This window comes from Arthrobacter sp. NicSoilC5 (genome assembly GCF_019977395.1).
GTDB lineage: Bacteria > Actinomycetota > Actinomycetes > Actinomycetales > Micrococcaceae > Arthrobacter.
Genome location: NZ_AP024660.1, coordinates 2616307 through 2731649 on the forward strand (window position 1 = coordinate 2616307; position 115343 = coordinate 2731649).

Below are 115343 nucleotides of genomic sequence, written 5' to 3' on the forward strand. Positions count from 1 at the left end.
GCCGAGCTGGAGGGAACCCTCGCTCATGGTCCAGATGCCGGCGTCGAGCAGGATCCTGCCGCTGTCCGGCGCCAGGATGGAGGTGCTCCAGCCTCCCACGGCAGCGGCGAGGATCAGCGGCCAGCCGCGCTGCCACAGCAGGGACAGGGTGAGCCCGGCCAGGGGAAACAACAGAAGTTCGAACACCAGGGCCACGGACGCGGACACCCAGTCGATGGACAGCGCCAGGACGGCCGTGATGAGCAGGACGGCCGCGAACTTGCTCAAAGGGTTGGCGCGGGCAAGGAGGGCGTGGTTGCCGCTCAAGGTGAGTTGCTGCCTCATGGCGCCACCGCTTCCGCCACGGCCATCCGCAGTTCCGCCCCGCCCAGCGCCTCCGTGAATTCGGCATCATGGGTCACGGCTACCACCGCGGTGCCGGCATCAAGGAGCTCGGACAGGAACGATGCCAGCTCGGCCCAGGTATTGGCGTCCTGGCCGAACGTGGGCTCGTCCAGGATCAGCACCTGGGGGCTGGCGGCCAGGACGGTGGCCACGGACAAGCGCCGCTTCTCACCGCCGGAGAGCGTATAGGGGTTGGCGTCCACCAGCTGGGTAAGGCGCAGCCGCTCCAGCAGTTCCTCAACCCGGTCCTCGCCGTGCCCCAGGTGCCGGGGGCCGAAGAGCAGCTCGTCAAGCACCTTTCCGGTGACGAACTGGTGCTCCGGCTCCTGGAACACCGTGCCCACCCGCGAAATCAGCTGCTCGGCCTTCCACTTGTACGGGTCGATGCCGGCACCGCGGCTGAGGTCCAGCGTCGCGGACACTTTTCCGGACACCGGCTCAAGCAGCCCTGCGAGGGTCAGCGCGAACGTGGACTTGCCGGCACCGTTGGCGCCGGTGATGGCAAGGGCCTGCCCGGCACGGATCTGCGCGGACACGCCTTCCTGGACCGGGACCGGCGGGATCTTCCGGAAGCCTTTGCGGCGGGGGCGTTCGCGGGAGACGCCCAGCTGCTCCGCGGCCAGCAGGAGGCTGCCTGCACCGGGAGCCGGGACGGCGGCGCGGGCGCGTGTGGCCGGCACATACCCGGGCACCCAGACGCCCGCTGCGGCCAGCATGCTCCGCGCCTCCGTAAGGACGCGGTCCGGCGGCCCGTCCAGGAGCACTGCAGGATCCGCGGCGGAGCCGGGCTGCAGGACCACGATCCGGTCCACGAGGTCCTTCCAGACGGACACCCGGTGCTCCACCACCACCAGCGTCGCCCCGGTTTTGTCCAGGGAGCGGGCCACGGCGTCGCGGACCTCCAGCACGCCGTCCGGGTCCAGGTTGGCGGTGGGCTCGTCCAGCAGGATCAGTCCGGGACGCATCGCCAGGATGCCCGCCAGCGCCAGGCGCTGCTTTTGGCCGCCGGAGAGGGCCGACGTCGGGTGGTCCAGCGGGAGGTGGGCGAGCCCGACGTCGGCAAGTGCCTCGTGAACGCGCGGCCAGATGGCGTCGCGGGGCACCGCAAGGTTTTCGGCGCCGAAGGCGACGTCGTCCCCCACCCGCGACAGGACCACCTGGGTCTCCGGGTCCTGCTGCATGAGACCGGCGCGGCCGCGCCGTGCCCGGGGCGGGGCTCCGTCAACCAGCAGCGAACCGGACTCGTCGGCGTCGCCTGCCTCGCCGTCGTCGTTTATGTCTCCCAGGACGCCGGCAAGGGCGTGCAGCAGCGTGGACTTTCCGGCGCCGGAGGGCCCCAGCAGGAGCACCCGCTCCCCGGGGGCGATGTCCAGGTCAAGGCCGTGGACGGCGGGCTTGGCCCGTCCGGCGTGCCGCCATCCCCAGCCGCGGGCGGCGATGGCGGCAGGCTGGATCGTGCCGGAGGCGTCCTGGGAGGGTGCCATCAGGAGAAGACAGGCTCCGTGGCAGCCTTACGGGACGCGAAGGAGCTCAGCACGCCGGTGCGGGCCAGGCCGCGGGTGGCAAGCCAGGACAAAGCGCCCGCCAGGATGGCCCCGGAAAGGGTGGTCAGCACGATGTAGGCGAGCTTGTCCGCGCCGGAGTAGGCAATGTTCCAGCCCCACGGGGCAAACGAGTCATTCAGGCCGCAGAAGAACCCTGCCGCGGCGCCGGCCAGCAGCGATACAGGCAGGTTGAACTTGCGGTAGACGAAGATCGCGAAAATGATTTCCGCGCCCAGGCCCTGGATGAAACCCGAAAACAGGACCGAGGCGCCGTACTGGGAACCCATCAGCAGTTCGCCGGTGGCGGCTACGGTCTCGCAGAACAGGGCGGCTCCGGGCTTGCGGATGATGAGCATGCCCAGCACCCCGGGAATCATCCAGCCGCCGGCGAGCAGTCCGGTCAGGGGCGGGTAGGCGGCGTTCATGGGGGCGGACAGTGCGGCGGCCCCCTGGTCCCATGCCCAGAAGATGACACCGCCCGCGATGGCCACCAGGGCGGCGACGACGATGTCCACGACGCGCCAGGACTTACTGGTGGTCTTCTTGATTGCTGCAGTACTCATGTGATCCTCCTGGGAAACAGGAGGGGAAAGTGGACCCGGCTGCGGGCCTGTGGCCGTGCATCCGCGACACTTTGAGAACTCGACTCCCTTGCGCCGGTACTAACCGGATCAGGTTCGAGGGTCTGCGGCTGTCCGCACTCTCAGCGCCCACCTGCGGTGCCCGGCCTGTGCCAGGATGCCCGACGGCGGCGCTCCCCTGTCGTTTTTAGTGTTGCTTTGTGGTTGGGTAACGCTGTTAATTTCGCCCAGTTGGGCGTGGTCAAGTTTACACCTGGCAGGAGTAGATTGAGGGCCATGACCGCCAATCCACCGGATGTGACCGGGTTCGATCCTGATTCCAGCGACGCCCAGCCGGAGGGCTCACTGGAGGCGCAGATTGCCCGCATCGAGGCGGAGGTCCGGGAGCTCCAGTTCCCCGGCTTCTCGCTGGACGATGCGTTGAACCTTGGCCTGCTCCTCGTTGAACTGGGCAAGGAGCGGTCGTTGCCCATCGCCATCGACATCGCCAAGGGTGAGCAGGTGCTGTTCCATGTCGCACTTCCTGGCGCCACGCCTGACAACGGCCACTGGATCCGGGCCAAGCAGCGCACTGCCCTCCGGTACGAGGCACCCTCCCTCCTGGTGGGACTGCGTGGCCGGCTGGGCGGCGGCCGGATCGAGGACAACGCCTGGTTCGACCAGTCCCGCTATGCGGCACACGGGGGCGCGTTTCCGATCCACGTCACGGGCGTTGGGGTGGTGGCTTCCGTGGCGGTGTCCGGACTGCCGCAGCTGCAGGACCACGAACTGGTGGTTGAGGCACTGCGCGACATCCTGGGGTCGGCGCTGGACGAGTAGCGCCGGCCAACCAGCCCTGGCTGACCAGGCGCAGCGGGACAAGCACCCGTACATGCCAGGCGGCACCAGGCCGCTTAGCTTTCATTAGTAATCATGCTTACTATGTTGTCCCCGGGGTACGACCACCACAGGGAATGGGAGCACCTTCGGCGTCCCTTCCCGGAACCGGCGCGGCAACCAAGGAGCACCATGAGAATCCCGGACACCAGAGGCCCCATCAGCAGCGCCCTCTTTGCGGCCCTGTCCAAGGCCCCTGATGCAGCCACGCCCGAGCTGGACGGGCTGCATTGGCTGGTCGCGGGGCAGGTGGCCCGAACCGGTGACATCATCGCCGGCGAAGACATCCAGCTGTCCCTCTTTTGCCTCTACGAACTGCATTATTCGGGCCTGGACGGGGTCAGCGACGCCTGGGAGTGGGAACCTGCCCTGATCAGGGTCCGGCGCCTGATCGAGGAACCCTTCGAAGCCGCCCTTCGTGCCGCCGCACGCCAGGCCGCCGGTGATGCCGACCTGGCCGCCGGGATTGCCATGACCAGCGATGCCGTTGCCGACGTCCTTTTTGGCCTCGCCTCTATGGACACCGGTCCCAGCGTTTCCCGCTTTGTCGCACGGAAGGCAAGCCTGGAGCAGCTCAAAGAGTTCCTGATCCACAAGTCCGTGTACCAGTTGAAGGAAGCCGATCCACACACCTGGGCCATTCCGCGGCTCACCGGCCGGGCGAAGGCTGCCCTCGTGGAAATCCAGGCGGACGAATACGGCGGCGGCAGGCCGGAACGGATGCACAGCGCGCTGTTTGCCCGGACCATGCGCGGGCTGGGCCTGGACGACAGGTACGGCGCCTACGTCGACACCATCCCGGCCGTCTCCCTCGCATCCGTGAACCTCATGTCGCTGTGCGGCCTGAACCGGCGGCTCCGCGGGGCCATCACCGGACACCTGGCCATCTACGAAATGACCTCATCCCAGCCCAACCGTTTCTACGGCAACGGATTCCGCCGGCACGGTTTCGCCGCGGACGTCACCCACTACTTCGATGAGCATGTGGAGGCCGACGCCGTGCATGAGCAGATTGCCGGGCGGGACCTCGCCGGCGGCCTGGTTGAAGCCGAGCCGAAGCTCCTTGCGGACGTCCTGTTCGGCGCCACCGCCGTCATGGCGATCGACGGCCGCGTCTCCGCCCACCTCCTGTCCTCCTGGGAAGCCGGGGAAACATCGCTCCGGGCGGCCGTGCCGGCGGCAGCGTGACAAGCTCGCGGCAGGCCTACGACGATTCTGCGAAGCCGCAGCGGCTGGGCGCCGAGGAAACCGGAAACAACGATGAATGTGGTGCAGGCATGAACCCCGAACAGCATGGAACACGGCCGGACGTGGAGCAGGAACCCGCCCCCGGCTCAATCGTGGTGTGCCCCGATGGTCCCCTCATTGTCAGGGGCGACTTCGAGATCGTTACCCCTTCCGGCGACGCCGTGCCCAGGGAGCGGAGGACCGTCGCCCTGTGCCGGTGCGGGGCGTCCGCCATCAAGCCCTATTGCGACGGCACCCACAAGATGATCAAGTTCCGCACCGAACCCAAGGCCGGCCAGCCCCCGGCCTGACCACAGAGCCGCCCGCCGGCCACGCCCTGCCCGGACCAGCCCGGGTGTGAGGCTAGGCTGGAACCAGTCCGTTTTCCGCCCGCAAGGAGTACCAGCAATGAACCTTCTCATCAAACTGCTCGGGACCGCCGTGAGCCTCGGCGCAGGCCTGGCCGGCACCAAGCTGGTCAACACCATCTGGGAAAAGACCACGGGGCAGAAAGCACCCACCGGCAAGAACGAGGACGTCCCCACCAGCCTCCGGTCTGCTTTGACCTTCGCGCTGATCTCGGCGTCTGTCAGTGCCATCATCCAGGTCCTGGCCAACCGCGGCACCCAGCGTGCCATCACTCGCTTCGCCAAGACGCAAGACATCGTCTAGCTGCCCAAAGCTTCGCTTAGCGTTACCGGCCGTCGTCGGAACTGTCCTCCAGGGCGGTCTCGGCGGCGGCTTTTTGCACCACGGCTTCCAGCTCGTCGGCCGTGAGCAGCTCCCTGTGCAGGTGCTTGGTGCGGTATCCGGCCCGGCCCACCATGTGGGCGGACACGGGCACCGTGAGCAGCTGGAAGATCCATGCCACAGCCAGGACCGGCCACACCCACCAGGTCCGCATCTGCAGCCCAATGGCGGCCAGCAGCAGGAACAGGCCCAGGACCTGCGGCTTGGTGGCGGCATGCATACGGCTCAGCAGGTCCGGGAAGCGCAGCAGGCCAATCGCCGCGCCCAGGGACATGAGCGCGCCCACCACCATGAACACGGCCGAGACAGCGTCGATCCAGGCATCCGGCCCGGAAAAGTCAGGATTCATTGGGCTTCACCCTCCGGTCCGCCACGAACCGGGCCACCGTCACGGACCCGATGAACCCGATGATGGAGATGGCCACCACCAGCATCAGGTTGTTCAAGTGCCGGTTCACTGCCATATCCACGCACAGCGCCCCGCCCAGGATGGCGAGCAGGACGTCGGCTGCCAGGACACGGTCCAGCAGCGACGGGCCGCGGGCGATCCGGAGGATGGCACCCGCCGCGGCCAGCGAGAAAATGACGGCCGTGACGGCCAGGACAACGTTCATCATGCGGTGGCCTCCATTCGCACTTCTTCAAGTTCCTCGCGGCTGCCCATGATGCGGATCAGGCCGGCTTCGATGGAACGGACTTCGTTCCGCAGGCCCTCCACGTCCTGTTTTGAGGTGATGTTGAGGGCGTGCAGGTAGAGGGTGGACGTGGAACGGTCCACCTCCACCACCAGCGAGCCCGGGATCAGGGAGATCACATGGCCGGTGGCGGTGACGATCAGGTCCTGGTGGCTCCTCAGCTTCACCGCGACGACGGCGTTGGTCACCTTGGGTCCGCGGGCCGTTGCCAGGTACAGCACCTGGGCGCTGGCCACCACCACCTTGCCCACGAAGGCCAGCGCGAAGGGCACGGCGTAGAGGATATTGAAGCGGCCGCTGAGCTCCACCGGCGGAAGGTAGAAGAGCCGGGCCACGCCCACGGCCAGGAGGGCACCGAACAACAGGTTTCCGGGGCTGAAATCCTGCCACAGGGCGCCCCAGACGATCACCAGCCAGACCAGCAGGGGCAGCTCCTGGCGCAGCGAAATGCGTTTGCGGCTCATCGCCCTCCTCCCCCGGCGGTTGTGCCCGGGACGGAAGTACCGTCGCCCAGCACCGCCTCGATGTACGGCGTCCGGTCAAGCATGTCCCGGGCGGCCCGGTCCGAGAGAGCGAACAGCGGTCCGGCAAAGACGGTCAGGGCAACGCCGAGCACCACCAGGCCCGCTGTCGAACCCACCATGGTGCGCGGCAGGAGCGTCACGGTGTTGTTGACCTTGGCGCCTGGACCGGAGAGCCTCGCCACGGGAGGGGCCAGGAGCACCGGGTCCGGATGTTCGGCGTCGGTGGGGCGGCGCCAGAACGCGCGGTTCCAAACCCTGGCGATGGCCAGCAGCGTCAGGAGGCTGGTCACCACACCGCCGATCACCAGCGCATAGGCCAGTGGTGTGCCCAGCTGGACGCCGGCCTGCAGCAGCCCCACCTTGCCAAGGAACCCGGAGAACGGCGGGATGCCGGCCAGGTTCATGCCGGGAATGAAGAACAGCAGGGCCAGCATGGGCGAGAGCTTTGCGAGGCCGCCCAGCCGGTCCACCGACGAGCTGCCGCCGCGGCGCTCGATCAGGCCGGTCACCATGAAGAGGCTGGTCTGGATGGTGATGTGGTGCGCCACGTAGAAGACCGCCGCCGCCAATCCCACCGCGGAGGACATGGCCAGCCCGAACACCATGTAGCCGATGTGGCTGACCAGGGTGAACGAGAGGAGCCTCTTGATGTCGCTTTGGGCCAGCGCACCCAGGATGCCCACCACCATCGTCAGCAGCGCCACCACCATCAGGGGCGTGTTCAACGTGTCGCCGGGGAACAGCAGCGTCTCGGTCCGGACCATCGCGTAGACGCCCACCTTGGTCAGCAGGCCGGCGAACACGGCGGTGACCGGCGCGGGTGCCGTGGGGTAGGAGTCGGGGAGCCAGAAGGACAGGGGAAAAACGGCGGCCTTGATGCCGAAGGCCACCAGGAGCATCACATGCAGCAGGGTTTTGGTGCCCTGGTCCAGTTCGCCCAGCTTGATGGCCAGGTCAGCCATGTTCACCGTTCCCGTGGCTCCGTACACCATGGCGATGGCAATCAGGAACAGCACCGAGGACACCACGGACACCACCACGTAGGTGACGCCGGCGCGGATGCGCGGCCCGGTGCCGCCCAGGGTCATCAGCACGTAGCTTGCCGTCAGCAGGATCTCGAAGCCGACGTAGAGGTTGAACAGGTCCCCGGACAGGAACGCGTTGGACACCCCTGCCACCAGGATCAGGTACGTGGGGTGGAAGATCGAGACCGGTGCGTCGTGGTCGCCGTCGGCCATGCCCTGCCCTGTGGCGTAGACCAGCACAGCCAGGCTCACGGCGGAGGACACCACCAGCATCAGGGAGGAGAACTGGTCCACCACCATGACGATGCCAAACGGAGGGATCCAGCCTCCGATGGTCACCGCGGCGGTGCCGTCATTCCACGCGGAGGCCAGCAGGAGGCATTCGAGCGCCAGGGTCAGCGACAGCAGGGCGATGCTCACCGCGCGCTGGGCCCTGGAGTGCCGGATCAGCAGGAAGGTCAGGGCGGCGCCCAGGATGGGAAGTACGACGGCGAGCGGGGCAAAGCTTGCGATGTTCACTTTCCGCCTCCTTCCGGGCTGGGATCAACGTTGAGTGAGCCGGGCTTTTCCTCCGCGGCAGCGTGTTCTGCGGGCATCTCCCGGCCGCCGGCCACCAGCGTGGCCACCGGCTGGTCCGTTTCCTGGCCGGCATCCGCTCCGGACGGTCCGTGGTCTGACACATTCCGGCCGTCGGAACCGAGCATGGTGAGCGGGAATTCGGAGGTTTCCGCGGGGACTTCGGCGTCGTCCTCCGCGTCGAAGCTGGGGGTCTCCGCCACCCTGAGGTCCTCAACGTCATCCTGGATGTCGTCCTGGCGGGCCAGCACCCACGTGCGGTAGATGATGCCCAGCATGAATGCCGTGACGGCGAAGGAAATCACGATCGACGTCAGGATCAGGGCCTGCGGCAGTGGATCGTTGTAGTCCTGGGCAGGTGTGTCCTTGGAGAACAGCGGCGCCAGGCCTGCATATCCCCCGGTGGCGAGAATCAGGAGGTTGGTGGCGTTGGCCAGCAGCATCAGCCCCAGCAACACCCGCGTCAGGCTGCGTTCCAGGATCAGGTAGATGCCGCAGGCGTACAGCGCTCCCATGACAATCAGCAGGGTCAGGTTGACGCTCATGCGTGGCCCTTTGCGGTGGTTTCGGCAGGAACCCCGTCCGGTTCCTGGTCCAGGCGGCCGGATCCTTGCTCTTCCCCGGCCCGGTCCGGCTCCCGGCCCTGGCCGTGGTCCGGTTCCTGGTGCGGCTCCTGCTCCTGGTCCGGTTCCTGGTCCTCGCTCCCGGGCCCGGACTGGTCCTCCAGGTGTTCATCGATCTCGGCTCCGAGGCTGCGCAGCACGTCAAGCACCAGGCCCACCACCACGATGTAGACGCCGATATCGAAGATGGTGGAGGTGACGAACTTGATGTCCCCGAAGACGGGCAGCCACACCTGGATGATGGCGGACTGGAAGACCTGGCCGCCCAGCAGCAGGGGCATCACCCCGGAGGCGGCCGCCAGGGCCAGGCCAATGCCCAGCAGCGCGCCGGCACTCAGGGGCGCCGCCTCCCGCAGCTCGAACCGGCCACCCGCCAGGTACCGGATGGTCAGGGCCAGTCCCGCGGTGAGGCCGCCGGCGAATCCTCCGCCGGGCAGGTTGTGGCCGGCCAGCAACAGGTACAGCGAGAAGATGATCATGGAGTGGAAGATCAGCCGGGTGACCACCTCGAAGATGATGGAGCGGCGTTCCGGAGCCAGGGTCCGCCCTGCCACAATCCAAACGTCCCGGGTGGAGGCTGCGAACTTCCGGCTGATGGCCAGCGCCGCAGCGTCGCGGGAGCCGGGGTCGACACCGGGGTGGCGTCCCACGGTGCCTGCTGCGACGGTGGCGGACGCCTGCAGCCTGTCGCCCCGGCCGCGGACGAAGATCAGGCTTGCCACTCCGGTGGCGGCCAGCGCCAGGACGCTGATCTCGCCGAAGGTGTCCCAGGCGCGGATGTCCACCAGGGTCACGTTGACCACGTTCAGGCCCCCGCCGCCTTCATAGGCGAGCTGCGGAAACTGCAGGGACACGGGGATGGCGGTCCGGGCGCCCATGGCGAAAATCGCGGCGAACACCATGGTCACGCCGAAGCCCAGCCCGATGATCACCCGCAGGACCCGGTATTTCCCGCCGGTGCGGTCCCGCAGTTCGGGCGGCAGCCTGCGCATGGCCAGGACAAAGGCCACCAGGATGATGGTTTCCACCAGCATCTGGGTCAGGGCCAGATCCGGGGCACCCTGCAGGGCAAACACCAGCGCGATGCCGTACCCGGTGACGGACACCATGAGCACGGCAAGGAAACGTTTGTTGGCCTTGACGGCAGCCAGGGCGCCGATGACGATGCCCACCCCGGCCACCAGCTGCAGCGGCGAGTTGGGGTCCACAAGGTAGATGTCCTGCGGCAGGGCGTTGCCGCCAAGCAGGATCGCGGCCAGCGGCAGGACGAACGCCACGCTCAGGATGACCGCGAGGTAGAAGTACAGTGAACCGCGCTGGGTCCGGCCGGTGATCCAGACGGCCGCGTCGTCCAGCGCGCCGATGGTCAGTTGGTAGGCGCGGTCGGCGTCCACCCAGGCCGGGACCAGGGACTGGGCCCGGGCCACTGCGCCGCGGCCAAAGTACATGGCCAGGCCGAGTGCGAAGGTGACGGCCGTCAGCCCCAGTGCGGGTGTGACGCCGTGCCACAGCGCAAGGTGGCCCGCCTGCGCTGCCGCGGTGCCGGCGTCGGGCGCTGTGGAAGCGAACAGCGCGGCGTACGGCTGGATCCAGGCGTCCACCGGCACCGGCCAAAGTCCGTAGGCGATCGTCAGGAGGCTGAGGACCGCGGGAGCGGCCAGGAAAGAGGGCCTGATGGCCTTGAACGGGGTGGGGTCCACGCCGGGCTTGACGGCGAACGCGCCCCACATGAAGCGGGCGCTGTAGGCGAAAGTGAGGATCGAGCCCACCACTATTCCCACCAGCACCACCATGCCCCACGGCCCGGCGTGCGGGTCCGCGGCGTGGTGCACGAATGCTTCCAGCACCGATTCCTTGGCCACAAAGCCGGCCAGCAGCGGAACGCCCGCCATGGACGCAGCCCCGATGCCGGCCACGATGCCAAGGGCCCGGGAGGAGCGGAAGACGCCGGACAGTTTACGGACGTCGCGGGTCCCGGACTGGTGGTCGATGATGCCCACCACCAGGAACAGCGTGGCCTTGAACAGGCCGTGCGCCAGCAGCATGGCCAGGCCCGCCAGGGCGGCGTCCGGCGTTCCCAGGCCCACCACCATGGTGAGGAAGCCCAGCTGGCTGACGGTGCCGTAGGCCAGGATCAGCTTAATGTCGGTCTGCCGCAGCGCCCGGTAGCCGCCCACCAGCATGGTGGCCAGGCCCAGCCCCAGGACCACGGGCTGCCAGAACGCCGTCTCCGAGAATCCCGGGGCAAGCCGCGCCACCAGGTAGATGCCAGCCTTCACCATCGCCGCGGCGTGCAGGTATGCGCTCACGGGGGTGGGGGCCGCCATGGCGCCCGGAAGCCAGAAGTGGAACGGGACCAGCGCGGATTTGGTGATGGCACCCACCAGGATGAGGACGACGGCGGCGCTCACCATGGTGCCGGCCGTCCCGCCGGCCAGCGCCGGGGCCTGCTCCAGGATGGCGGAGATGCTGTAGGTTCCGGCGGCATTGCCCAGCATGATCAGGCCCACCAGCATGGCAAGGCCGCCGGCGGTGGTGACCATCAGCGCCTGGAGTGCGGAGCGGCGGGCCGCAAGCCGGGTCCGGGCAAAGCCGATCAGCAGGTAGGACAGGATGGTGGTCAGTTCCCAGAAGATGAACAGCAGCAGGAGGTCGTCCGCGGTGACCAGGCCGAACATGGCACCGGCGAACGCCAGCAGCTGGGCACCAAAGGCGCCCAGGTCCTGGTCCTTCCGCTTGAAGTAGCGCGCGCAGTAAACCAGGACCAGGGACCCGACGCCGAGCACCAGCAGGGACATCACCCAGGCCAGCGCGTCCATGCGGAACGACAGCGAAAGGTGGAGGCTGGGGATCCATTCGAGGACCCCAGTGACGGCACCGGGTCCGGAGTAGATGGGGTTGTGCTGGAACATCAGCCAGCCAAAGGAAACCGCCGGGACGGCAGCCAACGCGTAGAAGGCGTTGCGGCCCCAGACCCTGAAGAGGAAGGGCGCGAGGACAGCCACCGAAAAGTGCACGGCAAGGACTGTGATCACTGTATTCTCCGCAACGTCAGGGATTCGATTGTCAAAAGTTGGAGCAGGCGGCAAAAAGTAAGGTTCGGGAGGGTTCAGTTTACCAAGGCCGGTCCGGTACCCTAGGCGGTTTTACCTCCACCCAAAGCCGGAATCCCCGGCGACAAGGGCCCGCGCTCCCGTGGGTGTTCGCCACGGGCGGATACGATGCATCCTATGAACAGCGCCAGCGCTCCAGGGGCGATGCAGCCCGCCTCGGATCTTGTTGCCGGAACCGGGTCCTCCACCAAAGGGCAGGTCCTGGCCTGGGCCTCCTGGGACTGGGGCTCGGCGGCCTTCAACGCCGTCATGACCACCTTCGTCTTCACCGTCTACCTGACGTCCAACGCCTTCGGTGGCGAGGACAGTGCCTCCGCAGTGCTGGGCGGCGCCTTGGCGGTTGCCGGGTTCGCCATCGCGCTGCTGGCACCGGTCACCGGCCAGCGCTCGGACGCAGGGGGCCGGCGCAAGCTGTGGCTGGGAGTCAACTCGGCCGTCGTCGCCATCCTCACCGCCCTGTGCTTCTTCGTGTTCCCGCACCCGGAATTCCTGCTCCTCGGCGTATCCCTGATCGCGCTGGGCAATGTCTTCTTCGAATTCGCCGGCGTCAACTACAACGCCATGCTCGCGCAGGTGTCCACCCCACGGAACATCGGAAAGGTCAGCGGTTTCGGCTGGGGCGCCGGCTACCTGGGCGGCATCGTGGCACTCCTGATCGTCCTGCAGCTGTTCGTCCAGCCTGCTTTCGCATGGTTCGGCGCCTCCACGCAGGACAGCCTCAACATCAGGCTGGTGGCGGTTTTCTCCGCCCTGTGGTTCTTCGTCTTCGCGCTCCCCGTCCTGTTTGCCGTCCCTGAACTGCCCCGCTCAGGGCAGACGGCGCGCCTGGGGTTCCTGGCCAGCTATGGGCTGCTGTTCCGGCGGATCAAGGCCATCTACGCCACCAGCCCGCATACCATCTACTTCCTCCTGGCCAGCGCCGTGTTCCGGGACGGCCTCGCCGCCGTCTTCACGTTCGGCGGCATCATCGCTGCCGGCACCTTCGGCTTTGCCCTCTCCCAAGTCATCTTCTTCGCCATCTTCGGGAACGTCGTGGCAGCCATCGGCGCGGTGATCGGCGGGTTCCTGGACGACAAGGTGGGACCCAAGACGGTCATCACCGGTTCCCTGGTGGGCCTCCTGGTTGCCGGGAGCGCAATCCTGGTCCTGGGAAACGGCAACTATTCCGTCTTCGGCATGGAGTGGGCGGGCAGCACGACGTTCTGGGTCTTCGGGCTCTTCCTCTGCCTGTTCGTCGGTCCCGCCCAATCCTCCTCCCGCGCCTACCTGGCACGGCTGGCACCGCATGGCGAATCCGGTGAGCTGTTCGGCCTCTACGCCACCACCGGACGGGCCGTCAGCTTCCTGGCGCCCGCTCTCTTCACGCTCTGCATCACCGTGGCCACCCCGCTGGTGCCCGCCGGGCAGGCGCAGCGGTGGGGCATCCTGGGCATCATGGTGGTCCTGCTCGCCGGACTGCTGGTCCTGCTGCCGGTAAAGGCGCCGGAACGGGCACCCATCGCCGTGGTCCCCGCCAGCTGAAACCATCGTCCGGCCCTGTTCCGGACCCCGGCGGGATGTTGCCAGGCAGACTAGGCTGGAGTCATGAACGTGGATGAAACGAACCTCCCCGGGCTGGGCCGCCGGAAGGATTTCATGACCGCCTCCGGACGCCGCATCGGCGTGGTGGAACTCCGGGAAGGCCAGACGGAACTCATCGTTTCCACCTGGGACGACCCCGATACCTGCCAGGCTTCGATTCCGCTCACCAGCGATGAAGCAGCCACCCTGGGCAACCTCCTGGGCGGCATGCACCTGGCCATGAAGCTCGCGGAGGAGCACAAGGACGTCCCGGGCATCGTCACCCGGCAGTTCTCCATTGCAGCGGACTCCCCGTTCCAGAACCAGCCCATGGGCAAGGCGTCCATCCGCACCCGGTGCGGCGTGTCGATCGTGGCCATCATGCGCGAGGGTGAGGTGCTGCCTTCGCCCGGACCCGACGTCGTCCTCCACCCCGGCGACCTGCTGGTGGCAGTGGGCACCCAGGAAGGCCTCGACTCAGCGGCCGACATCCTGCGCCACGGCTAGTTCCCATGGACCCGTTGGCCCAGACCCTCGTTGAACTGGGGGCCGTTGTGTTCTGCCTCGGCCTCCTGGCCAGGCTGGCCGGACGCATCGGCATGTCCCCCATCCCCTTCTACCTGCTGGGCGGGCTGGCGTTTGGTGCCGGCGGCATCATCAAGCTTGAAGGCATGCACGAGTTCGCACATCTCTCCGGGGAGATCGGCGTCATCCTCCTGCTGCTTATGCTCGGGCTGGAATATACGGCCGCAGAGCTCTTCACCGGCCTGCGCCGCTCCTGGCAGGCCGGCGTCCTCGACCTCGTCCTGAACTTCCTGCCCGGTGCCGCGCTTGCCCTGCTCCTGGGGTGGGGTGGTGTGGGGGCCATGGTCATGGGCGGCGTCACCTACATTTCCTCGTCAGGCATCGCCGCCAAGGTCATCACGGACCTCGGCCGGCTGGGCAACCGGGAAACCCCCGTGGTGCTGTCCATCCTGGTCTTCGAGGACCTGGCCATGGCCGTGTACCTGCCCATCCTCACGGCCACGCTGGCGGGCGTGAGTTTCCTCGGCGGCCTCACCACGGTGGGGATCGCCCTGGCCGTGGTCAGCGTGGTCCTCATGGTGGCCCTGCGGCACGGGCACCATGTCTCCAAGGCAGTGCACAGCGAGAACTCCGAGGTCTTCCTGCTGAATGTCCTCGGAGCAGCCCTGCTGGTGGCGGGCGCAGCGTCCGCCATGCAGGTTTCCGCCGCGGTGGGTGCCTTCATGCTGGGGATCGCCATCTCGGGTTCCACCGCCCACAACGCCACCCGCATCCTCGAACCGCTCCGGGACCTGTTCGCCGCCATCTTCTTCGTGGCGTTCGGGCTCAACACGGACCCTTCATCCATCCCGCCGGTCCTGGGGTGGGCCCTGGTCCTGGCCGTCGCCACCGCGGCAACCAAGATGCTGACCGGGATCTGGGCGGCCAAGCAGGCCGGGATTGCCCGGCCCGGGCGCTTCCGCGCCGGCGCTGCCTTGGTGGCCCGCGGCGAATTTTCCATCGTGATTGCGGGGCTGGCTGTCGCTTCGGGAGCGGTCCCGCATCAGCTCGCTGCCCTCGCCACCGCCTACGTGCTGCTGATGGCGGTGATGGGGCCGCTGGCCGCGCGCTACGTGGAACCGCTGGCCAAGCCGTTCATCCGGAGGCCGGTGGTCGCACCGCAGCTCTAGCGTTCCTGCGGCCCGGCTGGTGGCCGACGGCCGGCGGCCGGCTACAGGTGGTGCTAGATACTGGTGCGGTGGAAATTCAGGTGGCTGCGGCTGGCGGTGGGACCGCGCTGGCCCTGGTACCGGTTGCCGTACTCCCCCTGGCCGTACGGGAACTCCGCGGCCGAGCTCAGCCGGAAGAAGCAGAGCTGGCCGATCTTCATGCCCGGCCACAGCTTGATGGGCAGGGTGGCCATGTTGGACAGTTCGAGAGTGACGTGGCCGGAAAAACCGGGGTCGATGAAGCCTGCGGTGGAGTGCGTCAGCAGGCCAAGGCGGCCCAGGGATGACTTGCCTTCCAGCCGGGCCGCAATGTCATCGGGCAGCGTCACGGTCTCGTAGGTCGACCCCAGGACGAACTCGCCCGGGTGCAGGATAAAGGCCTCGTCCTGCTCCACTTCCACCAGCCGGGTCAGCTCGGGCTGCTCCTGCGCGGGATCGATGTGCGCGTACTTGTGGTTGTCGAACAACCTGAAGAATTTGTCGATCCGGACATCCACGGACGACGGCTGGACCATCGCCGGATCGAACGGTTCCAGCACGATCCGCTGGGAATCAATTTCGGCACGAATGTCGCGGTCAGAGATCAGCACCGTCCCAAATTACCGTATCGGTTATCCACACCAGCACTTTCCCGTTGTTGCTGTGGCCTCGTGGGGCTAATGTTGCGAATGAAAGCCGCCGGAATGGTCTCCCGGATGGCATAACAGAGCTGGGGATGTTGTGAATAAATTAGTGGCACCGTCTTTTCTTGGCGTGCTCTGTGCGTTGGCGCTGGTCTCGTCGTCCGCGTCCGCACCTCCCGTGCCCGTGCCCCTTCACCAGGCGGGAGCAGCGAGCATCTCACTTGCAGCGCCCCTGGTGCGCGGCGCCGGCATGACCAGTAAGGACGACGGCTCCGCCGGCAGCCTCACCCCTGCCGTCGACCCGGATATCCGGGCTGCCTCGCCCGTGCCGGAGGCCACCCCTGCACCCGCCCCCACGTCCACGCCCGCGGCAGCTCCTTCCACAGTGGCGGTCCAGCCCGCAACGGAAACGGCACCACCACCGGCCCCGGCTTCACCATCCACCGAAGCCGCACCCCAGACCGTTTCCATCCCGCCGCTCTGGGCACCGGACCAGGAACTGGCATCGCCGTCCACCCCACCCGCGGCTGCCGACCCTGCCGCCACACGTACGTCAACGCAAGCCCTGGTCCCGGACAGCAACTCCTCCGCCATCCTTACCCTCTTCACCAAGATCAACGAGTACCGCGTGGCCAACGGCCTGAACAAGGTGAAGTACCACCCCACCGTGGCCGGGTTGTCGCAGGAGTGGTCGGACAACATTGCCACCCGTGAGGTCATCGAGCACCGGGCCAGTTTCTGGACCGACCCCCGCGCGATGAGCCCCAACAACGGCGCCGGTGAGATCATCGCCATCCGCACCGACCGGGACGCAGCCCAGCTCGTGGAATGGTGGAAGGGATCACCCGGCCACAACGCCATGCTCCTGGACCCGCGCTTCAACGTGATGGGCGCAGGGGTCTCCTACACCAACTCCACCTACCAGATCTGGGGTGTGGTGAACTTCTTCGGCTACACCACACTGCCGGCGGGCACCCTCGATTCACCCGGCGGTGCTTCATCGGGAGGATCGCTCCCGGCACCGCCGCCAAGTCTTTGCGACGCACCCGTCAAGCACATGCCGCCCACCCTCAACCTCGCCGCTGCGGCAATCACCGGTCCGGCCGACCTCGTGTCTGTCGACTCCGCGGGACAGCTGCTGGACCGCGCCTCCACCGGGCCCCGCACCTACGCCGCGGCCAGGGTAATCGGCGCAGGCTTTAGCGGAGCCAAGGAAGTCTTCGTCACCGACTGGGACCGCGATGGCACTTTCGACGTCCTGACCCAGTGGGCCAGTGGCAACCTGACCCTGCACCGGGGCATCGCGAGTGGTGGGTTCCAGGCGCCCATCACCCTTGGCGTCGGCGGTTGGGACACCTTGACCCTGGCGGTGGGAGGCTGGTGCGTCCACAACCGGATGCCGCAGATCCTGGCCTTGGACGGTGCCGGAAACCTGTACCTTTACGGCAACAAGGGCACCGGTGATATTGCTGAGCGCGTCACGGTTGCCACGGGTGTCTACGCATCCAGGCTGTCCATGGTGGACTACGACGGCGACGGCTTCCAGGACATCTTGGGGCTGGGGGCCGACGGCACCGTGCAGCTCTACCGCGGACTGGGCAGCACCGCGCTCCGCGCAGAAACGCGGGCCACCGTCGCCACCGGCTGGACGGACGTCTCGGGAATCCGGGCGCTGCTGAACGTCACCGGACTGAACTCCAGGGGTGTTGCGATCCGCCGGGCCAACGACACCGTGCAGTACTGGGACCTGGGCTCCGGAAGCCTCGCATCGCCGTCGACCATTGCCGGCCCATGGGCCGGGCAGCGGCTGGCGCAGTGATCCGGAACTGATTCAGAGGGCCGGCTGGAGCTCCAGCACGTTTTTCAGCCGGTCCAGCTGGGCCACGTCGGAACTGACCCGGCGCTGGAGCATCCCGTTAAAGAAGGTCCACCTGCTGAGGAATCCGAACCGTCCCTCGCGTTTGGCTTCCACGGCAAACCGGACCCTGGTGCCGGCGTCTTCGCTGCTGAGGTAATAGCCGCCCCAGCGGGTCGCAGGGCCGAACACCACGTGGAACTGGATTTCAGCTCCGGGCCGCACATTGGTGATCTCCAGCTCCGCGGGGATGCTCAGCCCGGAGCGTCCCGCGACCATCTTCCGGTACACGGCGCCCTTGGCTTCGGCCGGGCCCTGTACCAGCTTCACGCTGCGGACGTCGCTGCGCCAGGCGGGAAGATTGGTGGCATCAAGGAGGTACTGGTACACGGCCATGGCGTCGCGTTCTATGAGGACCTCGTGCTCTGCGATTGCCATGAAGAAATTCCTGTGGTTGACGTCGGCTGCCGCAATAGCTGCCTCCCCCAAAGCGGCCGCTACCCGGATCAGGTTAGCCACCGCCCGGCACCCTGACCTAGCCGGCACCGCCGACGTTATTGAAGAGTTACTGGATGACGTCCGCGGTTGCAGGACACGCAGCGGCCGCCGGCCCGGGTTGGCGGGGAGCCCGCAGATCTGCGCTAAGCTAAGTTCTGCCCCGCGCGAGCGGCGGCACTGCGGCTGTAGCTCAATGGTAGAGCGCTAGCTTCCCAAGCTTGATACGCGGGTTCGATTCCCGTCAGCCGCTCCAATTTCCCCGCCCGCTACAAGCGCTCCGAAGCATCCCCCAAGGTGTATGGTCTGCAGTAAGGAACCTTTTGCGGTTCCGCTACAGGAGCAATCATGGCTGATAAGTCACCGCGTCAAACGGCATCAAAGAAGTCCGGAAAGTCCATCAAGGAAAAGCGCGCAGACAAGAGGGCCGCATCCGCCCCTGCCGGCTCCCTGGACGTCACGCCCACCAAAGCGGCGAAGAAGAAGTAGACCAGCACCAACCTGCTGGGCCAAAGCACAAGACCCCGTCATCGACACAGATGGCGGGGTCTTGTTTTGCGCCCGGGAGGAGCCCAGCGGGCACGCTTCCTAGGCTCTTGCCTGCCTGCTGACGATTCTCAACGGCAGGTGGTCCTTCATGTCCATCCTGACCGTCAGGCCACCTTTCCGTGCCAGGATGGCGGCCACGGTCAGTGCCGCCAGTGCCGGGACACCCCCGGATACCAGCAGGGCCACATGCGGATCGGCGTGTTCGGCGATCCACCCCAGCATGGGCCCGCCCAGCGCCTGGCCGCCGATGAGCACCATGATGTACAGGCTCATCACCCGGCCGCGGATCCCCATGTTGGAGCTGACCTGCACCAGCTGGTTGGACCCGGTGAGGAACATGAGGCACCAGAAGCCGGACAGCACCATGACCACCCCAAACCAGACCATGGAGGGGGCGAGGACGGCCAGGCAGAGCATCAGGCCATACATTCCGGCGCAGAACACCACTGACCGCAGCCGCAGTTGCCGGCGGCGGGTGGACGCCACGGCGCCGGACAACGCGCCCAGTGCCACCAGCGCGTTCAGGAGCCCGTAGCCGCCGGCGCCTACCTTGAATACGTGGTCCGCGAAGGCGGCCAGGAGCACCGGCAGGCTCATGGCAAAAACAGAGATGAAGCCGGCCATCAGCCACGGCCAATAGATGGTGGGCTTGCTCAAGGCATAGCGGAGCCCCTCCCGGAGCATTCCCTTGGTCTTGGGGGTGGGAGCGTTGACGTACAGCTGGTCTTTCCGGAGGATCAGCAGCATCACCACCGTGGAGCAGCAGGCAACGGCGTTGGCCGCGAAAGCCCAGCCGGCACCGACCGCCGTCAGGAGCAGGCCGGCAATGGCGGGACCGATCAGGCCGCCCAACTGGAACGTCGTGGAGTTCACGCTGATGGCGTTCCGCAGGTACCGGGGACCAACCAGCTCATTAACGAACACCTGGCGTGCGGGCTGGTCAAGGACCGTCACCAGGCCCAGGACCAGGGCGATGGCGTAGACGTGCCACACCATGATGACGCCGGTGAGGGCAAGCGTGGCCAGCGTTGCAGCCAGGACCGCAGCCATGCTTTGGCACAGGATGAGGATCTTCCGCTTGGCGAATCTGTCGGCGATCATGCCGCCCCAGGGACCCAGCAGCAGGGACGGCAGGAACTGCAGCGCCACGGTCACGCCGACGGCCGTCACGGAGCCGGAGAGCTGGAGTACCAGCCAGTCCTGCGCAATCCGCTGCATCCAGATGGCAATGACCGCGATGAAGTGGCCGGCGGCGAAGATCCGGAAGTTGGGCACCTTCAGCGAGATGAAGGTGTGCTTCCAAGGGAGCCGCTCCGCCACGACGGGCAGCGGCTGGGTCTGGTTGTCCGGCGGCGCTGAACCCGCTGCGTCGATGACTGGTTGGGAGACGGAAGCCGACGAAGGCGGAGGCGGTGCCACAGGAATGTCCTCAAAATTGCGGGCGGTCTGGGATGTCCTTAACGCTAGGCTGGCCGAGCAGATTATGGAGGGGTATGGTCCCTATAACTCGTATTGCAAAACGCAATAAGCAACCCAGCCGGAAGGACACCGGAGCCCCTCATGTTCGAACCAGCACAGTTGCGCTCCTTCCTGGCGGTGGCGGACACCCTGAGCTTCACCAAGGCCGCTGAACGCCTGGGGCTGGCCCAGCCCACCATCAGCCAGCACATCCGCAAACTGGAGGCAGCCGCCAAGCGCACCCTGATCACCAGGGACACCCGCGACGTCAGGCTCACGGACAACGGCGATGCGATGGCCGGTTTCGCACGGAGCATCCTGTCCGCGCACGACGCCGCTGCCCGCTATTTCTCGGGGTCGGCCATGCGCGGACGGCTGCGGTTCGGCACCGCTGACGACCTCGCCATCACCGGGCTCCCCCGGATCCTGCGCGAGTTCCGGCAGATCTATCCGCAGATCAACCTCGAACTCACGGTGGGCCAAAGCGACCAGCTGTACCGAAAGCTCAACGCCGGCCAACTGGACCTGGTCTTCGTGAAATGGGTGGCCGGGGCCAAAGACGGCACCGTGGTCCAGCACGACTCGTTTTCCTGGGTGGGCCTGGAACAGACGGTGATGGAACCGGGAACCCCCGTGCCCCTGATCGCCTATCCGGCCCCCAGCCTCAGCCGAAAGTTGGCCATCGATGCGCTGGAGGCCAACGGCAGGACGTGGCGGATCACCTGCACCACCCGGCAGATCAGCGGTGTCCTGGCCGCGGTCAGGGCGGGCATCGGGGTTGCCGTCATGCCCACGTCGCTGGTGCCCGAAGACCTGAAGATCATCACCCGGCGCTTCGACCTTCCCGCCGTGGGGGACGTGGACTTCACCCTGATCCGCAATCCGCTGGCCAATGCTGAGGTGATCGACGCCCTCACCCAGTCGATTGTCGGCAGGACCATTAACCGCCAAACTTAACTCTCCTGCGGCCCAATTTCCAGCATTTCGGCGAGTTAGGGGGGCCGTGTCCATTGATAGGGGAAGTGGCTTCCCCTATGCTGGTTTTCCAAGGTCAAGCAGCAGGCCAGTTCACCGAAACAAGCGCGTATCCGCATGCCGGAAACCACCGCTTGGGACAGGCAGCCAATGACGACAGCCAGGAACATCCACCCAGGTTCTGCGCATGCACGCCCGTACTCCAACGCACGGCCGTCCACCCGCCAGAACACCCTCGGAACCGGACACGCCTCCGTTGACTCCGGATACGTGGGGAAACCCACCTGCGACAAATGCCGTACGGACGAGTTCGTCTATCTCGAGTCGTACATTCCGCCCACCTACCGGCGTGACGGAACGGTGGCCACCCTTGGCGAGGTGGCCTACACCTGCACCCGCTGCGAAGATTTCTCCGCCCACAGCGTCCCGGCCACCTGGACGCCGCCGGGCTGGTACCTGGGCTAGCGGACATACAAAAAGGTCCGGCGGTTGGGCTTGTGAGAACAAACCCAACCGCCGGACTATTTTGTGCCCGCAGGCGCTAGATCAGGGCATCCGACAGATGGTTCGGGGTGCCGAACCGGTGGGCGGTGATGCTGACGGCCTGCTCGTGCAGGAAGGGCAGCAGCTCCACGCGGCCGGCCTCCGTGACGGGGTGGGCGTAGATGGCCAGGTCGGGCCTGCCGCCGGTGGCTTCGGCCAGCGCCGAGGCGTCGCCCCCGATCAGGCGGATGCGGGCGCCGGACAGCTTGCCCGCGGCGGCGAGGTGTCCGGCGGAAACCAGCCAGCCGGCGTCGGACTCCACCGTCACGTCGATGTCCTGTGCGGTGAGCACGGAGCGCAGCTGGGCGGGAAGTTCGACGGCGGTGGACAGCGTGACGGCCGAACCCGCCAGCACACCGGCCGCCACAGTCCGGACCAGGTGCGCCAGCGGCGCACCTTCGGAAAGGCGGATGGTGACCGGCAGGCTGCGGTAGCGGAAGATGTTCCGCTCGGCGCCCAGCCCGGAGACGTCCTTGGCGGTGCCGAACTCTTCAGCCCATGCTTCGGCGTCGGATGCCAGGGCCCGCTGGACGGACTCGAGTTCCGCCGGCGCAAGGGCGGGGCCTGCTGCGTTGAGGATGCGGCGGACGGCCGCGTTGGCTACCGGAGCCGTGGCGGATGCCTCCGCGGGGAGCCAGTCGCCGAGGCCGGCCAGGTAGTTGGGTCCACCGGCCTTGGTGCCGGCGCCGACCGCCGACTTCTTCCAGCCGCCAAAGGGCTGGCGCTGGACGATGGCGCCGGTGATGCCGCGGTTGATGTAGAGGTTGCCGGCCTGGATGGTGTCCAGCCAGATGCCCAGTTCCTCGGAGTTGAGGGAGTGCAGGCCTGCCGTGAGTCCGTATTCAATCTGGTTCTGGATGGCGATGGCTTCTTCCAGGGTGTCAGCGGTCATCACGCCCAGGACCGGGCCGAAGAACTCGGTCAGGTGGAAGTAGGAGCCGCCCTTGACCCCGTAGCGCACGCCCGGGCTCCACAGCCGGCCGGTCTCGTCCAGCTTCGCGGGTTCAACGGCCCAGCTCTCGCCCTCCCCCAGCGTGGTGAGGGCGTTGAGGAGCTTGCCGTTGGCGGGTTCGATGATGGGACCCATCTGGCTGGTGGGATCCTGCGGGTAGCCCACCTTCAGGGAGGTGACGGCGTCAATCAGCTGGTTGTGGAACCGCTTGGACGTGGCCACGGAGCCCACCAGGATCACCAGCGAGGCAGCGGAGCACTTCTGGCCGGCGTGGCCGAACGCGGAGTAGGCCACGTCCTTGGCAGCGAGGTCCAGGTCGGCGCTGGGGGTGACGATGATGGCGTTCTTGCCGCTGGTTTCGGCCAGCAGCGGCAGGTCCTTGCGGAAGGACCGGAACAGCTCGGCGGTTTCGTAGCCGCCGGTGAGAATCACGCGGTCCACGGCAGGGTGGCTGATGAGCTGGGTGCCGAGTTCCCGCTCCCCCAGCTGGACCATGGTCAGGACACCCTTGGGCACGCCGGCCTCCCACAGGGCCTCCACCATGACGGCACCGCTGCGGGCGGCCTGCTTGGCGGGCTTGATGACGACGGCGGAGCCGGCGGCAAGTGCCGCAAGCGTGGACCCTGCCGGGATGGCGACCGGGAAGTTCCAGGGCGGGGTGACAACGGTGAGCTTGGCTGGGACGAATGTGGCGCCGTCGACCGTGTCCAGCTTGCGCGCCGATTCGGCGTAGTAGTGGGCGAAGTCCACGGCCTCGCTGACCTCGGGGTCGCCCTGGTCGATGGTCTTGCCGGTCTCGCTGGCCATGACCTCGAGCAGATCGGCGCGGCGGGCTTCCAGGATCTCACCGGCGCGGTGCAGGATGTCTGCGCGCTCGTTGCCGGAAAGTTCGCCCCAGGCCTTGCCCTTCTCCACGGCGTTGGCAATGGCCGAGTTGAGGGTGTCCTCGTCATTAATGAAGGCAGCCTTCACCGATGCGTCGCCCAGCGTGGAGGACGGGACGCGTTCAAGGATGCCCCGGCCCCAGGTGCGGTTGGCCGGCAGTGCGGGATCGGTGTCCGGGGTGTTCCGGAACCCGGTGTGCGGCATGGCCTCCGGGGGAAGGTTCCGGTCCTGCCGGCGGTTGGGCAGCGGGACGGTGTTGTCCAAGGCCTCCAGCGAGGAGAGGAAACGCTGCTTCTCGCGCTCGAACAGTCCTTCGTTTTCGCTGAGCTCGAAGACCGCCGACATGAAGTTTTCCTGGCTGGCGCCCTCTTCCAGGCGGCGGATCAGGTAGGCGATGGCGACGTCGAACTCGGACGGGTGCACCACCGGCGTGTAGAGCAGCAGCGAGCCGACGTCCTTCTTGACGGCCTCGGCCTGGCCCTGCGCCATGCCCAGCAGCATCTCGAATTCGATGCCGGACTCCACACCGCGCTGCTTGGCCAGGAGCCAGGCGAAGGCAATGTCGAACAGGTTGTGGCCGGCCACGCCGATCCGGATGTTCTTGATCCGTTCGGGGTGCAGCGCGTAGTTGATGACGCTCTTGTAGCTGGTGTCGGAGTCCTGCTTGGATCCCCAGGTGGCCAGCGGCCAGTCGTGCAGCGAGGCTTCCACCTGCTCCATGGGCAGGTTGGCGCCCTTGACCACGCGGACCTTGATGCCGGCGCCGCCGTTGGCGCGGCGCTCTGCGGCCCAGTCCTGCAGCCGGATCATGGCAGACAGCGCATCCGGAAGGTAGGCCTGGAGCACGATGCCGGCCTCGAGGTCCTGGAACTCAGGCTTGTCCAGGATCCGGGTGAAGACCGCGATGGTCATGTCCAGGTCCTTGTATTCCTCCATGTCCAGGTTGATGAACTTGTTCTTCTGCCCGCTGGCGGAATAGGAAGCGGCACGCTGGAAGAGCGGCGTGAGCTTTTCGACGACGTGTTCCACGGCTTCATCGAAGGCCCAGGCGGAGTGCGGGGCCACGGTGGAGGAGACCTTGATGGAAACGTAGTCGACGTCGGGGCGGGCCAGCAGCGTGTGCGTGCCTTCGAGGCGGCGGGATGCCTCGTGCTCGCCGAGGACTGCCTCGCCCAGGAGGTTGACGTTGAGCTTAATGCCGTCCTTCTTGATCTTGGCGATGGCCGGGCCCAGCTTGGCGTCGGTGGCATCAACGATCAGGTGGCCCACCATTTCGCGCAGGACCTTGCGGGCCACGGGGATGACCACCTGCGGCAGGACGGGGGCCACGGTGCCGCCCAGTGCCACGGCGCTGCGCATGTACCAGGGCAGGAAGGCAGGAACCTTGGGGGCCAGTTTCGCGAGGTTGCGGGCGGCGACGTTGAGGTCCTCGGGACGGACCACGCCGTCCACGAAGCCCACCGTAAAGTCCAGGCCGTTGGGGTCCTTGAGGACGCCGGCCAACTGCTCCGCGGAGGCGTCCACCGGAACCTTGGCGGCCTCGGTGAGCCAGCGCCGGACCAGGGCGACCGCTTCATCGGCGAGGGCCTTGGCCTGGGGGACGTCGACGTCGACGGTCTGCGGGGTGGCCGCCTTGGCGACTGCCGGTTCCATTGCAACGTGGGTCATTGTTTTTCCCGATCTTTCTGGTGTTCTGGGAGGTCTTTCCACCAGTATGAGCTTCAACTCACATAAGATAAAGCGATCTTTTCCAACCAGTACAGGTTAGGAAAACCAATGTTTTACCCACCGCCAACGCCCCATCACCTTCCGCCCCAAACCACCAACGCCCCATCACCTTCCGCCCCCAAACCGCCAACGCCCCATCACCTCCCGCCCCCAAACCGCCAACGCCCCATCACCTCCCGTCGAAAGCAACGAACCCTCCCCCACGGAATGTGGGGGAGGGTTCGGCTGGACGCCGCATTATCTGATGGGGCGCTGGGGGAAAGCGGTCAGAAGGTGATGGCGCGTCCGGGGAGAGGTCAGGTGAGCGGGCGGTGCAGCTCTGCGAGTTCCTCGTGGCGTGGGCTGTTGGGGTTCATCAGCGAGTGCTTGCGGCCGTAGCCGAAGTAGATGACCAGACCGATGATCAGCCACACCACGAACCGCAGCCAGGTTTCCCAGTGCAGCTGCAGCATCAGGAAGGCGGAGGCCAGGACACCGAAGGCCGGGATCACGGGCATCAGGGGCAGGCGGAACGTACGGGGAGCATCAGGGCGCTTGTAACGGAAGATGATCACGGACAGGCACACGACGACGAACGCGGCCAGGATGCCGATGTTGGTGAGGTCCGCGACTGCCTTGATGGGGAAGACGCCGGCCAGGAAGGCGGAGGCGATGCCGCCGATCCAGGTGACGCGCTGCGGGGTGCCGTGCCGGTCGGTCTTGGCGAACCAGCCCGGGAGCAGGCCGTCACGGCTCATGGAGAACCAGACGCGGGTGACGCCGAGCAGGAAGGTGAGCATCACGGTAAGGATGGAGAGGACCGCGAACACCGAAATGATGGTGGCGATGACGGGCAGGCCCACCGAAGTGAAGGCGGAGGCGAACCCGGCCTTGGGGTCGATGTCCTTGTAGTTCTGCATGCCGGTGAGGACCAGGGTGGCGGCAACATAGAGGAGCATGGCGATGATGAGCGAGAGGACGATGGCCTTGGGCATGTGCTTCTTGCCGTCCTTGGCTTCCTCGGCCGCGGTACTCATGGCGTCGTAGCCGAACACTGCGAAGAACACGGTGGCGGAGCCGGCCACAACGGGTCCGAAGCCGCTGGGCATGAACGGGTTGTAGTTGTTGGTGTCGATGTAGAAGACGCCCAGCCCGATGATGAACAGGATCAGGACCACCTTGATGGCCACAGCGACGAGTTCGAACCTGCCGAAGGCCTTGGTGCCGCGGGACAGGATCCAGGTCACCAGGAGGCAGACCAGGATGGCGGGGACATTGATGATGCCACCCTTGCCTTCGTCAAAGGTGGAGGTCATCCAGGCCGGCAGATGGATGCCGATGCCGGCCAGGAAGGCGTCCAGGTAGCCGGAGATGCCGATGGCCACCACTGCCACGATGGCGATGTATTCCAGCAGCAGGTCCCAGCCGATGAACCAGCCGATCACCTCGCCAAGGGCCACGTAGCCGTAGGTGTAGGCGGAGCCTGCCCGCGGGATCATGCCGGCGAACTCCGCGTAGGAGAGGGCGGCGGCCGCGGAGGCGAGGCCTGCAATCAGGAAGGAGATCAGCACCGCGGGCCCCACTCCCGGGTTGCCTTCACTGCCGGCGGCTACCAGTCCCGCGAGGGAGAAGATGCCGACGCCGATAATTCCGCCTACGCCAATGGCGGTGAGCTGCCACAGCCCGAGGGACTTGAACAGTCCGCTGTGCTTGCTCTCTTCTTCGATGTCATCGATGGGCTTTCGCCGCATGATCGATTGGCTCAAATCTTTGCTGCTCATCAGGAACTCCTGGTTGGGGTGCGACCCCGCCGCGGCACGCCAAGAAACCTGGCTGTGACGGGGGTAACTCGGTTTCAACAGTATGCGTGCGCAATTGCGTTAGATAAAGTGGCTACTTCTAACCTATATTCGTTAGTTTCAGTTAGGAATCCATCATGCTTGACGTGCGCAGGCTGCGGCTGCTCCGCGAATTAAGCATCCGTGGGACGCTGGCGGAGGTGGCCGAGGCGCTTCAGTACAGCCCGTCGTCGGTATCGCAGCAGCTGGCCCTCCTGGAGAAGGAAGTGGGCGTCGAGCTGCTCCGGAAAACGGGCCGGCGCGTACAGCTGACGCCCCAGGCGGAAGTGCTGGTGGCGCACACCGCGCAGCTGCTGGAAACCATGGAGCAGGCTGAGGCGGACCTGGCCGCATCCCTGACTACCGTGACCGGCACCGTAAGGATCGCGGTGTTCCAGTCCGCGGCGCTCGCCCTGATGCCGGACACCCTGACGCGCATGGCCGCAAAGTACCCCGAGGTCCGGATCGAGATGATCCAGCGGGAGCCGGAGACGGCACTGCACGAAACCTGGGCCCGGGACTTCGACCTGGTGATCGCCGAGCAGTATCCGGGACATGCGGCCCCGCGCTACCCCGAACTGGACAAGGTGAAGCTGACCACCGACGCCATCCGGCTGGCCGTTCCCCCCGCGTCCGGCGGCGGACCCGCGATCCGCACCCTGGAGGACACGGCAGACCTGGCCTGGGTCATGGAACCGCGCGGGGCCGCATCGCGGCACTGGGCAGAACAGGCATGCCGCAGCGCAGGCTTCGAGCCCGATGTCCGGTTCGAAACCGCCGACCTGCAGGCCCAGGCCCGCCTGATCGAGTCCGGCAACGCCGTGGCCCTGATGCCGGACCTGGTGTGGACCGGCCGCGGCACCACCGCCCAGCTGCTGGAGCTGCCGGGCAAGCCGCACCGCACCATCTTCACCTCGGTGCGCCGCTCCAGCACGCAGCGCCCGGCCATCCTGGCAGCGAGGGAGACCCTGGCTGCGGCTGCCGCGGCAGTGGCAACGGACGACGCCGGGTGACCGGCCGCCGTCGTCCGTGTCCTTCCGTGCGCAGCCAGGCCGTCCGTCGCTGCGCAGGTGCGTCCCCTGCGCAGTGAGCACCCGTGTCACCGCGCAGGTCCGTATGTTTCGTGCGTCACTGCGGGTAAAGGGCCGCAGGTCTAGACTGGAGCCGTTATGAATCGAACAATGTTCAAGTCCAAGATCCACCGGGCCACCGTCACACACGCCGACCTGCACTACGTCGGCTCGGTCACCGTTGACCTCGACCTGCTCGAGGCCGCCGACATCCTGCCGGGCGAGCTGGTGTCCATTGTGGACGTCACCAACGGCGCGCGGCTTGAAACCTATACGATCGCCGGCGAGCGCGGTTCCGGCGTTATCGGCATCAACGGTGCAGCGGCGCACCTCATGCACGAGAACGACATCGTCATCCTCATTACCTACGCGGAAATGACCACGGAAGAGGCCAGGGCCTACGAGCCCAAGGTGGTCCACGTGGACCGGGACAACCGGATCATCCAGCTGGGCAACGACCCCGCCGAGGGCCTCACCCCCGGCATGATGCGCCCCCCTTTCGCGCTTAACAACGCCACCCTGTAACCGGAGCGTGCGTCCCGGTCCCTGCCTCCGCCGTGCCCGAACGGCTGATCCTTGCTAGGGGTGCTGGCAGGGTTCTTCGTGGTCTGGTGCATCATCCTGGTGGGATGGTTCGTGGGCCGGCAGCGGATCCTCGGCGATAACGCCCGCCCCGTCCTGAGCGGCCTGACGTTCTTCGTCGCCAGCCCGGCACTCCTCTTTGAAACCCTCAGCAAGGCCCGGCTGCAGGAAGTCTTCGCCGAGCCGCTGCTGGTCACGGCGGTGGCGGCGATCACCACCGCCGCCATCTTCTTCGCCCTGGCCAGGTTCTGGCTCAAGCGGGCGCTCCCGGAATCGCTGATGTCCGCGATGTCCGCTTCCCTTGCGAACTCGGCGAACCTGGGTATTCCCATCGCGGTATATGTCTTGGGCGATGCCAGCTATGTGGCGCCGCTGCTGATTTTCCAGCTGGCCTTCTTCACCCCGATGTTCCTGATGATTTTGGACTCGAGCACCAGCACGCACCGCACCACGCCTCTGGGCTTCTTCCTGATGATCCTGCGCAACCCCATGATCGTGGGCTCCGGCCTGGGGCTGCTGGTGGCCGGCACCGGCTTCCAGGTCCCGGCGCTGGTCATGGAGCCGATCCACCTGATTGGCGGGGCCGCGATCCCGGCCATGCTGATCGCGTTCGGGATGAGCCTGAACGGCACCCGGCCCCTGCAGGCCTCGTCCGGCCGCCGGGTGGACACCCTGTTGGCAAGTGGCTTCAAGCTCGTTGTCCAGCCGGCCCTGGCTTATGTTTTTGCCCGCTTCGTGCTTGGGATGGACGGCCATGCGCTGTTTGCCGTGGTGGTGACGTCCTCCCTGCCCACGGCGCAGAATGTGTTTGTGGCTGCCAGCCGCTACCAGACCGGGCTGACCGTCGCCAAGGACACCGTGCTGATCACCACCGTGGTGGCAGTGCCCGCCATGATCGGCGTGGCACTGCTCCTGGCGTGAGCACTGGCCACGAGTCGTAACTGCAGCTTGGAGGGCTGATGAATACTGTGCTCGATACCGTCGTGATCGGCGGTGGCGCCATGGGCTCGGCCGCCGCGTGGGCACTGTCCCGCCGCGGCCGGCAGGTGACGCTGGTGGAGCAGTTCGGCCCCGGGCACAGGATCGGCGCGTCCCACGGCGCCACCCGGAACCTCAACCCGGGCTACCACCAGCCCGACTACGTGGCCATGCTGGCAGAGGGGCTGGCCCTGTGGGACGAGTTGGAGCAGGACAGCGGCGTGCAGCTGCTGGCGCGCACCGGCGTCGTAACCCACGGTCCTGGCGGCGACCTCCCGAAAGTTGCCGCAGCCCTCACCGAGGCCGGCATCAGCGCCGAGTTCCTGGACCCTGCCGAGGCCGGCGAACGCTGGCGCGGCATCCGGTTCGACCAGCAGGTCCTGCACATGCCCGACGGCGGCCAGCTCAACCCGGAGGCGGCGCTGCCCGCCTTCCAGCGGCTGGCCTCCGCCCGCGGCGCCGAGATCAGGCACCACACCACGGTGGTGGACTTCGAGGTGTTCGACGACGGCGTGCGGCTGGTGCTGGAATCGGCTGCGGGCACGGAGGTGGTCACCGCAGCCCAGGCCGTGGTGACGGCGGGCGGCTGGACGGAGAAGCTGCTGGCCAAGGTGGCGGGCACGGCTGGCGCAGCGTTGCGGATCCCGAAGCTCAGGGTGACCCAGGAGCAGCCGGCGCATTTCCGCGTGGCGGACCCCGGCGCGGTGTGGCCCGGCTTCAACCACTACCCGGGCCCGGACTACCAGGGCTGGTACTCCCCCGTGTACGGGATGCAGACCCCCGGCGAGGGCATCAAGGCCGGCTGGCACGGGGTGGGCCAAGTGGTGGACCCGGACCAGCGGGATTTCCTGCCGGAGCCGAAACAGCTCGCCGCCCTGCAGGACTACGCACGGCAGTGGCTGCCCGGCGTGGACCCGGATTCGTTCGAGGCCATCAGCTGCACGTACACCACCACCCCGGACGAGGACTTCGTCCTGGACCGGATAGGACCGGTGGTGATCGGCGCGGGCTTCTCCGGCCACGGCTTCAAGTTCACGCCGGTGATCGGGCGCATCCTTGCCGACCTTGCCACCGGAAACCGGCCCGCGCCGTCGATCTTCCGGGCGTCCCGCTAGCTACCTGACCTAGAGAAAGAGAACCAGTGATGACAATCCCAGAAGAAGTCGACACTCCAGAGATCCTGGTCGACCGGGATGTGCTCCAGCGGAACATCGACCGCATGGCCGCTGCCGTCCATGCGAAAGGCTTGAGCCTCCGACCCCACGTGAAAACCCACAAGGTGCCCGAAATCGCGCAACTGCAGCTGGCGGCCGGTGCAGTCGGCATCACTGTCGCGACCCTCGGGGAGGCTGAAGTCTTTGCAGGACACGGAGCGACCGACATCTTCATCGCTTACCCCATCTGGGTCGGTCCTCGTCAAGCCGAACGCCTGCGCCGGCTTGCTGCCACCACAAAGATCTCAGTAGGACTGGATTCACGGGAGGCAGCCCAAGTCATGGGAGCGTCCTTGGGTGACGCAGCCGGCGACTTTGACGTGCTGCTGGAAATCGACAGCGGCCATCACCGCAGCGGAATCGCCCCGGGTGCGGTCGTTGACGTGGCACACGCCGCGGCACGCGCCGGTCTGAGGGTCAGCGGCGTCTTCACCTTCCCGGGCCACAGCTACGCCCCCGGGATGCCCCTGAAAGCAGCCGAAGAAGAACAGTTGGCCCTCAGGCAGGCCTCGGACCTGCTCACACAGGCAGGATTTGAAATCCTGCATCGCAGCGGCGGTTCAACTCCCACCGCCACTCTCACCGGTGATTCCGCAGCCACCGAGGTCCGGCCTGGAGTTTATGTCCTCAATGACGCCCAGCAACTGGAACTGGAACGATGCGCCCCTGAAGACATCGCCCTGACCGTCGCCGCAACAGTGGTAAGCCGGCATGAGGGCGACGACGTCATACCGCGAAGGATCGTCCTAGACTCCGGCAGCAAAATCCTGGGCGGCGACCGACCTGCGTGGGCCACCGGCTTTGGACGGCTGCTCGACTATCCCGAAGCACGCATCACCGCGCTCTCGGAACATCACGCGACCGTGGTCTGGCCAGCAGATGCAGGGCTCCCGCCTCTCGGAGAGCGGTTACGGGTGATACCGAACCACGTATGCGTGGCGGTGAATCTCGTTGACGACGTCACTGTCGTCGCCAGCGGCAAAATCGTGGACCGTTGGCGCGTAGCCGCACGCGGAAAGAACAAATAGCGGGGAAGAAAACACATTCGCCCTCAGGACTTGCCTGTAGGAACATCTCCGCCGGCGGCAGCCTGGCTGGAGCTGCCTTCCGCCTGGGTGGGTACGGGCTCCGCATCGGAATTGCCGCTGTCTTCGGCCTTGACCGCAGGCATGGACAGCACCGCGGCCACCGTGAGCAGGCCGGCCACGAGCGCGGCCAGGAACACGGCACCGGACGCGCTGATGACCGTGGCGGGATCGGCGTCACCGCCGCTGCTGCCGCCGTAGATGGAGTTGGCCACGGCACCAAACACGGCCACGCCCAGGGCACTGCCGATGGACCGGGCGAACATGTTGGTGCTGGTCACCACGCCGCGCTCATGCCAGGGAACGCTGGACTGGGCGGAGATCAGCGTGGGGGTGGCCAGCAGGCCCAGGCCGAGGCCGACGACGAAGCAGCTGACCGCGATCAGCGCCACGTTGGGCGTGGAGGCCGTCAGCGACAGAATCAGTAGCCCCGTCACTGCGATGGCAATGCCGATCAGGGCGGTGGACTTGAATCCGATCCGCAGGTAGAACTTCCCGGCCTGTGACGCGCTGAGCGGCCAGCCGAGGGTGAGTGCTGCCAGCGCCAGGCCGGCGACCAGCGGCGAGGAGGACAACGCGCCCTCCAGGAAGGTGGGAACGTAGGAGGTCAGTCCGATCATCATCGCGCCAACGCCGAAGGACACCAGCGCGGTGGTGGCCAGCAGGCGGCGCGACACCACCCAGGCCGGAAGGATGGGCTCCGCTGCCCGCCGCTCCACCAGGAGGAACGCAACCAGCAGCACTGCTCCGACAACAAAGACGCCAATGCTGATGGAGGAGTTCCATGCCCACGCCTGGCCGCCCTGCAGGGCTCCGAGGATGAGCAGGCCCAGGGATCCGGCCAGGAGGACGGCGCCGGCGTAATCCACCTTATGGGTGGCCCGTTCCACGTTTTCGTGAAGAGTGCGGATCAGCATCCAGCCGGCCAGCAGGCAGAGCGGCACGTTGACAAGGAAGATGCCGCGCCAGATGCCCAGGGCGGAGAAGATCCCGCCCAGGCTGGGACCCACCACGGAGGAGACGGCCCAGACGCTGGCCAGGTAGCCCTGGACCTTGGCACGCTCCTGCAGGGTATAGATGTCCCCGGCAATGGTGACGGACACCGGCAGCACCGCGCCGGCGCCGAGTCCCTGCAGGGCCCGGAACGCGATCAGCGAGGGCATGCTCCATGCCACCCCGCAGAGGACCGAGCCCAGCAGGAACAGGCCGATGCCGGTGAGGATGATCGGCTTGCGCCCTGCCATGTCGGAGAGCTTGCCGTAGATGGGAACAGACACCGCCTGCGCCAGCAGGTACGCGGAGAAGAGCCAGGGGAAGGAAGCGAAGCCGCCCACGTCGCGGACGATCGACGGAACCGCGGTGGCCACGATGGTGGAATCGATGGCCACAAGTCCAGTGGAAAGCATTAAAGCGATGAGAATTGGGCCCCGCTCGGAACGGAACCCCACTCCCTGGGCGCGCGCGGTCATCATCAGTCTCGTTTCAGTCTTTTTCGGGTCCCTGTTACCTCCACTCTAGGTACCCACGACGGACACCGCCTACCGCCTGTCCTGGTGCCGGTCCAGGAGCCGCGCGCAGCGGATGAATCCCAAGTGTGAGTAGGCCTGCGGGTGGTTTCCCAAATGGGTCTCCGTGCCGGGGTCGTATTCCTCCGGGAGCAGCCCCGTGGGGCCGAAAAGGTTCACCAGCTGGTCGAACAGGTCCCAGGCCTCATCAATGCGGCCCACGGCCACGTAGGCCTCGATCAGCCACGTGGTGCAGATATGGAACCCACCCTCCAGGCCCGGCAGGCCGTCGTCGTACCGGTACCGGAAGACGGTGGGACCTACCCGCAGCTCGCGTTCAACGGCGGTGACGGTGTCCAGGAAGCGCCGGTCCGAGACATCCAGCAGGCCCGAGAGCCCGATGTGCAGGACGGCGGCATCCAGGTCCGGGCTGTCGTACGCCACGGTGTAGGACTTTGCGGTATCGTCCCAGCCCTCGCGCAGCACCTCCTCCCGAATGGTTTCCGCCGTCGGCGCCCAGGAAGGATCAGGTTCGCGGCCATGCCGTGCCGCGGTGCGCAGTGCCCGGTCAAGGGTCACCCAGCACATCACCTTCGAATAGACGTGATGGCGCGCCGCCCGCCGGGCCTCCCAAATGCCGTGGTCCGGTTCGTGCCAGCGGGCCAGGACTGCGGAGGCCATCTGGACCATCAACTCCCAGCTGTCATCGGCGAGGACGCCCTCCCGTTCGCTCAGGTTATGGATCAGTTCGGCAACGGGCCCAAAAACGTCAAGCTGGACCTGGTGGTCGGCTGCGTTCCCGATCCTCACGGGACGGGAACCCGCATATCCGGGAAGGCTGTCGACGACGGCTTCCGTAGAGAGCGGGGCGCCAGTCACCGAATACAGGGGGTGCAGCCATTCGGGACCGGGAGCGTGTTCGAGGATCCGGCCCAACCAGGCAAGGAAGCCAGCCGCCTCCGAGGTGGAGCCAAGGTCCACCAGTGCGTTGACCGTCATGGAGCCGTCGCGAAGCCAGCAGTACCGGTAGTCCCAGTTCCTGGTGCCGCCGATTCCCTCGGGCAGGGAGGTGGTGGGGGCGGCGAGGACGGCGCCGGTTGGTTCATGCACGAGGGCGCGGAGCACCAGGGCCGAGCGCCTCACCAGGGAAGGTTTCACGGAGGGCAGGACGAGTTGCTGGACCCACTGGCGGGCGTGCAGGGCCACTTCGGCCCGCCGGTCCCTCTCCCCTTCAGGATCCGCAGGCTGGGGTTCCGTGTCGCCGCAGCGGAGGTTGAGCACCACCGGGCCGTCCTGCAGGTTGACCGACGCCGTGGCCGTCGCGTGGCGTCCGTCGGACGTGATGCTGAACGCGACGCCCGGCGCGAACAGGATGATGGGTTCGGACGTGCCCACCACATGCAGTTCGCCGCCGCGGGCCTCCATGCTGAACGGGGCATTGGCGTAATCCGGCCGCGGAGCGAAAGTGATCCTGGCAGCGCCGTGGCCTGTCAGCACCCGGACCAGGCTGGTAATTCCGTCCGGCGCGGGTTCCAGGTAGTCGGTGACCGTGACGTCAGCCCAGCGGGTTTCAACAATCATGGTGCTGTCCACGTACCGCTGGCCCAGCACCTGGGAGACCTTGACCGGCTCCACGGAGAAGTGGCCGGCGGCATCCCCGCCCAGGATATGTGCGAACAGTGAACCCGAGTCCGGGAGTGGGTGGCTCATCCAGCAGATCTTCGCGTCCGGGGTCAGCAGGGCGGTGGACGAGCCGTTGCCAATCATGGTGTGCCGTTCGAGCCCCACAGCATCCTCACCGAACAGCCAGGCGCGCCGCAGTTCGAAGAGGAGGGCAAGTACCCTGGCGAAGGCTTCCGGGTCGCGGAGTCGATGCGCGGCCGAGGTCTCCCCTGGCCCTACCCGGAGTCCCAGGTCAGGTCCGCGCAGGGTGGCGATGGCCAGTTCGTCGCTGTAAGCGTCCCCTGCGAACAGGGCTGCGCTGGCGCCGAGCCGGGACCGGAGGATTTCCAGCGCCTCGGCTTTGGCCGGCTCCAGGACGGACAGGTCAAGCACGGAACCGTCCACGATGAAGAACAGCCCGTGGATCCTTGCGATCTCCCGCGCAGTTTCGGTCACCGCATCCACGACGTGCGCCGGCGCGTGCCGGGTATGCACGGAAACGGCGACTGGTTTGCGTTCGATCCAGATGCCTTCCTGGAAGCCCACGGACTCGTTGAGCTCGGCGTTCACCTTTTGCAGGACCGATTCGGTGGCCAGGGTCTGGCCGTGGGCAAAGCCCATGTCCGCTTCGGCCCCGTGGGACCCGATCAGGTGCACCTCGGCCGGCAGCCGCGAAACCGCCGCCAGGTCACGGAGCGAGCGTCCCGAAATGATGGCGGCGTGCGTATTGGGCAGGGCCGCCAAAGCACGCAGGGCTATGGCGGCATTGCCCAGCGGGAGGGTCTCGGTGGAGATGCCCTCGGCGTCGCACAGCGTACCCCCGTAGTTGCAGGCAACCAGCAGCCCCGGGACACGCGCCAACACTTTGAGCTCGGCCAGCAGCGCTGGGGTCAGCCCGCTGTCCGCGGCGTCCGACTGGATGAAGGCGCGCAGCATGTCCAGCGGAAGGGACCGGGTGAGCAGAGCGGAATCCGCCACGCTTTGGTTCAACGGCGTCGGCATCCAGATAACCCCTTTGAGGCTGGACCAGTCCGGGACTGCAGCCGCTGGATTGCCTGCGGGCTACCGGTTGGTGCCCCGCTCGTGAATCCCAGCGTTTCCCGAGGGGGCAGTTCCCATGTTCAGCCTCACCGGTTTCCCGCGAAAGTCCCCTGCATTGCGTATGTGTAAAAGTCCGCTGCCGGGGACGCGGTCCGGGCTTTCCGAAGGCTAGACCCGCACCAGCCCGGCGGCCTCCGCCAGCAGTTCGATGGACCGCAGCCGGTCCCGGGTGCCGGGGCTTTGGTGGGCCACGATGAGTTCGTCGGCATCGGCGTGCTTGCCGAAGCTGTCCAGGTAGTCCATGACGACGTCGGGTGTCCCCACGGCGGAGTACGTCATCATCTGTGCCATGTGCCGTCCCTGCGGCGAGTCCAGGATCATGTCCGCCTCATCGTCGGTGAATTCGCGGGTGCCGCCGCCGAAGAACAGTGAGACGCGGGCCCGCTTGGTGGCCTGGAACATGGCCTGCGCTTCGGACGCGGAGTCAGCGGCGATCACGTTGACGCCGGCAATCACGTGCGGCGCATCCAGCTGGGCGGACGGCTTGAACTCGCTCCGGTAAATGGCCACAGCCTCCTGCAAAGCAGCCGGGGCGAAGTGCGAGGCGAAGGCATACGGCAGGCCAAGCTGGGCGGCCAGGCGCGCGCCGAACAGGGACGAGCCCAGGATGTACAGCGGAACGTTGGTGCCCTTGCCGGGGGTGGCCTCCACGCCCTGGATGCGGGTCGGTCCGGTGAGGTAGCCCTGCAGTTCCAGGACGTCCTGCGGGAAGCTGTCCGCGGACATGGGGTCCCGGCGCAGGGCGCGCATGGTGTTCTGGTCGCTGCCCGGGGCACGGCCCAGGCCCAGGTCGATCCGGCCCGGGTGGAGGGTTTCCAGGGTGCCGAACTGTTCGGCGATGGTCAGCGGTGAGTGGTTGGGCAGCATGATGCCGCCGGCGCCCAACCGGATGCTTTCGGTGTGCGCAGCCACATGGGCGATCAGCACGCTGGTGGCGGAGGAGGCAATGGAGGACATGTTGTGGTGCTCGGCGTACCAGACGCGCCGGTAGCCCAGCTTCTCGGCGCTTTGCGCCATGGCCACGCTGCCCGCCAGGCTCTCCGCCGCCGTCTGGCCTTTGCCGATGGTTGCCAGGTCAAGGATGGAGAGGGGAAGAGTCACGTCAGGTGCGGCCTTTCAGGAACGTTTCGTAAGAGTCGCCGGCCGGATCGCGGCGGGCACTTGAGGCATAACCACGGCGGGGCCCGGGTTATTTCGTCTTTCCCGGAATACTCAGCACACTGATGATGTTGCCGCCCCTATGAGCCATGATTCAACGAACCAGCTTGAACTGTCCGCAACGATCGACCTCAAGGACCTGGGAACCGTGCACCGCCTCGGTTTCGGTGCCATGCGCATCGTGGGCGACGGTGTCTGGGGCGAGCCCGCAGACCGCCAGGCGGCCGTGGCCGTGGTGCGCCGCGCCGTCGAACTCGGCGTCGACTTCATCGATACCGCCGATTCCTACGGACCCAACATCAGCGAAGAAATCATCGCCGAGGCCCTGCACCCGTACAAGGAGGGGCTGAAGATCGCCACCAAGGTGGGCTTCACCCGCACCGGGCCCAACAAATGGATCCCCGTCGGCCGTCCCGAATACCTGCGCCAGCAGACCGAGCTGAGCCTGCGCAAGCTGAAGGTGGACACCCTGGACCTGCTGCAGCTGCACCGGATCGATCCCAAGGTGGACGCCGAGGAGCAGTTCGGCGTGCTGCGCGAACTCCAGGACGAAGGAAAGGTCCGCGCCCTGGGCCTGTCCCAGGTCAGCGTCGAGGAGCTGGAGGCGGCCGGAAAGCACTTCACGGTGTCCACGGTCCAGAACCGCTACAACCTGACCGACCGCAGCTCCGAGGACGTACTCCGCTACTCCGAAGATAACGGCATCGGCTTCATCCCCTGGGCTCCGATTTCCGCCGGCGAACTCGCCCAGCCGGGCGGCCCGCTGGATGAGGCGGCCAAGCGCCTGGGCGCCACCACATCCCAGGTGGCCCTGGCCTGGCTGCTGCGCCGCTCCCCCGTGATGATGCCGATCCCCGGCACGGGCTCGGTGCCGCACCTCGAAGAGAACATGGCCGCCGCCGGCATCACGCTCGACGACGCCACGTACGCTGAGCTGGAAGCAGCAGGCAAGTAATAAGCGGCTTCCAGCCACTCACGTCAGCTAAGACAGGAGAAACACCATGGCAAACATTTTGATGGTTGTATCGGCCGCAGATTCCCTCACCATGAAGGACGGCAGCGAACACCCCACCGGCTACTGGGCAGAGGAACTGGTGGTGTCACACCAGACCCTGACCGACGCCGGCAACACGGTCCACATCGCCACCCCCGGCGGCAGGAAGCCCACCGTGGACCAGGTAAGTCTGGCTCCCGAGTCGGCCGGCGGCGAGGAACGCGCCCAGGGCTTCCGGGACTACATCGCGAAGATCGACGGCGAGCTGGCGCACCCGCTGGTCCTCGCCGACGTCGACATTGCCGACTACGACGCCGTGGTGATGCCCGGCGGCCACGGTCCCATGGCAGACCTGTACAAGGACGCCGACCTGGGCCGGCTGCTGGTCGCAGCGAACAAGGACGGCAAGATCATCGCCCCGTTCTGCCACGGTCCGGCGGGGCTGCTGAGCGCCACGGACGACGACGGCGGGTTCACTTTCAAGGGCCGGCGCCTGACGGTCTTCACCAATGAGGAAGAACTGGGCGGCGGAACCGGGGAGAATACGCCGTGGCTGGTGGAGGACGCGCTCAGGGAGAAGGGTGCCGTCGTCGAAAACGGCGCGGCCTGGTCCTCCAACGTGGTGCACGACGGCAACCTCATTACCGGGCAGAACCCGCAGTCCAGCGAGGACGTGGCCAAGGAAGTCCTCGCGGCGCTGTCGTAATTAGCCGGCTCTGACCGCTACGAATCAGAGGAGGGGACCAGTTCGCACTGAACTGGTCCCCTTTTTCCTGTCCTGGCTTCATATGCCCTGAGGGGAATATGACTGCCGCGGTCCTCCGGTTAACTGCGGTTACTTCCTGTATCCCAGGGTGTCGCAGGCCTTTGATTCCGCCTCCGGGGCTGCCGGATAGTTGCTGCAACGCGCACACTCCGCTGCATCTTCCGCCCCCTTTCCCAGGAGGAACCATGGCCATCACCACCAAGCCGGCCGCCGTCGTGGCCCTTACCGTCTCAGCGCTGCTGGGACTGGCTGCCTGCTCCGATCCCGGCGCTTCGGCGGCGACAGCACCGTCGTCGTCCGCCACCAACTCCGCCGGCAAGACCTTCAACCTGTCCCCGGAACAGGACCGCTTCAACGTCGCGGCCGACCCCGCCGCGGCTGCACTGGTGCCGGAGGCCATCAAGGCCGACGGCAAGCTGACCGTGGTGACAACGGGCGGGGCGGCGCCGCTCAGCCTGTTCGCCACGGACAACAAGACCCTGATCGGCAGCGAAGTGGACATCGCGTACGCCGTGGGCGAGTCGCTCGGCCTGCAGGTGGAGGTCCTGCCCGTGGCGTGGGCCGACTGGCCGCTGGGCATCGAATCGTCCAAGTACGAGGCCGTGCTCTCAAACGTCACCGTCACCGAGGCGCGCAAGGAAAAGTTCGACTTCGCCACCTACCGCAACGACCTCCTGGGCTTCTACGCCAAGAGTGATTCGGGCATCGGGGAGATCAAGGAAGCCAAGGACGTGGCCGGCAAGAGGATCATCGTGGGCTCCGGCACCAACCAGGAAGCCATCTTGGTGCGGTGGGACGAGGAGAACCGGAAGAGCGGCCTGGCGCCGGTCCAGTTCCAGTATTACGACGACGACTCGGCCTCGAGCCTGGCCCTTCAGTCAGGCCGTGCGGACCTGACGTTCGGGCCCAACGCGGCCGCCGCGTACAAGGCGGCGCAGGACGGAAAGACGAAGCAGGTGGGCAGGCTGGAGGGCGGCTGGCCGCTGAAGGCCGAGATCGCGTTTACCACCAAGAAGGGCAATGGGCTGGCGGTGGCCGCGCAGGCTGCGCTGAACCACCTGATTGACGACGGCACCTACGCCAGGATCCTGGACCGCTGGGGCCTCTCCTCCGAGGCCATCCAGAAGTCCGAACTGAACCCGGCGGGCCTGCCGAAGAAATAGGCGTCCCGCCGACGAAGGAATCCCCGCCGGGCACGCCAGCGATCCGCTGGTGCCCGGCGGGGATTCTTCTTTGGCTTTACCAGGCCGGCAGCACGGGGACCGGGCCTGCCGCCTCAATATCTTCGGCGTCGCCGCGTGCCAGCCATTTCAGGAGGCCCTCCCGGTCCGACTCGACGCGCAGGCCGCCGTCACCGATGACCCATTCGTCGCGTTCCTCGGTAACGAGCGTCATCCCGGGCGCCCCCTTGGCACGCATGGCACGCACCACGGCCTCGATGGCGTTCAGCAGCGAATCGGGGTCGGCCTCCTCGATGGTCCAGGCGGTGTCCAGGTCATGGTGGTGCACCACCACCTCGGCAATCCGCAGCGCCACAATGGAGGTTGCCGGCAGCTCCCGGCCACCCACCGTTACTTCCGGCGCCGCAAGCTCCCCGGTCAACCGCTGGGCTTCATCGGCGAAAGCGGCGGCCGAGTCCCGCACTTCAGCCAGGAGTTCCTCCCGCGGCAGGGCCGCAAGGGCGGCAATGGCCTGCGAGCGCGCTTCAGGGGACGCGTACAGCTGGCGTTCCTCCCCGGACGTCGCCCAGTCGATCAGCCCAACCAGTGCGCGCCCGCTGGATGCGACGTGCGCGATGACGTGGGCGCGGGTCCACCCTTCACACAGCGAAGGAGCGGCCAGCTCTTCATCGGACAAGGAGGAGACCGTGGCAAGGAACATGTCCGTCTCCCGGCCCAGGCGGGACAGGTCTGAGTGCAGCCGTGCTGGATTGATCATTCCGCCAGCCTAACCGCGGCGCCATGACCCCGGCGATGGTTACGGGCCGCCTGGTTCATACCGGCCGCGTATGGACTAAGACCTGTCCTCCCACCGCCGCTGTGATACCCGTGCTGCCGGGCGCGTTTGGCCTGTTCCTGCCGGATCCATCGCAAAATCCGGCTCTTTGATATGCGGAAACGGCACAATGCACCCCCGGCGGGAAACCGGGCATTCCCCTCATATGCCGTGCGTCACATTGCCTGTCAGGCTGGGTTGCCAAGGCCCCGGTACGGATCGATCCGAATACCGCAACGCCTCCACACCCGCTCCCCTGAAAGGACATGCGCCATGACGCTGCCGCACCCCCCATCCACGATCTCCGGAAACCCGGGAAAGGAGACCCGGACAGCCAACTGGGTGGCTTTCGTCATCTGCGCCGCTCTCCTTTTTGACGGCTACGACCTGGTGGTCTACGGCACCGTCCTTCCGGGCCTGCTCGCAGACGCGGGCCAGATCGGTCATTTTGATGCGGCCACCGCCGGGCTCCTGGGATCCTGGGCCCTTATCGGCGTGCTGGTGGGGTCGCTGGCATGCGGGGCCGTCGGGGACTTCTTCGGCCGCCGCCGGCTGATGCTCGCGGGCATCGCGTGGTTCTCCCTGGGCATGTTCGCCACTGCCCTGGCCACGGATGTCACCGCCTTCGGCGCCCTCCGGTTTGCCACCGGGCTGGGCCTGGGCGTCGTTATCGCCAGCGCCGGCGCCACGATGGCCGAGTTCGCACCCGCGGGCCGGCGGCAGTTCTACAACGCGATCGTCTACTCCGGGGTCCCCGCGGGCGGCGTGCTGGCATCCATCCTTGGCATCGCCTTCCTGGACAGCATCGGCTGGCGCGGCCTCTTCATCATTGGATCCCTGCCCCTCCTGGTCATCCTGCCCATTGCCTGGCGGAAGCTTCCGGAATCCCCGCGGTGGCTGCTGGCCCGGGGCCGGGAAGAGGAAGCCCTGGCCGCTGCCTGGCGCACCGGGGTGCCGCTCGCCGAAGAGCAGGTGATCCGGGAGGCCGGCGCCGCACCACGGAAGTCCGGGTTTGCCGCCGTCTTCTCCCGCCAGTTCGCCGCGGCATCCATCCTGCTGGGCCTGATGTCCTTCTGCGGCCTCCTCCTGACCTACGGGCTCAACACCTGGCTGCCCAAGATCATGGAGGGCTACGGCTACGGCCGGACCTATGCCCTGTTCTTCCCGCTGGCCCTGAACCTCGGTGCCGTGGTGGGCGGACTGGTGGCCTCCCGGATGGCCGACCGGAAGGGACCGCAGCGGGTCATTGCTGCCACGTTTGCCCTCGCCACCATTTCCCTGGGATTGATGACGTTCAGCTTCCCGCTGCCGCTGCTCTTCACCTTCATCGCCACCGCGGGGGTGGGAACCCTGGGCACCCAGGTGCTGGTCTACGGTTTCCAGTCCAACTACTTCACCACCAACGCCCGGGCCGCCGGCGTCGCCTGGTGCGCCAGCGTGGGCCGGCTGGGCGGGGTCCTGGGGCCGATCATCGGCGGCTGGCTGGCAGCGGCGGGCATCGGCGGGGCAACAGCCTTCTACATCTACGGCGCGGTGGCCCTGCTCGGCGGCGCCGTCACCATCCTGGTGCCGCGCCAGCACCGGCTCGAGGAAGCACTGCCCACGGTTGAAGAGCCGCAAGATTACGTCGAAAAAGTATCTAAGTAAGGCTTTTTATGGTTATTCTATGAATCAATGAGGCTGCGCCGCGCCTCCCCCGGCCCGTTGGAAAGGTGGCACCGGATGGAAATCCGCCAGCTGAACTACTTCATCGCGGTCGCGGAGGAGCGGCACTTCGGCAGGGCGGCCAAGCGCCTGCACATGGCGCAGCCGCCGCTGTCCCAGCAGATCCGCCAGCTGGAAGACCAGCTGGGCGTCCAGCTCCTCAACCGCACCACCCGCCGGGTGGACCTGACGGCGGCGGGCCAGCTCCTGCTGGACCGCGGCCGCCAGATCGTCAACGACGTCGAAACGCTCCGCGCGGATGTCTACCAGGTGGGCAAGGGCGCCACGGGCGTCCTCCGGGTGGGGTTCTCCGGCTCGGCAACCTACGGCGTCATGCCGCGGATCGCGCGGCTCACCAAACAGGTCCTTCCCGGCCTGTCGCTGGCGCTGAACGGGGAGATGCTGACGCCGTCAATGGAAGCGGGGCTGCGGAACGGGACCCTGGACGCGGCGCTGCTGCGTCCCCCCGTTACGTCCGAGGAGATCGACTACCGCGTGGTCACCCAAGAGCCACTCGTCGTCGCGCTTCCCTCCTTCAGCGCCCTGGCGGTGGACCGTCCCGTGGCCATGCACGAACTGCAGGACCAGGACTTCATCGCCTACGCACCGGAGTCCGTGCTAAACCGCATTACCTCGGACCTCTGCCGCCAGGCGGGTTTCCAGCCGCGGATCACGCAAGTGGTGGGTGAGACCTCCACCATGCTGGCGTTCGTGGCTGCGGGCGGTGGCATCGCCGTCATGCCGTCCAGCGTGCGTGCTTTCCAGCTTGAAGGCGTCGCGTACAGGGAAATCGACAATGCTCCCCCGGTGGAACTCGCCGTCGCCTGGCTACGCGGCCACCGCTCCGCGCTGTTGCAAAACTTCCTGGACATCGTGGCCACGGCAACCGCTGACGCCGCCACCCCCGCTCCCGCTGATGAAAGGCACCTCCCATCATGAAGATCGCAGCCATCGAGGCGATCCCCTACTCGATCCCGTACCGCCACCCGCTCCACTTCGCCTCCGGCTCCGTGCACGAGGCCGACCATGTCCTGGTCCGTGTCCACACCGATGACGGCGTAGTGGGGACCGCAGACACTCCGCCCCGCCCGTATACCTACGGTGAGACGCAGAAGTCCATCGTCGCGGTGGTGCAGGATGTCTTCGCCCCGCAACTGGTAGGCATCGACGTCTTTGACCGGGAAAAGATCCAGGCCGTCCTGGCCCGCACCATCCACAACCAGACCGCCAAGGGTGCGGTGGACATTGCCGTGTGGGACGTGATCGGCAAGACCCTGGGGCAGCCTGTCACCAAGCTGCTGGGCGGCTACACCGATTCGCTGCGCGTCTCCCACATGCTCGGCTTCAAACCCGCCCAGGAACTCCTGGCCTTGGCCCTGGAGTTCCGGGAAACCTACGGCATCACCACCTTCAAGCTGAAGACCGGCCGCCGTCCGCTGAACCTGGACATCGAGGCCGCCAGGGTGCTGCGGGACGGCCTGGGCGAAGACGCCGAGCTGTACATGGACGCCAACCGCGGCTGGACAGCCAACGAGGCCGCCGAGGTGCTGCGCCGCACCGCCGACCTCGGCCTGCAGTTCCTGGAGGAGCCGGACGACGCCCGCGAAGTCCTGGGCCGCCGCCGCCTGGTCACCAACTCACCCATCCCCATTGCCGCCGACGAATCCGCCGCCAACCTCGGCGAGGCTGCCCGCGAAATCCTCACCGGCGGGGCCAACCTCCTGTCCGTCAAGACCGCCCGGTCCGGCTTCACCGAAGCCGCCAAGATCGTTGGCATGGCCGAGGGCATGGGCATCGACGTCTACATCGGCAACCAGATCGACACCCAGGTGGGCACGGTTGCCTCGGTGGTGTTCGGCGCAGCCTTCGCCCACACGGCCAAGCGCGCGGCGGAGCTGTCCAACTACCTCGACATGACCGATGACCTGCTGGCCCGGCCGCTGGCGATCACCGGCGGCCGGATCCGCGTTCCTGAAGGTGCCGGCGCGGGCACTGACGTGGATGACGACAAGCTCGCCCACTACCGCACCGACTGACACCCTTCCCTTCCACTGAGAGGTCATCCATGAAGTACCTGGTCCATATGGACGTCAACCTGCCCGCCGGCATGCCTGCCGAAGAAGCTGCCGCAATCAAGGCCACGGAGAAGGCCTACTCCCAGGAACTGCAGCGCTCCGGCAAATGGCCTGAGATCTGGCGTGTGGTGGGCGAATACGCCAACTACTCCATCTTCGACGTCGAATCCAACGACGAACTGCACGGCATCCTGCAGCGCCTTCCCCTGTTCCCGTACATGGACATCACGGTGGTTCCGCTGGCCAAGCACCCGTCGGACGTCAAGTAACCACCGGTTGGTGCTGCGGCGTTCCGGGTCAGTTCCTGGCCCGGAACGCGGCCGCGAGTTCGCTGCGTGACCGGATTCCCATCTTCCGGTACAGCCGCGTGAGGTGGTACTGCACCGTCTTTTCGGCCAGGAACAGGGCCCGGGCCGCCTCCTTGTTGGTTGCCCCGGCAGCCACCAGCTCGGCCACGGCCTGTTCCTGGGCCGTGAGCTGTTGATGGTGGCTGCCCACCGAAGAAAGCACCGGGTCCGCCGGGTCCGGCAGGTTCCCCACGTCCAGGCCGGTGGCCTTCAGCTCACGGTCGCACCGCTCCACGTACGTTGCCGCACCGAGGGTGTCATACAGGTCCCGGGCAGCCCGCAGCACCGATGAGGCCAGGCGCCGCTTTCCGGCCCGGCGCATGCTTTGCCCGAACGCGAAACTGATCCGTGCCCGCAGGTAGGGGCGGTTGAGCCCGCGGAGGTGTCCCAGCGCCGCCTCGAAGTACTCCCTTGCCGTGTCCGGGTCCCCCTGCGCGGCCAGCAGCCGGCCCCTGGCCCACGCCACGCGGGCCAGGTCGGAGGGGACTTCCCGCTCGCGGTGCACTCCTTCGAATGCGGTGAGGAACGTATCGGCGGCGTCGAGCTTGTCGGTCATGACCAGCGCATTGACGTAGGTGTCCTGCCACGGCCAGAAGGACACCCGTTGACCGGTCCAGGGGTCCAGTTCGGCCAGTGGCTGCAGGGCGGCCAGGGCACTTTCGTAGTCGGCCCGTGCCTCGTGGAAGCGGGCGCGCGCCAGGCTGGCCGGGACCTGCATGGCCCGGTAGGTTCCCGGCTGCACCGCGGCCTGTGACACGTAGTAGCGTGCCCGGTCCCAGTCGCCCCGCATGGACCACAGCTCGGCGGCCGTCCAGTACAGCAGCGGCCGGATCAGCGGCATCCGCGAGGTCTCCAGCCGGACGCTTGCCCGGGAGATGGTGGCGGCGGCCGCGTCCCAGTTGCCCAGCACAAGGTGGGTGCGGGCCAGCCAGGCCTCGGCCCACAGGGAAATCCGCAGCGATCCCCCGCGGTACTCGGTGGGGGCGGCCGACTCAAAATTCACCAGCGCGGACTCGGCGTTGTCCAGGCGCAGGGCCAGCCAGCCGGCGCCCATCTGCACCCGCTGCTTCTGGGCATTCTCGGCCGCCTGGGCCGAAGCCCGCTGGTAGGAGGCCTCGGCGTCCGCTATCCGGCCCTGGGCATACAGGCCCAGGCCATAGATGGCCTCCGACTCGATGTGCGCCGGAGTTCCGGGTTCGGTCAGAGCCATGGCGCGTTCGGCCCAGCCGGTGATCATCGGCCCGTCCCAGGAGGCCACCCCGTGGAGGACGAACCGCTGGGCCACCTGCGCGGCTGCAGCGGGTTCATGCTGAGGATTGCTGGTGCGCCAGGCCATCTCCAGTTGGCTTTGGGCGCTGTCATTCTGGCCGGACACCGTGGACAGGTACCCCAGAACCGAGGAGCGCAGGGGCGACGGCGGCAGGGCATCCACTGCCCCGGCCCAGGCCTGCGCCTGGGCCACGTTGCCGGAGCCCACCAGGGCGTCGACGGCTTTCAGGAGCCGGAGGTTCCGGGCGCGGATATCGGGGGACAGCCGCGAGGCGGAGAACAGCGCGGTGGAGGCATCCTGCCACGCCCCAACCGTGGCCTGCCGCCGCGCGAACTCTTCCAGTTCGGCGGCCAGGGTTTCGTCCGCGGCCGGGGTGGCCGCAACGCGGTGGCCCAGCTGTTCGCCCTCGGACTGGACGACCTCGGCGGCCTTCCAGTGCAGGGCAATGCGCCGGCTCGGGACGATCTGTTCGTAAACGGCCTCCGCGGTGCCGGGTTCGAGGAAGGCGACGGCGGAGCGGGACTGGTCCACCGACAGTCCCAGCAGCCCCGCGCGGTGCCCCTCATCGAGGGCCGGCATGACGGATTCCAGGCCGCCCACCCTGGCCACCTCAGCCAGTCCCGCGCCGGGGCCGAGCACCGCAGCGGATTCCGCGGCGGCCACCAAGGCGGGGGACGCGGCGGCCAGGACACTGCGGACCCTGGCACGCACCCGGGAAGTAGGCGGCAGGGAAGGGAACCACGACTGCCAGGTCTCCGGGGGCAGTTCACGGAGCAGCTCCACGATGGACTGGGCTATCCCGCCGGTGTGCGTCACCAGGCCGTGGGCCGCCGTCGCACTGAGGTCCAGCCCGAACAGGCTCCGGGCCACGTCTTGGACCTGCTGCGGCGAGAGGGGCTCCAGCGGAATGCGGACCACCTGGTGGCCGGTGAGGAAGTCGAGCACGCCGGCGGGGACGCGGGGCGCGTCTACAGGGTTGAGGGTCAGCAGGAACAGGACCCGCTTGTCGTGCAGCCTGCGCATGACGAAGGTGAGGATGCGCAGGCTCTCCTCGTCGAGCTTGTGGACGTCGTCGACGGCGACCACCACGCTGCCGTGCGTCTGCAGGCCTTCGAGATGGGTGCTGAGGGTGGAGGCGTAGTTGACCACCTGGTCGGGGGTCAGGGAAGCGACGGGCCCCGGCGCGGGGGCCGGGCCGCCGTCGTAATCCTTTGCCGTCCGGAGCGGCAGGGTCCGCATCAGCTGGGAGTAGCCGGCCAGGGCGAACTGGGCTTCCCAGTCGTCCCCCATGGCGGACAGCACGCGGACGCCGCGGGCTGCCGTGCGGCAGTGGTCAAGGAAGAGTTCCAGGAGCGCGGTTTTGCCGGACCCGGACGGACCGGAGAGAACCACGGTTCCCACTTTGCCCTTGCGGACGGTGCGGAGGATTTCCAGCAGCTGCTCGAACGCCGCGGCCCGGCCCGCCAGCGGGAAGTCCTCCGCCATCTCGCCCTGGGTGGAGCCCGCTGTCATGGCCGCAATCCTACCGGAGCGGCCCGGGCGCCCCTGGTGCCGCGCGTCCAGCACCGGCCCCTACCCCAGGTCGCCGCCGGCCACCGGGAGGATGCTGCCGGTCAGGTAGGACGCCTCGTCCGAGGCAAGGAACACGATGGGCGCCGCCTGCTCGTCCAGGGTGCCGTAGCGCTTCATGAACGAGGACTCCACCGTCTGGTCAACGATGGTCTGGTACCAGTCCTTCTCGGTGGCGGATTCGGCGTCCGGCCCGCGCTTGACCTTCCGCGGCGGGGCTTCCGTGCCGCCCGGGGCGGTGGCCACCACGCGGATGCCGTGCCCGGCCACCTCCATGGCCAGCGACTGGGTCAGGGCGTTCACGCCACCTTTCGCCGCGGCATAGGGCACCCGGTGCATTCCGCGGGTGGCTACCGAGGAGACGTTCACGATCGTGCCGGAGCCCTGCTCGATCATGGCCGGCAGGACTGCCCGGCAGGTCCAGAGCGTGGGAAAGAGCGAGCGGCGGATTTCCTTCTCGATCTTGTCCTCGTCGTACTCCTCGTAGGGGCGGGCCCAGATGGTCCCGCCCACGTTGTTGACCAGGACGTCCACCCACCCGTGGGCCGCGAGCGCGGCCTTGATGGCCTGGGTGGCGCCGGCGAAGGTCTCCAGGTCTGCGGTGACGGCCGTGGCCGAGCCCCCGGAACCCGACGCCCTGGCGGCCTCGCCGATGCCGCGGGCAACGTCGTGGACCAGGTCCGCGCGGTCCACCAGGATCACGGCGCCGCCTTCGGCGCCGATGCGTTCGGCCACCTTCTGGCCGATCCCCTGGGCTGCACCGGTGACGACGGCGACCTTGCCGCCGAACCGGCCAGGGGTCACGTATTGCCCGGCGTACGGCGCAGCCATCAGCGGGCGGCCTTGGCGTCGATGGCCCCGGCCATGGTGTCCTTCGCGTCCTGGGCATGGGCGGTGATGACGGCGCGCAGGTGGTCCTTGTCGCCGCGTTCGAAGGCGTTCACGATCTCAAGGTGGTCCTGGGTGACGCGTTCGAAGATCGGCGTGCCGGCCTCGAAGGCCGCGGCCATCTGGGCGTGGACGTCCAGGCGCCGGTAGGACTCCAGGAGCATCGGGTTGTCGCAGACCATGAAGAGGTACTCGTGGAATTCCTCGTTGGTGCGCGCGAACTCTTCGGGGTCGGTGATGTTCCCGCCCTGCACCGAGCCGGTGGTGGCTTCGGCCAGGCGGCGGAACTGGCGCAGCTGCTGTTCGCTGAGCCTTCCCAGCAGCAGTTCGCTGACCGCAAGCTCCAGGCCCATGCGGGCGTCCAGCTGGGCGAAGCTGTCCTCCTTGCGGAAATCCAGCCGGCCGGTCTCCAGTGAGGAGACGGCCTCGCCGCGGCTCATGGTGTCGCCTTCGGCCTGGATCTTCCCGGCCGGTGCGGGGGCGCCGGTTTCGGCGTCGCCCCCGGTGGTCTCCTTCGGTGCGAAACGTTCGAAGTAGAAGTTGGCGGGCTTGATGCCTTCGGTGTCCAGCCACTTGGAGACGGCGTTGACCATGGGCGGCGGGCCGCAGAGGTAGATGTCCACGTCGCCGTCGTTGAGGTGCTTCGGTTCGATGATCTGGGTGACGTAGCCGGTGTGCGGGGCGGAGGTGCCGGGCTCGGAGGCGATGTAGTCCCAGGTGAAGCCGGGCAGTTTCGCCTCGTAGGCGCGGAGCCAGTCCAGGCCCACGATGTCCGCCTCGCGGGTGAGCCCGTAGATGAGGTGGACCGGGCTGGACGGCGGGTTCTCGGCGAGCTTTTCCAGGATGGACAGCAGCGGGGCCAGGCCGGTGCCGCCGGCCAGGAGCAGCAGGGGCCGCTTCGGTTCGCGCAGGAAGAAGGATCCGTAGGGGCCGGTGAATTCGATGGCGTCGCCTACGGCGGCGCGGTCGCGCAGGTATTCGGACATGGCGCCCTGCGGGGTCACGCGGACCATGAAGGACGCGTCCTGGACCTCGGGGCCGCTGCTGAAGGAGTAGGAGCGCTCGGCGTCGGTGCCGGGAACCTTGAGGTTGACGTACTGCCCGGGGAGGAAGGCGAGCGCGTCGCGGTTGTCCACCTCGAGGGTGAAGGAGACCGTGGTGTCCGTGTGCCGGTTGAGCTCCTTGATGGTGGAGTTGAAGGTGGCGGCCGCCGTCTTGGCCGACTCGGACGTGGCCGGGATCTGGATGGCCAGGTCGGACTCCGGGACGGCCTGGCACGTCAGCAGGTAGCCCTTTTCGAGCTCCTCTTCGGTCATGGCGTCGTCGATGAAGTCGCCCGGGTCGAAGGAGCCGGAATCGCAGAACGCCTTGCAGGTGCCGCACGCGCCGTCGCGGCAGTCCGACGGAATGTTGATCCGCGCCTTGTAGGCCGCGTCCATGACGGTCTCATAGTCGCCGACCTTGATGACTTTGGTGACGCCGTCTTCGAAGCTGAGGGCTACTTTGTGGCCCATGGGGTCCTCCTGACTGGGCGGGCGCGTCGTCGCGTCCGGGGAAAAGTTGGGGCGTGCCCGGCGGGCACGGAATGGGACCTCCCGTGCGGCGCCCGTATGTAACGGGCGCCGGCTTGGGGCAGGTCAGATCATGTAGACGTCCACCACGTGGTGGATGTAGTCGTTCTTCAGGACCACTTTCTTCTTCAGGATCACCGGCTGCGGGCCGGAAAGGTCCACCGTGTAGTAGCTGGTGCCGAAGTACGTGTCCGTCGTGTTGTAGCGGAAGTACAGGGTGAACCAGTTGAAGCGCACCTCCACCTTGCCGCCGTCGTTCGCCAAAACCTCCACGTCCGTGATGTTGTGGCCGGTGCGCGGCTCCGGGAGGGAGGTGGCCGATGACCTGTCGGTCTTGATCCGGAATACCCGGTCCTCGATGCCGCCGCGGTTGTCGTAGTAGATCAGGGAGATCTCGTTCTGGGGGTCCTGCGTCAGCTGGTCGTCCACGTCCCAGGCCGGCATCCAGAATTCGGAGTCCGGGTGGTAGCACTCCAGCCATTCGTCGAACTGGCGGTCATCCAGCAGGCGGGCTTCCCGGTAGAGGAACGCCCGGACGGTTTCGAGGGTTGCGATTTCCTCCGCGGTCTTCAGGACCGGGGCGGTGTGGGTCAGGTTGGTCATGGGTTCTGCGCTCTCTGTGGTTCCGGCGGGCTCTCTCAGGCGGTGACGGGAACGGATTCCAGGGCGGAACGCTCCTCTTCCTCCGCCAGCGCCCGGTCCATGACTTCCTTCCAGTACCCGTGCTGGATGGGGTAGAGCCCCTCATCTTCGGTGCGCACGCCGGAGGCGATCACCCGGTTCATGCCCAGGGCCTGCGCCTGCTCATCCGGTCCGGCGATCTCGTGGGTGGAGCCGCGGGTCATGTCGTTCCACGGTGCGCTGGTGGCCCAGTAGGTCTTGTTGCAGGAGCGGAATTCCTCCAGGTCGTCCGGCGTGGCCATGCCCGTGGCGTTGAAGAAGTCCTCGTACTGGCGGATGCGCTTTGAACGGTTCTCCTGGGACTCGCCCTTGGGGGCGATGCAGTAGATGGTCACCTCGGTCTGGTCCGCGGAGATCGGCCGGAAGTGGCGGATCTGCGAGGAGAACTGGTCCATGATGTAGACGTTCGGGTACAGGCAGAGGTTGCGGGAGATGTTGATCATGAAGTTGGCCATCTCCTCGCCGTACTTGGCCACGAGCTCGTCGCGGCGGTCCCAGAGCGGACGGTCCTGCGGGTTGGTCCATTCCTGCCACAGCAGCAGGTGGCCGTGGTCGTAGGAGTAGAAGCCGCCCTTGACCTTGCCCCACTTGCCGGCGTCCATGGCCTTGGTCTTGTTGGCGGAGTCTCCGGCGCTGCGGCGGGCGGTGGTGGCCGCGTAGTTCCAGTGCACGGCCGTGACGTGGTAGCCGTCGGCGCCGTTCTCGGCCTGGACCTTCCAGTTGCCGTCATAGGTGTAGGTGGAGGAGCCGCGCAGCACTTCCAGGCCTTCGGGTGACTGGTCAACGATGGAGTCGATGACCTTGGTGGCGTCCCCGAGGTGTTCCTCGAGCGGGAGCACGTCGGCCTTCAGCGAGCCGAACAGGAAGCCGCGGTAGGACTCGAAGCGGGCCACCTTGGTGAGGTCGTGCGAGCCTTCCTTGTTGAAGGTCTCGGGGTAGCCGGCGTTCCGGGAGTCCTTGACCTTCAGCAGCTCGCCGGAGTTTTTGAAGGTCCAGCCGTGGAACGGGCAGGTGAAGGTGGTGCGGTTGTCCGTCTTGCGGCGGCACAGCATGGCGCCGCGGTGCGAACAGGCGTTGACCAGGCAGTTCAGCTGCCCGTCCTTGTCCCGGGTGATCATCACGGGGGTGCGGCCGATGTAGGTGGTGAAGTAGTCGCCCACGTTGGTGATCTGCGACTCGTGGGCGAGGTAGACCCAGTTGCCTTCGAAGATGTGCTTCATCTCGAGTTCGAAGATCTCCTGGTCGGTGAAGATCTCGCGCTTGGCCCGGATGACGCCGTTCTCTCGGTCGTCGATCACGGCGTCGGCAAGGACCTCGCGGGCATGGATCAGGTTCTCGGTCATGGCGTGCTCCTTCATTGGAGATTGCTGGACGGATGGGCGGAGGTCCACTCGGGAAGAGGCTTCGGCGGCGGACGTTGTCCAGCAATTCTTGCCGCTCGTGATTGGCCTCACATCAGGCAAATACCTAGGTTCCACCAAGGGTGTCTTTATGTACCGATAATGACTCAAAAGACGCCTAGTTGATATTTGTAGCGTCCTTATCTCCGGGCCTACGCTTGAGACCAAGATCACGCGGTGCCGAGCAGGGCAGGTGGAACTGCCCGCCCCGCAGGCCGCGTGGGGAGCAGGAGCCCTTCCTGTCCCATTCAATGAAGAAGGTGGACATCGTCATGACCCAAACCCCAACGGACAGCCGCACGGAAAACGAAGGCACCGCCGTCGAAGCAGGCTCCAAGGCAACCGAACGGTTCGCCGCGTCAGGCAAGCTCTCCCGGGTGGATGTATCCAAGGAACGGGTGAGCCTGCTGGCCGGCGCACTGATCAAGGCCGCCAACGACATCGTCGTCGAGCACCAGGTCACCTACGAGGAATACAACGCCCTCAAAGCCTGGCTGATCAAGGTGGGCACGGACGGTGAATGGCCGCTGTTCCTCGACGTCTGGCTGGAACACACCGTTGAGGACGTGAACTCCCAGGACCGTCCCGGCACCGTCGGCACCATCGAGGGTCCCTACTACGTTCCCGGCTCCCCGGAACTCCAGACGCCCGCCACCGTGGAAATGCGCGACGACGAAGAGGGCACCCCGCTGCGGTTCACCGGCCAGTTCACCGACACCGACGGCAACCCCATCCAGGGTGCGCAGGTGGAGATCTGGCACGCGGACGCCGCCGGCTTCTACTCCCAGTACGCCCCGGGCATGCCCGAGTGGCTCTTCCGGGCCACCGTCAAGGCCTCCGACGACGGCCGGTTCGAGATCAACACCATGCGTCCGGCGCCCTACCAGATCCCTACGGACGGCGCCTGCGGACAGCTGATCAACGCCGCGGGCTGGCACGCCTGGCGTCCCGCGCACATCCACATCAAGGTGTCCGCGCCGGGCTACGAGCCGGTCACGCAGCAGCTGTACTTCCCCGGCGACCCCCACAACGCGGACGACATCGCCTCGGCGGTGAAGCCTGAACTGATGCTGGACCCCCGCCCCCGTACCGACGGCAAGGGCGAGGAAGTAGTTTATGACTACGTCCTGGCAAAGCAGGGCCAGAAGAAGTAGCACGCAAACTGGGAGACACCCCCGCACGGAGGCGCTCCGGAGCTGATGCTTCGGAGCGCTTCCGGTTTTTCGCGCCAGCCAGGAGTTCCGATGAGCCATCCCCGCCCCGACCCGGCCGCCACATCCGTCGGGTCAGCCCCGCCGGCGCCGGCGCCGGAACCCCTGCTGGAACGCCCGGGGGTCCGGCCCGCGGGCCCCCGCCGGATTCTTCGCGACCTGGGACTGTCCTATGTCTCCAACGGGGCCATCGGGCTCATTTTCGCGGCGTCCGGACCCATCGCCGTCACCCTTGCCGTGGGGACGGCCGGCGGCCTGACCCAGGGCCAGCTGTCGTCCTGGGTTTTTGGCATCCTCTTTTCCGGCGGAGCGGCCACGCTGCTGATGTCGCTGATCTACCGGCAGCCCCTGGGCTTCGCCTGGTCCATCCCCGGCACGGTGCTCCTGGGACCGTCCCTTCAGCACCTGGCCTTCCCCGAAGTCGTCGGGGCCTTCTTCACCTCCGGCGTGCTGATCCTCGCCCTCGGCGCCACTGGAGTGGTGCGCAAAGCCATGGCACTGGTGCCCATGCCGCTGGTGATGGCCATGGTGGCCGCGGTGTTCCTGAAGTTCGGCACCGACATCGTTGCCTCCACCCAGGACAACCCGGCCGTGGCTGCTCCAATGGTGGCCGCGTTCCTGGTCCTCACCGCAGTTCCCAGGCTTGGCAGGTTCCTGCCACCGGTCCCGGGCACCCTGGTGGCAGGCTGCATCGCCGTGGCAGCCAGCGGGCAGTTCAGGCTGTCCCCCGGCGGGCAACTCCTGGCCACACCGGTTTTCACCGCCCCTGAATTCACGTGGGCTGCCCAGCTGGAACTGGTGGTTCCCCTGGCCCTCACCGTGCTGTTCGTCCAAAACGGCCAGGGCATCGCCGTCCTCCGCGCCGCCGGGCACCGTCCACCCGTGAACGCCTTCGCCATTGCCTCCGGCGCCTTTTCAGTGCTGAATGCCGGTTTCGGCGCTGTTTCAGCCTGCGTCACAGGCCCCACCAACGCCCTGCTGACCTCGTCCGGGAAGAGGGAGCGCCAATACACGGCTGCCGTGGCGTACGGTCTCCTGGCCCTGGTGTTCGCAGCGTTTGCCCCCACCCTGACCCGGCTGATGCTGGCCGCGCCCAAGGAGTTCGTCCTGGCACTGGGCGGCATCGCGATGCTGCGGGCCCTTCAGCAGGCCTTCGTCACGGCCTTTGCCACCAGCTTCACCCTGGGTTCGCTGGTGACGTTCGTGGTGACCATCTCCGGCATGAACCTCTTCAACATCCACGCAGCGTTCTGGGGCCTGGTGATCGGCTACGGGGTGTCCCGCCTGCTGGAGCGCGCCGACCACGCCCAGCCGTGAGCCGGACCGGGCATGTTACGGCGCCCGGCAGGGCTTCTTCTGCGTCAGCGCGGGTCCGGTTCCAGCGCCCAGGCCAGCCGGTGCAGGAAAGTCGCCGTCCTGCTCCTGAATGCCAGCCACGCGGCCCGCTTCCACCCGGGCTTCGCGCTGAGTTGCGGCGCGTGGGGCTGCGCACTTTCGCCCGCGTGGACGGCGCCGGCAAACAAGAGGGCAATAAGGCTTGCGCTTTCCATCATTCTCCAAGCTGTACTGGTCAATCCCGGTGTACAACCACCGTGCCCTGCGGAAGAAGGCTTCAAACATCATCAGCGCCCCCATCGGGCTGCGGGGAGGGCGTGGCGGTACCGCGTTATGCACGTGCAGTGTTAGGCAATAGTCTGGCCAGATGGGGACCAGTGCCGTGACTTCCGGCGAACAAGTGGACAGGCAGACCCGCATCCTCGAAGCGGCAATGGACCTGCTGTCCCGCCACGGGATTTCGGGCGTGAGCATGCGCGCCGTGGCGCGGGAAGCCGGCGTGGCGCTGGGGCTGGTCAACTATTACTACGACGACAAGACCACCCTGATCCGCGCTGCCCTGCGCCGGGTGGATGAGCATGACCTTTTACTGGTCGCCCCGGACCCGTCGGTTACCCCCGATGAACAGCTGCGCCGCGCGCTCCGGCGCGTTGCCGGCGCTGACCTGCTGACCACCCGCTACCTGTCCCTGCGCCTGCATTTGTGGGCCCTGGCCCAGGCGGACGAGGACTACGCACAGATCAACGCCGCCGCCTTCGACCGGTACATCGACGGGCTCGCGGCGCTGGTGTCCAGCGCCAGGCCCGGACTGTCCTGGGAGGCGTGCAGGGAGCGCGCCTCGGACATCGTGGTCATTCAGAACGGCGTGTGGCTGACGGCGCTGCTCGGGGTGGACAAGGCCTCCATCCAGCGGAGCATTGCGCGCACGGAGCAGATCGCGTTCGCACCGGTCACGGACGACAACGGCGACCGCCAGGTCCCCTCACAGCCCTGAAACACCCGCTCCAGGGGCAACAGTAGCCGGGCGATGAGCATTGAACAAGTGTTCAAGAAAAGTATTGAACACTCGTTCAACGTGCATTACTGTCCTTCCTATGACTTACGCCACACCGGCCCAGGAAGCCGCCCCCAGCACTGAAACCAAGCCCGCCTCCTCCCTGTTCATCAACGGCAGGTGGGAGCCGGCGGCGTCCGGCGCGGTGCGCGAAATCCGCAACCCCGCAGACGGGGAGCTGGTGGCCACCGTGTCCGAGGCAGGCCGGGAAGATACCGAACGTGCCATCGCGGCGGCCCGGGCCGCCTTCGATTCCGACGCCTGGTCCAGCGTCCCGGCACCGGAGCGTGGCGCCTTCCTCCTGAAGGTCGCCGCCGGGCTGCGGGAGCGCCGGGAAAAGTTTGCCCGCGCGGAATCGCTGGACACCGGCAAGCGGATGGTGGAAAGCCGCATCGACATGGACGACATCGCCGCCTGCTTCGAGTACTTCGGCAGGCTCGCCGGGCAGCAGGCGGGCCGGGTGGTGGACGCGGGAGACGCCGCCGTCGTCAGCAGGATCGTCTACGAACCCGTGGGCGTCTGCGGGCTCATCACGCCGTGGAACTACCCCCTGCTCCAGGCGGCGTGGAAGATCGCCCCCGCGCTGGCCGCCGGCTGCACCTTCGTCCTCAAGCCCTCCGAGCTGACCCCGTCCACCAGCATCCTGGCCATGCAGCTGCTGCAGGACCTCGGCCTTCCGGACGGCGTGGCCAACCTCGTCACCGGTGCCGGCGCCCAGGCGGGCGCACCGCTTTCGGAACATCCCGACGTCGACCTTGTCTCCTTCACCGGCGGCCTGGAAACCGGCAAGCGCATCGCCGCTTCCGCTGCCGCCACCGTCAAAAAGGTGGCCCTGGAACTCGGCGGGAAGAACCCCAACGTGGTGTTCGCCGACGCGGACTTCGACGCCGCCGTCGACAACGCCCTCAACGGCGCGTTCGTCCACTCCGGCCAGGTTTGCTCCGCAGGCGCCCGGCTGCTGGTGGAGGAATCCATCGCGGACCGCTTCGTGGACGAACTGGTCCGCCGCGCAGAGGGCATCCGGCTGGGTGGCCCCTTCGACGACGAGGCCGAGACCGGCCCGCTGATCTCCGCCGCCCACCGGGACAAGGTCCATGCCTACGTCCAGCGCGGCATTCAGGAGGGCGTGCGGCTCCGCACGGGCGGCGCGGCACCGTCCGGGGAGAAGTACGACGCCGGGTTCTACTACCAGCCCACCATTCTGGACCGCGTCTCCCGCGGCATGTCCGTGGTCACCGACGAGGCGTTCGGCCCGGTGGTCACGGTGGAAACCTTCCGCACCGAGGACGAGGCCGTGGCCACTGCGAACGACACCATCTACGGCCTGGCCGGCGCGGTGTGGACCCAGGACGCCGGCAAGGCGCAGCGCGTCGCGTCCCGGCTGCGGCACGGCACCATCTGGATCAACGACTACCACCCCTACCTCCCCCAGGCCGAGTGGGGCGGCTTCGGCCAGTCCGGCGTCGGCCGCGAGCTGGGCCCCACGGGCCTGGCCGAGTACCAGGAAGCCAAGCACATCTACCAGAACACCAGCCCCCAGGTCACCGGCTGGTTTGTTGACCACGGCAAGGAGAACTAGATGCACTACGACAACATCGAGGACGTTTCCGAACGCGGGTTCGACTACGTCGTCATCGGCGGCGGGTCCGCGGGGGCGGCAGTGGCCGCACGGCTGAGCGAGGACCCGGACGTCACCGTGGCCCTTGTCGAGGCAGGCCCGGACGACCGCAATATCCCCGAGATCCTGCAGCTGGACCGCTGGATGGAGCTGCTGGAATCCGGCTACGACTGGGACTACCCCATCGAGCCGCAGGAAAACGGCAACTCCTTCATGCGCCACGCCCGCGCCAAGGTCATGGGCGGCTGCTCCAGCCACAACTCCTGCATCGCCTTCTGGGCCCCGCGCGAGGACCTGGACGAGTGGGAGTCCAAGTACGGCGCCACGGGCTGGAACGCCGCCAACGCGTGGCCGCTGTACAAGCGGCTGGAAACCAACCAGGACGCCGGGCCTGACGCACCGCACCACGGGGACTCCGGCCCCGTGCACCTGATGAACGTGCCCCCGGCGGATCCTGCCGGCGTCGCCCTTCTGGACGCCTGTGAACAGGCGGGCATCCCCCGCACGAAGTTCAACACCGGCACCACCGTGGTCAACGGCGCCAATTTCTTCCAGATCAACCGCCGCGAAGACGGTACCCGCTCCTCCAGTTCCGTGTCCTACATCCACCCCATCGTGGACCGCCCCAACTTCACCCTGCTGACCGGCCTGCGGGCCCGCCAGCTGGTGATCGACGCGGACAAGCGCTGCACCGGCGTGGACGTGGTGGACGGGGCGTTCGGCCGGACCCACCGGCTCACCGCGCACCGGGAAGTCATTGTGTCCACCGGCGCGATCGACTCCCCCAAGCTGCTCATGCTCTCCGGCATCGGCCCGGCGGAACACCTGGCCCAGCACGGCATCGAGGTGCTGGTGGACTCCCCCGGCGTCGGTGAGAACCTGCAGGACCACCCGGAAGGCGTGGTGCAGTTCGAGGCCAAACAGCCCATGGCCCAGACTTCCACACAGTGGTGGGAAATCGGCATCTTCACCCCCACGGAGGAGGGTCTGGACCGCCCCGACCTGATGATGCACTACGGTTCCGTGCCGTTCGATATGAACACCCTGCGCCACGGCTACCCCACCACGGAGAACGGCTTCAGCCTCACCCCGAACGTCACGCATGCCCGGTCCCGCGGCACGGTGAAGCTGCGCAGCCGCGATTTCCGCGACAAGCCGATGGTGGACCCCCGCTACTTCACGGACCCGGACGGCCACGACATGCGCGTCATGGTGGCCGGCATCCGCAAGGCCCGCGAGATCGCCGCCCAGCCCGCAATGGCGGAATGGACCGGCCGCGAGCTGTCCCCCGGCGTCGAGGCGCAGACCGATGAGGAACTGCAGGACTACATCCGCAAGACCCACAACACCGTCTACCACCCCGTGGGCACCGTCCGCCTGGGCCCGGCCGACGACGAGATGTCGCCGCTGGATCCCGAGCTGCGGGTCAAGGGGGTCACCGGCCTCCGCGTGGCCGATGCGTCCGTCATGCCCGAGCACGTCACCGTCAACCCCAACATCACCGTCATGATGATCGGCGAGCGCTGTGCCGATCTCATCAAGGCGGACTATGCCGGCGCCGACGCCCTGGAAGAGAAGGAGCTCACCGCGTCCCTCGCCTGAGCGGCGGGTCATCAAGGGGGCCGCATTCCCAACAATGGCGGCCCCCGCAGAACGTTATCTCGCCGCACCCCAGGGCGGCCGGTCCCATCGTGCTTTTCTGATCTAGGAGTCCATATTGGAACCCAGCAAGAGTATTGATTCAAGTGGCATGGATGAATTTGGCTACACCCAGACCCTCGACCGGAGCATCGGCAAGTTCGCCAGCTTCGCGGCAGGTGTCAGCTACATCTCCATCCTCACCGGTGTTTTTCAACTGTTCTACTTCGGCTTTTCCATGGCCGGCCCGGCGTACGCCTGGTCCTGGCCCATTGTGTTCGTTGGCCAGCTGATGGTGGCCCTCTGTTTCGCCGAGCTGGCCGGCCGCTACCCCGTTGCGGGCTCGGTCTACAACTGGGCCAAGCGGCTGTCCTCCGGGACCTCGTCCTGGCTGGCCGGCTGGCTGCTGCTGCTGTCCTCCATCATGGCGCTGGGCTCGGTGGCACTGGCCCTGCAGATCACCCTCCCCCAGCTGTGGTCCGGCTTCCAGTTCGTTGGTGACGGTACCGGCCCTTACGACTTCGCCATGAACGGCGTGGTGCTGGCCACCATCATGATCACCATCTCCACGCTCATCAACGCGTTCGGCGTGAAGCTGATGACCCGGATCAACAGCATCGGCGTCTTCGTTGAGCTGATCGCCGCCGTGCTGCTGATCCTGGCACTGGCCTGGCACGTGGTGCGCGGCCCGGAGGTCTTCTTTGATACGGCCGGTTTCGGGGAAGGCAAGGACCTGGGCTTCTTCGGCGTCTTCCTGATCGGTGCCATGGCCTCCGGGTACGTCATGTACGGCTTCGACACCGCCAGCTCGCTGGGCGAGGAAACCAAGGACCCCAAGAAGACCGCTCCCAAGGCCATCCTGCGCGCCGTCACGGCGTCCTTCCTGCTGGGCGGGGGAATCCTGCTGTTCGGCATCCTGGCCGCACCGGACCTCAGTGACCCGCAGATCGGCTCCCCCGACGGCGGCCTGCAGCACATCGTCCTTTCCGTCCTGGGCGGCCCGTTCGGCAAGGCCTTCCTGGCCTGCATCGTGGTGGCTGTGGTGGTCTGCACCCTGGCCGTCCACGCCGCCGCCATCCGCATGATGTTCGCCATGGCCCGCGACAACAACCTGCCCTTCAGCCGGCAGCTCAGCAAGGTGGATCCGGTCCGCCGGACCCCGACAGTGGCGGCCATCGTCATCGGCGTCATCGCCGTCATCCCGCTGCTGGTCAACGTGATGCAGCCGGCTATCTTCACCATCCTGTCCAGCATCAGCATCGTGCTGATCTACCTGTCCTACCTCCTGGTCACGGTCCCCCTGCTCCGCAAGCGGTTACAGAAGAAGTGGCCGCTCGTCGCAGACGGATCAGAGCCAGGGTTCACCATGGGCAAGTGGGGCCTCCCCGTGAACATCCTCGCCGTCCTGTGGGGCGCCGCGATGACGGTGAACCTGGTCTGGCCCCGCCCGGAAATCTACAACTCGGTGCCGCCGTTCGAGTGGTACCTGCAGTGGGGCGGCGTCTTCTTCGTGGCCGCCGTGGTGATTGGCGGGGCCATGCTCTACCGCCTGAAGATCCGCCATCAGACCGGGGTGCTGGCCGAACACGCCGCGGCAGTCGCCGCCCACCCGTCGTCCAACGACCCCAGGTTCGATCCCGCGGAGGACGCGGTGCCGGCCAACGCGGCGATGGCAACCGAGGGCTAGCAACACCACAGCAGAAGGGGCCGACGGCGGCACTCACGTGAGTGCCGCCGTCGGCCCTTTTGCGTTGGCGGGGACGGCGGGCGGCGAGGGCCGCGTCACACAACGGAACGCCCATCCGCTCCGGAGCGCCAACGCCCTACCCTTGACTGGTGACATTGACTAAACTCCGCACCGCGTCCGCGGGCTCCCTCGCCGCCGCCGGCCTCCTGCTTACCCTCGCCGCCTGTTCCACGCCGGCCTCCACCCAGCCAAGCTCCCCGGCCCCTGCCTCATCTGCAGCGGCTTCGTCGAATGCCAGCGCCGCTTCAACCTCTGCCGGCCCCTGCGCCGGCGTGAAGGTCATCGTCGATTCGGGCGCCCTGAAGCAGTCCGCCGCCGACACCTCCGCCTGCGTGTCCGTGGATGGCCCCACCGTGGCCGCCAAGGTCCTCGAACAGGCCAAGATCAAGACCGAGGGCACCGCCAAGTACCCCACGAGCTTCGCGTGCCGCGTCAACGGAGTGCCCGCCGCGGACTTCGACATCAAGCACAAGGGTGGCACCGCCCGTGAAGCGTGTGATGACAAAAACACTGTCTCGTATTGGGCACTCTGGGTGAAGCCCGCCGCCGGCACGTGGGCTTACGCGCAGGAAGGCCTGGACAGCCTGAAGCTCAACCCCGGCGAGAGCCTTGAACTGCTCTACACGGTGGACAACGAACCGGCAGCACCCGCGTCATGACCTTCCGGCCCGCGCCGTTGCGCGCAGCGGCGGTTCTCGCTGCTGTGTTCATCGCGGCGCGGGTCGCCTACCGGGCCCTTTTCAACGGGGCGGCCACGGGTACCCCGGTCCTGCTGGACCTTCCGCCGCTGAGGCTCCCCGCCCCGTACGCCCACGTGGTGTTCCTGGGTCCGATCACGGCCCCGGGGCTCTGGGCGGCGGTGCTGTCAGCGCTGCCCATCGCCGCAACGATCCTCGGCTTCGGCCTGCTCAACGCCTGGGTGGATGTGTCCCGCGGTTTTGTCCGGCTGGCCCGGGGCGGTCCCCTGCAGGGCGTGGCCCGCATGCTGGTGGTGGCGTGGGCGGCCCTCCCGGCGCTGGCCGACGCCGTGGCCTCGGTGCGCCTCGCCTTCCGGCTCCGGGGCGAACGCTTCGGCCCCCGCGCCCTGGTGCCCGTCCTCGAACGCACCCTGGAGCATGCCGGCCGCATTGCCGCGGCCCTGGAGCTGCGCGGCTTCGGCAGCCGGGCATCCCGCCAAGTACATCACGACGACGGCGGCCCGCTTCTGGTGCGCGACGCACAGTTCCGCATCGCTGACACGCGCATGAGGGTTGACTCCTTTGCACCGCCGGCTGGGTCCGTCGCGGTGATCACCGGGCCCACAGGCTCCGGCAAGTCCACCATTCTGCGCGGCCTCGCGGGCCTCCTTTCGCACGTGGACGGTGGCGCGCTGTCCGGCACGGTGCAGATAGCCGGGACGGACCGCGCCAGCGCTCCCCCGCGTGATACCGCGGGGTTGGTGGGCGTCGTCCTGCAGAATCCGCGCGCAGCCTTTGCGACCACCCGCGTCCGGGACGACATTGCCCTGGCCCTCGAGCTCCGCGGTATGCCCTCCGCCGCCGCGAAGGCCCGGGTGCTGGAGGTGGCGGAACGGATTGGGGTGTCCGCGCTGCTGGACCGGGACGTCAGCACCCTGTCGGCAGGAGAGGCAACGCTTGTGGCCATTGCCGCCGCCGTCGTGGACCAGCCCCGGCTGCTACTGGTGGACGAACCTCTGGCCGACCTCGACGCCAACGCCCGCGGCCGCGTCATCGCCGTGCTTCGTGCCCTGGCCAACGACGGCGTGTGCGTCGTCGTGGCCGAGCACCGGGCCGCGGCCCTGGTGCCGGTTGCTGACTCTTGGTGGACCATCGAGGGCGGTGCGCTGGTGCCGGGTGCCCCTCCTTCCCCCGCCGCTCCCGGCGTTGCCTGGCCAGCGGCCGTTCCGGATCACGGCCGCGGCCCCGTGCTGACGGCAACCCACGTCGAGGTGCACCGGAAGGGCAAGCCGCTGGTCCGCGATGCCTCCCTGGTCCTGCACCCCGGCGAGATCGTGGCGCTGGTGGGGCCGAACGGGGCCGGGAAGTCGTCCCTGCTGGTGGCGCTGGCCCTGGGCGAGGGTACGGGGACAACGTCCGACGGCGGCCGGGTCGCCCTGGTGCCGGACGCGTCGGACGACCTCTTCACCAGGGACACGGTCACGGGCGAGCTGCGGTCAGCGGAGCGGCGGCTGGCGCGCCGGAAGAACGGCATGGCGGTTGCTGCTGGTACCGCGGCGGCCCGCCTTGCCCGGCTGCGGGGAGACGTCCATATGCCGATCGGCAACCAGCATCCGCGGGACCTCTCCGCCGGCGAGAGCAGGATCCTGGCCATCGCCCTGCAGACCATGGATGACCCCGATGTGCTGCTCATCGACGAACCCACGCGCGGACTCGATCCGGCCGCACGGACTGCAGTGGCGGCGGCCCTGCGTACCGCGGCAGAGGATGGCGCGGCGGTCCTGATCGCCACGCACGACCTCGACTTCGCCCACGGCCTGGGCGCCCGGATCCTGCCCATGCGGAACGGCGTGGCACCATCCCTGGAACCTGTCGCTGCTCCGGACCCGTACGTCCCGGCACCCCGTCCTACTCTTGCCGGAGCGCAGGCGGCGGCGTCCACCGCTGAACAGCCAGACGCACCGGACGCCAGGAAGCCCCACCGGGTCCGGATGCCGCGGAGCGCCGAGCTTGCTGTCCTCGCACTCGCCAATCTGGCCGCCCTCGCGGCGTTCTGCTGGCCCCTGCTTGCCGCGGCCCTCCCGCAGGATGCTGCGGCGGCAACCCCCTACGTTGCCCTGGCCATCGCACCCGTGGCAGCGGTCGCCGTCGTGCTTTCCCTGGACGGATCCGTCCGCTCGGCACACACCGTGGCACTGCTCGGGGTGCTGGCTGCCGTCGGTTCCGCCGTGCGGGTGGCGAGCACCGGCGTCGGCGGCGTGGAGGCGGTGTTTATCCTGCTGATCCTTGCGGGCCGCGCGTTCGGCGCCCGGTTCGGGCTCCTGCTCGGTGCGGCGACGATTGCCGTGTCCAGTGCCTTGTGGGGCGGCATCGGCCCGTGGACGCCGTTCCAGATCTTCGCCTGCGCGTGGGTGGGCGCCGGGGCTGGGCTGCTTCCCCGCCGGGTGCGGGGCAGGGCCGAACTGTGGATGCTGGCGGCCTACGGCGTGGTGTCGTCGTACGTGTTCGGGCTGCTGCTGAACCTGTGGTTCTGGCCCTTCGCCGTGGGCGGCGGCACCGGGATTTCGTACGTTCCGGGCGCGCCGCTGGGCACCAACCTCAGCAGCTTCCTGCTGTATTCGCTGTTGACGTCGACGGCGGGCTGGGACACCCTGCGTGCCGTCACCACGGTGATCGGCATCGCCGTGGTGGGCCGGGCGGTGCTTGTTTCGCTGCGGCGGGTGAAGCCGGTGTCCGGTGGGGTGGCTGGATCCGCCGGGAAGGCTCACCGGGAGGCCGTCCCTGCGTCCACCATCAAGGAACCAGACGAATCGCGCCTAAGCCGCTCCGGAACCAACCAGTGAGCAGGTCCCTTCAGGGGCTTATGGCACGGGATGGGACGCTCCCCACTATGGCGGTGTAGCGGAGACCTGCCGATGTGGCCAGGAGGACGATCCCCACCAGGATCGGCCAAAACTCGAAACTGAAGCCGGTTGCCGCTGCCACGCCGAGTGGGCCGTTGGTTATCGGGCCGTTAACGGTCTCTGCCGCCGCGTTGGGCCCGCCCCAGGAGGTATAGGCGAGAACCTGTTGTGATGCCACGGACCCTGCAACGGAGAAACAAATCTGCCAGGCTATCCCGCCGAGGATGAGGGCCGAACCTGCCATACGAAGGGCCCTGCCCAGCCCGGTTTGGAATGAGCCGGGCTGTTTAGCGCGGGCCGTCAGTTTGAGCACTGCCACCGCGATGGCAATGGCCACGAGGCCCTGGAGCAGATAGCCGGCGGCCAGCAAGAGCCGCACGTCGGCGCCGAGACCCAGCACCTCCACGTCGGCGTAGGTGAAGCCGCCTCCCGCTACCTGGGCCGACGGCCCGTCCAAAATGTCGACGCCCTCGGGAACCTGCGGCCAGAACTGGCGGACCGGGAGTTTGATGGGCACCGCTCCGCTCGACAGCAGGGCGGTGCCCACGAGATACAGGGTTCCGAGGGCACTGAGTCCGAGGTAGATCCGGGCCAGCACATGGGTTACGGCCAGGATCTTCGGCCGTGCGCTTTGATCGGACAGTTGCGTTTCCATGCGGCCCCCAAGCCTCGGATGGGAAATGTCGATTAAAGCACGACTGCGCCGGGGCCCGAATAACCGCCTAAAGAGCAGCGGGTTCGGAATGCCCCGTCTTGTGGAGGCAGTCCGGCGAGAAGACCCTGACTTGGCTGGCCGGGTTGTTCACCAAAGCCGCAGCGGGCCGGACGGGGCGGCGCTGCAGGTCTCCCCCGCAATTGGGACATGCACGGTTCGGGAAACGTTCCACGCACTCCGGGCACCAGGTGCATTCAAAGGTGCAAATGTAGGCCTCCGAAGAGGGCGAAATATCGCGGTCGCAGCACTCGCAATTGGGTCTGATCTCAAGCATGAGGAAAGCCTACCTGTGGGTAGCCTAGGCCTCTGACCAGCGGAAACAGGGAGCACTCACACCTTGAAGTATTTTGCCTCCGGGTGGTGGAACACGAACGCGTCGGTGGACTGCTCGGGGTGCAGCATCAGCTCGTCGCTCAGGATGACGCCCATGCGCTCGGGCTTCAGCAGCTCGGTGATCTTGCGGCGGTCCTCCATGTCCGGGCAGGCGGGGTAGCCCAGCGAGAAGCGGGCGCCGCGGTAGTCGAGCTTGAAGTACCCAGCCGTGTCCTTGGGTTCCTCGGACGCAAAGCCGAGCTCCTTGCGGACGCGGGCGTGCCAGAACTCGGCGAGCGCCTCAGTGAGCTGCATGACCAGGCCGTTGAGCTCGTAGTAGTCGCGGTACTGGTTGGCCGCGAACATCTTGGAGGTGAACTCTTCGATCTTGGAGCCGGCGGTGACCAGCTGCACGGGCAGCACGTCGATCTGGCCAGACTCGCGGGACTTCACGAAGTCAGCCAGGCACAGGTGCCGGTCGCGGCGCTGGCGCGGGAAATCGAACCGCAGGCGGTCGGTGCCGATCGGGCCGCCTGAACCACCGTCCGGGGCGAGCAGGCCTGCCTGGCCCAGGACGCCGTCGGGATCCTCTCCGTGGTGGAGGACCACCACCTGTTCGCCCTCGGAGACCACGGGGAAGTAGCCGTAGGCCACGGAGGCGTCCAGCATGCCTTCGCCCAGGATGCGGTCCAACCAGTAGCGCAGGCGCGGGCGGCCTTCGCGTTCCACGAGTTCCTCGTAGGAGGCGCCGTCCTCGCCGCGGCCAGGCTTGAGGCCCCACTGGCCCATGAAGGTGGCGCGCTCATCGAGGAACGCGGAGTAGTCGTGCAGGGAGACGCCACGGACAATGCGGGTACCCCAGAACGGCGGCACGGGCACGGGGTTGTCGCTGGCGACGTCGGACCGGCCGGGCATGGCCTCCGGCTCCGTGATGGTGAACTTCGCCCCGCCTTTGTGAATGCGCTTCTTCAACGGCGGCAGGCCGACGTCGTCCGGTGATTCGCCGCGGGCAACGCGCACCAGCGGCTCCATGAGGGAGAGTCCCTCGAAGGCATCCTTGGCGTAGCGGACCACGCCGTCGAACTGCTCGGCCAGATCCTGCTCCACGTAGGCGCGGGTAAGGGCGGCGCCGCCCAGGATGACCGGCCACTTCTTGGCCAGGCCGCGGGACTGCAGCTCGGCGAGGTTCTCCTTCATCACCACGGTGGACTTCACCAGCAGCCCGGACATGCCGATCACGTCGGCGTTGTGTTCCTCCGCCGCGGCGATGATCTCGGCGATGCCCTGCTTGATGCCGATGTTGATGACCTTGTAGCCGTTGTTGGTGAGGATGATGTCCACCAGGTTCTTGCCGATGTCGTGCACGTCGCCGCGGACGGTGGCGATCACCATGGTGCCCTTGCCGGAGGAGTCCGACTTCTCCATGTGCGGTTCCAGCAGGGCCACGGCGTTCTTCATGACCTCGGCGGACTGGAGCACGAACGGCAGCTGCATTTCGCCGGCGCCGAAGCGTTCGCCCACCACCTTCATGCCCTCGAGCAGGTGGTCGTTGATGATGCCGAGCGGGGTCATGCCTTCGCTGCGGGCCAGGTCCAGGTCCGCTTCGAGGCCCTTGCCTTCGCCGTCGATGATGCGCCGTTCCAGCCGAGCACCGGTGGGCAGCGCCGCGAGTTCGGCGGCGCGCTGGTCCTTGAGCGCTGCGGTGTCGACGCCGGCGAACATGTCCAGCATGCGGGCCAGGGGGTCGTAGGTGGTGTTGCCGTCGGCGTCGTATTCGCGCCGGTCCCAGACCAGGTCCAGGGCCACCTTGCGCTGCTCCTCCGGGAGGGAGGCGAGCGGAACGATCTTGGCGGCGTCGATGATGCCGCTGGTCAGGCCGGCCTGGACGGCTTCGTGCAGGAACACGGAGTTCAGGACGATGCGCGCCGCCGGGTTGAGGCCGAAGGAGACGTTGGAGACGCCGAGGGTGGTGTTGATGCCCGGGTACTTGGCGGTGATCTGGCGGATGGCCTCGATGGTTTCGATGCCGTCGCGGCGGGTTTCCTCCTGGCCGGTGGCGACGGGGAAGGTGAGGCAGTCGACGATGATGTCCTCGACGCGCATGCCCCACTCGCCCACCAGGGAGTCCACCAGGCGGGAGGCGATGGCCACCTTGCCCTCGGTGGTGCGGGCCTGGCCTTCTTCGTTGATGGTCAGGGCGATGACGGCGGTGCCGTGTTCCTTCACGAGCGGCATGATGCGGGCAAAGCGGCTGTTGGGGCCGTCCCCGTCCTCGTAGTTGACCGAGTTGACCACGGGGCGGCCGCCGATGAGTTCCAGGCCGGCGCGCAGCACGGGCGGTTCGGTGGAGTCGATGACCAGCGGGAGGGTGGAGGCGGAGGCGAACCGGGAGACGATCTCCTTGACGTCGGCCACGCCGTCACGGCCCACGTAGTCCACGCAGACGTCCAGCAGGTGGGCGCCGACGCGGATCTGTTCGCGGGCGATGTCCACGCAGTCGTCCCAGCGCTCTTCGAGCATGGCCTGGCGGAAGGCCTTGGAGCCGTTGGCGTTGGTGCGCTCACCGATGGCCAGGTAGGCGGATTCCTGGTCGAAGTTCACGTGCTGGTAGAGGGAGGCGACGCCGGCTTCACGTTCTTCGGGGATTCGTGCCGGTGCTGTCTTGTCCTCGGTGGCCACGGCTTTGGTGCGGAAGGGCGCAAGACGTTCGACGACGGCGGCCATGTGTTCCGGCGTCGTACCGCAGCAGCCGCCCACCAGGCCCAGGCCGAATTCGCGGACGAACTGTTCGTGCGCGGTGGCGAGTTCGGCGGGTGAGAGCGGGTAGTGCGCGCCGTTGGCGCCGAGGACGGGCAGGCCGGCGTTGGGCATGCAGGCGATGGCGACGGAGGACTGCTTGGAGAGGTGGCGGAGGTGCTCGCTCATCTCGTCCGGGCCGGTAGCGCAGTTCAGGCCGATGGCGTCGACGCCGAGCGGTTCCAGGGCGGTGAGCGCGGCGCCGATTTCGGAGCCCATGAGCATGGTTCCGGTGGTCTCCACCGTCACCTCGACGAAGATGGGGAGGCGGACGCCCTTGGAGACGATGGCCTGCTTGCAGCCGTTGACCGCGGCCTTGGTTTGCAGGAGGTCCTGGCTGGTTTCGATGAGGAACGCGTCCGCGCCGCCGTTGATGAGGCCCTCGGCCTGGAGCGCGAACGTCTGCTTGAGCCAGTCGTACCTGGTGTGGCCCAGGCTGGGGAGCTTAGTGCCGGGGCCCATGGAGCCGAGGACCCAGCGCATGCGGCCATCTGTTTCCTCGGCGGCTTCGGCGCATTCCCGGGCGATCCTGGCACCTTTTTGTGCGAGTTCCTCGATGCGGTCGTCGATGCCGTAGTCGGAGAGGTTAGACCAGTTGGCGCCGAACGTGTTGGTCTCCACGGCGTCGATGCCGGTGGCGAAGTAGGCGTCGTGGATGTCCGCGATGACGTCCGGGCGTGTGTCGTTGAGGATCTCGTTGCAGCCCTCGAGGTTCTGGAAGTCCGTGTCGAGCTGCAAGTCACGGCCCTGGAGCATGGTGCCCATGGCGCCGTCGGCAATGACCACCCGGTGGTTCACGGCGTCCAGGAGTTCCTGCGAACGGGCGGGACGGGGGACGGACTCGATGTCCAGTGCGAAACGAGGCATTTAAACAGGTTACGGGCGGGGGCGCCTGGGTTGCGCTGTGTGTCCGGATGCTACGGCGGGGTTGTGGTAGTAGTCCCCAAGACGAACTTAGTGCCGCATGAACAAAATCGAGGACGGTTAGCATCGGGGGCCTAGACCGGAATTTAGAAATTCTAGAACCAACGGTTAGAATCCGGTATGACATTGGGGCAAACCATCCACAGCGAAATTCGGGACAGTGAAATTACGGCTCTAAGCGAGCGGGTTTCCAAGCGTAAGTATCAAAGTTACTTACTCGGTATGCGGCTTGCAAAGCTCAGAGCTTACAAAGACGCCTCAATCAGGTTCGATTTTCCAGTAACGGCACTAGTCGGACCCAACGGCGGCGGTAAGACCACCGTACTTGGCGCCGCCGCGCTTATCTTCAAGGAGATTGCCCCTAGGCGATTCTTTGCAAAAAGCGGAAAATATGACGCCAGCATGAAGAGTTGGAAGGTCGAGTATGAACTTTGGGAGAGAGACCCTAAAAGAAACACCAGTTCGCTAACTACTCGTACCGCAAGTTATGTAAGCTCAAAATGGAGCCGTGATGCACTATCCCGGAAGGTCCTCCTATTTGGCGTTACTCGGACAATCCCCGCCAGCGAAAGGAAAGACCTTACATCTTTCATAGGAGGAAGCTTCAAAAGTCCTAATGAAACACAGCTTTCGGCGAGCACCATCGAAGCAGTGGAGAAGATTTTGGGCAAAGAAGCACGGAATTACCTCCTAGTAGCCCTCCGTAAGGGAGGGGTCAAGAATCTATACGCGGCAGTGAGCCAGAACGGTGACGCTTACTCTGAGTTTCACTTCGGCGCCGGCGAGGCCAGTGTCATTCGCATCGTTTCGGATATCGAGCAGAGCCCCGATGAATCCCTGATTCTGATCGAAGAGATCGAGAATGGCCTGCATCCCGTTGCAACGGAGCGTCTTGTCGAGTACCTGATCAAAGTCGCTAAGCGAAAATCCTGCCAAATTATTTTCACGACTCATTCCAATTATGCGTTGGCACCGCTTCCCGATCAAGCTGTTTGGGCCTGCGCTGAAGGAGAACTGACACAAGGCAAGCTTGACGTGAATTCACTGCGCGCACTGACCGGTAAGGTCGAAGCGTCTCTGGCCATCTTTGTTGAGGATGCATTCGGGGAACAGATGGCGCTGGCTGCCCTTCGCGAATATCGGCGGCGAAAGGGCATCTCACTACTCGGCCTGAGCATTCATGCCGTAGGCGGACACGGTAATGCTGCAAAGTATGCCAAAAGTCAGAACCTTAATCCTGCCATTACCTTCAAGGCGATGGCCATCCTTGACGGTGACATGAGAGGACAGATAAGTCATGATGAACTAATTGTGTGCTTTCCCGGCGAGTCGGCTCCTGAAAGCCATGTGGCAAATGCGGTCGAAAGTAAGCTCGATGTAGTGGCAGCTCGTCTTGCACTCAATCTTAATTTGCCGACGTCCGACCAAACACGTGTAGCGGAGTCAGTTAGGGAAAGACTTCGTACTAATCACGATCCACATGTTCTTTTTGAGCAAGTTGGTAACGACCTTGATTTCATCGGTGCAGCCGCAGTGCAGCGCGCCTTTCTTACTCAATGGGCGGAACAGTTCCCAGAAGAAGTGGATGCCATCTTCGATCCTGTCGCTGAATACTTGCCAAAAGAAGGCGCCTCCGTCCCTGGACTTTCAGAGGAGGGTTGTGAGAAGCCTGCCCTAGTCGACATGTGATGCGGCTTTGAAGGTCAACACCGAATCGGCATCGGGACTCAGGGTCGTCCGAGTACGGGTGACAAATTGGTGCGAGCGCGAAGGATGCGCATGCGCTCTGGAGCCCTTGGGAAGCGGCGTGTCTACTCTGCCCGTCCTCTGCTCACCGTGGTTGACAGGCGGCGCTCCTGGTCTTCAACCGCACTGCCGTACCGCACGCGGCAAAGAGTCCTTGTTGTAGTAGACGGCGGTGGCGCGGTCGACTTCCTTGGGGGTCCGCATAGGAACGGACCAATGACCATGTCGCTCCGTGACCATGACGGCCGCGCCCGCATTCGGTAACTGACTATTTGCGGACCGTAGACGGATATTGAATGAACTTTTATTTTGGGGGAACTAATTGATTAACCGCTGGCTTCATAGGGCGAAGGTCTACCTCAGCACCCTATATACGGCCGTTGTAAAAGTTATTGTAGTCACCATTCGATTTATCAAGACGCTACTACTGCAATATCCATGGATAAGACTACTGGCTGCAGTCATCGTGCTTCTTTTCATCGCAGCGCCGGTTGTCGAGTCAATTACCGCGAATAGAAACATGGAAGCTTGCACGGCAGATCACGCGAAGTGTGAAAACCAGGCAATCCAACTAGCGCTTAGAACTCCTGGCGATCGTGAACACGTCGCCCAAACAGCTCTCGCTGTCTATGGGCCTGTTATACAAGCCCTTGAAGAGTCCAGCAGCCCTATGGCCCCCGGACTCCTTCCTAACCTAACCTCATCATACGAGATTCTTATTGAGGGCCTAAATTCCGACCGACTAGATCCAGGCTGCGTTAGAGACGGTCTCGTTGAACTCTTGATACAGGACAAGCTGGATAATGCACGTACGCAGGTACTAACACGGTCCTTCAAAGCGGTCGGGCAGATAAGTGGTGTAGGTCCGACTCCCACAAGAGCTCTCAAAAGCTACTTCGAATTCGTCGGGCGTATTCCCCAAGCGGCTACGTTTCTGGTGGGGACCTATGACCACTATGTGAAATTTCCCCATATACAGGGCTCCGAGCTTTTTTGCGCGCGAAGGTAATACACGGCCGCCTACCGCTCAATTTTGGCCAAAACGCCTTCACCAATCTGTAGGCCGTTTAGGTCTCCTCGATCTGCCCTCGACCGACTTCCAAGCCAGTCCACCCCAAAGCCGGCCCCAGCTTCCCCGCGATGTCGGTCAGGATCTGCACGTAGTCCGCGTGATCGAAGCTGAAGGGCAGCGCGAATGCCACCTCGTCCACCTCCTGGAAGCCTGCGTGCGCGTAGAGCTGCTCGGCGATCTCCTCGCTGGTGCCAATGAGATCAGCCGCGAACATCATGCCCCTCGGCCCCTGCGGAGCAGCCGTGCGCGGTGTGCGTTCATCCACATACCGTTGGTACTTCTCGCGCTGGGCAGGAGTCGCCGAGTCGGTCGGAATCACTACCAGGCCCTGCGAGACCCGCGCCCCGGCATGTCCCGCGGTAGCAGCCGCTTCCCGAAACGCCCGGATCTGCGACTGCTGGACAAGGGCGAAGTCCGGCTCCTGGTCCTTGTCCGGGAAGATCACGCTGCTGGACAGCAGGTTGAACCCATTCGAACCGGCCCACACCGCTGACTTCGTACTGCCGGCCCCGTACCACAGGCGCTGCCGCAGGCCCGCGGAAAAAGGCTCTATCCGGTTGGAGAACTCCTCCACCACGCCTTGCTTGCCGGAGAACTCCCGCACCGGCTCGCCCGCAACCAACCTGGCAAACCGCTCCACCCGGGCGTAACTGAAGTCCTCCACCTCCGCGGTATCTGGATACAGCTCGTGCTTCACGGTGTCGTACTGCATCGGCTCCCCCACACTTACGCCGGGATTGATCCGTCCGCCAGCCAGCAGGTCCACCGTGGCCAGGTCCTCGGCCAGGCGCAGCGGATTCTCCCAGCCCAGCGGCGTCACCGCAGTTCCCAGCTCAATCCGCGAGGTCCGCTGGCTGGCGGCCGCCATCACCGCCACAGGAGAGGAGATGCCGAACTGCAGGTGCCGGTGGCGTAGCCACGCACTGTCGAACCCCAGCCGCTCCCCCAGTTCAATGATTTGCAGCGTGGACTCGTGCCCGGCCGCTGGATCAAGAGGATCGAACAGCCCAATGGTGAGAAAGCCAAGCTTGCGTAAAGGACGGTCGGGCTGCGGCATGGCTTCCTCCAGGATCCGGGGACGTGGCTGGTGTTCAGACTAGGCGCTCAGACGGAGCATGAACCAACATGTCCCACGGCCCGGCGCCGCATGTAAAGACAACCTTGACGGCGCCGTCCACCAAGACGTTAGGCTCACCACGAGCCAGCGACGGCGCAGGCAAGGGGAGGAAGATATGTCACTGCAGGAAATCGAGTTCACATCCGCCAACGGCCGCGACACCATCCAGGCCTGGGTCTACGAACCCATCGGGCAGCCCAAGGCGATCGTGCAGCTGATCCACGGGCTCGGCGAGCACTCCCGCCGCTACCTCCACCTCATCTCCACCCTGGTGGACGCGGGATTCATCGTGGTGGCGGGCGACCACTCCGGCCACGGGCGCACGGCCATGCAGCAGGGCACCTGGGGCGACGCCGGTGAGGACGCCGCCAGCGTGGTGGTCGCCGACGAGGTCACCCTCCAGGCCAAGGCCAGGGAGGCGCTTCCCCAGCTTCCCTATGTGGTGTTCGGCCACAGCTGGGGCTCCATGATCGCCCGCGGCATGGCCGTGGACCCGCGCACCCAGCTGGCCGGCCTGATCCTCTGCGGCATCGCCGCGCAGATGCGCGGCATCGAGAAAATGATTGACCGGCCCGAACTGGCACGGCTTGCCGCCGGCGAGCGCGGCGCAGAACCCGCACCCCAGGAACTGGTGGGCCAGCTGTTCGACGGCTTCCTGGGCCGCTTCGGCGAAGGCGCCGGCCCCACTGCCTGGGTCGCTCTGGACGCCGACGTCGTCAGCGACCACGGGAGGGACCCCTTCAACAACTTCGGCGCACCCCTGAGCGCCCGCTTCCTGCAGGGCTTCGTGGACCTCTACGACCAGGTCACCTCCGACGACTGGTACAAACAGCTCCCCGCGGAACTCCCCGTCCTGATCCTCGCCGGCGACCAGGACCCCGTGACCAACTACGGCGAGGGCGCCTACCACGTGGCCAACCGCCTGGCTGATTCGGGCCACGCGGACGTCCGCACCCGCGTCTTCCCCGGCGTCCGGCACGAGGTGCACAACGAACCCACCACCCGCGCCGAGACAGAACGCGAGACGGTCGAGTTCATCCAGCGCGTCACCCAGCGGCAGGATTCCCCCGCACCGTCAGCTGCACAATGAATCAGGCCGCCCGACTTACGGAGGAGCCCTTAGTACGGTTCCGGTCCAGGATCAGCGCGAGGGCGATCCCGAACATCCAGACGTCCTTCGCCAGCACGGTGCCTTGCTGGCTGGGCCGGATCCCGTCCTCCAGGGTCATCTCCGGAATTCTTCGGTACATGGTCAGAAGCGATCCGGAGAAGAGGCCAAGGCCCAGCCCCGCCAGCCGGCTCGGCACGAACGGTGCCAGGAGTGCCGCGCCCAAGGTCATCTCGGCGTAGCTGAGCAGCTTTCCAAACGTTTCCGGCTCCATCCGGGCCACCTGCGGGTACACCTTGGCTCCCATGCCCTGCATACGGGCTGCGCTGTCCTTGTCCAGGTTCCGCTTGCTGTAGCCGGCGTTCAATATGAAGGCTCCGGTGGCCAGGCGGAGGGGAATGTGGCTCAGTTTCATCATTGTTCCCTTCACAACGTGCGGGGGTGATGCGTGAGAGCATAGTTCGCCCGGCTATGCACCGCCAGAGCCGGGAGGGTGTTGATCGTTTCGCGCTAGATGGTCACGTTGAGTCCCGCCGTGTAGCCGACAGCCGCTGAACCGGTCATCGTCGCCAGCTGGTAGATGCCGCCGTCGTTCCCGAACACGTTGTCCGATTTGAGCGTGGTGCGGGTCATGTTCGTGACGCTGCGCTCGTACCCGGGGGTGGCGTACACGTCGTCGCAGGCCGCCTGCGGCAGCGCGATCTGGGAAACCGCCAGGACCTGTCCGGCGGAGGTGGCATTGTTCATGGACTCGAACACCTCGAAGTGGATGTGCGGCCAGCGCCCGGAGTAGGCGGCCGGGAAGATCGACGTGAACGTGACCTGCCCGTTGGCATCGGCTTCCTGCACGCCCCGCAGGTAGTTCTCGTTCTTCAGGCTCGAGTCGTACATCGAGTATTTTCCGTCCCGGTCGCAGTGCCAGGCGTACACTGCGGCACCGGCCATCGGGGCGCAGCCGTTGGCGTTGTCCAGGAGGGTCAGGGTGAAGGTCAGGGGTACGCCCTCGGCCTTTGCGGAGGCAGACCCGAAGCTCGACGTGATGTCCTTCCGCACCACCCCGGAGGCTTCCAGGACGTTCGGACCGTTGGAGCCATCCCCCGGATAGGGACCGGCGGTTTCCTGCGGGATTTCCACGCCGCACTCGGCGATGGCCCGGGTCAGCGTGGGGGTGGCGGTGCCGGCGTCCGTGGCCGTGGCCGACGCGGAGGACGTGGCGGCCGTCGCCGTGGTTGTTGCCGTCGCGGTGGAGCCCGTGGTTGCGGCGGGTGTGCAGGCGGCGAGCGCGGCCACCGCACCGCCCGCGCCGAGGAACAGTCCCAGGGACCTGCGGCTCACCAGGGTGTTCAGGTCGAACTCCAGCCCCCGGTCGTGGTCGGGGTGCGGCTGGTCAAGGTCGGGCTGGCGGGGTGTGCGTGAAGTGGTCATGATGCAAGGAAACCTCACGGGGCTATGCCCTGGGCCGGTTGCTGCTGTGCCGTAGCTGTGTGTCCGGACGGGCGCTTCCCCATAGGAAGCCAGCCCCCGCAGAACGTACGACGGCGGCACGCGCCCGCCGCCGTCGTCGTCCGTTCCAGCGAAGGCGGCCCGGCGCATAAGGCGCCGGAAAAGCGAGGAGGGGCAGGCCCATTGGAGCCTGCCCCTCCTCTTTGCACCGGCTGATGCCCTGCGCCCGACTTTCGGGTTTCCTGTTGCGATGGAGTATGCAGGAACATCTGCCGGCGGGCTTGTAAAGGAACGCCTCCGGCCGTCAGCGGCCTAGAGGGTCCTGGGATCTTCGGCGTACATCTTCAGCCTGATGTCCAAGGCGTCCGACATGTGGCGGGCGGCGATCTCCCCCGCCCGTTTGGAGTCCCCGTCCCCGATGGCGGCCAACAGGCCGGCGTATTCCGCCAGGACCACCGGCCACCGTCCCGGGTAGGTCAGCGTGGTGAGGGTGTACCGGCGCACCTGCTGGTCCAGGCGTTCCAGCAGTCCGATCAGCGACGGGCTGTGCGTGGCGTGCCACAGCTGGGCGTGGAAGGCGCGGTTGGTTTCGGCGAGCGCCCGGCCGTCACTGGGATCCAGCTGCTGCATCTGCGTCAGCAGCCCCGTGAGCAACTGGCGGTCCAGGGCGGTTGCCTTGACGGCGGCCTTGGCAGCCGCGGCCTGCTCCAGGATGATCCTCGACTCGTAGATGTCGATGATCTCTTCGGCCGAATGCGTTCGGACCACCACCGCCTTGCCGCGCCGTTCCACCAGCCCGTCCTGCTCCAGCCGCTGCAGCGCCTCCCGCACGGGCGTCCGGGAAGCCCCGTAGCGCTCCGTGAGTTTGGCCTCCGTGAGCGGCTCGTCAGGGGCAAAGACGCTCGCGAGAACGTCCTCGCGGAGCCGCTGATGGATGGGACTGGCCACTTTTTCCTCTTTTCCGTTGCTGGTGGGGCTGCTGGGTTGCTTAGGCGATGGAGCCGGCGCGGCGGCCGAAGACGGCGCCCGCCGCAAGCCCGGAGCCGCCGGGGTAGTTTCCGCTGAACAGTCCGCCCAGCGCTTCCCCGCAGGCATACAGCCCTTCGAGCGGCTCCGCGTCTTCGGTGAGCACGCGTCCCCAGGTGTCCGTCTTGAGGCCACCAAAGGTGAAGGTGATGCCGCAGGTCACCGGGAAAGCGTAGAACGGGCCGGTGGAGATGCTGCGGGCCCAGTTGCTCTTCGGCGGCCGGGTATCGGCACGGCGTCCATCCTTGACGTTGGGGTCAAACGGGGCGTCCTCCGTGATCGAAGCATTGAAGCCCTGCACCGTTTCCTCCAGGCCCTCGGGACTGATGCCGGCCTTCTGGGCCAGCTCGGCGAGGGTCGGCGCGGTGACCACCGAGACGCCCGGCATGTCGTACTCCTCGGCCCGCAGCATGGCGCGGGAGGAGGCGTCGAAGATCTGGAAGGCAACCGATCCCGGCTGGGCAAGGATGTCCCGGCCGTACTTCGCGTAGGTGTAGTTGCGGTAGTCGGCGCCCTCGTCCACGAACCGCTTGCCCTCGCTGTTCACCACAATGCCCAGCGGGTACCCGCCGCGGGTGAGCTGGTTGGTGAGCTCCAGGTTGCTTTCGTTCTCCGGGTGCCAGGCGTCCCAGGCCACGCTGTGGCAGGTGGACCAGTCGCCGCCCCTGGCCGCCCCGGCGTCGAGGGCGGCGAGGATCATCTCCCCCGTGTTGCCCGGCGTGCCGCGTACTTTCGCGTTCTGCCAGCCCTCCCCCAGGTGCTGGCGGCGCAGTTCTGGGGAGGCTTCAAAACCTCCCGAGGCGAGGATGACCGACTCGGCCCGGAGCTCACCTTCTCCGGTTGAGGTGCGGTACCGGACGCCGCGCACGCGGCCGTCCTCCTGGATGAGCCCGGTGGCTGCGCAGTCGTAGATGACCTCAACGCCCATGCGCTCCGCGGCGGCGCGGTGGTCGGCCATGAGCCCCTTGCCGCCGCCCACGTTGCCCACGTGCAGGCCGCCCCAGAACAGATAGCCGCCGTCCTCGGTCCGGTACGCCTGGCGCTCATACATCAGGCGGTATTTGAGTCCCATCCCCTGGAGCCACCGCAGGGTCGGGTTGCTTTCACTGACCAGGACCGCGGACAGTTCGGGGTCGTTGCGCCCTTCAGAGACCTTGGACAGATCGGCGAGGTATTCGGCGGCGGTGTAGGCGGGGACTTCGCTGGCGGCGTGCCGCTCATCAGGTTCCACGAATTCGATCAGCTCCTGGAGCCCGTCATGGGAGATGCGCGTGGCACCGGCGGTGTAGAAGCTGTTGCCGCCCGATGCGGCTTCCCGGGCCTTTTCGAGCAGGACCACTTTGCGTCCACGCTCGGCGGCTGCAAGTGCTGCCGCAAATCCGGCGTTGCCGCCGCCCACTACCAAAACGTCGCTCTCGATCATCATCAATCTCCTCAGCTCCATCGCTGTACACGATTGTATACATAAGTATGCCGTCGCATGCAATAGCGTCTTGGTGCAGGCTTTACGGGTTCGGCGGGAGAGGTCTATGCCGGATTATGACGCTATCCCAGGCGCGGGCTGCTGATTTCCTGGGCGTCGATGTACATCTGGATGCGGATGTTCTTTGCCTCGTCCATATGGGCGCTGGCGATGCGGCCGGCCTCCTCCGCGTTCCGGGCGCGGATGGCCACCAGCAGCTCCTCGTGCTCCTTCAGTACGCGGTCCCAGCGCTCTTTGGTGGAGAGCGTGGTGCCGGGGTAGCGGATGAAGTGGACCAGGATCCGGTCGAGCAGGTCAAGGAGGGCGGCGCTGTGGCTGGCGGCCCAGATGCGCTCGTGGAAGGTTCGGTTGGCGGCGGCCAGTTCAGCCGGAGTGGCAGCATCAAAATCAAGGGTGACCATGGCCTGGTGCGCGCGGTCGATCAGCATCAGGTCCATGTCGGTGTGCCGGAGGGCAGCAGTTTTTGCGGCCGCCTCCTCCAGGAAGGTCCGCACCTCATAGAGGTCCAGCATCTCCTCCGGGCGGTACTCCCGCACCTGCATGCGTGAACCGTAGCGCTCCACGAGCCCTTCGGTTTCAAGGCGCCGCAATGCTTCCCTGATGGGCGTCCGGGAGACGTTGTACTTCTTGGCCAGGGCGCTTTCGACGAGCTGGGCACGGGGAGGCAGCTCCTGCGAGATGATGGCGTTCCTGATCATCAGGTAGGGGCTTGTCTCTGGTTGCGACGCCACGGGCGGCCTCCGGTCTTCACGCAAACAAGCGGCAGGGCGCGCCGGCGCCATACCTTTAGCCGCAATTCTAACGCACTGCATACCGTTCCGGCGCGCTGTGAACACCGTGCCGATTTATCGCACACCCGCCGAAGCTGGCAGGCGCCCAGACCGCCGCTTCGGTATTCATATTCAAAGAACTGTTGCTTAAGTCATACCAACGGTATACCGTTTGTGACCAACGCCATACAGCAGGCCAAATGCCGGATTCCGGTTGGCCGAGCTTTGAACATTCACCCGGCGACTGCACACGGCAGGGCGCGGTATTTCAGGAGAACCAATGACGCTTCTATTCAGGGAAGAGCCGCAGGCCGGTACCCTCCCGGTCACCCCGGTACCGGCCACCCTCGTCCGTGGCGGCACCAGCAAGTGCTGGATATTCCGGGACGAGGACCTTCCGGCCGACGCCCTGGAGACGGACCGTCTCCTCATCCGCACCTTCGGCTCCCCGGACCTTCGCCAGATCGACGGAGTAGGCGGCGCCTCGTCCACCACCAGCAAGGCGATCACCGTGGCCGGCACCGACCGGGACGGAACGGTCCGCTACCGGTTCGCCCAGGTGGCCATCGACGAGCCGGCAGTGGAGTGGGCCAGCAACTGCGGCAACTGTGCAACAGCGCTGGGCCTGTACGCGCTCCATGCCGGACTGGTCGCTCCCACCGGGGAAGTCACCCGGGTCCCCATCCTGAACACCGTGACCGGGCTGCGCCTGGTCTGCGAGATCCCCACGCCGGGGGCGCAGGTGCCGGCCTACGGCGGGCGCCGCCTCGACGGCCAGCACTACCCCGGCGTCCCCATCGACGTCATCTTCCAAAAAGCCTCCTGGTCCAGCTACGGAGCACAGTTCCCCACGGGCAACGCCATGGACGAGCTTGAGGTCGACGGGAAGCGGTACCAGGCGACACTGATCGACGCCGGCGCCCCGGCCGCGCTCTTCGACGCACAGGACCTGGGGCTTGACGCAACCGGCAGCGAGGAAGCCTTGGAGGCGCTGGTCCGGCTTGCCCCGCAGCTGCGCGCAGCGGCTGCCCGCAGGATGGGCCTTCCGCAGGACCTCACATCCATTCCGAAGGTTGGCATCGTGGGGCCTCCGCCCACGGGCGCAACCGGCGTCTCGGCCCGGATGATCTCGATGACCGCACTGCACCCCGCCATCGGCCTCACCAGCGCGGTCGCCGTCGCTGCCGCCTCGGGGACACCAGGCAGTGTGGTGCAGCGCAGCGTGGTTCCGGCGGCGGAGGCCGGACTCTTTATCCACTTACTGAAAGGCAAGACGGCGCTGGCATTGGATGCAGCCGATCCCGCTGAAGTCTCCTTTCAACGCTCGGCCCGCGTCATCAGCGAAAGCACCATCCTGGTGCCCAGCGACTGAAGAAACCCCTACCGGAAAAACCCAGCCAAGGAATCAGCCATGAAAATCAGCATTCAAAACCTGCAGCTGAAGTACGGAAGCTTCACTGCCATCGAAAACCTCAACCTCGACATCGAAGACGGCGAGGCCCTGGTCCTCCTCGGCCAGTCCGGTTGCGGCAAGACCAGCACCATGCGCTGCATAGCCGGCCTGGAGGAACCCACCTCGGGGCGGATCATCATCGACGACGTTGTAGTCTTCGACTCCGAAAAGGGCATCAACCTGCCCCCGAACAAGCGCAACGTCGGCATGGTCTTCCAGTCCTACGCGGTATGGCCGCACATGACGGTGGCCCAGAACGTTGCCTACTCCCTCAAGCAGAAGAAGCTGTCCAAGAGCGAAATCGATGAGCGCGTCATGGAGGCCCTCACGCTGGTGGGCCTGGAGCCTTACGCCGACCGCGGCGCCAGCCTGCTCAGCGGCGGCCAGATGCAGCGCGTGGCCCTGGCGCGCAGCCTGGTCATGCGGCCCAGCGTGCTCATGCTCGACGAACCGCTCTCCAACCTTGACGCCCGCCTGCGTGACCGGCTCCGCGTTGAACTGCGTGAAATCCAGCTCCAGCTGGGGCTCACCTGTGTGTACGTCACCCACGACCAGCACGAAGCCTTCGCCCTTGCAGACCGCATCGCCCTGCTCCAGGGCGGCCGGATTGTGCAGATGGGCGCCCCGCAGCACATGTACGAGGCACCCGCCAGCGCTTCGATCGCCCACTTCCTCGGTGTTTCCAACATCATGGACTGCACCCCGGAGGGCACCGCCACCGGGTCCACCACCGCACGCATCACCAACAGCGAGCTCACCATCCAGTCGGCGCAGCAGGCCAGCGACGCCGGCGCATCCCCCAAGGTGTGCATCCGGGCCGAGGACCTGCAGATCACCGCCATGCCCACCGAACACCCCAACTCGTGGCCGGGAACGGTCCGCGTGGCGGGCTTCCAGGGGAATGACATCCGGTACGCGATCCAGCTGGAATCGGGGCCCGAGCTGGACGCACTGGGCGGCCTGCGCCGCGGCGAACAGCACAAAGTGGGGGACCGCGTGTGGGTCACCGTCAACCCCCGCGAAGTCCAGATCCTGCCGGCTGAGGTCCTCGCATGAGCCTCAAGACCACCGAGGCGGCCACCCGCGCCGAGGCGCGCCTGGCACCGAAGCCCGAACCCCGGGACTACCGGGCTGCCCGGACCCTCTCGGGCCTCCGGAAAAACACACCGGGCCTCATTGTCCTGGCCATCCTCGGCGTCCTCATCGTCCTTCCGCTTGCCCTGGTGCTGCTCGCCGCGTTCTCGGACAGTGTTCCCCGGCCGGGCAGCATCTCCCTGGGCGGCCTGACGCTGTCCAACCTGGCGCTGCTGGCCACCCCGGAAGCACTCGGCGCATTGGTCAATTCGCTCATGGTCGGCGCCGGCTCGGCGCTCATCGCCCTGCTGATCGGCGCGTTCCTGGCCTTCGTGTGCGCCCGTTCCGATGCGCCATGGCGGAAGTTCATCTTCTTCATCGGCATGGCGCCGATGTTCATCCCGGCCCTGGTGGGCGCCCTGGCGTGGTCGCTGCTGTGCTCGCCGAGCGCCGGCTACATCAACATCTTCCTCCGCGACCTGGGCATTGATGCCGCCATCAACATCTACAGCCTGCCGGGCCTGGTGTTCGTGCTGGGAATCTTCTACGCCCCGTACGCCTTCCTGCTGCTGCACAGCTCGCTGTCGATGATGAACGCCGACCTCGAAGAGGCTGCCACCGTCCATGGGGCTCCGCTGCGCACCATGCTGCGGACCGTCACCCTGCCCCTGGCCCTGCCGGCCATCCTGGGCTCCGCCGTCCTGGTCTTCGCGCTGACGATGGAGAACTTCCCGGTGGCCCAGGTCATCGGCAACCCCGGCGGCGTGGACACGCTGCCCACCTACATCTACCGCCTGATGAGCGCAACCCCGGCCAAGAGCAACCAGGCCGCCAGCGTCGCCGTCATCCTGACCGTTGCGCTGATGGCCGTGACCCTCATCCAGCAGCGCATCATCAACAAGCGCAAATTCACCACCATGACCGGCAAGGGCAACCGTCCCCGGCAGGTGCCGCTGCGCAAGATGCGCTGGCCCTTCACGATCATCGCCCTGGCCTACTTCGCAGTCTCCGTCGTGCTGCCCATGCTCGCCCTGCTCGCCGCGTCCATGCAGGCCACCCCGTTCGTGTCCTCGATGTCGCAGCTGCTCGAGGCCAATTCCCTCAGCTTCGCCAAGCTGATCGAGGTCCTTGGATCCAACGACTTCCAGCTCGCCCTCAAGAACAGTGTCCTGGTGGCCCTGATCGCAGCCTTTGCCGGCACCACGCTCAGCTTCATCGCCTCCTACATCCGGTACCGCACCAAGTCCAAGGTGGGGCGCCTGATCGAACTGGTCGCCATGACCCCCCTGGCCGTCCCCGCCATCGTCATGGGCATCGGACTGCTCTGGACCTGGCTGCTGCTCCCGCTGCCCATCTACGGCACCCTGGCGATCCTCGCCGTCGCCTGCGTTGCAGTGTTCATGCCCCAGGGGTACCGCGGCGTCTCCGCCTCGATGCTCCAGATGGACCAGGACCTCGAGGACAGCGCCGTGATGCTCGGCGCCGGACGGACCAGGTCCGTCCTGGACGTCACCCTGCCCCTGATGCGCGTGGGCATCATGTCCTCGTTCCTGCTGTTCCTCATGCTCTCCATGCGTGAGCTCAGCGCCTCCATCTTCCTCTTCACCTCGAACACCAGGATCCTGTCCATCCTCGTGTTCGACAACTTCGACAACGGCCAGAGCCAGGCAGCTGCAGCCGTCAGCGTCCTGTACTGCCTCGTCATCGGAATCCTCGCCGTCATCGCCCAAAAAGTCGGCGGCGAACGCAAGACCAAGAACTGACCTCACCCCACCTTTGAAAGGGACACCCACAATGAAGTTAGCGTCCAAGCTCCCCGCCCTCACCGCCGCCGGAGTGCTCCTGGCCCTCAGCCTGACCGGCTGCGGAAGCGCCGCGCAGAGCGCCGGCGTGGTCACGGCCAGTGCGGCTGTGAAGACCGACGACGGGCTGGTCATCAACGGCGAGTCCATCGCGGACAAGGCCACCTACGAGAAGGCCAAGACCCAGACCCTGTCCCTCTATTCCGGCTACACCGATTCCTCTGAAAGCGCCCTGGTGGACGCCTTCACCAAGGACACCGGCATCAAGGTCAACGTTGTCCGGCTCACCCCGAACAAGCTCTCCGAACGTGTACTGTCCGAGCAGGGTGCCGGCAAGCTCAGCGCCGACGTCATCCGCACGTCCGACTACCGGATCGCCAAGTCCATGGAGGACGCCAAGGTCTGGAAGGCCTATGACGTCCCCGGCGCCTCCACCCTCAAGGACGTCTCCGTGGACGGCGGCCAGTTCACCCGCATGTTCAACTCCGTCTACACCCTGGGCTACAACACCCAGCTGGTGAAGGAAGCCGATGCCCCCAAGTCCTGGGCGGATGCCGTCGGCGGCAAGTGGCAGGGCAAGCTGGGCATCGTCCAGGGCGGCTCGGGCGGCAGCACCGCTGCGCTGAACCGCTTCATGGAAACCAAGATGGGCGGCGACTACTTCGCCAAGTACGCTGCGCAGAAGCCCAAGATCTACGACTCCCTGGGTGCTGAAGCCACGGCCTTGGCCCGCGGCGAAGTGGCCGTCGGCACGGTCACCATCAGTGGCACCAACATCTCTGCCGTCCAGGACAAGGCTCCGGTCAAGTTCATCGTCCCCGAGGAAGGCCTGGTCTCCTACGACTACTACCTGGGCATGACGGGCACCGCCACCAACGTGGAAGCCGCGAAGGTCTTCATGAACTACAACCTTTCCAAGCAGGGCCAGCAGGTCTTCGCGCAGATCGGTGAATACCCGGTCCGCACGGACGTGGCACCGCCCACCATCATGGGCGTGACCCTCCCCGCCGTCGACTCCGGCAAGGTCTTCCGCATGCAGAACACCGACGCCGTGACCTACGGCAAGGATGATCTTGCCAAGTGGAACCAGGTGTTCGGCTACACCAAGTAACCCCGAAATCCCATGCCTGGGGACCCGGCCTCCGCCGGGTCCCAGGCTTTCTGGTTTCACCCACCACCAGGAGGCCCCGTGACCGCCGCCCCGGAACTTCCGCTGCCCCGGAACACCTCATCCCTGCTGGTCCTCCAGGACGGCAGGACCGTCGTCGAACATGGCGACACCACCCGCGCCAGCTACGTCGCCTCGGTCCGCAAAAGCCTGCTCTCGATCCTGTACGGAATCCAGGTGGACGCCGGCACGGTCAGCTTGGATGACACGTTGGGCGCGCTGGGGATCGATGACACCGGCGGCCTGCTGCCCCTCGAGAAGACGGCGCGGCTCCGCGACCTCCTGACCTCCCGGTCGGGGGTCTACCATCCACCCTCCAGCCCGGGCAGTGACGAGGATGCCTTCCCTCCCCGCGGCACCAAAGCGCCGGGTCAGTTCTTCGTCTACAACAACTGGGATTTCAACGCCGCCGGCGCGATTTTTGAAAAGGCCAGCGGCCTGACGGTCTTTGACGCGTTCGAGAAGTACCTGGCCGGTCCGCTGGGATTCGACGACTACGACCCCACACGCCAGCGCATGCTCGGGAACGCCCAGAAGTCCGTTTTCCCGGCCTACCACTTCTTCCTCTCCGCCCGGGACCTGGCAAAGATCGGGCTGCTGATGGCAGCCGGCGGGCAGTGGGAGGGCCGGCAGCTTGTCCCCCGGGAGTGGGCCAGGGACAGCGTGGCCACCCAGGTCAGGCGCGCAGACATGGCGCCGGCCACCGGGTTTGGCACCTGCGACTACGGCTACCTGTGGTGGCTGCCCGGGGAACCCGGCCCGCAGTGGGAGGGATCGTTCCTGGCTGCGGGCAACTACGGCCAGTTCCTGCTGGTCCTGCCGGCAATCCGCAGCGTCATTGTGCACCGGCGCTTCGTCAGCGACAGCTTCGCCATCGCCCGGAATACCCGTCCGGCGGGGTCGACGGCGTCCCCGGCTCCGGTGACCCACGCCGAATTCATGGACCTTGCCCGCGCGCTGGTTGCCGGCCCACTGGCCCGGTAGGCGTCAGGAAAGACAGTGCACGACGGCGGCACCCTCCTGTGTCAGGAAGCCGCGCCCTTGGCGATGGACCGGAACACCTTGGTTGCCTGCTGCGCCGCGGGGCTGAGCCGCCGGTTTTCCAGGTGGGCCAGGAGGATGCGGCGCTTCGGGGACCCGGCAAGCGGGACCGCCACGACGTCGGGACGCAGGGCTGTCAGGGCCAGCCTCGGCGCCAGGGCGATCCCGATACCGGCGGCCACCATGCCCTGTGTCTCCTGGTAATCGTTGGCGGCGAACGCGATCCGCGGCTCGAACCCGGCGTCACGGCATACCCGGCTCAGGACGTCGGCCACGGGGTGCTCGTCGCGCACCACCCATTCCTGGTCGCTCAAGGCGCCGATGCGGACCGAGCCGAGTTTCGCTATGGGGTGCTCCCGCGGTACCAGCAGCACGGTGGGATCGTTCGTCAGCCTGACCAGGGCAAGGTCGGGGTCCTCGATCTGCTGCCAGGGATAGTCCCACAGCAGCGTGAGCTCGATTTCCCGCCGCCGCAGCCGTTCCAGCAGGCCGTCCCGGCGGGCGCTGACCACCGTCACTGCCACCTCGGGGTGGCGGGCACGGAACGCCAGCACCACGTCCGGCATCAGGGAGGCCCCGCCGGTGGGGAAAGTTCCAAGCCGGAGCTGGCCCCGCCGAAGGCCCGCGAACTCCCCCATCTCGGCGCGGGCGGCCTCCACGGTCCTGTCGATGTCGTCCGCGTAGTGCAGCAGGGCGTGCCCCGCTTCGGTCAGGACCACGCCCCGGGGATGGCGCTCGATGAGGACCACGCCCATCTCCTGCTCGAGTTTCGCGATCTGCTGCGAGACCGCCGAGGTGGTGAAGGAAAGGGCGGCCGCGGCGGACGTCAGGGAGCCGGAACGGCCCACCTCGCGGAGCACGTGGAGCCGGTGGAGATCGAGGATTGCCATGTACTGAGTTTAGCAAAAGTAGATAGTCGTCCATTTATTTGCGATTGTGCTGAAGGCTCGGATCCCGGATCGTAGAAGTACAAGGTGCTGTGAAGTAGAGCACCTGCAAGTTACGAGGGAGAAATACAGTGGGACTCAAAGGACATTGGTACCGGGGCGGCACCAGCAAGTGCTGGCTCTTCGATGCCAGGGACGTGGCCCTCCACGCCCCCACCCGCGAGGAAATCCCCGCACTGCTGTCAGCCGCTTTCGGCGCAGCGGATGCGCGGCAGCTGGACGGCGTCGGCGGCGGAACGTCCACCACGTCCAAGGCTGCAGTCATCTGGGCAACCCCGGGTGCCGAGGCAGACCTCGACTACCTTTTCGCCCAGGTGGGAATCGGTGACCCCACCGTTGAGCTCGGTTCCAACTGCGGCAACTGCGCCACCGCCATTGCCCTGTTCGCTGTCCAGACGGGCATCGTTCCCGCCCGGGACGGCATGACCAAGGTCCGCATGCGCCACGTCACCTCCGGCGCGGTGCTCAGCGGAGCGGTTCCCACTCCCGGCGGCCACATTCCCAAGTCTGGCCTGGCCCGGGTTCCCGGCAGCAGCGCCGCCGGTGTTCCCGTCAGCCTCTCGTTCCACGGCCCCTGGGGCCAGAACACCGGCGCACTGCTGCCTACCGGCAACACGGTGGACCAGCTCCAGGTCAACGGCCGGACCCTGGCCGCAACGATGGTGGACGCCGGCGCCCCTGCCGTGCTCCTCGCAGCCGACCAGGCCGGCGTCGACCTTTCCTCAATGACTGACAACCTGACCGCCCAGCTGCCGGACCTCATCGCGGCACGGGCATCGGCCGGCCTCATCATGGGGCTCCGGAAGCCTGAGGATCCGCCGCAGAACGCCGTCCCGAAAGTCGGGGTTGTGGCGCCTGCCGGCGACTACATCGCCGCGGACGGAACAACCATTACTGCCGGCAGCCACGACGTGCGGGTGCGGATGCTGTCCATGCTCGCACCCCACCCGGCCATCGGCCTGACCTCAGCCGTGGCAGTGGCCCTGGCATCCTCGCTGCAGTCATCGGTCGTAGCCACCGCAGCGGGCCAATCGCCCTCCACCGGCACCGGAACCCCGCGCTTGCTGCGGATCGGGACGCCCGCCGGCGTGATCACCGCCGAAATCATCACCGATGACACCGGCGCCGTCAGCGAAGTGGCCCTCCACCGGGCAGCCCGCCACATCGCCACCGCAGACATCGACGTGGCCCCCGCCGCCGAGCTGTCCGCCTAAACCCCCCCACCTCTTTGCCCCATTATTAAGGGGCCGCACCAAGCAGGAAGTTGTTCAATGAAGATCAAATCCATCCTCGGACACCTGTATGTCCAGGTACTCATCGGAGTCGCCCTCGGCGTCGTTGTCGGCGCACTGTGGCCGGACCTCGGTTCGTCCCTGAAGCCCATCGGCGACGGCTTCGTGAAACTCGTGAAGTTCATGATCGCCCCCATCGTGTTCTGCACCATCGTGGGAGGCATCACCTCCCTGCGGGACACCAAGAAGGTGGGTCCCACCCTGATCCGTTCACTGGGCCTCTTCTACGCACTGACCGCACTCGCCCTGGCCCTGGGCCTGGCCGCGGTGACGCTGTTCCAGCCCGGTGCCGGCATGCACATCGATCCCACGCACCTGGACTCCTCGGTGGCACAGAAGTACACCACGCAGCTGCCCAGCAGCAACCCCGTGGACTTCATCCTGAGCATCATCCCCACCACCTTCGTTGGCGCCTTCGCCGACGGTGAGGTCCTGCCCGTGCTGGTCATTGCCCTGCTGTGCGGCTTCGCTTTCAGCAAGCTCGGCGCACCGGGCAAGCTGGCACTGGACGTGGTCAACAGCTTCAACAAGCTGCTCTTCATCATGTTCGGCTACATCATGAAGGTGGCCCCGCTGGGAGCCTTCGGTGCCATGGCCTTCACCGTGGGCAAGTACGGCGCCCACTCCATCGGCAACCTCGGCATGCTGATCCTTGCCTTCTACGCAGCCTGCATCGTCTTCGTGGTGGTGGGCCTGGGCATCCTGGCGAAGGTGACCGGCTTCAGCCTGTGGCAGATCCTGCGCTACTTCAAGGACGAATTCCTGATCGTCCTGGCCACGTCCTCCAGCGAACCGGTCCTGCCGCGCCTGCTGTCCAAGCTCGAGCGGATCGGCTGCGACCGCAGCGTCGTGGGCCTCGTGGTCCCCACCGGCTACTCCTTCAACCTGACCGGCACGGCCATCTACCTGACCCTGGCCTCCATGTTCATCGCCCAGGCCTGCGACATCCACCTCAGCTGGGGCCAGATCCTGCTGATGCTCGGCATGATGCTGCTGACCTCCAAGGGCGCAGCCGGCGTCACCGGCAGTGGTTTCGTGGCCCTGGTGGCCACGCTGACGGTCATGCCCACCCTGCCGGTGGCCGGTGTGGCCCTCATCGTTGGCATCGACCGCTTCATGAGCGAGGCCCGCGCCCTGACCAGCACGGTCTGCAACATCGTCTCCTGCGTGGCCATCGCCAAGTGGCAGGGTGAGCTGGACATGGGCAAGCTCCGTTCCGAGCTCCAGGCGGGCTTCGTGCCCACCGAGGCGGAAAAGATCCAGCTGGCCGAACCGGCCCTGGCCCACTAACCGGCCTGCAGGCCACCACCCCCAGTGTTTGCCCGGGATCCAGCAGGGGTCCCGGGCAAACCCTTGCAAGGGGTACTACTTCGCAATCCCCACGGAAAGGACCCGGAATGAGTGAGCGCCAAATGGAACAGGAAACAGCGGAAGACTGCGACGCCGGCACGTGCTTCTACTGCCAAAGCCCGGAAACCGACTAGCGGCCCGGCCGCCGGCCCGGAAGCGCACAACGGGCCCTAGACCCACTGCTCCCATACCGTCAGCTGCAGGCTGACGGTGCCGGACGCGCCAGCCACAACAGCGCCAGCCCCCGCGGAAGGGTCGACGGCGGCACCCGCCGTGCCGCCGTCGTCGTCCGTTCCAGCAAGCTCAGCCCAGCGCATCAGGCGCGGACCGCCGCAACAGCCTCGTCAGCGGAACGCACCGGCGTCTCCAGCCCCAGGTGCTCGCGGAGCGTGGCGCCCCGGTACTCCGTGGGGTATACACCGCGTTCCTGGAGCTCCGGCACCAGGTGGTTCACGATGTCATCCAGCCCGCTGGGGACCAGCCACGGCGAAATGTTGAGCCCGTCCACCGCACCCACCCGCGCGTACTCGGCCAGCTGGTCCGCCACCGCCGTGTAGGAGCCGGTGAAGGTGGAATCGATCCGCGCGGTCTTCGAGGTGACGAACTGCCGGATGGACAGCCCCTTGTCCTTGGCCTCGGCCCGCCACTGGTCCGCCAGCTGCCGGGCCTTGGCACCGTGGAAACCGCTGCCGCGGGTCTCGGACGTTTCCTCCACCACCGGATCGATCTCCGGCAGCGGGCCGTCCGGATCGTAGGCCGAGAGCTCGCGGCCCCAGAACTGCTCCAGGTAGGCGATGGCCTGCTGCGGGCCGATCTGCAGGCTCCGCACCCACTCCTTCTTCTCCGCCGCCTCGGCAGCGGTCGGCGCCAGGATGAACTCACTGGCCGGCATGATCTGGACGGCATTGGCCCCGCGCCCGGCGGCCAGGGACCGCTCCACCAGGTCCTTGCGGAACGCCACGGCGTCCTCGAACTTGGGGTGGGCGGAGAAGATCACGTCCGCCTGCCGGGCAGCGAAGTTCCGGCCTTCGGGCGAGTCTCCGGCCTGGAACAGCACCGGCCGGTACTGCGCACTGCGCGGCAGCCGCGGCGTCACATCCACCGTGTAGCGCCGGCCCTCATGGAGCACCCGGCGGGCGGGACCGTCCGGCGTTTCCCACGAATCCCAGATCCGCTTGGCCGTCTCCACGAACGCCTCGGCATGCTTGTACCGGTCCGCGTGGTCCAGGTAGCCTCCGCGGCGGAAGTTCGCCCCGGTCCAGGCGTTGTCCGTGGTCACGATGTTCCACGCCGCGCGGCCGCCGGAGACCAGGTCCAGCGATGCCAGCCGGTGGGCCAGGTCCGCAGGATCGTTGTACGTGGTGTTCTGCGTGGCAACCAGGCCAATGTTCTTTGTGACGGACGCCAGGGCGGCCAGCATGGTCTGCGCATCCGGGCGGCCCACCACGTCCAGCGCGTGCGGGCGTCCCAGGTGTTCCCGCAGGCGCAGCCCCTCACCCAGGAAGAACGCGGCGAAGAGCCCGCGCTCGGCGGTCTGGGCGATGCGGCGGAAGGACTCGAAGTCCGTCTGCGAGCCTGATTCCGGGGCCTTCCAGATGGTGCCGGAGTTGACGCCCTGGAAGAAGACGCCGAACTGGATCTGGCCGCTCGGAACGAATACCTCGGATTTAGCACGGGTGTGCTGTTTCATGATTTTCCCCTTACTTTCCGGCACCGGCAGGCGCAGCGGCGGCGGTTGCGTAGCGGCTGGCCGGGCGGTCCAGGCCCAGCAGGTCGCGGAAGGTGCCGTCCTGCACCACCGGGCGGAGTGCCCCACGGCGGCGCAGTTCCGGCAATACCCAGCGGCCCAGTTCCTCCAGGTCAACAAAGAGCGACGCCGGGTGCAGCCGCACGCCGTCGGCCTCCTTTAAAAGGTCGGCCAGGAAGTCGGTAAGACCGGGTGCGGAACCTGCGAAAGCCGCCCGGCCTCCGTCGAACGATGCACCCCGCGCAGCCGCGGCCTGCCCCCGGGCGTCCAGTACGACGTCGAGCTCGGCAACCACCGCAACGCCGGCTCCCACCCTGGCCCGCACATCACGGACCTCGGCCGCGAGCAGTTCCGGCGTCGGGGCGGACACCAGCACGGCGTCCAGGGCGTCCACCGGAATCCCGCCAATCAGGGAAGCCGGGGCCAGCACGGGCAGTTGCCCCTGGAGCGGCCGCGGGATGATGGATGGCCCCTTGACGGAGTAGCCGGCGCCGGGAAAGCCGGCAGGCGTTTGGAAGTCCGCATAATGCAGCTTGTCCACGTCGATGTACCGGCCGGTGGCAACATCGCGGATCACGGCGTCGTCCTCCCAGGAATCCCAGAGCCGGCGGGATACCTCGATGGACGCCGCGGCTTCCTGGCCCAGCGCGGCCCCAGTGACGGAAGAACGTCCGACGGCGGCGGCAGCCTCCGGCGACCCGGCCGCCGTCACGATCCACCCCGCCCGGCCGCCGGACACGTAGTCCAGGCTGGCCAGCTGGGTGGAGATGTGGAACGGCTCCGTGTACACCGTGTCCACCTCCGGGACCAGCGCAATGCTGCGCGTCACCGGCCCCGCGAAGGCCGCCCGCTGGAGCGCGTTGGCCCGGCCCGGAGCAGGTGCATCGGTGAACGTGGCGGCGTGGAAGCCCGCGGACTCGGCTGCCAGCACGGCCCGGGTGAGGTCCGCACCGTCCCAGCCGGCGCCGTCGAGCTCAATGGCCAGGAAGCCCGGGTTTTCAAAGGTACTCACTGCTGGTCCTGACGTTCGTAGGGAATCTTTTCGCCGGCCTCGATGGCCACGGGCAGCCGGTTTTCCGCCGGCGGGAGCGGGCAGGTGGCCAGGTCCGTGTAGGCGCACGGCAGGTTCACGGCCCTGTTGAAGTCCAGCAGGACGGACCCGTCCGCTGCCGGCACCACGGAGAGCGAGCGGTTGGCCGCGTACGTGGTCTTGCCGGAGGTCTGGTCCGTGAACAGCACCGACAGCGAGCCCGGGGCATGGCCGTTGAACGCGGTCAGCGCCAATTCCTGCCCGGCCAGTTTGAAGCGGATCTCGCCCGGGGCCTGGTACACGTGCTGGATGCCTTCGACGGCGGCGCCCACCGTGGTGGGCCGCGGCGCCTCGAACGGAACGAACGTCCCCCGCACCGCGTAGGCCGCATCGGGCGAGTAGGCGGGCGTGCCCTGGTAGTCCCGCAGCAGCGGGTGGGAAGGGTTCCGCGGCCGGACGATGTATTCGCCGCCGCGCTTGGCCAGCTCAATCACCGTGTCACCGGAGACCAGGTTGATGCCGCCGCGCTCCTCGATGGGGCCAAACTCCAGCGAGGTTCCGGCGGCGGTGTTCAACTCCCTGCCGTCCTGCTGCAGGCTGTCGCCCGGCTCCAAAACCACGCGGACGACGTCGGCTTCCACGCTCCAGGTGCCCGGGGCGCCGTCCAGCCGCGCGGGTTCGCTGCCCAGCCAGTGCAGGTGCGTCACCGCCAGGAACCCGTGGGGATGGGCCCGCTGCCGCTCGTGGTCCGCGTGCCATTCCTGCCAGTCGGCGTCGAAGGCCTCAAGGGCGGTGTCAGTGTGTTCTGCGTTCATGATGCCTTTCCTGCCTGTGAAGGAGCGGCCGTGGCCTGTGTTGCCGTGTAGTTTTCCGCTGTGATGGTTTTGGATTCCGGCAGGGCTTCCTCTGACAGGCCCCAGCGTTCCAGGACCTTCCCGTAGGAGCCGTCCTGGATGACTTCGTTCAGCGCCTCGGAGATCACCGGTGCCAGCCCATTGCCGCGCAGCGTGGTGGCGGCTACCAGGGTCTCGGACGGCCAGCCGGCGTTGACCTTGCCCACCACTTTCAGGTCGTCACGGGTGTTTTCCCGGTACACGGTGGACGGGTACGGGGCGATGTTCAGGTCCGTGCGGCCGGAGGACAGCGCCAGGATGGTGTCGGCGTCGGACGAGTAGTACTGCAGCGTGGCCGGCGCCTTGCCCTTGGCTTCCAGCTCCTTGTTCCAGGCCAGCAGGATCTTCTCCTGGTTGGTACCGGAGCCCACGGAAATCTTCAGTCCGGAAATGTCGTCCGCGCCCTTGATGTCGTAGGTGGAGGACTTCTTCGCTTCGAACCCCATGTACGCGGCCCGGTAGCTGGCGAAGTCGAACAGCTTCACCCGGTCCTTGTTCACGCCCACGTTGGAGAACACGGCCTCGAAGTCGCCGGACTGGGTCTTCAGCGGCCAGTTCTCCCAGGACGTAACCTGGACATCCAGCTCCAGGCCCAGCTTGTCCGCCACCAGCTGGGCGATGTCCAGCTCGGAGCCGATCGGCGTCTTGTCGTCCGTGGCGTGGAAGGACAGCGGGATGGACCCGGCGGTGGTGGCCACGGTCAGCTTGCCGTCCTTGCCGATCAGTTCCGGGACTTTGGCGGCGAGCGCGGGGTCCTTCTCCGCCCGGATCCGCTGCTGGTCCGGCGAGGTGTTGTACACGACGCCGTTGCGGGCCGCCGTCGTCTGCGCCCCTCCGCTGGGGTTGCCGGCGGCGGACGCGCCGGGGTCCGCGCAGCCGGCGAGCGCGGCTGAGCCAAGGAGCGCGGTGCCAAGAAGGACGACGGCGGGACGCGCTGCGGGTGCGCGGCGGCGGCCGCGGGTGGGGAAAGCCATGGGAGTTCCTTAGATGTTGAAGGCCGGTTCGAGCACCTTGGAGAAGAAGCTCCGGGTGCGCGGTTCCTGGGGGTTACTGAAGATGTCCTGCGGGGTGCCCTGTTCCACGATCTGGCCCTGGTCCATGAACACCACGGTGTCCGCCACGTCGCGGGCGAAGCCCATCTCGTGGGTGACGATGATCAGCGTGGTGCCGGACGTGGCGAGCTCGCGGATGACGTCCAGGACCTCGTTGACCAGCTCCGGGTCAAGGGCGGAGGTGGGCTCGTCGAACAGCAGGATCTTGGGGTCCAGGGCCAGCGCGCGGGCAATCGCCACGCGCTGCTGCTGGCCGCCGGAGAGCTGGCGCGGGTAGGCGTCAGCCCGGTCCTTGAGGCCAACCCGGTCCAGCAGCTCCAGGCCGCGGCGGCGGGCTTCCGCCTTGGAGCGGCCCTGCGCTACCACCGGCGCTTCCGCCACGTTCTCCAGCGCGGTGAGGTGCGGGAACAGGTTGAAGTTCTGGAACACCATGCCGATTTCGGTGCGCTGTTTCAGGATCTCCTTTTCGCGCAGTTCGTGCAGCCGGTCACCCCGGACCTCATAACCCACCAGCTGCCCGTCGATGGTGATGTGGCCGCCGTCCACCTTTTCCAGGTGGTTGATGGTCCGCAGCAGGGTGGACTTTCCGGATCCGGAGGGGCCCACGATCACGGCCACTCCCCCGGGTTCCACCGTGAGGCTGACGCCTTTGAGGACTTCGGTGGTTCCGAAGGATTTGCGGACGCCGGTGATCTCCACCAGGCCGCGGGTGGCGGCGGGGGCGGTAAGGGTGTCAGTCATCAGGAGTTCCTCCGGGTGGGGACTGCCGCGTGGGTGGCGAAGAATTTGCGGGCCTTCTGCAGGGGCGTCAGCGGCAGGTTCCGCACCGCGCCCTTGGAGTAGTGCCGTTCGATGTAGTACTGGAAGACGCTCAGCCCGGAGGTGATCACGATGTACCAGAGGGTGGCCACCAGCAGCAGCGGCAGGACCTGCTGCGTGCGGTTGTAGATGACCTGCACGGTGTAGAACAGCTCGGAGTAGGCCAGGACGTAGACGATCGAGGTGCCCTTGACCAAGCCGATGATCTCGTTGAACGCGGTGGGCAGGATGGCGCGCATGGCCTGCGGCAGGACGATCCGGGTGGAGCGGCGCCAGGCCGGGATGCCCAGGGCGGCCGCGGCTTCCAGCTGGCCCTGGTCCACGGAGAGGATGCCGCCGCGGATGATCTCCGCCGAGTAGGCCGCCTGGTTCAGGGTCAGCCCCAGCACTGCTGCCGCGAACTGGCTGATCAGTGTGGTGGTCTGGACCTCGAAGAAGCGGACATCGGTGAACGGGATGCCCAGGCTGATCTTCTCGTAGAGGTAGCCCAGGTTGTACCAGAGGAGCATCTGGACCAGCAGCGGCGTGGACCTGAAGATCCAGGAGAACGTCCAGGACACCGAGACCAACAGCGGCGACGCGGAGAGCCGCATCAGGGCCAGGATGAATCCGAGCACGAACCCCAGGACGCCGGAGATGGCGGTCAGCTTGAGCGTTTCCACCAGGCCGTTGACCACGGACTGGGCGGTGAACCACTGCGCCACCACACCCCACTCCCAGCGCGGGTTGGTGGCCAGGGACCAGGCCACCGCCAGGACGCCGAGCGCGACGACGGCGGTCCCCACCCAGCGCCATGGATGCTTTGCTGCCACTACCCGGAAGGACGAGTAGTCCGGGGCCTGCCGGGTGGCCGCCCCTTCTTCTGGCCGTCCGGTTTTCGGTGGCGTTTCCGCCGGCGGTGCCGGCTGCGGCTGTCGTGACTGCGCCACGGTCGTTGCTGCTGAACTCATGTGCCACCTCGCTTCTGGTCGTGGGATCCGGTTGGGCTGTTGCCCCGGGTGGGACCGGGCGGCCCCTTGCTGGCTGCAAATCTAGGACCGGCCGGAACGGGCCAGCAAGGCGGCAGGTTGCAATAGTTCACGGGGCTTCGTACGGCGTCATGAGTCGGTTTTTTGCGTCCCGTAACGTGCCGTGACGCGGAGTTAACGGCCGTGACCAGGCGCTCGACCGGCGTCGTCACGGCTGCCTAGCATGGGCACTCAATCCAGCCCCCCGCCGTCAGGAGCACCCATGCCAGCCACCATCCCGGCCATCGTCTTCATTGGCGGCGGACCGCGCACGGCCGGCGTACTGGAACGGATCGCGGCCAACCGGCCGGACGTCTTCGCGGGCCCGCTGCAGATCCATGTGGTGGAACCGCACGTCCCCGGCTCCGGCCGAATCTGGCGGTACGACCAGGACCCCGGCCTCCTGCTGAACTCCATGGCGGCGGACATCACCATGTTCACGGACGCGTCCGTGGACTGCGCCGGCCCGGCGGCACCGGGGCCGGGCCTGGCCGAATGGACCGCCGGCGTCCTGGATGCCACCATCATCGACGTGCCGGACTTCCCGCAGCAGCTGTGGGACCAGCTCCGCGCGCTGACCGGCACCACCTTCCCCACCCGCCAGCTGCAGAGCCAGTACCTGGAGTGGTTCTTCCGCCGGGCCGCCAAATCGCTGGGCCGCAGCGTGACGGTCCACCGGACCACCGCCCTCGGCATTGCCGTGGATGGCGGCCACGAGGTGGAGCTGGCCAATGGCCGGACGCTGCACGCGGACATCGTCGTCACCGCCTTGGGGCATACGAACTCCCGCCCTGACGCCGTCTCCGCCGGGTACTCGGACTTCGCCGCCCGGCACGGCGGCTACCACGCTGCACCCAGCTACACCACCGACGTCGACTACTCCCCCATCGCCCCCGGGCAGGACGTGATCGTCGCCGGGATGGGCCTGGCGTTCGTTGACCTGCTGGTCCTCCTCATGGAGGGGCGCGGCGGCAGGTTCCAGGAAACGGACGACGGCGGGCTGCGCTACCTTCCGTCAGGACGGGAACCACGGCTGTGGGCAGGGTCCCGCCGCGGGGTGCCGTACCACTCCAAGATTTCCGCCTCCCTGCGGGGCCAGGCTCCGGGGCCGCTGCGCTTCTTCACCGCGGATGTCGTCCAGGAGTTGCTGCAGCAGCACGGCGAGCTGGACTTCCGGCAGCACCTCTGGCCGCTCATCGCCAAGGAAGCCGGGTATTACTACTACCGCGAACTCCTCACCGGCAGCCCGGAGCGCGGGGCCATGGAATGGGAAGTGTTTGCCGCCCGTTATGCGGAGGTGGACTGGTACAGCGGCGAACGCGCGGACCTCGTGGCGGCTGCCGTGCCGGACCCGGGCCTGCACCTGGACCTGGAACGGCTGGACCGGCCTTTCGATGGTGTCCACTTTGCCGGCCACCAGGAACTGCAGGACGCGGTGGCCCGGTACATCGACGACGACCTGGCCCTGCGGGACAGCCCGGACCATCCGGAAACCCTGGCCCTGTTCCTTGCCCTGCTGCACGTGTACATGGAGGTGGGGCGCGTGGTTCCGGCGGAGCGCCTCAACGCGAAGTCCCAGCAGGTCATTCACGGCTGGTGGCATGGCTTCTTCAGCTTCGTGGACTCCGGTCCGCCGCCGCACCGCCTCCGCCAGATGCTGGCGCTGCACCGGGCCGGTCTGCTGCAGTTCCTCGGCCCGGGCCTGGAGATATCCACCGACGACGCCAGCGGCACCTTCCGCGCCACCTCCCCGCAGTCCGGTGTTTCGGTTTCCGCCACCGCGCTGATTGAGGCGCGGCTGCCGTCCACGTCGGTGGCCCGCTCCCTCAACCCAGTGCTTTCTTCGCTGTATGACGGCGGACTGGGCAGCGAGCAGCAACTGCTGACCTCGGACGGCATCCACTCCACCGGTAAGCTGCTGGTCTCGTCCGGACACCACCTGGTGGACGCGGAAGGCCGGGCCCAGGCCACCCTCTTCGGCGTTGGCCCCGGAACCTCCGGCTGGGGTGCCGGCGCCTTTGCCAGGCCCAACACCAACGCGGCACCCTTCCGGGAAAACGACGCCCTGGCCCGGAGCCTCCTCGGCGTTGCCCGGGACATCGCCGCCCAGGGCCCGGCGGCCCATGCAGCCACCGCGCAGGACAAAATAACTCCAGAACCAGCCGCCATCGGAAAGGGCTAGCACCATGACAGCAGAACCCGGGCTCAAGCCCCGCCCCCTCGATCCCGCCAGGCTTTCGGTCCTCAGCCTGCCCATGCACGATCCGCGGGTCCGGCCGCTCCTGGACGAGCTCGCCGTCGAATATGACACCCGCTATGGGGACCTGTTTGGGCGCACCGCTGCCGCGGACGAGCTGAACCGCTACCCCGCGGCGGAATTCGAGGAGCCGCATGGTGCGCTGCTGGTGGTGCAGGAGGACGGCGAGTCGATCGCCGGCGGCGCGTTCCGCCGCTCTGACGACGCCACCGCGGAACTGAAGCGGATCTGGACACACTCAGCCCACCGTCGTCGTGGTTTAGCCCGGCTGGTCCTGGCCGAGCTCGAAGCCCTCGCCGCTGCCCGCGGCTACACCCGGCTGTACCTGACCACCGGGCCGCGCCAGCCGGAAGCCAAGCACCTGTACCTCACCACGGGATACCAGGCACAGTTCGACCTGGACGCAGACCCGGAAACCATCGGGCCGCTGGCCTTCACCAAGGAGCTGCCCACCGTCCCACGGGACGCACGGGCGAGCTGACCGGCCGGATGCCACCCCATCACGGGCACCCGCCGCTAAGCTAGCGCCATGGCCACCAAAACCACAGCAGAGAAGCTTGCCACCATCCAGCAGGGCTACACGCTGGAAGGCGCCACCATCGAACTGGGAGCCGCCATCATCGACGGCGAACTCCACAAGGACGCGCCGGTGCGGCTGCCGCTGGCCATGATGAACCGGCACGGGCTGGTGGCCGGAGCCACCGGTACCGGCAAAACCGTCACGCTGCACATGATGGCCGAGCAGCTGTCCACGGCAGGCGTGCCCGTGTTCCTGGCCGACATCAAAGGTGACCTTTCCGGCCTGGCGACGGCCGCCGTCGGCAGCGACAAACTCAGGGCCCGCACGGACAGCATCGGCCAGGCGTGGCAGGGGAAGACGTTCCCCGTGGAATTCCTCGCGCTGGGCGGCGACGGCAACGGCGTGCCGGTCCGCGCCACGATCACCTCCTTCGGACCCATCCTGCTCTCCCGGATCATGGAACTGAATGACACCCAGGAGTCCAGCCTGCAGCTGGTGTTCTACTTCGCGGACAAGAACGGCCTGGAGCTGATCGACCTCAAGGACCTCCGCGCCGTCATCCAGTTCCTCACCTCGGACGAGGGCAAAGACAAGCTCGAGGAACTCGGCGGCCTGTCCAAGGCCACCGCCGGCGTGATCCTGCGCGAGATCGTGAACCTGGAAGCCCAGGGGCTGGAAAAGTTCTTCGGCGAACCGGAGTTCGACACCGCCGAACTCCTGCGGACCGCCCCCGACGGCCGCGGCGTGGTCACCTGCCTGGAACTGCCCACCCTGCAGACCAAGCCCATGCTGTTCTCCACCTTCCTGATGTGGCTGCTGGCGGACCTGTTCGAGGACCTCCCCGAGGCCGGCGACCTGGACAAGCCCAAGCTGGTGTTCTTCCTCGACGAAGCCCACCTGCTGTTCAACGGCGCCAGCAAAGCCTTCCTGGACGCCATCACCACCACGGTCCGGCTGATCCGGTCCAAGGGCGTGGGCATCTTCTTCGTCACCCAGACACCCAAGGACGTCCCCGCCGATGTCCTGGGCCAGCTCGCCAACCGGGTCCAGCACGCCCTGCGTGCCTTCACCCCCGAGGACGCCAAGGCCCTCAAGGCCACGGTGTCCACCTTCCCCCTCAGCGACTATGACCTCGAAGAGACGCTGACCTCGGCGGGCATCGGGGAGGCCGTCATCACCGTCATGAACGAAAAGGGCGCACCCACTCCGGTGGCGCTCACCCGGCTGCGCGCCCCGGAATCCGTCATGGGCCCCAGCGAGGACGCCCTGGTGCGCAGCACGGTGGCGGGTTCGGCGCTGCTGGGCAAGTACGGAACCGCGGTGGACAACCCGTCCGCCTACGAAAAACTCAACGGCAAGGCCGCGGCGCCCACAGGACCGGCGGCATCAGCACCTCCTGCCGGCGCGCCTGACACCGGGGCAGCTTCCGCCGGTACCTCGGGTGCGCCTGGCGCGTACGACGTTGACGCCGAGGCCCGCCGGATCGAGGAGGAGATCCTGGGCAGGCCCAGCAGCAGGCCCGCGCAGGCACCCGAACCCCAATACACCGAGCCCCAATACGACGAACCGCGGACCTCCGAGTCCAAGCCGCGTGCGAAGGCGCCCCGGACACGCCAGTCCCAGCCCCGCCAGCCGGAGCCGCAGCCGCAGCCGGGCGGCATGATGGGTGACCTTGGCGGAGTCCTCGGCGGCGCCCTGGGCGGCGGGCTGAAGAGCATGGCGCGGTCCATGGGGACGCAGTTGGGCCGCGAACTGCTCCGCGGAGTGTTCGGAACCTCGTCCCGGCGCCGCCGCCGCTGACCCTGCCCTTGGTGTCCCGGGCCTCAGCCAAGGCTCCTGTCGGCCCGCATCCTGGGCGCCGCCGTCGGGCGTTACGTAGGTGGTGTCCGCCGGATTAGGGGGACACCAACTTTAGAGTGCGTCCGCACTGACGTTACTGTGTAGAACGTGCAGATGAGTCAAGCGTTGGTGAGGATCGCGGCCGGATGGCTGCTGGGCCTCATGCTTGCCGTCGCCGCAGCCATTGTGGCCATCAACGTGGTGAACAATACCGTTGCCAGTCCGCAGCAGCCGGTCAGGGAATACCTGGACGCGCTCAAGAGCGGGGACGGCGGGCGTGCGCTGGGGATCCTGCGGGCCGCAGTTCCGCCCAGCAACGCCGCCATGCTGGATGGCAGTGGGTTGCAGACCGCGGCCTCCCGCGTCACCAATGTGTCCATCGGGGACCCGCAGGAACGCCCGGGGAACCAGGTCATGGTGCCCATGGAATACACCATTGACGGCAGCCGGCTGCACACTGAATTCCTGCTGCAGAAGACCGGTACCGAGTGGCTGTTCTTCAACACGTGGGCATTCGTCCCGTCGCGGCTGCCCACCGTTGATATCACCGTGGTCAACGGCAACGAGGCCGTGGTGAACGGTGTTCCGGTGAACATGCCCAACGGCCGCAATTCCTTCGCCGTGTTCTACCCGGGCGAGTATGAGGCCTCCCTGGATGGGCAGTACTTCTCGGCCCCCGCCACGCGTGCCACGGTCACCGCAAAGGACGCCCCGGTGGCGCCGCTGAACCTGCTGACCCAGGCCACGGACAAGCTGAAGAACGATGTTGCCGCCAAGGTCAGGGAATTCCTGGACGGCTGCGCGGCCGAGGCCGTGAAGGAACAGAAGCTCCAGCCGGACTGCCCCTTCTATTACGCCAGCAACAACCGGGTCCAGGACGGCACTATCCGCTGGACCGTCACCGAGTACCCGGGGGTATCGGTGGAGCCGTTCGACGGCCGATGGGTAGTGTCGCCGCTGGACGGCAAAGCCAAGGTTGAGGCGCTCCAGCAGAACGCCTTCACCGGGGCCTGGTACCCGCTGGACGCGGAGGTGGACTTCAGCTTCACCACCCGCCTGGACGTCTCCGGTGACACGGTCAAGGTCACCCCGCAGCTGAGCTTCTAGCCTGCCGCCTGTGCCGTGCGCGTCACGCAGGGCACGCTTTCAGCAGAGTCTGGTGCCACAACCCTTGATTTCGCGGGTCCCGGCCGCTTCCGGCTGTCCGAAAGCGTGCTTCGCGTGACGCCACCCTTGGACTACCGTCGCCGTCTGAGAACGGCAAGCACCTGCTGGACCATTTCGTGGGGCCGGTGCACCACGTCCGCATAGTAATACCGCAGGGCCGTGTACCCCTGGATGGCCGATTCATTATTCCGGCGGTGATCCCTCTGGACCTGCTTCCACTCGGCATGATGCCGTCCATCCAGTTCCACCACCAGCCATCCGTCCAGCAGCAGATCAACATAACCAACCCTTTCCAGGTACACCTGCGCCTCCACGGAGATTCCGGCCTGCCGGAAATATGTCCGGGCCAGCGTCTCCAGGAGGGAGTCCGCCCCGGTATCCACCCAGTCGAGTACAGCCCTGGCTCTCCCGTTCCGCTTTCCAGGCAGCCGCTGGCGCAGGAAATCAACTGTCATCTCCCCGCGCGAAACCGCGGATTCCACCATGACCAAGGACTCCGCGAAGGACAGGCACCGCAGGGCGTGGATCAGGACATCGGCGAGGGCGGCCACCGGCTGGAACCGGGAGGGCGGAAGCAGGAGCCCGGCGTGGTGGACCGAGCCACTAAGCACTGCCTCCTGCCGGCGGTGATAAACGTGGCGGCGTCCGTCGGAGAGCAGGGACCACAGATCGTAGGCAGCCGCAGCGCTTGAACAGGTCAGCAGCTCGCGGTTCCGCAGCACGGCAACCAGGTCCGGAGGCGCCGTCGGAAGCGCGTAAAGCCCCCGGTCGGGCTGCAGCACTCCTGCCCGCATTGCCCGACGGAGGGCGGCGTCATCCACACCCAGCCGGGCAAGGGCAGGCCTCCGCGCCGCTCCGCCGCAAACTTCCAGGGCTTTGAGGACATCCATGCGGCAATGCTGGCCGCTACGGTGCCCGTGCTGACAGCGTGCTCCGGCGGCATGTGGATATCGGCGGTATTGGGGGCGTCACGCAGAGCACGCTTTCGGGGCTCCCAAAGAATCCTGTGCCCGGATTTCCGGGATTGCCGGCTGGCAGCAAACGCAAAAGGCTGCTTCCCGTGACGCAAAGCCACGGGAAGCAGCCAGTTAGGCAGGACCTTCGCCGGGTCAGTCCATCCCGCGCAGGTCCAGGACCAGTTCGGTGTCGCCGTCGGCCTGCAGGACCACGGGGATGCCCCAGTCCTGCTGGTACAGGTGGCACGCGGCGTGATCCGGGATCTCGCCGTCCTCTGTTTCGGGGCCGTCGCAGGCCGCGGCGCGCGCGGTAATGTGCAGCACGCCCTCGGGAACGTCCGGGGACAGCTCCAGGGTGCGGAGGAGGCCCACGGAGGTCCCGCCACCGGACACCAGCAGCTCCGGCGGCGTTGAGGAGATCTTCAGCTGCGTGGGATCGCCCCAACGGTCGTCGAGCTTCTGCCCGGTGGGAGCCGTGAAGCGGACGGTCAGATCCAGCGTGCCGGGCGCAACAGGACTCTTGGGCCGGTGGGTCTGGGACGCGCCCTCATCCACCTGCTGCGCTTCCTTGGGAATGGGCACGTAGACCAGCTGGTGCTTGTTGGCCTCGACCACCACCAGGAGGGGCTCGGAGCCGGCGGACTGGGTGTGGTCCACAATCACGTCGGACGGCTCGGCAAGCCCGCGGGCCAGCGTGGACACGGTGCCGGTCGCGGGGTCGTAGCGGCGCACGGCTCCGTTGTAGGTGTCCGCGATCGCCACGGAGCCGTCGGGCAGGACGGTCACACCGAGGGGGTGCTGCAGGCGGGCTTCAGCGGCGGGGCCGTCGCGGAAGCCGAAGTCGAACAGGCCCTTGCCCACGGCGGACTCCACGGTGATGGACGCATCGTCGGCAATGACCAGCTTGCGGAGCGCCGAGGTTTCGGAATCCGCTACCCAGATGTTGCCGTCCGCATCCTCGGCCAGGCCGGAGGACTGGGCGAACCAGGACTCGTGGGCGGGACCGTCGAGGAGCCCTTCCAGGCCGTTGCCGGCGATGATCGAGACGGCGCCGGTGACGGGGTCGAAGCTGAAGATCTGGTGCGTGCCGGCCATGGCCACCACCACCGCATTGAGCTTGCGCGACCACACAACATCCCACGGCGAGCTCAGCGCCACATCCAGCGGGTCAGTGCCCAGGGAGCCGCTAAAGCCTGCGCCGTCCTCGTCCACACGCGCCGGGCCGGTTTCCAGCAGTCGCTGGATACCGTTGCCGGCCAGGGTGGAGGCCTTGCCGTCCGTGAGGGACAGTCCACGCAGGCGGTGGTTGACCGAGTCGGCAATCACGACGTCGTAGCCCGCCTTGGCTGCCACGTCTTCCGGGAGCAGGACCAAGCCCTGGGGCTCGTTGAACTGTGCGCTGGCGGTGTCCCCCGCGGCGGGTCCGTCAGCGTAGCCCTTGGTGCCCGAACCGAAGGTGGCCAGGACTGTTTCGAAGTCGGTGCCGAGTTCCACCAGCCGGTGGTGGCCGGTGTCGGTGACCAGCCAGGAACCCTTCTCCGCAGCAACGGAAGCCGCTGCACCTGCGGGCGTGCCGCCGTCGGCCGTTCCAGCCGTGGACCCGCGTCCCGGGGGGAGGAAGAGTGCCTTGCCGGGGAAGCGCAGGGTGCCGGATGTTGCCTCGGGCGCCACGTACGGGCCGGAGCCGCGGTGCAGGGTGCCCTTGGCCTCGTGCTCGGCGATCAGTTCGGGGATCAGCACCGCGAGTCCGTCCGCGTGGCCCTCACCGGAAAGGTGCGCCACGATGTAACCCTCGGGGTCGATGACCACCAGGGTGGGCCAGGCACGGGCGGTGTAGGCCTTCCAGGTGTCCAGCTCGGGGTCGTCCAGGACAGGGTGGTGGATCTCGTAGCGCTCCACGGCTGCTGCCAACGCCACCGGGTCCGCCTCGTGTTCAAACTTGGGCGAGTGGACTCCCACAGTGACCAGCACGTCCGAGTACTGCTGCTCGAGCGGCCGCAGCTCATCAAGGACGTGCAGGCAGTTGATGCAGCAGAAGGTCCAGAAGTCGAGGAGCACGATCTTGCCGCGCAGGGCTTCGAGGTCCAGGGACTTGCCACCGGTGTTCAACCAGTTGCGGCCCACCAGTTCGGAGGCCCGGACCCGGGCATGGGTGCGTACGGTTTCGCTCATCAGCGTCCTTCCAGCTTGTTGCGTTCAGCCAGCTTGGCGTCGCGTTCGGCCAATTTGGCAAACATATCGTTGTAAGCGGTCAGATCGGCGTCGTTATTCCTGTCCGCCGCGCGGTCCACCCGTTTGGTCTCCCGCTGGTCCGACCTGGACCACATGACGGCGACACCGATCGCCACCAGCAGCGTGGGCACCTCGCCGATGCCCCAGGCAACCGCGCCGCCGGCCTGCTGGTCCAACAGGGCCGACGGCCCCCAGGTACGGCCCAGGTTGCCGAAGTAGTCCGCTGCCATCAGGCCGGTGCCGCCCATGATGGACACACCGAAGAAGGCGTGGAAGCCCATGGTGGCCAGGAGGAGCAGCAGCCGCATGGGGTACGGGGCCCGGCGCGGCAGCGGGTCCGTGCCGATCATGCTCAGCACGAAGATGTATCCGGTGAGCAGGAAGTGCAGGTTCATCAGTTCGTGGCCCACGTGCTCGCGCATGGCGAAGCCGAAAAGGTCCGAGTAGTAGAACAGGATGATGGAGCCGGCAAAGTTGGCAGCCGCGAACAGCGGGTGGGTGACCAGCTGCGAGAACTTCGAGTGGACGAAGACCAAGAGCCACTCGCGGGAGCCGCGGGAGCCGTCGCCGCGGGCGGGCAGGGCACGCAGGGCCAGGGTCACCGGCGCACCCAGCACCAGGAAGATCGGGGCCACCATGGTCAGCGCCATATGGTCCACCATGTGCGCGGAGAACAGGATGCGGCCATAGACCGACGGCGGCCCGGACGTGATGTATGTCAGCACCACCAGGCCGATGACCCAGTTCACGGACCGGAACCACTGCCAGGAGTCTCCGCGCCGGCGGACCTTGGCAACGCCCAGGAAGTAGGTGACCAGGCCGAAGAGGGCCACGCCCACCCAGATCCAGTCCAGGCGCCACTCAGTGAGCCAGCGTTCCGGGGTGAGCTCAGGCGGCAGCTCGTAGCCGCTGAGGATGAAGGCCGGTGAGGCGTTGGGCGCCAGTTCCGTTGGCTGTGGCGGGGCTGAACGGCCCAGGGCCACGGCGATGCCGGACGTGGCGCCCATGATCAGCAGCTCCGCGAGGACCAGTTGCCACAGCACCCGCCGTGAGGACATGGTGGCTCCCTTGCGGCCCAGCTGCGGGATGACCCACTGCCGGTGCATGAAGCCGATGCCGCCGAGGACCACTGCCGCTGCCGTCTTGGCCAGGATCAGCTGCCCGTAGGCGGAGCCGAAGAGATCCGGCCAGCTGGTCACGCGGATGCTGGCGTTGATGATTCCGGAAGCGAAGACCAGGACAAAAGCGAAGCCGGCCAAAGTGGAGAAGCGGCGCAGGGTGGGCTCGGTGATGTCTGCTGCGGCCCCGGCCTTGCTGCCTGTGAGGATGCCGGACAGCAGGGCCAGGATGATGATGCCGCCCACCCAGGTGCTGACCCCCACCAGGTGCAGGCCGAGGGAGTTGATGGCGCCCTCATGGTCCGACGAGCTGGAGGAGTGGCCGATCAGGGCCGTGGGTACCAGGCCGATGAAAGCCAGGATGAGGGTCAGGGCCAGGCCGCCGAGGGACCGGACGCCGAACAGGGCGGTTGTCACCACTGCGGCAATGATGGTGACGGCGAGCCAGGCCCGGCCCGTATCGATGTCCGTCATGAAGTAGACCAGTGCCTGCGTAAAGGCGGGATCGCCGGACAGCCCCTGACCGGCCACGTCGGCGTAGGTGAGCACCAGGACGGCGATGGCGGACAAGGTCCACACCGCGCCCGCAGCGGCCGCCACAGCCAGCGCGCGGGTGAACGCGGGATGTTCGGGCGCCCCGTTGCCGGCGGGAGTCTCCCGGTCCCGGCCACGTGGGTTCGGGTTCTTGAGGTTCTTCGGGAGGATGCCGACGGCGAAGATCAGGCCGCCGACGACGGTCGCCAGGGACACGTTGTGGATGGCCTTGCTGATGGGCAGCCCCCAGCGGACCAGGGCTCCGGGATCAGCGACGCTGCGGGCCGCTGCTGCACCGGAGAAGATCAGTGCTGCTGCAAGGCCCAGGAAGAGCGCTGCCAGGCCCGCCAGCTGCCAGGGCACCGGGATCCCGCGGCTTCCGGCGTCCCGGACCGCAGCTCCCTTGCCAGGATTGGTCTGGGGCGGGGTGGAACGTGGTTTTGCGGCAGAAGACACCATTCCATTGTCCGCTACGCCTGCCCGGGCGGCGAATCCGGGTTAAACGCCAAGGAGCGGCAACCCGTGGGGTTGCCGCTCCTGTTCCAGCCGGCTGCGCGCCGGCCGGGAATAAGCTCTACTTCTTGGAGACTGCAGCCTTCAGCTTGGAGCCGGCAGTCAGCTTGACGCTGTGGCCTGCTGCGATCTGGATGGTTTCGCCGGTCTGCGGGTTGCGGCCGGTGCGGGCTGCACGGTCGGTGCGCTCGACGGCGAGCCAGCCCGGGATGGTGATCTTCTCGCCGGCGGCGACAGAAGTCTCGAAAACCTCGAACAGTGCGTCGAGGACGGAGTTGACGGCAGCCTGGCTGGTGCCGGCCTTGCCAGCTACCTCTGCAACAAGTTCACTACGGTTCTTAGCCATTGATGTCCTCCTGGACGGTTCTGATTCTGGAGCCTGCACACGGCATGCGCGCAGGCCACTGTTCGAAAACTTACCAGCTTGGGCGGTTCCGGGCCGCAAATTCCGCGTGTTTCCGCCATTTTTTGAGGTTAATCACCGATTCTTCGGCCGTTTTCACCCTCGTAAACGCATCACGGGCACCAGCAGCACCGCGGTCCACGCTCGGCTGACAGGCAAGTGCGACGGCGGCCGGCACCTCCCAGCCACGGCCCGCCAGGATGCACGGCCGGAAGGCCCGCGGCGTGCGGTGTTTTGTTTGTTAAATGTGGGAGGCCCCAACCGTGTGGTTGGGGCCTCGACCATTAATAGTTGTTCCGGCGGTGACCTACTCTCCCACACCCTCCCGGGTGCAGTACCATCGGCGCTGTGGGTCTTAGCTTCCGGGTTCGGAATGGGACCGGGCGTTTCCCCCACGCTATGACCGCCGTAACCCTTGTACCCGAACCCCGCAGGGGGTTGGGAAGTCTTGTGGTTACAACATCCCTGCCCGTGGGCAGGGGGTGGTGTTGTATTCAATTGTTAGGTTCCGCCAACAGGGTTGTTGGTTGGGAACCACATAGTGGACGCAAGCAGAATGTTTTTCTGTGTGGTGTAAGTTATTGGCCTATTAGTACCGGTCAGCTTCACGAGTCGTTAGTCCTCGCTTCCACATCCGGCCTATCAACCCAGTGGTCTGGCTGGGGGCCTCTCACACATAATGTGTATGGAAATCTCATCTTGAAGCGAGCTTCCCGCTTAGATGCTTTCAGCGGTTATCCCATCCGAACGTAGCTAATCAGCGGTGCACTTGGCAGTACAACTGACACACCAGAGGTTCGTCCGTCCCGGTCCTCTCGTACTAAGGACAGCCCTTCTCAAATTTCCTGCGCGCGCAGCGGATAGGGACCGAACTGTCTCACGACGTTCTAAACCCAGCTCGCGTACCGCTTTAATGGGCGAACAGCCCAACCCTTGGGACCTACTCCAGCCCCAGGATGCGACGAGCCGACATCGAGGTGCCAAACCATGCCGTCGATATGGACTCTTGGGCAAGATCAGCCTGTTATCCCCGAGGTACCTTTTATCCGTTGAGCGACGGCCATTCCACAATGTACCGCCGGATCACTAGTCCCGACTTTCGTCCCTGCTCGAGATGTCTCTCTCACAGTCAAGCTCCCTTGTGCACTTACACTCGACACCTGATTGCCAACCAGGCTGAGGGAACCTTTGGGCGCCTCCGTTACTTTTTAGGAGGCAACCGCCCCAGTTAAACTACCCATCAGGCACTGTCCCTGACCCGGATTACGGGCCGAAGTTAGATGTCCAAAGTGACCAGAGTGGTATTTCAACGATGACTCCACCCGAACTGGCGTCCGGGCTTCAACGTCTCCCACCTATCCTACACAAGCCACTCCGAACACCAATACCAAACTATAGTAAAGGTCTCGGGGTCTTTCCGTCCTGCTGCGCGTAACGAGCATCTTTACTCGTACTGCAATTTCGCCGAGTTTATGGTTGAGACAGCGGGGAAGTCGTTACTCCATTCGTGCAGGTCGGAACTTACCCGACAAGGAATTTCGCTACCTTAGGATGGTTATAGTTACCACCGCCGTTTACTGGGGCTTAAATTCTCAGCTTCGCCGTGAGGCTAACCGGTCCTCTTAACCTTCCAGCACCGGGCAGGAGTCAGTCCGTATACATCGTCTTGCGACTTCGCACGGACCTGTGTTTTTAGTAAACAGTCGCTTCCCCCTGGTCTCTGCGGCCCCGATCCCCTCCCGGACGCGAAGTCCGTTCAAGGTTGGGGCCCCCCTTCTCCCGAAGTTACGGGGGCATTTTGCCGAGTTCCTTAACCATAATTCTCTCGATCGCCTTAGTATTCTCTACCTGATCACCTGTGTCGGTTTGGGGTACGGGCGGCTAAAACCTCGCGTCGATGCTTTTCTCGGCAGCATAGGATCACCAAATCCCCCCAAACGGGGGTCCCATCAGATCTCAGGCTATATGAGTGGCGGATTTGCCTACCACTCGCCCTACATCCTTAGACCGGGACAACCATCGCCCGGCTCGGCTACCTTCCTGCGTCACACCTGTTAATACGCTTGCCTCCCAGGATCAGGTCCCGCGCTCCACCAAAACCCTTCACCCACAAGGGGTGTCAGGCAGGTCTCGGGCGGTTAGTATCCCCTGTTCAACATGGACGGTTTTTCGCCGGTACGGGAATATCAACCCGTTGTCCATCGACTACGCCTGTCGGCCTCGCCTTAGGTCCCGACTTACCCAGGGCAGATTAGCTTGACCCTGGAACCCTTGATCATTCGGCGGACGGGTTTCTCACCCGTCTTTCGCTACTCATGCCTGCATTCTCACTCGTGTAGGCTCCACCGCTGGTTTACACCGCGACTTCACTGCCCACACGACGCTCCCCTACCCATCCAGACGCCTGAACCACAAGGGCTTAGCTAAATATCTGAATGCCACAACTTCGGCGGTGTACTTGAGCCCCGCTACATTGTCGGCGCGGAATCACTTGACCAGTGAGCTATTACGCACTCTTTTAAGGGTGGCTGCTTCTAAGCCAACCTCCTGGTTGTCTGGGCAACTCCACATCCTTTCCCACTTAGCACACGCTTAGGGGCCTTAGTTGGTGGTCTGGGCTGTTTCCCTCTCGACTATGAAGCTTATCCCCCACAGTCTCACTGCTGCGCTCTCACTTACCGGCATTCGGAGTTTGGCTGACGTCAGTAACCTTGTAGGGCCCATTAGCCATCCAGTAGCTCTACCTCCAGCAAGAAACACGCAACGCTGCACCTAAATGCATTTCGGGGAGAACCAGCTATCACGAAGTTTGATTGGCCTTTCACCCCTACCCACAGCTCATCCCCTCCATTTTCAACTGAAGTGGGTTCGGTCCTCCACGACGTCTTACCGTCGCTTCAACCTGGCCATGGGTAGATCACTTCGCTTCGGGTCTAGATCACGCCACTCACACGCCCTATTCAGACTCGCTTTCGCTACGGCTGCCCCACACGGGTTAACCTCGCGACGTAACACTAACTCGCAGGCTCATTCTTCAAAAGGCACGCCGTCACCAGAATCAGACTGGCTCCGACGGATTGTAAGCACACGGTTTCAGGTACTGTTTCACTCCCCTCCCGGGGTACTTTTCACCTTTCCCTCACGGTACTGGTCCGCTATCGGTCATTAGGGAGTATTTAGGCTTATCAGGTGGTCCTGACAGATTCGCACGGGATTTCTCGGGCCCCGTACTACTTGGGATACTCTCACAGGCGGTACAAACACATTACGGTTACGGGACTAACACCCTCTCTGGCCGGCCTTTCAAAACCGTTCACCTATGCGCGCACATCACACCCCACCAGCCCGGCAGAACTGGTATGGAAAGTCCCACAACCCCGACCATGCAACGCCCGCCGGCTATCACACATGGAACGGTTTAGCCTGATCCGCGTTCGCTCGCCACTACTAACGGAATCACTATTGTTTTCTCTTCCTGCGGGTACTGAGATGTTTCACTTCCCCGCGTTCCCCCCACGCACCCTATGTGTTCAGGTACGGGTCACCAAGTCACTCGCGCGCTTGGCGGGGTTTCCCCATTCGGACACCCTGGGATCACAGTCCGGTTATCGACTCCCCCAGGCTTATCGCAGATTCCTACGTCCTTCTTCGGCTCCTAATGCCAAGGCATCCACCGTGTGCTCTTAAAAACTTGACCACAAAGATCAAAAACATTTTCGAGAGAACCACGAAAACTGTCCCGCGCACCCAAAGGCACACGAACCAGATCCAGGTTCATTTATCTTGGAAATTGCTTCTTATACAAGATGCTCGCGTCCACTATGTAGTTCTCAAACAACAACCCCACACCACACACCCCACACACACGTGCGTGGACCGTCATGGCAGGGAAACCAGAAACAAACAAACCCACCAGAACACCACCCACACCCCGAAAGGCGAAGACAGCGAACCCGTGGTCCTGTTGCCTCAGGACCCAACAGTGTGCCAAACACGAAAACCACCACATCACCACGCCCACCGTTCCAGAACCACCAGGGTTCGTACTAGGAAAAGACACGACAACACAACGGCCGCTATTTGTTGATATTCCACCCATGAGCACCCGCCGCAGGACAATCGCCTGCGCAACGGGCTTGCTTCCTGACAACCCCCACACCCGGACATACATCCAGGCCGGTTGTTGTAGGTGCTCCTTAGAAAGGAGGTGATCCAGCCGCACCTTCCGGTACGGCTACCTTGTTACGACTTAGTCCCAATCGCCAGTCCCACCTTCGACAGCTCCCTCCCACAAGGGGTTAGGCCACCGGCTTCGGGTGTTACCAACTTTCGTGACTTGACGGGCGGTGTGTACAAGGCCCGGGAACGTATTCACCGCAGCGTTGCTGATCTGCGATTACTAGCGACTCCGACTTCATGGGGTCGAGTTGCAGACCCCAATCCGAACTGAGACCGGCTTTTTGGGATTAGCTCCACCTCACAGTATCGCAACCCTTTGTACCGGCCATTGTAGCATGCGTGAAGCCCAAGACATAAGGGGCATGATGATTTGACGTCGTCCCCACCTTCCTCCGAGTTGACCCCGGCAGTCTCCTATGAGTCCCCACCATCACGTGCTGGCAACATAGAACGAGGGTTGCGCTCGTTGCGGGACTTAACCCAACATCTCACGACACGAGCTGACGACAACCATGCACCACCTGTAAACCGACCACAAGTGGGGGACCTGTTTCCAGGTCTTTCCGGTTCATGTCAAGCCTTGGTAAGGTTCTTCGCGTTGCATCGAATTAATCCGCATGCTCCGCCGCTTGTGCGGGCCCCCGTCAATTCCTTTGAGTTTTAGCCTTGCGGCCGTACTCCCCAGGCGGGGCACTTAATGCGTTAGCTACGGCGCGGAAAACGTGGAATGTCCCCCACACCTAGTGCCCAACGTTTACGGCATGGACTACCAGGGTATCTAATCCTGTTCGCTCCCCATGCTTTCGCTCCTCAGCGTCAGTTAATGCCCAGAGACCTGCCTTCGCCATCGGTGTTCCTCCTGATATCTGCGCATTTCACCGCTACACCAGGAATTCCAGTCTCCCCTACATCACTCTAGTCTGCCCGTACCCACCGCAGATCCGGAGTTGAGCCCCGGACTTTCACGGCAGACGCGACAAACCGCCTACGAGCTCTTTACGCCCAATAATTCCGGATAACGCTTGCGCCCTACGTATTACCGCGGCTGCTGGCACGTAGTTAGCCGGCGCTTCTTCTGCAGGTACCGTCACTTACGCTTCTTCCCTACTGAAAGAGGTTTACAACCCGAAGGCCGTCATCCCTCACGCGGCGTCGCTGCATCAGGCTTGCGCCCATTGTGCAATATTCCCCACTGCTGCCTCCCGTAGGAGTCTGGGCCGTGTCTCAGTCCCAGTGTGGCCGGTCACCCTCTCAGGCCGGCTACCCGTCGTCGCCTTGGTAGGCCATTACCCCACCAACAAGCTGATAGGCCGCGAGTCCATCCAAAACCACAAAAGCTTTCCACCAACCACCATGCGATGGAAGGTCATATCCGGTATTAGACCCAGTTTCCCAGGCTTATCCCAGAGTCAAGGGCAGGTTACTCACGTGTTACTCACCCGTTCGCCACTAATCCACCCACAAGTGGGCATCATCGTTCGACTTGCATGTGTTAAGCACGCCGCCAGCGTTCATCCTGAGCCAGGATCAAACTCTCCGTTGAAAACAAACAGACACAACCAAAACCACCGGAAATAACGGTCATAATGGCTGCACAAAATTTGAAACCAGCTAAAAACACCAAACCACACCACAGGGGCGGCACGATTCGGCAAATTCAACCAATTACATACATAATCGGTATCAACAAACTTGGCACACTATTGAGTTCTCAAACAACAGACACACCCGGCACCACCCAAACCAACGTTCAGGATCGCTCCGGAGCAACTTTTCAAACTTACCCGATCCCACCCGGCTTTGCAAACCACGTTTCCGTGACCCAAAACCTCCAGGATCAGCCCCCACCCACCAACAGCACGCACAAAAAGCGAACCATTTTCCAGGCCGTTCAAAAAGGGGGGTTGGCCGCTATTTTTCCGCTTCAGCGGCGGCGACTCAGAAAACAATACCCGCACACAACCCCCACCGCAAATCGAACCAAACCGTACCCCAGGGGCCTCCTAAACCCCGGAATACCGCGGTTTTTGGTTGCTTAGGCGGGGCTCCGGCGCCAGTTTGCCGGCTTTATGGAGTGGCTCACATCTGCTGCAGGCCGTTCCCAGTTACCCGGAGGACCACGTCGAAGGCCGCCGTCCGGGGCTTCAACCGGTATGGCTCCAGCACGCCAGGCCCGCACGCTGCCGTCCCCACACCCCTCATGGCATGGTCAAGGTAGATGTAGGTGCGCCCGTCCGGAATGAGATCGGGCCTGTGGGTGGCTGCTGCCAGGGCCTGCATGCTGTATGGCCGGACTGTCAGCGCAAAGGGCGCGCCGCAAACGTGCAGCTCCCTGCCACCCGCGCTCAACACCGCGGACCGCACTCCGGACCGGGCCCCCGACTCCTGGGGGCGGACGTACTCCACGTCCAGGCCGGCAAGGGGCAGCTCGAACCATCCTGTCCGGGTGCCCTGCCCGGTGTCCGGGTAACTCTGGTGCGGGCCCTGGCCGAACCAGCCCACGGTGGTTGTCCCGGCGCCCAGCACAAGCTCCAGCCCGATCCGAGCCCACTCCACCTCAAAGCCGGCGTTGACCCACTCCCCTACCGGCGTGACATGGGTCCGCAATGCCAGGGAGCCGGCCCCGCTGGTCCACTCATAGTCGACCAACACTCCGAACTGCTTGTCCGCCGCCCCCATGCGCGTGCTGACGCGAAGGTGCTCGCCGCCGTCGGGCGTTGTTTCGGCGCTGATGCCCAGCAGGCGGGTGTGCAGCCGGTCGAGTCCCGCCTCCTTCCACTGGGTGGCAAGGGGCCGCTCGTCCGCGCTTCCCCACTCCCGGCCAAGGTCGTTGTCCGTGGGTGCCCACCACAGGACCAGGCCCAGCTTTTCCACGGGCAGGCCCCCGATGCAGGTGGGCATGCCGGTGGCCCGGTCGAATACGGCAGGACCCAGCCGGAGTTCCTGGTCGGTGACGTCAACCGGTTCTTCGGCCGGCGGCATGGCGGGTGGCTGCACCGCCCTGACTGCCTGCCCCCACGCCACCTCATGGCCGGCAGCAGCCCAGGCAGTGTCCGAGGCAAGTACGGCACTGACCGTGAGTACGGCCGGCTGGCTCTCCGGCAGGCCCGCCACATACCGGGCCACCTCTGCCGGCAGCTCCACGACGGCCTGGGACTGCGGTGCGAGCGGCGGAACTGCCACCGATCCCTCCAGCTGCGTGCCGCCGTCGTCCTCCACCTTGTATTGGAACCGCAAGGCGGATGTGTCGGCAAAGTCCTGGCCGTTCCGCACGGTGAAGCCGGCCCAGGAGTCTGCCACCCCGATGTGCAGCGGTTCAATCACCTTCTTGAAATCCAGCAGGCCGGGGCGGGGGTTGCGGTCGGCATCCACCAGCCCGTCCGTGACGAAGTTCCCGTCGTGGATCTCCTCACCGAAGTCCCCGCCATAGGCGAAGTGGTGGCCGCCGCCAGGGGAGGGGACGGTGATCCCGTGCTCAAGCCACTCCCAGACGAAGCCGCCCATAAGCCGGGGATACCGTTCGAACAGCTCCTGGTACTCGCTCATGCC

The 115343-nt window shown here is 66.3% G+C and carries 90 protein-coding genes, 1 tRNA gene, 3 rRNA genes and 1 riboswitch (2 of these 95 only partly in view); of the genes, 45 read left to right on the forward strand and 49 right to left on the reverse strand.

What is annotated here, in order from left to right:
* The 3 genes in view from LDO22_RS12305 to LDO22_RS12315 are tightly spaced (each overlapping or abutting the next) and all read right to left on the reverse strand, a layout consistent with a single transcriptional unit that may run on beyond the window.
* On the reverse strand, positions 1–324 hold the 5' end (the start) of the coding sequence (locus LDO22_RS12305; protein WP_224023479.1) for an energy-coupling factor transporter transmembrane component T. The gene continues 477 nt to the left of window position 1, outside the view; the window shows 324 of its 801 coding nt (coding positions 1–324); the start codon lies at positions 322–324; its stop codon lies beyond the left edge, outside the window.
* Complete coding sequence (locus tag LDO22_RS12310) at positions 321–1868, reverse strand: ATP-binding cassette domain-containing protein (RefSeq protein WP_224023481.1); 1548 nt, start codon at positions 1866–1868, stop codon at positions 321–323. Before LDO22_RS12310 ends, LDO22_RS12305 begins: the two co-directional genes overlap by 4 nt.
* Positions 1868–2491 (reverse strand): ECF transporter S component, encoded by a 624-nt coding sequence (locus tag LDO22_RS12315; RefSeq protein ID WP_018769981.1) that lies wholly within the window; start codon positions 2489–2491, stop codon positions 1868–1870. Before LDO22_RS12315 ends, LDO22_RS12310 begins: the two co-directional genes overlap by 1 nt.
* Positions 2492–2558: 67 nt before the next feature.
* A riboswitch (TPP riboswitch) is annotated at positions 2559–2699 on the reverse strand.
* 86 nt (positions 2700–2785) lie between these two features.
* On the opposite strand from LDO22_RS12315, the gene LDO22_RS12320 reads away from it, so the two are divergent.
* The 4 genes from LDO22_RS12320 (at position 2786) to LDO22_RS12335 (ending at position 5284) form a co-directional block, all read left to right on the forward strand.
* The gene (locus LDO22_RS12320) at positions 2786–3328 is read left to right on the forward strand and encodes a heme-degrading domain-containing protein (protein WP_224023483.1); all 543 of its coding nucleotides are present in this window, start codon (positions 2786–2788) and stop codon (positions 3326–3328) included.
* A 189-nt stretch (positions 3329–3517) separates the two neighbouring features.
* On the forward strand, positions 3518–4573 hold the full coding sequence (locus tag LDO22_RS12325; RefSeq protein ID WP_224023485.1) for an iron-containing redox enzyme family protein: 1056 nt from the start codon (positions 3518–3520) through the stop codon (positions 4571–4573).
* Complete coding sequence (locus LDO22_RS12330) at positions 4570–4923, forward strand: CDGSH iron-sulfur domain-containing protein (RefSeq protein ID WP_224023487.1); 354 nt, start codon at positions 4570–4572, stop codon at positions 4921–4923. The genes LDO22_RS12325 and LDO22_RS12330 overlap by 4 nt, the downstream gene beginning before the upstream one ends.
* A gap of 97 nt (positions 4924–5020) precedes the next feature.
* Entirely contained in the window at positions 5021–5284 is a 264-nt protein-coding gene (locus LDO22_RS12335; RefSeq protein WP_159630162.1) for a DUF4235 domain-containing protein, read from the forward strand.
* A 22-nt stretch (positions 5285–5306) separates the two neighbouring features.
* On the opposite strand, the gene mnhG is transcribed toward LDO22_RS12335, so the two are convergent.
* From mnhG to LDO22_RS12365, 6 genes are read right to left on the reverse strand one after another with little or no spacing between them, the layout of a single operon-like run.
* Positions 5307–5711 (reverse strand): monovalent cation/H(+) antiporter subunit G, encoded by a 405-nt coding sequence (gene mnhG, locus LDO22_RS12340; RefSeq protein WP_224023489.1) that lies wholly within the window; start codon positions 5709–5711, stop codon positions 5307–5309.
* The gene (locus LDO22_RS12345; RefSeq protein WP_224023491.1) at positions 5701–5979 is read right to left on the reverse strand and encodes a monovalent cation/H+ antiporter complex subunit F; all 279 of its coding nucleotides are present in this window, start codon (positions 5977–5979) and stop codon (positions 5701–5703) included. The genes mnhG and LDO22_RS12345 overlap by 11 nt, the downstream gene beginning before the upstream one ends.
* On the reverse strand, positions 5976–6521 hold the full coding sequence (locus LDO22_RS12350) for a Na+/H+ antiporter subunit E (protein WP_224023493.1): 546 nt from the start codon (positions 6519–6521) through the stop codon (positions 5976–5978). Before LDO22_RS12350 ends, LDO22_RS12345 begins: the two co-directional genes overlap by 4 nt.
* Positions 6518–8125, reverse strand: coding sequence for a Na+/H+ antiporter subunit D (locus LDO22_RS12355; protein ID WP_224023495.1), 1608 nt, complete (start codon positions 8123–8125; stop codon positions 6518–6520). Before LDO22_RS12355 ends, LDO22_RS12350 begins: the two co-directional genes overlap by 4 nt.
* A complete protein-coding gene (locus LDO22_RS12360) occupies positions 8122–8727 on the reverse strand; it encodes a Na(+)/H(+) antiporter subunit C (RefSeq protein ID WP_224023497.1) in 606 nt (201 codons plus the stop codon). The genes LDO22_RS12355 and LDO22_RS12360 overlap by 4 nt, the downstream gene beginning before the upstream one ends.
* Entirely contained in the window at positions 8724–11840 is a 3117-nt protein-coding gene (locus LDO22_RS12365; protein WP_224023499.1) for a Na+/H+ antiporter subunit A, read from the reverse strand. Before LDO22_RS12365 ends, LDO22_RS12360 begins: the two co-directional genes overlap by 4 nt.
* 195 nt (positions 11841–12035) lie before the next feature.
* On the opposite strand from LDO22_RS12365, the gene LDO22_RS12370 reads away from it, so the two are divergent.
* The 3 genes from LDO22_RS12370 to LDO22_RS12380 all read left to right on the forward strand — a co-directional run bounded on the left by LDO22_RS12370 (position 12036) and on the right by LDO22_RS12380 (position 15172).
* The gene (locus tag LDO22_RS12370; RefSeq protein WP_224023501.1) at positions 12036–13439 is read left to right on the forward strand and encodes an MFS transporter; all 1404 of its coding nucleotides are present in this window, start codon (positions 12036–12038) and stop codon (positions 13437–13439) included.
* Between the two features lie 63 nt (positions 13440–13502).
* Positions 13503–13985 carry a TrkA C-terminal domain-containing protein gene (locus LDO22_RS12375; RefSeq protein ID WP_159630146.1) on the forward strand — a complete coding sequence of 161 codons (483 nt, stop codon included), beginning with the start codon at positions 13503–13505 and terminating at the stop codon, positions 13983–13985.
* A gap of 5 nt (positions 13986–13990) precedes the next feature.
* Complete coding sequence (locus LDO22_RS12380) at positions 13991–15172, forward strand: cation:proton antiporter (RefSeq protein ID WP_224023502.1); 1182 nt, start codon at positions 13991–13993, stop codon at positions 15170–15172.
* 53 nt (positions 15173–15225) lie between these two features.
* On the opposite strand, the gene dcd is transcribed toward LDO22_RS12380, so the two are convergent.
* Entirely contained in the window at positions 15226–15801 is a 576-nt protein-coding gene (gene dcd / locus LDO22_RS12385) for a dCTP deaminase (protein ID WP_159630142.1), read from the reverse strand.
* Positions 15802–15943: 142 nt separating this feature from the next.
* On the opposite strand from dcd, the gene LDO22_RS12390 reads away from it, so the two are divergent.
* Positions 15944–17653, forward strand: a complete 1710-nt coding sequence (locus LDO22_RS12390; RefSeq protein WP_224023504.1) for a CAP domain-containing protein — start codon at positions 15944–15946, stop codon at positions 17651–17653.
* 12 nt (positions 17654–17665) lie between these two features.
* Here LDO22_RS12390 and LDO22_RS12395 read toward each other — a convergent pair whose 3' ends face one another.
* On the reverse strand, positions 17666–18127 hold the full coding sequence (locus LDO22_RS12395) for an SRPBCC family protein (protein WP_224027232.1): 462 nt from the start codon (positions 18125–18127) through the stop codon (positions 17666–17668).
* 239 nt (positions 18128–18366) lie between these two features.
* Here LDO22_RS12395 and LDO22_RS12400 point away from each other — a divergent pair.
* Both LDO22_RS12400 and LDO22_RS12405 read left to right on the forward strand, forming a co-directional pair.
* A tRNA-Gly gene (locus tag LDO22_RS12400) sits at positions 18367–18440 on the forward strand.
* Positions 18441–18532: 92 nt separating this feature from the next.
* On the forward strand, positions 18533–18673 hold the full coding sequence (locus tag LDO22_RS12405) for a hypothetical protein (RefSeq protein ID WP_201302376.1): 141 nt from the start codon (positions 18533–18535) through the stop codon (positions 18671–18673).
* A 99-nt stretch (positions 18674–18772) separates the two neighbouring features.
* Here the strand turns inward: LDO22_RS12405 and LDO22_RS12410 are convergent, their stop codons facing one another.
* Entirely contained in the window at positions 18773–20152 is a 1380-nt protein-coding gene (locus LDO22_RS12410; RefSeq protein ID WP_224023506.1) for an MFS transporter, read from the reverse strand.
* 141 nt (positions 20153–20293) lie between these two features.
* Here LDO22_RS12410 and LDO22_RS12415 point away from each other — a divergent pair, with 141 nt between their 5' ends.
* Together LDO22_RS12415 and LDO22_RS12420 are read left to right on the forward strand one after the other, a co-directional pair.
* Positions 20294–21148 (forward strand): LysR substrate-binding domain-containing protein, encoded by an 855-nt coding sequence (locus LDO22_RS12415; RefSeq protein ID WP_224023508.1) that lies wholly within the window; start codon positions 20294–20296, stop codon positions 21146–21148.
* A 168-nt stretch (positions 21149–21316) separates the two neighbouring features.
* Positions 21317–21631: a hypothetical protein gene (locus LDO22_RS12420; protein WP_159630136.1), complete on the forward strand. Its 315-nt coding sequence runs from the start codon at positions 21317–21319 to the stop codon at positions 21629–21631.
* Between the two features lie 76 nt (positions 21632–21707).
* Here LDO22_RS12420 and LDO22_RS12425 read toward each other — a convergent pair whose 3' ends face one another.
* Together LDO22_RS12425 and LDO22_RS12430 are read right to left on the reverse strand one after the other, a co-directional pair.
* Positions 21708–25214, reverse strand: coding sequence for a bifunctional proline dehydrogenase/L-glutamate gamma-semialdehyde dehydrogenase (locus LDO22_RS12425; protein WP_224023510.1), 3507 nt, complete (start codon positions 25212–25214; stop codon positions 21708–21710).
* Between the two features lie 356 nt (positions 25215–25570).
* Positions 25571–27034 (reverse strand): amino acid permease, encoded by a 1464-nt coding sequence (locus LDO22_RS12430; protein WP_159630131.1) that lies wholly within the window; start codon positions 27032–27034, stop codon positions 25571–25573.
* Between the two features lie 155 nt (positions 27035–27189).
* On the opposite strand from LDO22_RS12430, the gene LDO22_RS12435 reads away from it, so the two are divergent.
* From LDO22_RS12435 to LDO22_RS12455, 5 genes are all read left to right on the forward strand, one after another.
* A complete protein-coding gene (locus LDO22_RS12435) occupies positions 27190–28104 on the forward strand; it encodes a LysR substrate-binding domain-containing protein (protein WP_159630129.1) in 915 nt (304 codons plus the stop codon).
* Between the two features lie 156 nt (positions 28105–28260).
* Positions 28261–28686 carry an aspartate 1-decarboxylase gene (panD, locus tag LDO22_RS12440; protein ID WP_201302375.1) on the forward strand — a complete coding sequence of 142 codons (426 nt, stop codon included), beginning with the start codon at positions 28261–28263 and terminating at the stop codon, positions 28684–28686.
* Positions 28687–28737: 51 nt separating this feature from the next.
* A complete protein-coding gene (locus LDO22_RS12445; RefSeq protein ID WP_224023512.1) occupies positions 28738–29664 on the forward strand; it encodes an AEC family transporter in 927 nt (308 codons plus the stop codon).
* Positions 29665–29702: 38 nt separating this feature from the next.
* Positions 29703–30836, forward strand: coding sequence for an FAD-dependent oxidoreductase (locus LDO22_RS12450; RefSeq protein ID WP_224023514.1), 1134 nt, complete (start codon positions 29703–29705; stop codon positions 30834–30836).
* A 26-nt stretch (positions 30837–30862) separates the two neighbouring features.
* Positions 30863–31963: a D-TA family PLP-dependent enzyme gene (locus LDO22_RS12455; RefSeq protein WP_224023516.1), complete on the forward strand. Its 1101-nt coding sequence runs from the start codon at positions 30863–30865 to the stop codon at positions 31961–31963.
* Between the two features lie 23 nt (positions 31964–31986).
* Here the strand turns inward: LDO22_RS12455 and LDO22_RS12460 are convergent, their stop codons facing one another.
* The 3 genes from LDO22_RS12460 to LDO22_RS12470 all read right to left on the reverse strand — a co-directional run bounded on the left by LDO22_RS12460 (position 31987) and on the right by LDO22_RS12470 (position 37389).
* Positions 31987–33492 carry an MFS transporter gene (locus LDO22_RS12460; RefSeq protein WP_224023518.1) on the reverse strand — a complete coding sequence of 502 codons (1506 nt, stop codon included), beginning with the start codon at positions 33490–33492 and terminating at the stop codon, positions 31987–31989.
* Between the two features lie 66 nt (positions 33493–33558).
* Positions 33559–36189: a trehalase-like domain-containing protein gene (locus tag LDO22_RS12465; protein WP_224023520.1), complete on the reverse strand. Its 2631-nt coding sequence runs from the start codon at positions 36187–36189 to the stop codon at positions 33559–33561.
* Between the two features lie 207 nt (positions 36190–36396).
* Positions 36397–37389: an LLM class flavin-dependent oxidoreductase gene (locus LDO22_RS12470; RefSeq protein WP_224023523.1), complete on the reverse strand. Its 993-nt coding sequence runs from the start codon at positions 37387–37389 to the stop codon at positions 36397–36399.
* A 139-nt stretch (positions 37390–37528) separates the two neighbouring features.
* Between LDO22_RS12470 and LDO22_RS12475 the strand changes: the two genes are divergently transcribed.
* From LDO22_RS12475 to LDO22_RS12485, 3 genes are all read left to right on the forward strand, one after another.
* Complete coding sequence (locus tag LDO22_RS12475) at positions 37529–38401, forward strand: aldo/keto reductase (RefSeq protein ID WP_224023524.1); 873 nt, start codon at positions 37529–37531, stop codon at positions 38399–38401.
* A gap of 46 nt (positions 38402–38447) precedes the next feature.
* Entirely contained in the window at positions 38448–39146 is a 699-nt protein-coding gene (locus LDO22_RS12480) for a type 1 glutamine amidotransferase domain-containing protein (protein ID WP_224023526.1), read from the forward strand.
* A 245-nt stretch (positions 39147–39391) separates the two neighbouring features.
* The gene (locus LDO22_RS12485) at positions 39392–40369 is read left to right on the forward strand and encodes an ABC transporter substrate-binding protein (RefSeq protein ID WP_224023527.1); all 978 of its coding nucleotides are present in this window, start codon (positions 39392–39394) and stop codon (positions 40367–40369) included.
* 76 nt (positions 40370–40445) lie between these two features.
* Here LDO22_RS12485 and LDO22_RS12490 read toward each other — a convergent pair whose 3' ends face one another.
* Positions 40446–41144 carry a maleylpyruvate isomerase family mycothiol-dependent enzyme gene (locus LDO22_RS12490; RefSeq protein ID WP_224023529.1) on the reverse strand — a complete coding sequence of 233 codons (699 nt, stop codon included), beginning with the start codon at positions 41142–41144 and terminating at the stop codon, positions 40446–40448.
* Positions 41145–41474: 330 nt separating this feature from the next.
* On the opposite strand from LDO22_RS12490, the gene LDO22_RS12495 reads away from it, so the two are divergent.
* From LDO22_RS12495 to catC, 4 genes are all read left to right on the forward strand, one after another.
* Positions 41475–42848, forward strand: coding sequence for an aromatic acid/H+ symport family MFS transporter (locus LDO22_RS12495; protein ID WP_224023531.1), 1374 nt, complete (start codon positions 41475–41477; stop codon positions 42846–42848).
* A gap of 75 nt (positions 42849–42923) precedes the next feature.
* The gene (locus LDO22_RS12500) at positions 42924–43844 is read left to right on the forward strand and encodes a LysR substrate-binding domain-containing protein (protein ID WP_224023533.1); all 921 of its coding nucleotides are present in this window, start codon (positions 42924–42926) and stop codon (positions 43842–43844) included.
* Complete coding sequence (locus LDO22_RS12505; RefSeq protein WP_224023534.1) at positions 43841–44941, forward strand: enolase C-terminal domain-like protein; 1101 nt, start codon at positions 43841–43843, stop codon at positions 44939–44941. The genes LDO22_RS12500 and LDO22_RS12505 overlap by 4 nt, the downstream gene beginning before the upstream one ends.
* Before the next feature lie 29 nt (positions 44942–44970).
* Entirely contained in the window at positions 44971–45249 is a 279-nt protein-coding gene (gene catC / locus LDO22_RS12510; protein ID WP_224023536.1) for a muconolactone Delta-isomerase, read from the forward strand.
* A gap of 28 nt (positions 45250–45277) precedes the next feature.
* On the opposite strand, the gene LDO22_RS12515 is transcribed toward catC, so the two are convergent.
* The 5 genes from LDO22_RS12515 to benA all read right to left on the reverse strand — a co-directional run bounded on the left by LDO22_RS12515 (position 45278) and on the right by benA (position 52649).
* Complete coding sequence (locus LDO22_RS12515; RefSeq protein WP_224023538.1) at positions 45278–48109, reverse strand: AAA family ATPase; 2832 nt, start codon at positions 48107–48109, stop codon at positions 45278–45280.
* 60 nt (positions 48110–48169) lie between these two features.
* Positions 48170–48997: a 1,6-dihydroxycyclohexa-2,4-diene-1-carboxylate dehydrogenase gene (locus LDO22_RS12520; protein ID WP_224023540.1), complete on the reverse strand. Its 828-nt coding sequence runs from the start codon at positions 48995–48997 to the stop codon at positions 48170–48172.
* Positions 48997–50568, reverse strand: a complete 1572-nt coding sequence (gene benC / locus LDO22_RS12525) for a benzoate 1,2-dioxygenase electron transfer component BenC (RefSeq protein WP_224023542.1) — start codon at positions 50566–50568, stop codon at positions 48997–48999. The genes LDO22_RS12520 and benC overlap by 1 nt, the downstream gene beginning before the upstream one ends.
* Positions 50569–50691: 123 nt before the next feature.
* Positions 50692–51228, reverse strand: coding sequence for a benzoate 1,2-dioxygenase small subunit (gene benB / locus LDO22_RS12530; protein ID WP_159630093.1), 537 nt, complete (start codon positions 51226–51228; stop codon positions 50692–50694).
* Between the two features lie 35 nt (positions 51229–51263).
* A complete protein-coding gene (benA, locus tag LDO22_RS12535; protein ID WP_224023544.1) occupies positions 51264–52649 on the reverse strand; it encodes a benzoate 1,2-dioxygenase large subunit in 1386 nt (461 codons plus the stop codon).
* A 329-nt stretch (positions 52650–52978) separates the two neighbouring features.
* Between benA and catA the strand changes: the two genes are divergently transcribed.
* Together catA and LDO22_RS12545 are read left to right on the forward strand one after the other, a co-directional pair.
* On the forward strand, positions 52979–53860 hold the full coding sequence (gene catA / locus LDO22_RS12540; protein ID WP_224023546.1) for a catechol 1,2-dioxygenase: 882 nt from the start codon (positions 52979–52981) through the stop codon (positions 53858–53860).
* Between the two features lie 90 nt (positions 53861–53950).
* Entirely contained in the window at positions 53951–55234 is a 1284-nt protein-coding gene (locus tag LDO22_RS12545) for a benzoate/H(+) symporter BenE family transporter (RefSeq protein WP_224023549.1), read from the forward strand.
* 44 nt (positions 55235–55278) lie between these two features.
* Here LDO22_RS12545 and LDO22_RS12550 read toward each other — a convergent pair whose 3' ends face one another.
* Positions 55279–55470 (reverse strand): hypothetical protein, encoded by a 192-nt coding sequence (locus LDO22_RS12550; protein WP_224023551.1) that lies wholly within the window; start codon positions 55468–55470, stop codon positions 55279–55281.
* 149 nt (positions 55471–55619) lie between these two features.
* Here LDO22_RS12550 and LDO22_RS12555 point away from each other — a divergent pair, with 149 nt between their 5' ends.
* The 6 genes from LDO22_RS12555 (at position 55620) to LDO22_RS12580 (ending at position 64829) form a co-directional block, all read left to right on the forward strand.
* A complete protein-coding gene (locus tag LDO22_RS12555) occupies positions 55620–56246 on the forward strand; it encodes a TetR/AcrR family transcriptional regulator (protein ID WP_224023553.1) in 627 nt (208 codons plus the stop codon).
* Between the two features lie 100 nt (positions 56247–56346).
* Positions 56347–57885 (forward strand): aldehyde dehydrogenase family protein, encoded by a 1539-nt coding sequence (locus LDO22_RS12560; RefSeq protein WP_224023555.1) that lies wholly within the window; start codon positions 56347–56349, stop codon positions 57883–57885.
* A complete protein-coding gene (locus LDO22_RS12565) occupies positions 57886–59526 on the forward strand; it encodes a GMC family oxidoreductase N-terminal domain-containing protein (protein ID WP_224023557.1) in 1641 nt (546 codons plus the stop codon).
* A 148-nt stretch (positions 59527–59674) separates the two neighbouring features.
* Positions 59675–61249, forward strand: coding sequence for an APC family permease (locus LDO22_RS12570; protein ID WP_224023559.1), 1575 nt, complete (start codon positions 59675–59677; stop codon positions 61247–61249).
* Positions 61250–61398: 149 nt separating this feature from the next.
* Positions 61399–61968: a hypothetical protein gene (locus tag LDO22_RS12575; RefSeq protein ID WP_224023561.1), complete on the forward strand. Its 570-nt coding sequence runs from the start codon at positions 61399–61401 to the stop codon at positions 61966–61968.
* Positions 61965–64829, forward strand: coding sequence for an ATP-binding cassette domain-containing protein (locus LDO22_RS12580; RefSeq protein ID WP_224023563.1), 2865 nt, complete (start codon positions 61965–61967; stop codon positions 64827–64829). Before LDO22_RS12575 ends, LDO22_RS12580 begins: the two co-directional genes overlap by 4 nt.
* Positions 64830–64839: 10 nt before the next feature.
* Here LDO22_RS12580 and LDO22_RS12585 read toward each other — a convergent pair whose 3' ends face one another.
* The 3 genes from LDO22_RS12585 to metH form a co-directional block, all read right to left on the reverse strand.
* Positions 64840–65544 (reverse strand): hypothetical protein, encoded by a 705-nt coding sequence (locus LDO22_RS12585; RefSeq protein ID WP_224023566.1) that lies wholly within the window; start codon positions 65542–65544, stop codon positions 64840–64842.
* A gap of 67 nt (positions 65545–65611) precedes the next feature.
* On the reverse strand, positions 65612–65878 hold the full coding sequence (locus LDO22_RS12590) for a DUF1272 domain-containing protein (RefSeq protein ID WP_224023568.1): 267 nt from the start codon (positions 65876–65878) through the stop codon (positions 65612–65614).
* A 56-nt stretch (positions 65879–65934) separates the two neighbouring features.
* The gene (metH, locus tag LDO22_RS12595) at positions 65935–69579 is read right to left on the reverse strand and encodes a methionine synthase (RefSeq protein WP_224023570.1); all 3645 of its coding nucleotides are present in this window, start codon (positions 69577–69579) and stop codon (positions 65935–65937) included.
* A gap of 177 nt (positions 69580–69756) precedes the next feature.
* Here metH and LDO22_RS12600 point away from each other — a divergent pair, with 177 nt between their 5' ends.
* A complete protein-coding gene (locus tag LDO22_RS12600) occupies positions 69757–71325 on the forward strand; it encodes an AAA family ATPase (protein WP_224023572.1) in 1569 nt (522 codons plus the stop codon).
* A gap of 1124 nt (positions 71326–72449) precedes the next feature.
* Here the strand turns inward: LDO22_RS12600 and LDO22_RS12605 are convergent.
* Positions 72450–73511: an LLM class flavin-dependent oxidoreductase gene (locus LDO22_RS12605; protein ID WP_224023574.1), complete on the reverse strand. Its 1062-nt coding sequence runs from the start codon at positions 73509–73511 to the stop codon at positions 72450–72452.
* 175 nt (positions 73512–73686) lie between these two features.
* On the opposite strand from LDO22_RS12605, the gene LDO22_RS12610 reads away from it, so the two are divergent.
* The gene (locus tag LDO22_RS12610; protein WP_224023576.1) at positions 73687–74661 is read left to right on the forward strand and encodes an alpha/beta fold hydrolase; all 975 of its coding nucleotides are present in this window, start codon (positions 73687–73689) and stop codon (positions 74659–74661) included.
* Between the two features lies 1 nt (position 74662).
* On the opposite strand, the gene LDO22_RS12615 is transcribed toward LDO22_RS12610, so the two are convergent.
* From LDO22_RS12615 to LDO22_RS12635, 5 genes are all read right to left on the reverse strand, one after another.
* Positions 74663–75094 (reverse strand): hypothetical protein, encoded by a 432-nt coding sequence (locus LDO22_RS12615; RefSeq protein WP_224023578.1) that lies wholly within the window; start codon positions 75092–75094, stop codon positions 74663–74665.
* A 95-nt stretch (positions 75095–75189) separates the two neighbouring features.
* Positions 75190–76104, reverse strand: a complete 915-nt coding sequence (locus LDO22_RS12620; RefSeq protein ID WP_224023580.1) for an intradiol ring-cleavage dioxygenase — start codon at positions 76102–76104, stop codon at positions 75190–75192.
* Between the two features lie 330 nt (positions 76105–76434).
* Positions 76435–77070, reverse strand: coding sequence for a GntR family transcriptional regulator (locus LDO22_RS12625; RefSeq protein ID WP_224023582.1), 636 nt, complete (start codon positions 77068–77070; stop codon positions 76435–76437).
* A gap of 40 nt (positions 77071–77110) precedes the next feature.
* Complete coding sequence (gene tcuA / locus LDO22_RS12630) at positions 77111–78574, reverse strand: FAD-dependent tricarballylate dehydrogenase TcuA (RefSeq protein ID WP_224023584.1); 1464 nt, start codon at positions 78572–78574, stop codon at positions 77111–77113.
* Between the two features lie 119 nt (positions 78575–78693).
* A complete protein-coding gene (locus LDO22_RS12635; protein ID WP_224023586.1) occupies positions 78694–79362 on the reverse strand; it encodes a GntR family transcriptional regulator in 669 nt (222 codons plus the stop codon).
* A 319-nt stretch (positions 79363–79681) separates the two neighbouring features.
* Here LDO22_RS12635 and LDO22_RS12640 point away from each other — a divergent pair, with 319 nt between their 5' ends.
* The 5 genes from LDO22_RS12640 to LDO22_RS12660 all read left to right on the forward strand — a co-directional run bounded on the left by LDO22_RS12640 (position 79682) and on the right by LDO22_RS12660 (position 85882).
* A complete protein-coding gene (locus tag LDO22_RS12640; RefSeq protein ID WP_224023588.1) occupies positions 79682–80773 on the forward strand; it encodes a PrpF domain-containing protein in 1092 nt (363 codons plus the stop codon).
* A 39-nt stretch (positions 80774–80812) separates the two neighbouring features.
* The gene (locus LDO22_RS12645) at positions 80813–81910 is read left to right on the forward strand and encodes an ABC transporter ATP-binding protein (protein ID WP_224023590.1); all 1098 of its coding nucleotides are present in this window, start codon (positions 80813–80815) and stop codon (positions 81908–81910) included.
* Positions 81907–83691, forward strand: coding sequence for an iron ABC transporter permease (locus LDO22_RS12650; RefSeq protein WP_224023592.1), 1785 nt, complete (start codon positions 81907–81909; stop codon positions 83689–83691). Before LDO22_RS12645 ends, LDO22_RS12650 begins: the two co-directional genes overlap by 4 nt.
* 31 nt (positions 83692–83722) lie before the next feature.
* Positions 83723–84841 (forward strand): extracellular solute-binding protein, encoded by a 1119-nt coding sequence (locus LDO22_RS12655; protein ID WP_224023594.1) that lies wholly within the window; start codon positions 83723–83725, stop codon positions 84839–84841.
* A 78-nt stretch (positions 84842–84919) separates the two neighbouring features.
* Positions 84920–85882: a serine hydrolase gene (locus tag LDO22_RS12660; RefSeq protein WP_224023596.1), complete on the forward strand. Its 963-nt coding sequence runs from the start codon at positions 84920–84922 to the stop codon at positions 85880–85882.
* A 41-nt stretch (positions 85883–85923) separates the two neighbouring features.
* On the opposite strand, the gene LDO22_RS12665 is transcribed toward LDO22_RS12660, so the two are convergent.
* The gene (locus LDO22_RS12665; protein ID WP_159629931.1) at positions 85924–86829 is read right to left on the reverse strand and encodes a LysR family transcriptional regulator; all 906 of its coding nucleotides are present in this window, start codon (positions 86827–86829) and stop codon (positions 85924–85926) included.
* A 128-nt stretch (positions 86830–86957) separates the two neighbouring features.
* Here LDO22_RS12665 and LDO22_RS12670 point away from each other — a divergent pair, with 128 nt between their 5' ends.
* Both LDO22_RS12670 and dctA read left to right on the forward strand, forming a co-directional pair.
* Positions 86958–88100, forward strand: coding sequence for a PrpF domain-containing protein (locus LDO22_RS12670; RefSeq protein ID WP_224023598.1), 1143 nt, complete (start codon positions 86958–86960; stop codon positions 88098–88100).
* A gap of 57 nt (positions 88101–88157) precedes the next feature.
* Positions 88158–89468: a C4-dicarboxylate transporter DctA gene (gene dctA, locus LDO22_RS12675; protein ID WP_224023600.1), complete on the forward strand. Its 1311-nt coding sequence runs from the start codon at positions 88158–88160 to the stop codon at positions 89466–89468.
* A gap of 230 nt (positions 89469–89698) precedes the next feature.
* Here dctA and LDO22_RS12680 read toward each other — a convergent pair whose 3' ends face one another.
* Genes LDO22_RS12680 through LDO22_RS12710 form a run of 7 tightly spaced genes read right to left on the reverse strand, consistent with a single transcriptional unit; the run spans position 89699 to position 96019 of the window.
* Positions 89699–89845 carry a hypothetical protein gene (locus LDO22_RS12680; RefSeq protein WP_224023602.1) on the reverse strand — a complete coding sequence of 49 codons (147 nt, stop codon included), beginning with the start codon at positions 89843–89845 and terminating at the stop codon, positions 89699–89701.
* Positions 89845–91218, reverse strand: coding sequence for an NtaA/DmoA family FMN-dependent monooxygenase (locus tag LDO22_RS12685; protein WP_224023604.1), 1374 nt, complete (start codon positions 91216–91218; stop codon positions 89845–89847). The genes LDO22_RS12680 and LDO22_RS12685 overlap by 1 nt, the downstream gene beginning before the upstream one ends.
* A gap of 10 nt (positions 91219–91228) precedes the next feature.
* A complete protein-coding gene (locus LDO22_RS12690) occupies positions 91229–92287 on the reverse strand; it encodes an LLM class flavin-dependent oxidoreductase (RefSeq protein ID WP_224023606.1) in 1059 nt (352 codons plus the stop codon).
* Positions 92284–93120 (reverse strand): DUF1684 domain-containing protein, encoded by an 837-nt coding sequence (locus LDO22_RS12695; protein ID WP_224023608.1) that lies wholly within the window; start codon positions 93118–93120, stop codon positions 92284–92286. The genes LDO22_RS12690 and LDO22_RS12695 overlap by 4 nt, the downstream gene beginning before the upstream one ends.
* Positions 93117–94172 (reverse strand): transporter substrate-binding domain-containing protein, encoded by a 1056-nt coding sequence (locus LDO22_RS12700; RefSeq protein ID WP_224023610.1) that lies wholly within the window; start codon positions 94170–94172, stop codon positions 93117–93119. The genes LDO22_RS12695 and LDO22_RS12700 overlap by 4 nt, the downstream gene beginning before the upstream one ends.
* A 9-nt stretch (positions 94173–94181) precedes the next feature.
* The gene (locus LDO22_RS12705) at positions 94182–94991 is read right to left on the reverse strand and encodes an amino acid ABC transporter ATP-binding protein (protein WP_275966672.1); all 810 of its coding nucleotides are present in this window, start codon (positions 94989–94991) and stop codon (positions 94182–94184) included.
* Positions 94991–96019, reverse strand: coding sequence for an amino acid ABC transporter permease (locus LDO22_RS12710; protein ID WP_224023612.1), 1029 nt, complete (start codon positions 96017–96019; stop codon positions 94991–94993). The genes LDO22_RS12705 and LDO22_RS12710 overlap by 1 nt, the downstream gene beginning before the upstream one ends.
* Before the next feature lie 280 nt (positions 96020–96299).
* On the opposite strand from LDO22_RS12710, the gene LDO22_RS12715 reads away from it, so the two are divergent.
* From LDO22_RS12715 to LDO22_RS12730, 4 genes are all read left to right on the forward strand, one after another.
* Positions 96300–98258 (forward strand): FAD/NAD(P)-binding protein, encoded by a 1959-nt coding sequence (locus LDO22_RS12715; RefSeq protein ID WP_224023614.1) that lies wholly within the window; start codon positions 96300–96302, stop codon positions 98256–98258.
* Positions 98259–98262: 4 nt separating this feature from the next.
* Positions 98263–98814, forward strand: coding sequence for a GNAT family N-acetyltransferase (locus LDO22_RS12720; RefSeq protein ID WP_224023616.1), 552 nt, complete (start codon positions 98263–98265; stop codon positions 98812–98814).
* Between the two features lie 48 nt (positions 98815–98862).
* On the forward strand, positions 98863–100653 hold the full coding sequence (locus LDO22_RS12725) for a helicase HerA-like domain-containing protein (RefSeq protein WP_224023618.1): 1791 nt from the start codon (positions 98863–98865) through the stop codon (positions 100651–100653).
* Positions 100654–100806: 153 nt separating this feature from the next.
* Entirely contained in the window at positions 100807–101799 is a 993-nt protein-coding gene (locus LDO22_RS12730; RefSeq protein ID WP_201302372.1) for a hypothetical protein, read from the forward strand.
* A gap of 131 nt (positions 101800–101930) precedes the next feature.
* Here LDO22_RS12730 and LDO22_RS12735 read toward each other — a convergent pair whose 3' ends face one another.
* From LDO22_RS12735 to LDO22_RS12770, 8 genes are all read right to left on the reverse strand, one after another.
* Complete coding sequence (locus LDO22_RS12735; RefSeq protein WP_224023620.1) at positions 101931–102749, reverse strand: DUF559 domain-containing protein; 819 nt, start codon at positions 102747–102749, stop codon at positions 101931–101933.
* Positions 102750–102968: 219 nt separating this feature from the next.
* Positions 102969–104987, reverse strand: coding sequence for an NHL domain-containing thioredoxin family protein (locus tag LDO22_RS12740; RefSeq protein ID WP_224023623.1), 2019 nt, complete (start codon positions 104985–104987; stop codon positions 102969–102971).
* Complete coding sequence (locus LDO22_RS12745; protein ID WP_224023625.1) at positions 104987–107158, reverse strand: cytochrome c oxidase assembly protein; 2172 nt, start codon at positions 107156–107158, stop codon at positions 104987–104989. Before LDO22_RS12745 ends, LDO22_RS12740 begins: the two co-directional genes overlap by 1 nt.
* Positions 107159–107273: 115 nt before the next feature.
* Positions 107274–107558, reverse strand: coding sequence for an HU family DNA-binding protein (locus LDO22_RS12750; RefSeq protein ID WP_011693739.1), 285 nt, complete (start codon positions 107556–107558; stop codon positions 107274–107276).
* Between the two features lie 351 nt (positions 107559–107909).
* Positions 107910–108026, reverse strand: a 5S ribosomal RNA gene (gene rrf, locus LDO22_RS12755).
* A gap of 157 nt (positions 108027–108183) precedes the next feature.
* A 23S ribosomal RNA gene (locus tag LDO22_RS12760) occupies positions 108184–111312 on the reverse strand.
* Positions 111313–111815: 503 nt separating this feature from the next.
* Positions 111816–113337 (reverse strand): 16S ribosomal RNA (locus LDO22_RS12765).
* The 16S, 23S and 5S rRNA genes sit together here, the layout of an rRNA operon.
* A 536-nt stretch (positions 113338–113873) precedes the next feature.
* Positions 113874–115343, reverse strand: partial view of a glycoside hydrolase family 2 TIM barrel-domain containing protein gene (locus LDO22_RS12770; RefSeq protein WP_224023627.1) — the end only. It continues 1581 nt past the right edge of the window; the window shows 1470 of its 3051 coding nt (coding positions 1582–3051); the start codon falls outside the window, past its right edge — the gene reads right to left on this strand; its stop codon occupies positions 113874–113876.

Excerpts from the sequence above, each read along its gene's own strand:
- LDO22_RS12310 (WP_224023481.1), bottom strand. The coding sequence starts at position 1,868 with ATGGCACCCTCCCAGGACGCCTCCGGCACGATCCAGCCTGCCGCCATC.
- LDO22_RS12315 (WP_018769981.1), bottom strand. The coding sequence starts at position 2,491 with ATGAGTACTGCAGCAATCAAGAAGACCACCAGTAAGTCCTGGCGCGTC.
- LDO22_RS12320 (WP_224023483.1), top strand. The coding sequence starts at position 2,786 with ATGACCGCCAATCCACCGGATGTGACCGGGTTCGATCCTGATTCCAGC.
- LDO22_RS12325 (WP_224023485.1), top strand. The coding sequence starts at position 3,518 with ATGAGAATCCCGGACACCAGAGGCCCCATCAGCAGCGCCCTCTTTGCG.
- LDO22_RS12335 (WP_159630162.1), top strand. The coding sequence starts at position 5,021 with ATGAACCTTCTCATCAAACTGCTCGGGACCGCCGTGAGCCTCGGCGCA.
- mnhG (WP_224023489.1), bottom strand. The coding sequence starts at position 5,711 with ATGAATCCTGACTTTTCCGGGCCGGATGCCTGGATCGACGCTGTCTCG.
- LDO22_RS12345 (WP_224023491.1), bottom strand. The coding sequence starts at position 5,979 with ATGATGAACGTTGTCCTGGCCGTCACGGCCGTCATTTTCTCGCTGGCC.
- LDO22_RS12350 (WP_224023493.1), bottom strand. The coding sequence starts at position 6,521 with ATGAGCCGCAAACGCATTTCGCTGCGCCAGGAGCTGCCCCTGCTGGTC.
- LDO22_RS12360 (WP_224023497.1), bottom strand. The coding sequence starts at position 8,727 with ATGAGCGTCAACCTGACCCTGCTGATTGTCATGGGAGCGCTGTACGCC.
- LDO22_RS12370 (WP_224023501.1), top strand. The coding sequence starts at position 12,036 with ATGAACAGCGCCAGCGCTCCAGGGGCGATGCAGCCCGCCTCGGATCTT.
- LDO22_RS12375 (WP_159630146.1), top strand. The coding sequence starts at position 13,503 with ATGAACGTGGATGAAACGAACCTCCCCGGGCTGGGCCGCCGGAAGGAT.
- LDO22_RS12380 (WP_224023502.1), top strand. The coding sequence starts at position 13,991 with ATGGACCCGTTGGCCCAGACCCTCGTTGAACTGGGGGCCGTTGTGTTC.
- LDO22_RS12395 (WP_224027232.1), bottom strand. The coding sequence starts at position 18,127 with ATGGCAATCGCAGAGCACGAGGTCCTCATAGAACGCGACGCCATGGCC.
- LDO22_RS12405 (WP_201302376.1), top strand. The coding sequence starts at position 18,533 with ATGGCTGATAAGTCACCGCGTCAAACGGCATCAAAGAAGTCCGGAAAG.
- LDO22_RS12415 (WP_224023508.1), top strand. The coding sequence starts at position 20,294 with ATGTTCGAACCAGCACAGTTGCGCTCCTTCCTGGCGGTGGCGGACACC.
- LDO22_RS12420 (WP_159630136.1), top strand. The coding sequence starts at position 21,317 with ATGACGACAGCCAGGAACATCCACCCAGGTTCTGCGCATGCACGCCCG.
- LDO22_RS12425 (WP_224023510.1), bottom strand. The coding sequence starts at position 25,214 with ATGACCCACGTTGCAATGGAACCGGCAGTCGCCAAGGCGGCCACCCCG.
- LDO22_RS12430 (WP_159630131.1), bottom strand. The coding sequence starts at position 27,034 with ATGAGCAGCAAAGATTTGAGCCAATCGATCATGCGGCGAAAGCCCATC.
- LDO22_RS12435 (WP_159630129.1), top strand. The coding sequence starts at position 27,190 with ATGCTTGACGTGCGCAGGCTGCGGCTGCTCCGCGAATTAAGCATCCGT.
- panD (WP_201302375.1), top strand. The coding sequence starts at position 28,261 with ATGAATCGAACAATGTTCAAGTCCAAGATCCACCGGGCCACCGTCACA.
- LDO22_RS12450 (WP_224023514.1), top strand. The coding sequence starts at position 29,703 with ATGAATACTGTGCTCGATACCGTCGTGATCGGCGGTGGCGCCATGGGC.
- LDO22_RS12460 (WP_224023518.1), bottom strand. The coding sequence starts at position 33,492 with ATGATGACCGCGCGCGCCCAGGGAGTGGGGTTCCGTTCCGAGCGGGGC.
- LDO22_RS12465 (WP_224023520.1), bottom strand. The coding sequence starts at position 36,189 with ATGCCGACGCCGTTGAACCAAAGCGTGGCGGATTCCGCTCTGCTCACC.
- LDO22_RS12475 (WP_224023524.1), top strand. The coding sequence starts at position 37,529 with ATGAGCCATGATTCAACGAACCAGCTTGAACTGTCCGCAACGATCGAC.
- LDO22_RS12480 (WP_224023526.1), top strand. The coding sequence starts at position 38,448 with ATGGCAAACATTTTGATGGTTGTATCGGCCGCAGATTCCCTCACCATG.
- LDO22_RS12485 (WP_224023527.1), top strand. The coding sequence starts at position 39,392 with ATGGCCATCACCACCAAGCCGGCCGCCGTCGTGGCCCTTACCGTCTCA.
- LDO22_RS12490 (WP_224023529.1), bottom strand. The coding sequence starts at position 41,144 with ATGATCAATCCAGCACGGCTGCACTCAGACCTGTCCCGCCTGGGCCGG.
- LDO22_RS12495 (WP_224023531.1), top strand. The coding sequence starts at position 41,475 with ATGACGCTGCCGCACCCCCCATCCACGATCTCCGGAAACCCGGGAAAG.
- LDO22_RS12500 (WP_224023533.1), top strand. The coding sequence starts at position 42,924 with ATGGAAATCCGCCAGCTGAACTACTTCATCGCGGTCGCGGAGGAGCGG.
- LDO22_RS12505 (WP_224023534.1), top strand. The coding sequence starts at position 43,841 with ATGAAGATCGCAGCCATCGAGGCGATCCCCTACTCGATCCCGTACCGC.
- catC (WP_224023536.1), top strand. The coding sequence starts at position 44,971 with ATGAAGTACCTGGTCCATATGGACGTCAACCTGCCCGCCGGCATGCCT.
- LDO22_RS12515 (WP_224023538.1), bottom strand. The coding sequence starts at position 48,109 with ATGACAGCGGGCTCCACCCAGGGCGAGATGGCGGAGGACTTCCCGCTG.
- LDO22_RS12520 (WP_224023540.1), bottom strand. The coding sequence starts at position 48,997 with ATGGCTGCGCCGTACGCCGGGCAATACGTGACCCCTGGCCGGTTCGGC.
- benC (WP_224023542.1), bottom strand. The coding sequence starts at position 50,568 with ATGGGCCACAAAGTAGCCCTCAGCTTCGAAGACGGCGTCACCAAAGTC.
- benB (WP_159630093.1), bottom strand. The coding sequence starts at position 51,228 with ATGACCAACCTGACCCACACCGCCCCGGTCCTGAAGACCGCGGAGGAA.
- benA (WP_224023544.1), bottom strand. The coding sequence starts at position 52,649 with ATGACCGAGAACCTGATCCATGCCCGCGAGGTCCTTGCCGACGCCGTG.
- catA (WP_224023546.1), top strand. The coding sequence starts at position 52,979 with ATGACCCAAACCCCAACGGACAGCCGCACGGAAAACGAAGGCACCGCC.
- LDO22_RS12545 (WP_224023549.1), top strand. The coding sequence starts at position 53,951 with ATGAGCCATCCCCGCCCCGACCCGGCCGCCACATCCGTCGGGTCAGCC.
- LDO22_RS12550 (WP_224023551.1), bottom strand. The coding sequence starts at position 55,470 with ATGATGGAAAGCGCAAGCCTTATTGCCCTCTTGTTTGCCGGCGCCGTC.
- LDO22_RS12555 (WP_224023553.1), top strand. The coding sequence starts at position 55,620 with ATGGGGACCAGTGCCGTGACTTCCGGCGAACAAGTGGACAGGCAGACC.
- LDO22_RS12560 (WP_224023555.1), top strand. The coding sequence starts at position 56,347 with ATGACTTACGCCACACCGGCCCAGGAAGCCGCCCCCAGCACTGAAACC.
- LDO22_RS12565 (WP_224023557.1), top strand. The coding sequence starts at position 57,886 with ATGCACTACGACAACATCGAGGACGTTTCCGAACGCGGGTTCGACTAC.
- LDO22_RS12570 (WP_224023559.1), top strand. The coding sequence starts at position 59,675 with ATGGATGAATTTGGCTACACCCAGACCCTCGACCGGAGCATCGGCAAG.
- LDO22_RS12580 (WP_224023563.1), top strand. The coding sequence starts at position 61,965 with ATGACCTTCCGGCCCGCGCCGTTGCGCGCAGCGGCGGTTCTCGCTGCT.
- LDO22_RS12585 (WP_224023566.1), bottom strand. The coding sequence starts at position 65,544 with ATGGAAACGCAACTGTCCGATCAAAGCGCACGGCCGAAGATCCTGGCC.
- LDO22_RS12590 (WP_224023568.1), bottom strand. The coding sequence starts at position 65,878 with ATGCTTGAGATCAGACCCAATTGCGAGTGCTGCGACCGCGATATTTCG.
- metH (WP_224023570.1), bottom strand. The coding sequence starts at position 69,579 with ATGCCTCGTTTCGCACTGGACATCGAGTCCGTCCCCCGTCCCGCCCGT.
- LDO22_RS12600 (WP_224023572.1), top strand. The coding sequence starts at position 69,757 with ATGACATTGGGGCAAACCATCCACAGCGAAATTCGGGACAGTGAAATT.
- LDO22_RS12605 (WP_224023574.1), bottom strand. The coding sequence starts at position 73,511 with ATGCCGCAGCCCGACCGTCCTTTACGCAAGCTTGGCTTTCTCACCATT.
- LDO22_RS12610 (WP_224023576.1), top strand. The coding sequence starts at position 73,687 with ATGTCACTGCAGGAAATCGAGTTCACATCCGCCAACGGCCGCGACACC.
- LDO22_RS12615 (WP_224023578.1), bottom strand. The coding sequence starts at position 75,094 with ATGAAACTGAGCCACATTCCCCTCCGCCTGGCCACCGGAGCCTTCATA.
- LDO22_RS12620 (WP_224023580.1), bottom strand. The coding sequence starts at position 76,104 with ATGACCACTTCACGCACACCCCGCCAGCCCGACCTTGACCAGCCGCAC.
- tcuA (WP_224023584.1), bottom strand. The coding sequence starts at position 78,574 with ATGATGATCGAGAGCGACGTTTTGGTAGTGGGCGGCGGCAACGCCGGA.
- LDO22_RS12640 (WP_224023588.1), top strand. The coding sequence starts at position 79,682 with ATGACGCTTCTATTCAGGGAAGAGCCGCAGGCCGGTACCCTCCCGGTC.
- LDO22_RS12645 (WP_224023590.1), top strand. The coding sequence starts at position 80,813 with ATGAAAATCAGCATTCAAAACCTGCAGCTGAAGTACGGAAGCTTCACT.
- LDO22_RS12650 (WP_224023592.1), top strand. The coding sequence starts at position 81,907 with ATGAGCCTCAAGACCACCGAGGCGGCCACCCGCGCCGAGGCGCGCCTG.
- LDO22_RS12655 (WP_224023594.1), top strand. The coding sequence starts at position 83,723 with ATGAAGTTAGCGTCCAAGCTCCCCGCCCTCACCGCCGCCGGAGTGCTC.
- LDO22_RS12665 (WP_159629931.1), bottom strand. The coding sequence starts at position 86,829 with ATGGCAATCCTCGATCTCCACCGGCTCCACGTGCTCCGCGAGGTGGGC.
- dctA (WP_224023600.1), top strand. The coding sequence starts at position 88,158 with ATGAAGATCAAATCCATCCTCGGACACCTGTATGTCCAGGTACTCATC.
- LDO22_RS12680 (WP_224023602.1), bottom strand. The coding sequence starts at position 89,845 with ATGCGCTGGGCTGAGCTTGCTGGAACGGACGACGACGGCGGCACGGCG.
- LDO22_RS12685 (WP_224023604.1), bottom strand. The coding sequence starts at position 91,218 with ATGAAACAGCACACCCGTGCTAAATCCGAGGTATTCGTTCCGAGCGGC.
- LDO22_RS12695 (WP_224023608.1), bottom strand. The coding sequence starts at position 93,120 with ATGAACGCAGAACACACTGACACCGCCCTTGAGGCCTTCGACGCCGAC.
- LDO22_RS12700 (WP_224023610.1), bottom strand. The coding sequence starts at position 94,172 with ATGGCTTTCCCCACCCGCGGCCGCCGCCGCGCACCCGCAGCGCGTCCC.
- LDO22_RS12705 (WP_275966672.1), bottom strand. The coding sequence starts at position 94,991 with ATGACTGACACCCTTACCGCCCCCGCCGCCACCCGCGGCCTGGTGGAG.
- LDO22_RS12710 (WP_224023612.1), bottom strand. The coding sequence starts at position 96,019 with ATGAGTTCAGCAGCAACGACCGTGGCGCAGTCACGACAGCCGCAGCCG.
- LDO22_RS12715 (WP_224023614.1), top strand. The coding sequence starts at position 96,300 with ATGCCAGCCACCATCCCGGCCATCGTCTTCATTGGCGGCGGACCGCGC.
- LDO22_RS12720 (WP_224023616.1), top strand. The coding sequence starts at position 98,263 with ATGACAGCAGAACCCGGGCTCAAGCCCCGCCCCCTCGATCCCGCCAGG.
- LDO22_RS12725 (WP_224023618.1), top strand. The coding sequence starts at position 98,863 with ATGGCCACCAAAACCACAGCAGAGAAGCTTGCCACCATCCAGCAGGGC.
- LDO22_RS12730 (WP_201302372.1), top strand. The coding sequence starts at position 100,807 with ATGAGTCAAGCGTTGGTGAGGATCGCGGCCGGATGGCTGCTGGGCCTC.
- LDO22_RS12735 (WP_224023620.1), bottom strand. The coding sequence starts at position 102,749 with ATGGATGTCCTCAAAGCCCTGGAAGTTTGCGGCGGAGCGGCGCGGAGG.
- LDO22_RS12740 (WP_224023623.1), bottom strand. The coding sequence starts at position 104,987 with ATGAGCGAAACCGTACGCACCCATGCCCGGGTCCGGGCCTCCGAACTG.
- LDO22_RS12745 (WP_224023625.1), bottom strand. The coding sequence starts at position 107,158 with ATGGTGTCTTCTGCCGCAAAACCACGTTCCACCCCGCCCCAGACCAAT.
- LDO22_RS12750 (WP_011693739.1), bottom strand. The coding sequence starts at position 107,558 with ATGGCTAAGAACCGTAGTGAACTTGTTGCAGAGGTAGCTGGCAAGGCC.